121 protein-coding genes, 1 pseudogene, 1 riboswitch and 1 other annotated feature (1 of these 124 running past the window's edge) are annotated in these 115,343 nt (G+C 45.9%); of the genes and pseudogenes, 40 read left to right on the forward strand and 82 right to left on the reverse strand.

The window, feature by feature from the left end:
• Positions 1 to 301: 301 nt before the first annotated feature.
• A complete protein-coding gene (locus PAHA3_RS28155) occupies positions 302 to 1,837 on the reverse strand; it encodes a helicase DnaB (RefSeq protein ID WP_036605770.1) in 1,536 nt (511 codons plus the stop codon).
• Between the two features lie 387 nt (positions 1,838 to 2,224).
• Complete coding sequence (locus PAHA3_RS28160; RefSeq protein ID WP_062838055.1) at positions 2,225 to 2,518, reverse strand: YuiB family protein; 294 nt, start codon at positions 2,516 to 2,518, stop codon at positions 2,225 to 2,227.
• A 450-nt stretch (positions 2,519 to 2,968) separates the two neighbouring features.
• On the opposite strand from PAHA3_RS28160, the gene hemQ reads away from it, so the two are divergent.
• Positions 2,969 to 3,715 carry a hydrogen peroxide-dependent heme synthase gene (hemQ, locus tag PAHA3_RS28165; RefSeq protein ID WP_062837936.1) on the forward strand — a complete coding sequence of 249 codons (747 nt, stop codon included), beginning with the start codon at positions 2,969 to 2,971 and terminating at the stop codon, positions 3,713 to 3,715.
• A gap of 380 nt (positions 3,716 to 4,095) precedes the next feature.
• Here the strand turns inward: hemQ and PAHA3_RS28175 are convergent, their stop codons facing one another.
• Positions 4,096 to 4,350, reverse strand: coding sequence for a hypothetical protein (locus tag PAHA3_RS28175; RefSeq protein WP_062837938.1), 255 nt, complete (start codon positions 4,348 to 4,350; stop codon positions 4,096 to 4,098).
• Complete coding sequence (locus PAHA3_RS28180; protein WP_036605766.1) at positions 4,347 to 5,540, reverse strand: NAD(P)/FAD-dependent oxidoreductase; 1,194 nt, start codon at positions 5,538 to 5,540, stop codon at positions 4,347 to 4,349. The genes PAHA3_RS28175 and PAHA3_RS28180 overlap by 4 nt, the downstream gene beginning before the upstream one ends.
• A gap of 552 nt (positions 5,541 to 6,092) precedes the next feature.
• On the opposite strand from PAHA3_RS28180, the gene PAHA3_RS28185 reads away from it, so the two are divergent.
• Both PAHA3_RS28185 and PAHA3_RS30300 read left to right on the forward strand, forming a co-directional pair.
• Positions 6,093 to 7,067, forward strand: a complete 975-nt coding sequence (locus tag PAHA3_RS28185; protein ID WP_210437008.1) for an NAD(P)/FAD-dependent oxidoreductase — start codon at positions 6,093 to 6,095, stop codon at positions 7,065 to 7,067.
• A 75-nt stretch (positions 7,068 to 7,142) separates the two neighbouring features.
• Positions 7,143 to 7,394 carry a hypothetical protein gene (locus PAHA3_RS30300; protein WP_076333170.1) on the forward strand — a complete coding sequence of 84 codons (252 nt, stop codon included), beginning with the start codon at positions 7,143 to 7,145 and terminating at the stop codon, positions 7,392 to 7,394.
• Positions 7,395 to 7,415: 21 nt separating this feature from the next.
• Here the strand turns inward: PAHA3_RS30300 and PAHA3_RS28190 are convergent, their stop codons facing one another.
• Together PAHA3_RS28190 and PAHA3_RS28195 are read right to left on the reverse strand one after the other, a co-directional pair.
• The gene (locus PAHA3_RS28190) at positions 7,416 to 7,559 is read right to left on the reverse strand and encodes a sporulation histidine kinase inhibitor Sda (protein WP_017692430.1); all 144 of its coding nucleotides are present in this window, start codon (positions 7,557 to 7,559) and stop codon (positions 7,416 to 7,418) included.
• A gap of 356 nt (positions 7,560 to 7,915) precedes the next feature.
• On the reverse strand, positions 7,916 to 8,575 hold the full coding sequence (locus tag PAHA3_RS28195; RefSeq protein WP_062837939.1) for a YheC/YheD family protein: 660 nt from the start codon (positions 8,573 to 8,575) through the stop codon (positions 7,916 to 7,918).
• A 236-nt stretch (positions 8,576 to 8,811) separates the two neighbouring features.
• Between PAHA3_RS28195 and PAHA3_RS28200 the strand changes: the two genes are divergently transcribed.
• The gene (locus tag PAHA3_RS28200; protein WP_062837940.1) at positions 8,812 to 9,066 is read left to right on the forward strand and encodes a hypothetical protein; all 255 of its coding nucleotides are present in this window, start codon (positions 8,812 to 8,814) and stop codon (positions 9,064 to 9,066) included.
• Between the two features lie 26 nt (positions 9,067 to 9,092).
• Complete coding sequence (locus tag PAHA3_RS28205) at positions 9,093 to 10,622, forward strand: Ppx/GppA phosphatase family protein (RefSeq protein ID WP_062837941.1); 1,530 nt, start codon at positions 9,093 to 9,095, stop codon at positions 10,620 to 10,622.
• Here PAHA3_RS28205 and ppk1 read toward each other — a convergent pair.
• Positions 10,582 to 12,663, reverse strand: a complete 2,082-nt coding sequence (gene ppk1 / locus PAHA3_RS28210) for a polyphosphate kinase 1 (RefSeq protein ID WP_062837942.1) — start codon at positions 12,661 to 12,663, stop codon at positions 10,582 to 10,584. The genes PAHA3_RS28205 and ppk1 overlap by 41 nt on opposite strands.
• Positions 12,664 to 12,912: 249 nt before the next feature.
• Here ppk1 and PAHA3_RS28215 point away from each other — a divergent pair, with 249 nt between their 5' ends.
• The 3 genes from PAHA3_RS28215 (at position 12,913) to PAHA3_RS28225 (ending at position 15,474) form a co-directional block, all read left to right on the forward strand.
• Entirely contained in the window at positions 12,913 to 13,140 is a 228-nt protein-coding gene (locus PAHA3_RS28215; RefSeq protein ID WP_062837943.1) for a hypothetical protein, read from the forward strand.
• 348 nt (positions 13,141 to 13,488) lie between these two features.
• On the forward strand, positions 13,489 to 14,538 hold the full coding sequence (locus PAHA3_RS28220) for a glycoside hydrolase family 53 protein (RefSeq protein WP_153028324.1): 1,050 nt from the start codon (positions 13,489 to 13,491) through the stop codon (positions 14,536 to 14,538).
• Between the two features lie 456 nt (positions 14,539 to 14,994).
• A complete protein-coding gene (locus tag PAHA3_RS28225; RefSeq protein WP_062837944.1) occupies positions 14,995 to 15,474 on the forward strand; it encodes a hypothetical protein in 480 nt (159 codons plus the stop codon).
• On the opposite strand, the gene PAHA3_RS28230 is transcribed toward PAHA3_RS28225, so the two are convergent.
• The 6 genes and pseudogenes from PAHA3_RS28230 to PAHA3_RS31045 all read right to left on the reverse strand — a co-directional run.
• On the reverse strand, positions 15,460 to 15,801 hold the full coding sequence (locus tag PAHA3_RS28230; protein WP_062837945.1) for a hypothetical protein: 342 nt from the start codon (positions 15,799 to 15,801) through the stop codon (positions 15,460 to 15,462). The two genes, PAHA3_RS28225 and PAHA3_RS28230, sit on opposite strands and share 15 nt — an antisense overlap.
• 194 nt (positions 15,802 to 15,995) lie before the next feature.
• Entirely contained in the window at positions 15,996 to 16,874 is an 879-nt protein-coding gene (gene rarD / locus PAHA3_RS28235) for an EamA family transporter RarD (protein WP_062837946.1), read from the reverse strand.
• Between the two features lie 93 nt (positions 16,875 to 16,967).
• A complete protein-coding gene (locus PAHA3_RS28240) occupies positions 16,968 to 17,546 on the reverse strand; it encodes a hypothetical protein (RefSeq protein ID WP_167350962.1) in 579 nt (192 codons plus the stop codon).
• 208 nt (positions 17,547 to 17,754) lie between these two features.
• Entirely contained in the window at positions 17,755 to 18,396 is a 642-nt protein-coding gene (locus PAHA3_RS28245) for an NAD(P)-dependent oxidoreductase (protein ID WP_062837948.1), read from the reverse strand.
• Between the two features lie 274 nt (positions 18,397 to 18,670).
• A complete protein-coding gene (locus PAHA3_RS28250; RefSeq protein WP_062837949.1) occupies positions 18,671 to 22,573 on the reverse strand; it encodes a carbohydrate binding domain-containing protein in 3,903 nt (1,300 codons plus the stop codon).
• Positions 22,574 to 22,982: 409 nt separating this feature from the next.
• Positions 22,983 to 23,078, reverse strand: a pseudogene (locus tag PAHA3_RS31045) (iron-sulfur cluster assembly accessory protein); the annotation flags it as partial.
• A 260-nt stretch (positions 23,079 to 23,338) separates the two neighbouring features.
• Between PAHA3_RS31045 and PAHA3_RS28255 the strand changes: the two are divergent.
• Positions 23,339 to 23,689 carry a hypothetical protein gene (locus PAHA3_RS28255; RefSeq protein WP_062837950.1) on the forward strand — a complete coding sequence of 117 codons (351 nt, stop codon included), beginning with the start codon at positions 23,339 to 23,341 and terminating at the stop codon, positions 23,687 to 23,689.
• 455 nt (positions 23,690 to 24,144) lie between these two features.
• Here PAHA3_RS28255 and PAHA3_RS28260 read toward each other — a convergent pair whose 3' ends face one another.
• The 19 genes from PAHA3_RS28260 to PAHA3_RS28345 all read right to left on the reverse strand — a co-directional run bounded on the left by PAHA3_RS28260 (position 24,145) and on the right by PAHA3_RS28345 (position 34,025).
• Entirely contained in the window at positions 24,145 to 24,609 is a 465-nt protein-coding gene (locus PAHA3_RS28260; RefSeq protein ID WP_062837951.1) for a phBC6A51 family helix-turn-helix protein, read from the reverse strand.
• Complete coding sequence (locus tag PAHA3_RS28265) at positions 24,602 to 25,177, reverse strand: hypothetical protein (RefSeq protein WP_062837952.1); 576 nt, start codon at positions 25,175 to 25,177, stop codon at positions 24,602 to 24,604. The genes PAHA3_RS28260 and PAHA3_RS28265 overlap by 8 nt, the downstream gene beginning before the upstream one ends.
• A 52-nt stretch (positions 25,178 to 25,229) precedes the next feature.
• The gene (locus tag PAHA3_RS28270; protein ID WP_062837953.1) at positions 25,230 to 25,550 is read right to left on the reverse strand and encodes a DUF2577 family protein; all 321 of its coding nucleotides are present in this window, start codon (positions 25,548 to 25,550) and stop codon (positions 25,230 to 25,232) included.
• 16 nt (positions 25,551 to 25,566) lie between these two features.
• Positions 25,567 to 27,027 carry a hypothetical protein gene (locus PAHA3_RS28275; protein ID WP_062837954.1) on the reverse strand — a complete coding sequence of 487 codons (1,461 nt, stop codon included), beginning with the start codon at positions 27,025 to 27,027 and terminating at the stop codon, positions 25,567 to 25,569.
• Positions 27,017 to 27,337, reverse strand: a complete 321-nt coding sequence (locus PAHA3_RS28280; RefSeq protein ID WP_062837955.1) for a hypothetical protein — start codon at positions 27,335 to 27,337, stop codon at positions 27,017 to 27,019. The genes PAHA3_RS28275 and PAHA3_RS28280 overlap by 11 nt, the downstream gene beginning before the upstream one ends.
• A 45-nt stretch (positions 27,338 to 27,382) precedes the next feature.
• Positions 27,383 to 27,661 (reverse strand): hypothetical protein, encoded by a 279-nt coding sequence (locus PAHA3_RS28285; protein WP_062837956.1) that lies wholly within the window; start codon positions 27,659 to 27,661, stop codon positions 27,383 to 27,385.
• Positions 27,662 to 27,678: 17 nt separating this feature from the next.
• A complete protein-coding gene (locus tag PAHA3_RS28290) occupies positions 27,679 to 27,966 on the reverse strand; it encodes a hypothetical protein (protein WP_062837957.1) in 288 nt (95 codons plus the stop codon).
• Positions 27,963 to 28,280: a hypothetical protein gene (locus PAHA3_RS28295; RefSeq protein ID WP_153028326.1), complete on the reverse strand. Its 318-nt coding sequence runs from the start codon at positions 28,278 to 28,280 to the stop codon at positions 27,963 to 27,965. The genes PAHA3_RS28290 and PAHA3_RS28295 overlap by 4 nt, the downstream gene beginning before the upstream one ends.
• A gap of 156 nt (positions 28,281 to 28,436) precedes the next feature.
• Positions 28,437 to 29,057, reverse strand: coding sequence for a hypothetical protein (locus PAHA3_RS28300; protein WP_062837959.1), 621 nt, complete (start codon positions 29,055 to 29,057; stop codon positions 28,437 to 28,439).
• Positions 29,050 to 29,499: a hypothetical protein gene (locus tag PAHA3_RS28305; protein WP_062837960.1), complete on the reverse strand. Its 450-nt coding sequence runs from the start codon at positions 29,497 to 29,499 to the stop codon at positions 29,050 to 29,052. The genes PAHA3_RS28300 and PAHA3_RS28305 overlap by 8 nt, the downstream gene beginning before the upstream one ends.
• Positions 29,496 to 29,813 (reverse strand): cold-shock protein, encoded by a 318-nt coding sequence (locus PAHA3_RS28310; protein ID WP_062837961.1) that lies wholly within the window; start codon positions 29,811 to 29,813, stop codon positions 29,496 to 29,498. Before PAHA3_RS28310 ends, PAHA3_RS28305 begins: the two co-directional genes overlap by 4 nt.
• Positions 29,806 to 30,114, reverse strand: a complete 309-nt coding sequence (locus tag PAHA3_RS28315) for a hypothetical protein (RefSeq protein WP_062837962.1) — start codon at positions 30,112 to 30,114, stop codon at positions 29,806 to 29,808. The genes PAHA3_RS28310 and PAHA3_RS28315 overlap by 8 nt, the downstream gene beginning before the upstream one ends.
• Positions 30,111 to 30,257: a hypothetical protein gene (locus PAHA3_RS30685; protein WP_167350963.1), complete on the reverse strand. Its 147-nt coding sequence runs from the start codon at positions 30,255 to 30,257 to the stop codon at positions 30,111 to 30,113. The genes PAHA3_RS28315 and PAHA3_RS30685 overlap by 4 nt, the downstream gene beginning before the upstream one ends.
• Before the next feature lie 130 nt (positions 30,258 to 30,387).
• Positions 30,388 to 30,600, reverse strand: a complete 213-nt coding sequence (locus PAHA3_RS28320) for a hypothetical protein (protein ID WP_062837963.1) — start codon at positions 30,598 to 30,600, stop codon at positions 30,388 to 30,390.
• Between the two features lie 18 nt (positions 30,601 to 30,618).
• On the reverse strand, positions 30,619 to 31,533 hold the full coding sequence (locus PAHA3_RS28325; RefSeq protein WP_062837964.1) for a hypothetical protein: 915 nt from the start codon (positions 31,531 to 31,533) through the stop codon (positions 30,619 to 30,621).
• Between the two features lie 385 nt (positions 31,534 to 31,918).
• Positions 31,919 to 32,188, reverse strand: coding sequence for a helix-turn-helix domain-containing protein (locus PAHA3_RS28330; RefSeq protein WP_062837965.1), 270 nt, complete (start codon positions 32,186 to 32,188; stop codon positions 31,919 to 31,921).
• 153 nt (positions 32,189 to 32,341) lie between these two features.
• Positions 32,342 to 32,842 (reverse strand): CGNR zinc finger domain-containing protein, encoded by a 501-nt coding sequence (locus PAHA3_RS28335; RefSeq protein ID WP_235599596.1) that lies wholly within the window; start codon positions 32,840 to 32,842, stop codon positions 32,342 to 32,344.
• A gap of 415 nt (positions 32,843 to 33,257) precedes the next feature.
• Positions 33,258 to 33,524 (reverse strand): hypothetical protein, encoded by a 267-nt coding sequence (locus PAHA3_RS28340; protein ID WP_062837967.1) that lies wholly within the window; start codon positions 33,522 to 33,524, stop codon positions 33,258 to 33,260.
• Between the two features lie 159 nt (positions 33,525 to 33,683).
• Positions 33,684 to 34,025 (reverse strand): hypothetical protein, encoded by a 342-nt coding sequence (locus PAHA3_RS28345; protein WP_062837968.1) that lies wholly within the window; start codon positions 34,023 to 34,025, stop codon positions 33,684 to 33,686.
• 345 nt (positions 34,026 to 34,370) lie between these two features.
• Here PAHA3_RS28345 and PAHA3_RS28350 point away from each other — a divergent pair, with 345 nt between their 5' ends.
• Positions 34,371 to 34,595: a helix-turn-helix domain-containing protein gene (locus PAHA3_RS28350; RefSeq protein WP_235599589.1), complete on the forward strand. Its 225-nt coding sequence runs from the start codon at positions 34,371 to 34,373 to the stop codon at positions 34,593 to 34,595.
• Positions 34,596 to 34,710: 115 nt separating this feature from the next.
• Here the strand turns inward: PAHA3_RS28350 and PAHA3_RS28355 are convergent, their stop codons facing one another.
• Entirely contained in the window at positions 34,711 to 35,505 is a 795-nt protein-coding gene (locus PAHA3_RS28355) for an FRG domain-containing protein (RefSeq protein WP_062837969.1), read from the reverse strand.
• Between the two features lie 857 nt (positions 35,506 to 36,362).
• Between PAHA3_RS28355 and PAHA3_RS31275 the strand changes: the two genes are divergently transcribed.
• Entirely contained in the window at positions 36,363 to 36,449 is an 87-nt protein-coding gene (locus PAHA3_RS31275) for a putative holin-like toxin (RefSeq protein WP_371121677.1), read from the forward strand.
• A 154-nt stretch (positions 36,450 to 36,603) separates the two neighbouring features.
• On the opposite strand, the gene PAHA3_RS28365 is transcribed toward PAHA3_RS31275, so the two are convergent.
• The 4 genes from PAHA3_RS28365 to PAHA3_RS28380 all read right to left on the reverse strand — a co-directional run bounded on the left by PAHA3_RS28365 (position 36,604) and on the right by PAHA3_RS28380 (position 39,911).
• A complete protein-coding gene (locus PAHA3_RS28365) occupies positions 36,604 to 37,212 on the reverse strand; it encodes a hypothetical protein (RefSeq protein ID WP_062837971.1) in 609 nt (202 codons plus the stop codon).
• A gap of 126 nt (positions 37,213 to 37,338) precedes the next feature.
• Complete coding sequence (locus PAHA3_RS31050) at positions 37,339 to 38,298, reverse strand: tyrosine-type recombinase/integrase (protein WP_062837972.1); 960 nt, start codon at positions 38,296 to 38,298, stop codon at positions 37,339 to 37,341.
• A complete protein-coding gene (locus PAHA3_RS28375; protein ID WP_062837973.1) occupies positions 38,295 to 39,335 on the reverse strand; it encodes a tyrosine-type recombinase/integrase in 1,041 nt (346 codons plus the stop codon). The genes PAHA3_RS31050 and PAHA3_RS28375 overlap by 4 nt, the downstream gene beginning before the upstream one ends.
• A gap of 219 nt (positions 39,336 to 39,554) precedes the next feature.
• Positions 39,555 to 39,911 carry a HesB/IscA family protein gene (locus PAHA3_RS28380; RefSeq protein ID WP_062837974.1) on the reverse strand — a complete coding sequence of 119 codons (357 nt, stop codon included), beginning with the start codon at positions 39,909 to 39,911 and terminating at the stop codon, positions 39,555 to 39,557.
• Positions 39,912 to 40,581: 670 nt separating this feature from the next.
• Between PAHA3_RS28380 and mqnE the strand changes: the two genes are divergently transcribed.
• Together mqnE and PAHA3_RS28390 are read left to right on the forward strand one after the other, a co-directional pair.
• A complete protein-coding gene (mqnE, locus tag PAHA3_RS28385) occupies positions 40,582 to 41,688 on the forward strand; it encodes an aminofutalosine synthase MqnE (RefSeq protein WP_062837975.1) in 1,107 nt (368 codons plus the stop codon).
• Positions 41,689 to 41,922: 234 nt separating this feature from the next.
• A complete protein-coding gene (locus PAHA3_RS28390; RefSeq protein WP_036673332.1) occupies positions 41,923 to 42,984 on the forward strand; it encodes an NAD(P)/FAD-dependent oxidoreductase in 1,062 nt (353 codons plus the stop codon).
• On the opposite strand, the gene PAHA3_RS28395 is transcribed toward PAHA3_RS28390, so the two are convergent.
• Positions 42,981 to 43,235 (reverse strand): YuzB family protein, encoded by a 255-nt coding sequence (locus PAHA3_RS28395; protein ID WP_062837976.1) that lies wholly within the window; start codon positions 43,233 to 43,235, stop codon positions 42,981 to 42,983. The two genes, PAHA3_RS28390 and PAHA3_RS28395, sit on opposite strands and share 4 nt — an antisense overlap.
• 80 nt (positions 43,236 to 43,315) lie before the next feature.
• On the opposite strand from PAHA3_RS28395, the gene PAHA3_RS28400 reads away from it, so the two are divergent.
• Positions 43,316 to 43,561: a NifU family protein gene (locus PAHA3_RS28400; protein ID WP_062837977.1), complete on the forward strand. Its 246-nt coding sequence runs from the start codon at positions 43,316 to 43,318 to the stop codon at positions 43,559 to 43,561.
• 137 nt (positions 43,562 to 43,698) lie between these two features.
• Here PAHA3_RS28400 and PAHA3_RS28405 read toward each other — a convergent pair whose 3' ends face one another.
• Positions 43,699 to 44,478, reverse strand: coding sequence for an SDR family oxidoreductase (locus PAHA3_RS28405; RefSeq protein ID WP_062837978.1), 780 nt, complete (start codon positions 44,476 to 44,478; stop codon positions 43,699 to 43,701).
• 215 nt (positions 44,479 to 44,693) lie between these two features.
• Between PAHA3_RS28405 and PAHA3_RS28410 the strand changes: the two genes are divergently transcribed.
• Entirely contained in the window at positions 44,694 to 45,650 is a 957-nt protein-coding gene (locus PAHA3_RS28410) for a DUF2167 domain-containing protein (RefSeq protein ID WP_167350964.1), read from the forward strand.
• Between the two features lie 119 nt (positions 45,651 to 45,769).
• Here the strand turns inward: PAHA3_RS28410 and PAHA3_RS28415 are convergent, their stop codons facing one another.
• From PAHA3_RS28415 to PAHA3_RS28440, 6 genes are all read right to left on the reverse strand, one after another.
• On the reverse strand, positions 45,770 to 46,609 hold the full coding sequence (locus PAHA3_RS28415) for a MetQ/NlpA family ABC transporter substrate-binding protein (protein ID WP_062837980.1): 840 nt from the start codon (positions 46,607 to 46,609) through the stop codon (positions 45,770 to 45,772).
• Between the two features lie 75 nt (positions 46,610 to 46,684).
• Positions 46,685 to 47,344, reverse strand: a complete 660-nt coding sequence (locus tag PAHA3_RS28420) for a methionine ABC transporter permease (RefSeq protein WP_062837981.1) — start codon at positions 47,342 to 47,344, stop codon at positions 46,685 to 46,687.
• Complete coding sequence (locus tag PAHA3_RS28425; RefSeq protein WP_062838058.1) at positions 47,345 to 48,379, reverse strand: methionine ABC transporter ATP-binding protein; 1,035 nt, start codon at positions 48,377 to 48,379, stop codon at positions 47,345 to 47,347.
• Between the two features lie 126 nt (positions 48,380 to 48,505).
• A riboswitch (SAM riboswitch) is annotated at positions 48,506 to 48,646 on the reverse strand.
• Between the two features lie 169 nt (positions 48,647 to 48,815).
• Positions 48,816 to 49,535, reverse strand: coding sequence for a Cthe_2314 family HEPN domain-containing protein (locus PAHA3_RS28430; RefSeq protein WP_062837982.1), 720 nt, complete (start codon positions 49,533 to 49,535; stop codon positions 48,816 to 48,818).
• 200 nt (positions 49,536 to 49,735) lie between these two features.
• Entirely contained in the window at positions 49,736 to 50,623 is an 888-nt protein-coding gene (locus tag PAHA3_RS28435) for a COX15/CtaA family protein (protein ID WP_235599597.1), read from the reverse strand.
• Positions 50,624 to 51,063: 440 nt separating this feature from the next.
• On the reverse strand, positions 51,064 to 51,408 hold the full coding sequence (locus PAHA3_RS28440; protein ID WP_062837984.1) for a thioredoxin family protein: 345 nt from the start codon (positions 51,406 to 51,408) through the stop codon (positions 51,064 to 51,066).
• Between the two features lie 142 nt (positions 51,409 to 51,550).
• Here PAHA3_RS28440 and PAHA3_RS28445 point away from each other — a divergent pair, with 142 nt between their 5' ends.
• Positions 51,551 to 52,837, forward strand: coding sequence for a DUF2515 family protein (locus PAHA3_RS28445; RefSeq protein WP_062837985.1), 1,287 nt, complete (start codon positions 51,551 to 51,553; stop codon positions 52,835 to 52,837).
• 214 nt (positions 52,838 to 53,051) lie between these two features.
• Here PAHA3_RS28445 and PAHA3_RS28450 read toward each other — a convergent pair whose 3' ends face one another.
• From PAHA3_RS28450 to PAHA3_RS28480, 7 genes are all read right to left on the reverse strand, one after another.
• A complete protein-coding gene (locus PAHA3_RS28450) occupies positions 53,052 to 54,680 on the reverse strand; it encodes a putative polysaccharide biosynthesis protein (protein ID WP_062837986.1) in 1,629 nt (542 codons plus the stop codon).
• Positions 54,681 to 54,741: 61 nt separating this feature from the next.
• Entirely contained in the window at positions 54,742 to 55,182 is a 441-nt protein-coding gene (locus PAHA3_RS28455) for a DUF456 domain-containing protein (protein WP_047841365.1), read from the reverse strand.
• Between the two features lie 54 nt (positions 55,183 to 55,236).
• Positions 55,237 to 55,986 (reverse strand): Cof-type HAD-IIB family hydrolase, encoded by a 750-nt coding sequence (locus tag PAHA3_RS28460; protein WP_062837987.1) that lies wholly within the window; start codon positions 55,984 to 55,986, stop codon positions 55,237 to 55,239.
• Positions 55,987 to 56,496: 510 nt separating this feature from the next.
• The gene (locus tag PAHA3_RS28465; RefSeq protein WP_167350965.1) at positions 56,497 to 58,446 is read right to left on the reverse strand and encodes a peptidoglycan D,D-transpeptidase FtsI family protein; all 1,950 of its coding nucleotides are present in this window, start codon (positions 58,444 to 58,446) and stop codon (positions 56,497 to 56,499) included.
• Positions 58,447 to 58,843: 397 nt separating this feature from the next.
• Positions 58,844 to 60,880, reverse strand: a complete 2,037-nt coding sequence (locus PAHA3_RS28470; RefSeq protein ID WP_062837989.1) for a peptidoglycan D,D-transpeptidase FtsI family protein — start codon at positions 60,878 to 60,880, stop codon at positions 58,844 to 58,846.
• A 105-nt stretch (positions 60,881 to 60,985) separates the two neighbouring features.
• On the reverse strand, positions 60,986 to 62,080 hold the full coding sequence (locus tag PAHA3_RS28475) for a transglutaminase domain-containing protein (protein ID WP_062838059.1): 1,095 nt from the start codon (positions 62,078 to 62,080) through the stop codon (positions 60,986 to 60,988).
• A gap of 69 nt (positions 62,081 to 62,149) precedes the next feature.
• The gene (locus tag PAHA3_RS28480) at positions 62,150 to 62,605 is read right to left on the reverse strand and encodes a hypothetical protein (protein WP_062838060.1); all 456 of its coding nucleotides are present in this window, start codon (positions 62,603 to 62,605) and stop codon (positions 62,150 to 62,152) included.
• A gap of 217 nt (positions 62,606 to 62,822) precedes the next feature.
• Between PAHA3_RS28480 and PAHA3_RS28485 the strand changes: the two genes are divergently transcribed.
• Complete coding sequence (locus PAHA3_RS28485) at positions 62,823 to 63,998, forward strand: MFS transporter (protein ID WP_062837990.1); 1,176 nt, start codon at positions 62,823 to 62,825, stop codon at positions 63,996 to 63,998.
• A gap of 534 nt (positions 63,999 to 64,532) precedes the next feature.
• Entirely contained in the window at positions 64,533 to 64,880 is a 348-nt protein-coding gene (locus PAHA3_RS28490; protein WP_062837991.1) for a toprim domain-containing protein, read from the forward strand.
• 74 nt (positions 64,881 to 64,954) lie between these two features.
• Here PAHA3_RS28490 and PAHA3_RS28495 read toward each other — a convergent pair whose 3' ends face one another.
• A complete protein-coding gene (locus PAHA3_RS28495; RefSeq protein ID WP_062837992.1) occupies positions 64,955 to 65,566 on the reverse strand; it encodes an SCO family protein in 612 nt (203 codons plus the stop codon).
• Positions 65,567 to 65,999: 433 nt separating this feature from the next.
• Here PAHA3_RS28495 and PAHA3_RS28500 point away from each other — a divergent pair, with 433 nt between their 5' ends.
• Positions 66,000 to 66,980: a metal-dependent hydrolase gene (locus PAHA3_RS28500; protein ID WP_062837993.1), complete on the forward strand. Its 981-nt coding sequence runs from the start codon at positions 66,000 to 66,002 to the stop codon at positions 66,978 to 66,980.
• Between the two features lie 115 nt (positions 66,981 to 67,095).
• Here PAHA3_RS28500 and PAHA3_RS28505 read toward each other — a convergent pair whose 3' ends face one another.
• Positions 67,096 to 67,314, reverse strand: a complete 219-nt coding sequence (locus tag PAHA3_RS28505; RefSeq protein WP_017692386.1) for an alpha/beta-type small acid-soluble spore protein — start codon at positions 67,312 to 67,314, stop codon at positions 67,096 to 67,098.
• Positions 67,315 to 67,434: 120 nt separating this feature from the next.
• On the opposite strand from PAHA3_RS28505, the gene PAHA3_RS28510 reads away from it, so the two are divergent.
• Entirely contained in the window at positions 67,435 to 67,635 is a 201-nt protein-coding gene (locus PAHA3_RS28510; RefSeq protein ID WP_062837994.1) for a hypothetical protein, read from the forward strand.
• A gap of 115 nt (positions 67,636 to 67,750) precedes the next feature.
• On the opposite strand, the gene trpS is transcribed toward PAHA3_RS28510, so the two are convergent.
• The gene (gene trpS / locus PAHA3_RS28515; RefSeq protein WP_062837995.1) at positions 67,751 to 68,743 is read right to left on the reverse strand and encodes a tryptophan--tRNA ligase; all 993 of its coding nucleotides are present in this window, start codon (positions 68,741 to 68,743) and stop codon (positions 67,751 to 67,753) included.
• A gap of 72 nt (positions 68,744 to 68,815) precedes the next feature.
• Positions 68,816 to 69,085 (reverse strand) — a binding site (T-box leader).
• A gap of 245 nt (positions 69,086 to 69,330) precedes the next feature.
• Here trpS and PAHA3_RS28520 point away from each other — a divergent pair.
• The gene (locus tag PAHA3_RS28520) at positions 69,331 to 70,305 is read left to right on the forward strand and encodes an aldose 1-epimerase (RefSeq protein WP_062837996.1); all 975 of its coding nucleotides are present in this window, start codon (positions 69,331 to 69,333) and stop codon (positions 70,303 to 70,305) included.
• 205 nt (positions 70,306 to 70,510) lie between these two features.
• The gene (locus tag PAHA3_RS28525; RefSeq protein ID WP_047841310.1) at positions 70,511 to 70,744 is read left to right on the forward strand and encodes an alpha/beta-type small acid-soluble spore protein; all 234 of its coding nucleotides are present in this window, start codon (positions 70,511 to 70,513) and stop codon (positions 70,742 to 70,744) included.
• Between the two features lie 83 nt (positions 70,745 to 70,827).
• On the opposite strand, the gene PAHA3_RS28530 is transcribed toward PAHA3_RS28525, so the two are convergent.
• The gene (locus tag PAHA3_RS28530; protein ID WP_062837997.1) at positions 70,828 to 71,238 is read right to left on the reverse strand and encodes a hypothetical protein; all 411 of its coding nucleotides are present in this window, start codon (positions 71,236 to 71,238) and stop codon (positions 70,828 to 70,830) included.
• A 274-nt stretch (positions 71,239 to 71,512) separates the two neighbouring features.
• Complete coding sequence (locus PAHA3_RS28535; RefSeq protein ID WP_062837998.1) at positions 71,513 to 73,312, reverse strand: M3 family oligoendopeptidase; 1,800 nt, start codon at positions 73,310 to 73,312, stop codon at positions 71,513 to 71,515.
• A gap of 118 nt (positions 73,313 to 73,430) precedes the next feature.
• Here PAHA3_RS28535 and PAHA3_RS30075 point away from each other — a divergent pair, with 118 nt between their 5' ends.
• Positions 73,431 to 73,601 carry a YycC family protein gene (locus tag PAHA3_RS30075; protein ID WP_082763042.1) on the forward strand — a complete coding sequence of 57 codons (171 nt, stop codon included), beginning with the start codon at positions 73,431 to 73,433 and terminating at the stop codon, positions 73,599 to 73,601.
• Positions 73,598 to 73,831, forward strand: a complete 234-nt coding sequence (locus PAHA3_RS28540) for a hypothetical protein (protein ID WP_062837999.1) — start codon at positions 73,598 to 73,600, stop codon at positions 73,829 to 73,831. Before PAHA3_RS30075 ends, PAHA3_RS28540 begins: the two co-directional genes overlap by 4 nt.
• Positions 73,832 to 73,856: 25 nt before the next feature.
• On the opposite strand, the gene PAHA3_RS28545 is transcribed toward PAHA3_RS28540, so the two are convergent.
• The 3 genes from PAHA3_RS28545 to PAHA3_RS30690 form a co-directional block, all read right to left on the reverse strand.
• Positions 73,857 to 74,588, reverse strand: a complete 732-nt coding sequence (locus PAHA3_RS28545) for a DUF2225 domain-containing protein (protein WP_175623788.1) — start codon at positions 74,586 to 74,588, stop codon at positions 73,857 to 73,859.
• Positions 74,589 to 74,633: 45 nt separating this feature from the next.
• Positions 74,634 to 75,011: a globin domain-containing protein gene (locus PAHA3_RS28550; protein WP_062838001.1), complete on the reverse strand. Its 378-nt coding sequence runs from the start codon at positions 75,009 to 75,011 to the stop codon at positions 74,634 to 74,636.
• Between the two features lie 244 nt (positions 75,012 to 75,255).
• The gene (locus PAHA3_RS30690) at positions 75,256 to 75,420 is read right to left on the reverse strand and encodes a hypothetical protein (protein WP_155984997.1); all 165 of its coding nucleotides are present in this window, start codon (positions 75,418 to 75,420) and stop codon (positions 75,256 to 75,258) included.
• Positions 75,421 to 75,573: 153 nt separating this feature from the next.
• On the opposite strand from PAHA3_RS30690, the gene ylbJ reads away from it, so the two are divergent.
• Positions 75,574 to 76,824, forward strand: coding sequence for a sporulation integral membrane protein YlbJ (gene ylbJ / locus PAHA3_RS28555; RefSeq protein WP_062838002.1), 1,251 nt, complete (start codon positions 75,574 to 75,576; stop codon positions 76,822 to 76,824).
• Positions 76,825 to 76,928: 104 nt separating this feature from the next.
• Positions 76,929 to 77,732: an NAD kinase gene (locus PAHA3_RS28560; RefSeq protein ID WP_036673293.1), complete on the forward strand. Its 804-nt coding sequence runs from the start codon at positions 76,929 to 76,931 to the stop codon at positions 77,730 to 77,732.
• 29 nt (positions 77,733 to 77,761) lie between these two features.
• Here the strand turns inward: PAHA3_RS28560 and PAHA3_RS28565 are convergent, their stop codons facing one another.
• Both PAHA3_RS28565 and lipA read right to left on the reverse strand, forming a co-directional pair.
• The gene (locus tag PAHA3_RS28565; protein ID WP_235599591.1) at positions 77,762 to 78,181 is read right to left on the reverse strand and encodes a YutD family protein; all 420 of its coding nucleotides are present in this window, start codon (positions 78,179 to 78,181) and stop codon (positions 77,762 to 77,764) included.
• A gap of 14 nt (positions 78,182 to 78,195) precedes the next feature.
• On the reverse strand, positions 78,196 to 79,095 hold the full coding sequence (lipA, locus tag PAHA3_RS28570; RefSeq protein ID WP_062838003.1) for a lipoyl synthase: 900 nt from the start codon (positions 79,093 to 79,095) through the stop codon (positions 78,196 to 78,198).
• Between the two features lie 240 nt (positions 79,096 to 79,335).
• Here lipA and PAHA3_RS28575 point away from each other — a divergent pair, with 240 nt between their 5' ends.
• Positions 79,336 to 80,406: a M23 family metallopeptidase gene (locus PAHA3_RS28575; protein ID WP_062838004.1), complete on the forward strand. Its 1,071-nt coding sequence runs from the start codon at positions 79,336 to 79,338 to the stop codon at positions 80,404 to 80,406.
• A gap of 178 nt (positions 80,407 to 80,584) precedes the next feature.
• Here the strand turns inward: PAHA3_RS28575 and yunB are convergent, their stop codons facing one another.
• The 4 genes from yunB to zwf (PAHA3_RS28595) all read right to left on the reverse strand — a co-directional run bounded on the left by yunB (position 80,585) and on the right by zwf (PAHA3_RS28595) (position 85,351).
• Positions 80,585 to 81,460: a sporulation protein YunB gene (yunB, locus tag PAHA3_RS28580; protein ID WP_062838005.1), complete on the reverse strand. Its 876-nt coding sequence runs from the start codon at positions 81,458 to 81,460 to the stop codon at positions 80,585 to 80,587.
• A gap of 255 nt (positions 81,461 to 81,715) precedes the next feature.
• On the reverse strand, positions 81,716 to 82,360 hold the full coding sequence (fsa, locus tag PAHA3_RS28585) for a fructose-6-phosphate aldolase (protein ID WP_062838006.1): 645 nt from the start codon (positions 82,358 to 82,360) through the stop codon (positions 81,716 to 81,718).
• An 88-nt stretch (positions 82,361 to 82,448) separates the two neighbouring features.
• Complete coding sequence (gene gnd, locus PAHA3_RS28590; RefSeq protein ID WP_062838007.1) at positions 82,449 to 83,342, reverse strand: phosphogluconate dehydrogenase (NAD(+)-dependent, decarboxylating); 894 nt, start codon at positions 83,340 to 83,342, stop codon at positions 82,449 to 82,451.
• A gap of 554 nt (positions 83,343 to 83,896) precedes the next feature.
• On the reverse strand, positions 83,897 to 85,351 hold the full coding sequence (gene zwf, locus PAHA3_RS28595; RefSeq protein ID WP_062838008.1) for a glucose-6-phosphate dehydrogenase: 1,455 nt from the start codon (positions 85,349 to 85,351) through the stop codon (positions 83,897 to 83,899).
• A gap of 415 nt (positions 85,352 to 85,766) precedes the next feature.
• On the opposite strand from zwf (PAHA3_RS28595), the gene PAHA3_RS28600 reads away from it, so the two are divergent.
• Positions 85,767 to 86,087: a winged helix-turn-helix transcriptional regulator gene (locus tag PAHA3_RS28600; protein ID WP_036605715.1), complete on the forward strand. Its 321-nt coding sequence runs from the start codon at positions 85,767 to 85,769 to the stop codon at positions 86,085 to 86,087.
• Between the two features lie 175 nt (positions 86,088 to 86,262).
• Here the strand turns inward: PAHA3_RS28600 and PAHA3_RS28605 are convergent, their stop codons facing one another.
• Positions 86,263 to 87,135, reverse strand: a complete 873-nt coding sequence (locus tag PAHA3_RS28605) for an AraC family transcriptional regulator (RefSeq protein WP_062838009.1) — start codon at positions 87,133 to 87,135, stop codon at positions 86,263 to 86,265.
• A gap of 141 nt (positions 87,136 to 87,276) precedes the next feature.
• Between PAHA3_RS28605 and PAHA3_RS28610 the strand changes: the two genes are divergently transcribed.
• Positions 87,277 to 88,404 (forward strand): glycoside hydrolase family 88 protein, encoded by a 1,128-nt coding sequence (locus PAHA3_RS28610; protein ID WP_062838010.1) that lies wholly within the window; start codon positions 87,277 to 87,279, stop codon positions 88,402 to 88,404.
• 91 nt (positions 88,405 to 88,495) lie between these two features.
• On the opposite strand, the gene PAHA3_RS28615 is transcribed toward PAHA3_RS28610, so the two are convergent.
• Entirely contained in the window at positions 88,496 to 89,653 is a 1,158-nt protein-coding gene (locus PAHA3_RS28615; protein ID WP_062838011.1) for a Gfo/Idh/MocA family protein, read from the reverse strand.
• Between the two features lie 111 nt (positions 89,654 to 89,764).
• On the opposite strand from PAHA3_RS28615, the gene PAHA3_RS28620 reads away from it, so the two are divergent.
• The 9 genes from PAHA3_RS28620 (at position 89,765) to PAHA3_RS28660 (ending at position 99,644) form a co-directional block, all read left to right on the forward strand.
• On the forward strand, positions 89,765 to 90,637 hold the full coding sequence (locus tag PAHA3_RS28620; protein WP_062838012.1) for an AraC family transcriptional regulator: 873 nt from the start codon (positions 89,765 to 89,767) through the stop codon (positions 90,635 to 90,637).
• 219 nt (positions 90,638 to 90,856) lie between these two features.
• On the forward strand, positions 90,857 to 93,490 hold the full coding sequence (gene mprF, locus PAHA3_RS28625) for a bifunctional lysylphosphatidylglycerol flippase/synthetase MprF (protein WP_062838013.1): 2,634 nt from the start codon (positions 90,857 to 90,859) through the stop codon (positions 93,488 to 93,490).
• A gap of 634 nt (positions 93,491 to 94,124) precedes the next feature.
• Positions 94,125 to 94,772, forward strand: a complete 648-nt coding sequence (locus PAHA3_RS28630; RefSeq protein ID WP_062838014.1) for a phosphatase PAP2 family protein — start codon at positions 94,125 to 94,127, stop codon at positions 94,770 to 94,772.
• Between the two features lie 8 nt (positions 94,773 to 94,780).
• Entirely contained in the window at positions 94,781 to 95,866 is a 1,086-nt protein-coding gene (locus tag PAHA3_RS28635) for a sensor histidine kinase (protein WP_062838015.1), read from the forward strand.
• A gap of 169 nt (positions 95,867 to 96,035) precedes the next feature.
• A complete protein-coding gene (locus tag PAHA3_RS28640; RefSeq protein WP_062838016.1) occupies positions 96,036 to 96,539 on the forward strand; it encodes a DedA family protein in 504 nt (167 codons plus the stop codon).
• A 42-nt stretch (positions 96,540 to 96,581) separates the two neighbouring features.
• Complete coding sequence (locus PAHA3_RS28645; protein ID WP_062838017.1) at positions 96,582 to 97,148, forward strand: class I SAM-dependent methyltransferase; 567 nt, start codon at positions 96,582 to 96,584, stop codon at positions 97,146 to 97,148.
• An 89-nt stretch (positions 97,149 to 97,237) separates the two neighbouring features.
• Complete coding sequence (locus PAHA3_RS28650) at positions 97,238 to 97,918, forward strand: response regulator transcription factor (protein WP_062838018.1); 681 nt, start codon at positions 97,238 to 97,240, stop codon at positions 97,916 to 97,918.
• Positions 97,911 to 99,011 (forward strand): sensor histidine kinase, encoded by a 1,101-nt coding sequence (locus PAHA3_RS28655; protein ID WP_062838019.1) that lies wholly within the window; start codon positions 97,911 to 97,913, stop codon positions 99,009 to 99,011. Before PAHA3_RS28650 ends, PAHA3_RS28655 begins: the two co-directional genes overlap by 8 nt.
• 33 nt (positions 99,012 to 99,044) lie before the next feature.
• Positions 99,045 to 99,644: a class I SAM-dependent methyltransferase gene (locus tag PAHA3_RS28660; protein WP_062838020.1), complete on the forward strand. Its 600-nt coding sequence runs from the start codon at positions 99,045 to 99,047 to the stop codon at positions 99,642 to 99,644.
• A gap of 56 nt (positions 99,645 to 99,700) precedes the next feature.
• Here the strand turns inward: PAHA3_RS28660 and PAHA3_RS28665 are convergent, their stop codons facing one another.
• From PAHA3_RS28665 to PAHA3_RS28695, 7 genes are all read right to left on the reverse strand, one after another.
• A complete protein-coding gene (locus tag PAHA3_RS28665) occupies positions 99,701 to 100,093 on the reverse strand; it encodes a hypothetical protein (RefSeq protein ID WP_062838021.1) in 393 nt (130 codons plus the stop codon).
• A gap of 25 nt (positions 100,094 to 100,118) precedes the next feature.
• Positions 100,119 to 100,901, reverse strand: a complete 783-nt coding sequence (locus PAHA3_RS28670; RefSeq protein ID WP_062838022.1) for an SDR family NAD(P)-dependent oxidoreductase — start codon at positions 100,899 to 100,901, stop codon at positions 100,119 to 100,121.
• An 89-nt stretch (positions 100,902 to 100,990) separates the two neighbouring features.
• The gene (locus tag PAHA3_RS28675; protein ID WP_062838023.1) at positions 100,991 to 101,569 is read right to left on the reverse strand and encodes a TetR/AcrR family transcriptional regulator; all 579 of its coding nucleotides are present in this window, start codon (positions 101,567 to 101,569) and stop codon (positions 100,991 to 100,993) included.
• 56 nt (positions 101,570 to 101,625) lie between these two features.
• Positions 101,626 to 102,624, reverse strand: coding sequence for an NADP-dependent oxidoreductase (locus PAHA3_RS28680; protein WP_062838024.1), 999 nt, complete (start codon positions 102,622 to 102,624; stop codon positions 101,626 to 101,628).
• 85 nt (positions 102,625 to 102,709) lie between these two features.
• A complete protein-coding gene (locus tag PAHA3_RS28685; RefSeq protein ID WP_062838025.1) occupies positions 102,710 to 103,795 on the reverse strand; it encodes an alkene reductase in 1,086 nt (361 codons plus the stop codon).
• Positions 103,796 to 103,854: 59 nt separating this feature from the next.
• The gene (locus tag PAHA3_RS28690) at positions 103,855 to 104,613 is read right to left on the reverse strand and encodes an SDR family NAD(P)-dependent oxidoreductase (RefSeq protein ID WP_062838026.1); all 759 of its coding nucleotides are present in this window, start codon (positions 104,611 to 104,613) and stop codon (positions 103,855 to 103,857) included.
• A gap of 318 nt (positions 104,614 to 104,931) precedes the next feature.
• Positions 104,932 to 105,516, reverse strand: coding sequence for a TetR/AcrR family transcriptional regulator (locus PAHA3_RS28695; protein WP_062838027.1), 585 nt, complete (start codon positions 105,514 to 105,516; stop codon positions 104,932 to 104,934).
• A 231-nt stretch (positions 105,517 to 105,747) separates the two neighbouring features.
• On the opposite strand from PAHA3_RS28695, the gene PAHA3_RS28700 reads away from it, so the two are divergent.
• A complete protein-coding gene (locus PAHA3_RS28700; RefSeq protein ID WP_062838028.1) occupies positions 105,748 to 107,211 on the forward strand; it encodes a DHA2 family efflux MFS transporter permease subunit in 1,464 nt (487 codons plus the stop codon).
• Between the two features lie 175 nt (positions 107,212 to 107,386).
• Here PAHA3_RS28700 and PAHA3_RS28705 read toward each other — a convergent pair whose 3' ends face one another.
• Positions 107,387 to 108,175, reverse strand: coding sequence for a TrmH family RNA methyltransferase (locus tag PAHA3_RS28705; RefSeq protein WP_062838062.1), 789 nt, complete (start codon positions 108,173 to 108,175; stop codon positions 107,387 to 107,389).
• A 26-nt stretch (positions 108,176 to 108,201) separates the two neighbouring features.
• Positions 108,202 to 108,903 carry a potassium channel family protein gene (locus PAHA3_RS28710; protein WP_076211287.1) on the reverse strand — a complete coding sequence of 234 codons (702 nt, stop codon included), beginning with the start codon at positions 108,901 to 108,903 and terminating at the stop codon, positions 108,202 to 108,204.
• A 128-nt stretch (positions 108,904 to 109,031) separates the two neighbouring features.
• Between PAHA3_RS28710 and sspI the strand changes: the two genes are divergently transcribed.
• The gene (gene sspI, locus PAHA3_RS28715; RefSeq protein ID WP_036673259.1) at positions 109,032 to 109,265 is read left to right on the forward strand and encodes a small acid-soluble spore protein SspI; all 234 of its coding nucleotides are present in this window, start codon (positions 109,032 to 109,034) and stop codon (positions 109,263 to 109,265) included.
• A 230-nt stretch (positions 109,266 to 109,495) separates the two neighbouring features.
• Here sspI and PAHA3_RS28720 read toward each other — a convergent pair whose 3' ends face one another.
• The 5 genes from PAHA3_RS28720 to PAHA3_RS28740 form a co-directional block, all read right to left on the reverse strand.
• Positions 109,496 to 111,079, reverse strand: a complete 1,584-nt coding sequence (locus PAHA3_RS28720; RefSeq protein ID WP_062838029.1) for a peptide chain release factor 3 — start codon at positions 111,077 to 111,079, stop codon at positions 109,496 to 109,498.
• 351 nt (positions 111,080 to 111,430) lie between these two features.
• Entirely contained in the window at positions 111,431 to 111,829 is a 399-nt protein-coding gene (locus tag PAHA3_RS28725; RefSeq protein WP_053783291.1) for a DoxX family protein, read from the reverse strand.
• Positions 111,830 to 112,187: 358 nt separating this feature from the next.
• Entirely contained in the window at positions 112,188 to 113,738 is a 1,551-nt protein-coding gene (gene zwf / locus PAHA3_RS28730) for a glucose-6-phosphate dehydrogenase (RefSeq protein WP_062838030.1), read from the reverse strand.
• A gap of 215 nt (positions 113,739 to 113,953) precedes the next feature.
• Positions 113,954 to 114,703 carry a YwmB family TATA-box binding protein gene (locus tag PAHA3_RS28735; RefSeq protein WP_062838031.1) on the reverse strand — a complete coding sequence of 250 codons (750 nt, stop codon included), beginning with the start codon at positions 114,701 to 114,703 and terminating at the stop codon, positions 113,954 to 113,956.
• 227 nt (positions 114,704 to 114,930) lie between these two features.
• On the reverse strand, positions 114,931 to 115,343 hold the 3' portion of the coding sequence (locus PAHA3_RS28740) for a response regulator transcription factor (RefSeq protein WP_091020933.1). 256 nt of this gene lie beyond the right edge of the window; only the last 413 of its 669 coding nucleotides appear in the window; the start codon falls outside the window, past its right edge — the gene reads right to left on this strand; the stop codon is at positions 114,931 to 114,933.

Below are 115,343 nucleotides of genomic sequence, written 5' to 3' on the forward strand. Positions count from 1 at the left end.
ATTCATAAGCTGATCATTGAGAACTACGCGGGCAATCAAGCACCCATGATTTTGAGGTAACCCGTCAGGATATTTCAGGCACGTTGTATAACAGCAAAGAAACGTAGGGTCCAGTACATCCAACAGACATTTAAAAGGCTCTATGTTTTGATCGCAAAGTAGCATGTCAGGAAACATTTGGGAATTACAGTAATAACTCGATCTGATGGTCTGATCAGATAAAGTGAAAACGTTGGTAATTCAAAAAAAAGGCGAGTCTCCATTAATCGGAGGTCTCGTCTTTTTGGTTTAATATAAATATTTAAGAAGTTCCTTTTTGCTTGCTTGCCTGCATCTGCTGGGCGAATCGCATCATCTCTTCGAACTCTTCCTCGGATACGGCGTCTCCATCGGTGCTTATGTCTTGTACAATCGGAATCTCGGGTTTGGCTTTGGTTCCTTTGCCGTATGTACGGGTACGGGTTCCAGCTGCACCAGCAGCCTGTTTGCCTTTGACCTTGGCCTGATCGCGAATATATTGAACGGCTTTCTCGTAAGAGTTCACCTGCTTGAGCAACATGTTGGAGGCGATCGCCTCAACGAAGTTACGGTTAATTCGCTGCTCTCCGCCGGATACAAGTAATGCCATCAAATAATGAATCAATACATTGATAACTTCACCTGGCAATTTGTAACTCAGGTCAATTTTCTCAAATATATCGATCAGATTGTCCGGTACTGCACCTGGGAAGAACGTCTGCAGCAGACGTGTATACGGCTCATTCCGCAACATCATATTGTATTGGTGAATATCACACTTGGTCATAAATTGTGGAGGCACTTCAACGTAGTATTCCATCTGCACTCCATGCTCAACAGGTGGTTCACCGGAGTCTTCTTTCCGCTCTGGCTCCTCCATATGCTGTCTCAAAGCCACTACCTTGGCTGCCTGTACAGTCTGTTGCTCATGACGCTTCTTCGTCTGCCTGAACTGCATGCTCGCCTTATGCTGGAGATCATCCAGAATCAGCTGGCCCTGTGGACTGAAGATATCATCTTCATCCAGCAGACGGCATACATCCTGCACACTGAGGTTGAACTTGTTCACGACATAATTTACAATGCCCAGTTGTTCATGATCGAACCGCAACTGTTCTACATGACGGCGATTGACCGACTCTCGCGGAAAACGCAAAATAATGTCGGCATAGTTCAAACTGTTTTCTTCCGCTGCATCATTCGTGCCTGTCCGCTGGGCCGTAGTCGATACTTCCGACAATGCTTGCTCCAACTCGTAATCGATAACATGTGTATTCAATTCAAATATATCGTAAAAGGGAACGGAAATATTCTCTTTATTGGCTGCCGGATAAGGCGCGTCCCCATTTTCCACTGCCGAGAAACCGGAACGCAGGGAAAGGACGGCAAATTTGCCTATCTTGTCACGAAGCAGCAGTGTCAAATGCTGTGTCCGGAAAAATTCTGCCGGAGAGAGCGGCGGTTGCAGCTCATATTCGTAGATGTAATCATCATTTTCCGGAATATATAGCCTTGAAGTCTGAAGCAGCCCCACTGCCTCAAGCTTGGATGTCTGCTCTAGCAAATATTTACGCCCTTTCTCACTTGGCTCAAGTCCAAGTGTCATGAACAGCCTCCGTTGCTGTTCAAGCGGCGAATAACCGACCTGTTCACCGGGAAGATGCTGAAACAACAGCCGATACAAGCCAACCGCAAAAGCACCTACCATGGGCTGATATGCTCCTGTAAGCATACGGTCATCCAGGGCGCTAAGTCCAAACTCCCTGTATACGCAGTAGCGATGATGTTCAGTATAATGATGCAGATTCTTCATGCGCATAGCCTGATCTCCTTCTCCCCAAAAGTATGTTTATCTATTCTATCATAAATGTCTGATCCTCAAATGCTCAAAAACAGGTAAAAAGATGGCCTGTTCTCGCTCCGTTTCGTCCTAGGTCGACATCATTCACGTTTTCGCCGAATTAAGCAACTTTCGAAAAAAAACATGTCGAGAGTCGCTAGAATACTATAAAAGCTGTAGCCGCAGAATACAAGCAAAGATCTGAAGAAAATGTTCTCCAGATATATATGAAGTACAACTATACAATAATCCATCTTATATCAATGGACAGCAAAAAAGCCTTCCCTTTGTACTCGTAAGCGTTTACGACAAAGACAAGACTTTCTCACGATTACAGTCATGCATGTGTTACCTCTTTCCAGCAAACTAAAACATTCTGTACCCACCCAGACGCAACTTCTGAATCGTCCAGCCACTGATTACCGCACCAGCCAGTCCAGCGACACCCGTCATATAATCTACAAGCTGGAAAGAACCCAGATGGGACACCAGAGATGACGAATGATCCCATAGAGAATACACGACAATAGGCAGAATTACAATGATGAACAAATAGGAAGGAAACCAGGTTGTCTTCATCAGCATGTTTAAAATGAAACCGATACCAAACATCATAACGAAAAATAATACCATTAATACCAGCACAGGTATAAATTGCATCGGCCGACGTTCACCTCTTCTTTCACGCATTCGGGTTTCACTTCTGGATAGTAGTTAGTGTACCGCAAAAAATGTGGCGAAGCAACGAACTTTCTGGACAAATTTCCCTATATTCACGCTCTGTCCATTTGCCCTTCTGCTTCATGTTGGGATACAATGTAAACGATAAAGCACTCACCCGTCCCTTATAGTACGTGTTCAAAAAGACTGGTTTTCAGTACCGAGAAGATGGAATGAAGCTAGAAATGGAGTAGCGGAGCGTAGATAGAGCTACGTGAGCAACTACAATGTTTCCGAAGGAAACATACTTCGTAAGCATCCACTTATTTCGGCTGAATGCCATATTCGATGCTGATGATGCCACCAGGCATCATTCGTAATCAAAAGCGGACTTTTTGAACAACCACTTATAGGGATTTGGAAATATACCTTGCAGGAGGAACACAACCAATGAACGAAGCAGCATCAACACTGGAGGGCTGGTACGCCCTGCATGATTTTCGCTCGATTAACTGGGCCGCCTGGAAAGCAGCAGATGATGAAGAACGTGCTGTAGCACTGGACGAGCTTCAGGAATTCTGGAAAGAATGGAAAGAAGTCGAGGATTCATCCAAAGGAAGTACAGTCGTGTATACGGTTGTAGGTCAAAAAGCAGACCTCGTCATGATGCACCTGCGTGAAACGCTGGAAGATCTGAAGGCTGTGGAGAACGCGTTTAATAAAACGATGTTTGCTCAATACACAACCAAATCGTATTCCTACGTCAGTGTAGTGGAATTGAGTAACTACCTTGGCAAAGAAGGCGAAGACCCGATGCAGAATCCGGAGATTATCGCCCGCCTGAAGCCTGTTCTGCCGCAACGGCAATACATCTGCTTCTATCCGATGAACAAAAAGCGTGAGCTGAATGACAACTGGTACATGCTGTCCATGGACGAGCGTCGCACCATGATGCGCAGTCACGGCATGATTGGTCGCAGCTATGCGGGTAAAGTGAAACAGATCATTACCGGCTCTGTCGGTTTCGACGATTGGGAATGGGGCGTTACGCTGTTTGCGGATGATGCACTTCAGTTCAAAAAACTCGTCTATGAGATGCGTTTCGATGAAGTTAGCGCGCGTTATGGCGAATTCGGTTCGTTCTATGTGGGAAGTCTGTTGAACGAAGGAACTTTGGAAGACATGCTTAAGCTGTAAAATAGTGCAACACATAATAAAGCACCGCGACATCTCCTGTAAAGGATACTGTCTGCGGTGCTTTATTATCTAGCAATATTCTACTACCTCAAGCTTGATTTAGATCTATATTGTTTGAACTATTTATTTACACAAAAACGGAAAGGACAGAAAAAACCTGAAAAAGCGAAGCTACAAGCTTTCTGCAAGAAAGCTACTTCGAAAGCATCCACTTCGCCTAAAAGCTTTCTGAAAGAAAGCTGCATCGGAAGCATACGCTATCACCGGATTTTCCCCTTTAACAAAAGGGAATCAAAAAAATCTGGGGATAACAGCGATTGGAAGGTTATTCTGTCATTGAAGTGTATGTGTAAACATCTTTAGTTCAACTTATATCGTCTCTAATCCTCGTCCTCATCATCAACCGCTTTCAGTGATTCGAGAAATTCGGCTGTGGCCCGATCACGGTCACGACCTTTCTCTTTAAGCCGCTCAATCGCCGGCAAAATGAGAATATCCACTTCTTTTTGCACGATATAGGCCAGATCATACTGATCCTGTTCCTCCAGATAACCACCGACCTGCATCAGGGCGTTGTATCGATCCAGTTCTTCACGCGTTAATAGTCCCCGGACCTGAACACTGCAATGTCTCATCCAAAAAACCGCCCTTTCTTCAGGACTAACGGAATACCACCAATGATGAACAGATAACGCAGATCAACCAGCTTCTTCAACTGAGCCGCTTTCCAGCCCTTGTATTTCTTGCCGCCTACAACAGCAATCGCTTCACCTTTACCCAATGAAGCAACCGTGCCTTTGCTCGTAAATACAAAAGGTTGTGGCTGTTTCTTGCGAATGGATGCCACGACGTTCTTCGCACAGTTAACCCCCTGCTGCATCGCAATCTGGGCTGTTGGCGGATAAGGCCGTCCTTCCGCGTTGAACACAAGTGAATTGTCACCGATGACATAGACATGCTCATGCCCTGGAGCACGCAGGTAGTCGTCTACTTTCACTCGTCCCCTCATGACTTCAAGACCTGCCTGTTCAAGCAGTGAGTTACCGCGAATACCGCCGGTCCATACGACTGTAGCAGCATCGAGCTTTTCTCCCTCTCCCACAATAACTCCATCCGGGAGACATTGCTTGATCGGAACACCAATCTTGAAGGTAACACCTTTCTTCTTCAGCACATTCATCGCATGTTCTACCAATTCCGGGTCAAATCCAGGCAAAGCCGAAGGTGCAGCCTCTACATTGTAGATATGCACATGTTTCGGATTCACGTCGAACTCTTTGCACAGCTGTGGAATGCGATCTGCAAGCTCAGCTACGAATTCAACGCCACTGAAACCCGCTCCACCTACGACAAACCGAATACGATTTCGTTTATTGTCATTTTTGTACATCGCAAATTGATATTCGATGTGCTCTCGAATCAGTCTGACTGAGTTAATGCTGCGGATTGTCATGGCGTGATCGAGCATGCCCGGAATACCGAAGGTCTCAGGCTCACCGCCTAGTCCAATAATCAGATAATCATAGGATAACGTGCCGTCCTCTAGAATAATCTTCCGATCCTGCAGTCGAATCTCCTTCACAGAAGACTTAACCAGATCAATCTTGAACTCATCAATCAGCTTCGAAATAGGGACTCTTGCATGCTCAATGGTATCCGTGCCGGCTGCCGGCATATGTAGATGTGTAGTAATATAATGATAATCATGCCGGTTCACCAATGTGACGTCGGCCTCGTTATAGTTCAATTCCTTCTGCAGCCGCTGGGCTGTTAGAATCCCGCCATAGCCCGCGCCGAGGATGACGATTTTGGGAATACTGCTCATGTCTATACCCCTTCCGGTTTCACTTGCACCAGCCCGATGCTGGGTGAGATGCAAAATACACTTACTTACAAATATTGATGAGGTCTTGCCCATTATGACGACAAATGTTAACTTCGCGAATTTATTTAAACGTTTGCAGCAAAATTTAATTCGTTTGCACGCAAATTATCGTTTCAAGTTGTGAAATTAACCACAAGTTTCCACAAAACACGGGAGTTGTCTTCACATTACATATTGACTCTAAATTAGACAAAAAAACACATAGTACAGGTCAAGGATATCTGTATTTCTGGTAAAGATCAAGGTTTTTTTTGTTATTTTTCATAACCTTTCATTTCCAATTTCATCCTATTCTCATCTGATCTTCATCAATTATTCTCAGATTCGTGATGCAGCTAACTTTGCAACCCTGAATACACCGTTTATAATAGGAAAGACAGTTCAGCACCAACGTCGGTTACGATATGTAGCCTGCACATTCTTCCTGTTAACTACCTATTAAAATATGAAAGGTGTTGTTGATTCTTGACTGCACAGAATTCCAGTCATGATATGACTGATTTGCTTATTATCGGTGGAGGCCCTGCGGGTCTGTTCGCCGCGTTTTATGGTGGGATGCGTCAGGCATCCGTTACACTGGTTGAAAGTATGCCACAGCTTGGCGGACAGCTTGCCGCTCTTTACCCGGAGAAATACATCTATGATGTAGCCGGATTCCCGAAAGTAACCGCTCAGGAACTGGTGAATAACCTGGTTGAGCAAATGAGTCATTTTAACCCGAACATCCGCCTTGAAGAAAAGGTTGTATCGGTGGAGAAAAAGGATGAACAACATTTCGTCGTGAAGACGGATGAGAATGAATATCATGCCAAAGCCGTCATTATTACAGCTGGTGTAGGTGCATTCGAACCACGTCGCCTGGAGCTTGAAGGTGCTGCCAAGTTCGAAAAGAGCAACCTGCACTACTTCATCAGTGATCTGAATGCCTTCGCTGGCAAAAAGGTACTGATCAGTGGCGGCGGTGACTCCGCAGTAGACTGGGCACTCATGTTAGAGCCCATCGCTGAGCAAGTAACGCTGATCCATCGTCGGGACAAGTTCCGTGCACATGAGCACAGTGTCGAAAATCTGATGAATTCCAAGGTGAATGTCGTTACACCGACCGAAATCACGGAACTGCATGGGGATGACACCATTACCAAGGTAACCCTCTCCCATGTCAAAACCAAAGAAACACAGGAAATCGAAGTAGATGACGTGATTGTTAACTTCGGATTTGTCTCTTCTCTCGGGCCGATTGCCGAGTGGGGAATCGAAATTGACAGCAACTCCATCGTTGTGGATTCCCGCATGGAAACATCTATTCCAGGGATCTTCGCTGCCGGGGATATTACAACATACCCAGGCAAACTGAAGCTAATCGCTGTCGGATTCGGTGAAGCTCCAACAGCAGTGAATAACGCCAAAGTATACTTCGATCCGGATGCCAAGTTGTCCCCGGGACACAGCAGCAACATGAAACGCTAGTTTCGCTAAAACAACATAATTGATACAAAAAAGGGTATCTTACTCCTGAGTGAATCCATATCAGGAGGGATACCCTTGTCTTATATATGCCCGCTGTGTAACGGTCTGGTTGTACCGGAGCAGGCTTGCCCCCACTGCCTTCAGGGACTGTTAGAATGCGGCAAATTGGATGACTACACCGGACCATACAGCCCCTACGCATTCCAAACTTCCTCTGACACGGCAGACGAAGCCGAAAACGTTTGCAATCATGTGATGTACTGTCACCATTGTCAGACGAGCACGCCATGGCCTGTCTCACTATGGGACTTGTCCGGAAACCTGTAACATTGCCTGCAATGAGGATCTCTAGTGAAGAATGGCAGATACGTCGGTACCCAGTTTGCGCTTATGGATTTCTGCCAACAGCAGTGCGATGAAATCTCGTTCGAGATTCAACTCAATCGCTTTATGGTAGGAATCCAACAACATCTCATCGGATAACATAGCCATTTCCCGCCACAACCTTTCCTTTTTTTTCCTCAAAACTATCATATCAGAGATTCATATAGAGAACAAGCGTTCTTGTTATCCACAATGATATGTGGAAATCCTGTGCATAGTTTGTTGATAATTGGTAAAAATGTTGAGTAATCAACGTGTATAGTGTGGACAATATTTATGCACAGGAAAGATGTACTTTCAACAGAACGTTTATCAGCGTATTTTTTTTGGAATAAATTCATAGTTTCAAGACTTGTTGCGAGTAAATTACCCTGTAATGTAAAATTTCAAACGTTTTTCATACCGTTTTCTTCTATATATTATCGGTTTTTCTTGGATTTTTTTAAGCTTTTCCATCCATTTTTTTATTGTGGTCTGGTATTCACTTCCAGAATCCATATCTTGCCTGAATAATCCAGCCCATAATCAAAACCAAGCTGACCCACACCTGGGAACTGACTTTCCATGATATGTGTGCATGTCAGTGTAAGTGAGCGCATCTCTCTGCGTTTGTGCCGACCGGATATATGTGGCAGGGATAAACCAAGGGCTCTCCGTCCCGACAACATGGTGCCACCCTTGCTCAGATTCGTCACACAAAGTCCCGGGCGAGCGAGTCGTCCTACCAAGGAACGGAATACCCAGCCTCGTTCGGTCTTGACGACTTTGACTCTATAATCAACAGGTCTTCCTTGAATCGTTGCCAGATGGATGCCCTGCTGGATCAAATACCTGCGTCTTGCCTTTACACGTACCAGAGAGCGATACATCTGACTGAAACTGGCGAAAGAACGGGTCGTTTTCATATGCGTGTATCGATAAGCCCCTCCGCTCGCCGATACCCGGATGACACCATACCCTCCGCCACCGACAATAGGTTTGACATACACCATTCCATAACGACTGAGCATGTGCAGCAGATTCCCCGAGTTGAATGCCTTGGTCTGTGGAATATGGACAGCAGCTACCGGGTACTTCAGCAGTGCCGCTGTCTTCCGCCATTTGCTTGCAAGCTGTCTCGACATGGGTTGATCTCCTTCCCTAGAACAATAGTCCTTCCTTATACATACTCAACAGGAGCCGTGCTTTCTTGGATGTCTGTCCAAGGCAAAGGCCCCTTTTCCATGGAACATGTCCCAAGGTGATGGCGGAAAAAGGAACAAGCGCCCGGTTTGCTTTTCAAACAAGTCAATCTGTCGTATGCTACTAAGGAATGGCTGGAAGGGCTTAAATATGAGGATCTAAGGAGCGTTCAGAAGAAATGGAAGCATTTTTCAAATCACTATATGGCGTAGCCTATTTTGCAATGTCGATCGTTCTGGTAGCCGTCACGGTACTTCTCTTTGTCACAGGTATCCGACTGTTTATTCAAAAGCGCAATCGCGGCTTTGCCGTAAGTTGTCTTATATTTGCCTGTTTCATCGTCTTTATCATTGTTGTTATGTTAACTACGCCCTTCTCTGCCACACCTCCGGGTTCACCGGAAGCCATGGCTGCCCTGCTTCACTTCGGGTAGTTGAACCTCTGTAGAAGGAGATGCTTATGACACGTACTAATGAAACCTTAGGAATTATTGATATCGGCTCGAACTCCATTCGTCTAGTTATATATGAACTGGACCAGGACAAAGCCTATCGCATCATTCATGAAGACAAATACGCCGCTCGTCTGAGCAGCGTTGTTGAGTCGGATGGAACCATTCTGCGTCACTCTCTGAATAAAGCCATCACCATCTTGCGTCAATTCAAAGCGACCTGTGAAGCGTATCAAACCAAACTGATTCGCGCAGCAGCTACGGCAGCTATTCGTAACGCAAGTAATGTCCTTGAGATTATCGAATGGCTGGAGACTGAGACGGGACTTACCATCGAATGTGTATCCGGAGATCGGGAGGCCTATTATGGTTTCCTTGGTGTCACTCAATCCATTGAACTGGCAGACGGTTATGTCGTGGATATTGGAGGTGGTAGCACGGAGATTACGGTCTTTCGGGATCGGAAAAGGTTACATAGCATTTCCCTCCCCATCGGTGCAGTGAACTCGCATGCCCGTTATGGGGGCGAAGACCAGTGGACCGAGGAGAACGCGAATGCACTGTGTAACGAAGTCATTCAAGCTCTCCGTGGACAGGATTGGATTGCTGAGCACCCCGGCCTGCCACTTATCGGACTTGGAGGAACGATGCGTACACTCGCCAAAGTGGAACAGAAGCGTACCCAGTATTCGCTGCCTGTCACCCATCATTATGAGATCGGTGAGGAAGCGATGGAGAACATCGCACGCTCCTTGCCTCATCTCACCTCGGCACAGCGCAAAAAGGTACCTGGGCTCGCCAAAGATCGCGCAGACATCATTGTGCCCGGCGTATTGATCCTGCGAACTGTTTTCAGATTAATACAGGGTGATCGGTATGTGGTTAGTGGTGCGGGTTTACGGGACGGGTTGTTGCGAGATTACATGGCTGAAGGTCAACCGGTCGTTCCGGACGCGCTGAAGGACAGTATCCGTAACTTTATCCATTTTGGTCCGCCTATTCCAGAGAAACGTCTCCAACGGATTCATCAGGATGCAGTTACCCTGTATACTGCACTGCAAGGTACTGCGCCTGATCAAGCAGATACCCGAATTCTGTATGCTTCTTCCATGCTGCATATGGCTGGTAAGCAGATTAACTATTTCCGTTATACACAGCACTCGGCCTATTGGATCATGAATGCGAGCATCTATGGACTTTCTCACCGAGAGACCATTCTCAGTGCCAGTGCTGCCGATTATCATCCTAAAAAAAGAACGCCCCAACTGCTGAATAAGCACCGGGACATTCTGAAAAACTCGGATGAGCGGCATGCTCATCGTATAGGCTCTCTGCTGCGAGTAGCCGAAGCCATCAATCGATCCGAGAGCATCGCTGCGATCGAAGCAACAAAAGAAAACGACTCGCTGCAGGTGCACTTCACCTGTACAGCCGAGCCGTTACTGGAACTTGATGGCCTGGAAGAGGCCGTCAAGGACTTACAGGAAGCCTGGGGAGTTACGTTAACGCACTCCATTCAGCAGGCTTCCAAGGGATAATTCCCATGGCCTCCGTCTGACTTCTCAGCGGGGGCTTTTCATTTTGTACAAATACATAATTGCCACCAGGCATAAGTTCTCTCGCTTTGACATTATCCATAAGGGACAGATTAAGGATATCCACCAGCATCTTTTTCAGCTCTGGATCGAATACAGGACACATCAGTTCAATTCTTCGATTCAGGTTACGTGTCATCCAGTCCGCACTGGAGATGAATACATCGGGGTTACCGCTATTTTCAAAATAAAACAACCGTGAATGCTCCAGGAAACGATCCACAATGCTAATGACCCGAATGTTCTCACTAAGCCCCTCTACCCCCGGACGCAGGCAGCATACGCCGCGCACAATCAAATCGATCTGTACCCCGGCTTGAGAAGCCTCGTACAACTCATCAATCATATCCTGATGGGATAAGGAGTTGATCTTGGCGATGATTCTGGCAGGTTTGCCTTTCAGGGCATGCTCCGTTTCTCTACGAATCAGGGAAAACAGCTCGTCCTTCATACCATCCGGAGCTACGTGGAACGCCTGTAATGCCTTCGGACCGGAGTATCCAGTAATTTCATTGAACAATTCGGAAGCATCTTCTCCAATAATCGGATTGGAGGTAAACAGCCCCACGTCTGTATACACTTTGGCTGTACTCTCATTATAGTTACCGGTTCCTACGTGAACATAACGTCTCAAACCCTGCTGTTCCCTGCGTACGACAAGAATGATTTTGGCATGGGTTTTCAGTCCAACCAGTCCATAGACCACGTGACATCCGGCCTTCTCCAGCTTACGGGCCCAAGCGATGTTGCGTTCTTCATCGAACCGGGCTTTCAGTTCCACCACAACTGTGACCTGCTTGCCACTCTCAGCAGCAAGTGCAAGTGCCGGAATAAGGCGTGAATCGCCATTGACCCGATATAAGGTCATCTTGATGGCCAGAACTCTTGGATCTTCCGAAGCCTCCAAGATAAAATCGGTGACCGGTTCAAATGATTCGTATGGATGATGCACCAGCACATCCCGTCTGCGCAGCAGCTCAAAATGACTTTCTCTGGGCAGGAACTCCAGTGGATAGACAGGCTTCACCGGACTGTATTTCAGATGTGAGAAGCCCTCCAGACTATCTACGAATCCAGCCAGAAAACTCAGATCCAGTGGTCCATCAATTTCGTACACCGGGTCCTGAATATCGAATTCATCCTGCAATTCAAGCAAAGCGTCCGGACGAAAATCCTTGCAGACTTCCAGTCGTACAGGAGCCCCTCGGCGTCTGCGCCGCAATTCTTTTTCAATAGCCTCCAGCAGATCTTCCGCTTCTTCTTCATTAATAAACAGATCCGCATTGCGGGTCACCCGGAATTCCTGCGCAGCCAGCGAGATATATCCGCTGAAGAGCGTGTGGATATGATGTTTGATGAGGTCTTCAATCAGGATGAATGTTTTCTTTTTGCTATTCGCCCGAATGGGGGCCTGAACCACCCGCGGAAGATTGGAAGGTACCTGAACAATAGCCATAAACGGCTCGCCCTCTTGCTCCCCTTCCTTCTGCAGCATCACGGACAGATAGACAGACTTATTGTGTACCAGCGGGAACGGACGACTCTGATCAATCGCCATCGGTGTGAGTACCGGGAAAATAATTTCGTGAAAGTACTGGTCCATTGCGCGCTGCTGTGTCACATTAAGATCTGTATATTCCTGAATGTTTACGCCTTTCTTGGCGAGTAGACGAATAAGTTCACGATACGTTTTATACTGCTCGGCGACCATGGTCCCGGTTCGTTTGATCAATCTGCGGTATAATCCCGAAGGGGTATACCCTGTAAAATCCTTTTGCGTAAATCCGGCCTTGATCTTCTCTTTTGTCTCTGCCACCCTTACACTGACGAACTCGTCCAGATTACTGGCGACAATCCCGAGAAATCTCATGCGTTCCAGCAGGGGCGTCGTTGGATCCTGGGCCTCCTGAAGTACGCGCCGATTAAACTCAACCCAACTTAAATCGCGATTAACGTAGTTACCTGTTTTGACGTCTCTATGCATGTATGGCCTCCGAATGTGTTGCATATCTATTCTTGGTTAGAAGTTCTACTATAATTGTACTATTCGTAATCAACATCAAGCGTCAGCGCAGTGTAAACGCTACGTAAAATTTATGTAAATGATACCTCATGGGCGCAACTTTTTCCATCCCTTTACAAAGGTCAATAGACAGAGTAAAGTGAAGTACAGTGTGATTTGGTCCGGTTTCTTGTTATCATTTCCAAATATCAGTATTTAAAGGAGTATATAATGAAATCCAACAAACCTAGAACGTTACAAAAAAATATAGAGTTTTTCACGGCTGCACTCTCTCAATGTGTAGTGAGCGCATGGCAGGAAGACCCAGCTGGCGTCTACTGTGAAGTGGGTAGTGGTATCGTCGAGCGGATTAGTGAAGATAGCGTGCGCATTCGCAACAATGACGGAACGAAGAGTCACTATGCACGAGATATCACGATGTTCCAGACCGAAAAATAATTTTGCGTAAATACGTAAAAAAGACTAGCTTTCCCAAACAAGATGTTGTATACTCTTGCCACAAGGAAAGGAGGTGCGTCAACATTTCTAATCACATGTTGAACGTGTCCCTTACCCGATCCACTAGCTCAAAATAAAATGAGTCTGGTGGAGGCGCGGGATACGGATCAATGTTTCAAAAAGCGCCACGGGTAGAAAAGCCGTCTTCGGACGGCTTTTTGTTTTGTCTTTTTTCATAGAGAGGTTGAGAAAACACCCAAAATATTGGAAATGGACCCTTTAGTCGAGTAAACCTGGATGGCTATAATTAGGATGCAACTCAACCCAAATCCGAGGAGGCATCTTGTAATGTTTAAAAATGTAAGGGGTTTCAAGACATCCATCATGTTGGCTTTTGTTTTGTTATTCACCTCCATCATGTTGCCCGCAGGTCAGCATGCCAGCGCAGCACCAAGTTTCGCCAAAGGAGCCGACATCAGCTGGGTTCCCGGAATGGAAGCCCAAGGTTACAAATGGAAAGATAAAAACGGGGTACAGCGTGACATCATTGATATTTTGAAAAACGACTATCAAATCAACTCCGTTCGTATTCGAGTGTTCGTTAATCCTTCGAATGATTATGGTAACGGTTACATGAATAAGGATCGTGCGGCTACACTCGCACAACGTGCCAAAAATGCCGGCATGAGCGTGATGCTCACCCTGCACTACAGCGACTCCTGGGCAGATCCTGGTCAACAAACCAAACCTGCTGCCTGGAAAAATTACACGTTCCAACAACTCATGGATGCGGTATGGAACCACACTCGTGATGTGATGACCGCGATGCAAAGCAAAGGCGTTACCCCTGACTGGGTACAGATCGGTAATGAAACAAGCAACGGCATGTTATGGGAAGATGGCAAAGCATCCACTAACATGAAAAACTATGCGTGGCTGGTGAACACAGGCCATAATGCAGTGAAATCCCTGAGCAGCGGCACCAAAACCATTGTGCATCTGGCGGGTGGAGATGATAACGCCCTATATGTATGGAATATTGGTGGTCTGATCAATAACGGAGCTAACTTTGACATGATTGCCATGTCCCTCTACCCTTCGGCTTCCGACTGGAATACAGCTGTGACGAACACGGTAAACAACGCCAAGGATATGATCAACCGTTATGGCAAAGAGATCATCATCTCCGAAATTGGCATGGACAATAATCAGGCAGCGGCTGGTAAAAGTTTTGTCGCGTCGATGAAAAACCAAATCCGCAATCTGCCGAATGGCAAAGGTAAAGGTGTATTCTACTGGGAGCCTCAGGCTACACCAGGTTATAACAGTGGATATGGTAAGGGTGCTTGGCAATCGAATATGATGCCGACGGTAGTCATGGAAGGATTTATTGACTAGGTACGGTGGGTAGAAGTGTACTGGTGGGCAGCGTAGTGGGCGTTCCGGGGGCGGATCGTTCTTATGATCGCTGTTATCCCCAGATTTTATGAATTCCCCTCATAAGGGGAAAATCCGGGGATAAAGGCGAACGCTTCGCTTCTTCAGAATCGATTCCGCCCCCTCCACTACGTTGCTGCTCCTTGAGACACTTCTAAAATCGTGTGTAGTCAAATGATTAGGGTAATGAACAGCGGAAGGCGCTTTCCTGTGGGATTAGCGCCTTTTGTGTGTTTGCGGGCAGCGTGGTCGGCGTTCCGGGGGCGGATCGGGCACTTCTAAAGCGTGTCGCGATCAATCGAGGAGGGTTGCGCCACTCGGGCTGGAGACTGATGTTCTTTTGGCTTACATATGAATATAATAAGTTAATTGAGATAACACATAGGATCAACTTTTTATTGGAGCGGGGGAATATGGATGAGTTTTTTAAAAGGTATGGGGCAATTGGCTGGAGAATTTACCGGGAAAGTATTGGGAGGTAGTGTGCGGGTTGTAGGTGAACTTGCAGGAAGTCCCTTTATCAAGGAAATCGGAAACGGCGTAGAAAAAGCCACGATTAATACAGGCAAAACCGTTGGACAACTGGCTAGCGGGACATATGATCTGGCGAGTGGTGCGATCCGTAAAGATGATACCGCCATAGACGCGGGACTTGCCGATATTGGAGGTGCCGTAACCAATACTGCAAAAGGTGTAGCGATATCAGCCAAGTATGTATATAAAGGTGGTAAGGACGTCGTCGTGGGCCTGAAAGAGGAAGATAAGGACAGAGTCAAGCTTGGTGCCAAGAATCTTTTAGCTGCTGCTGCCGTAACAACACTCGCCGTTGGTGTGATTGATGCAGTTGATGGGGCTGAGAGTGTGGACACGGCAGAATCGGGATTAGATCATCAGTAACACGACAACCGAAGAAACACAGCCTAGCAGGGCAACAAAAATATGGAGGCAACTAAACGAGATTTTTTCAAGAAAATTCCGTTGTTTCTTCTGAATAAAGCATGAGTAAATGAACACCGTAACCACAATCGGCAGATATAAATGAAAATCCGGACCATCCGTGCTTGGTAATAGTTTATTAATATATCGACCTATCGTCTCATTGACCATCATAAATCCATATATACCACCAATTATCGCTGAAACTGCAAACTGAAATAGTATCTGAACTACAGCATTCTTTACAAAGAACGGATCACGTTTACGGTAACGGTCACTAACCATCATATTATCTATTACCTCCTCGTTTTTTTGATTACCTCTTTTATGAGTACTGCCCCTATATTTTACCATAAGGTTGATCAGTCCCTTTTTAAATTTTTATTGACCTATCGTTCCCCACAAACGAAAAACTGCCCTGCCCACCTCATTGGCGGACAGGGCAATTATGGCGATATCAGAATGGCTCATGACTCTTCTGTTCAGCTTACCTTAGCAAGTCTCGTAGCGCGCATCGATGCAGCAGCGTATACGATCAGCGCTGTCCAGATGAGTGCGAAACCGACGAGCAGAACTGGCGAGACCGTTTCCTTGAACACGAACACGCTCAGGATCAGCATGATCGTCGGTCCGATATATTGTACGAAGCCGAGTGTGGACAACGACATCCGGGCGGCTGCCCGTGCAAAGAAAAGCAGCGGCAGCGCCGTCACCACGCCGGAAAGCAGCAGTTCGAAGAACATCGGCGCAGGCAGTGTCCATGCCGTTGCTTTTCCCACAATGGCCAAGTAGATCCAGTAGCCGAGTGCGACGGGCAGAACTACAGCTGTCTCCGAAAATAAGCCCACAGAAGCGTCTTGCTTAATCTTCTTCTTCGCCAGACCGTACAAACCAAATGACACGGCCAGCGAGATCGCAACCCATGGGAAACGTCCGTAGTCGATGGCAATGATGAGCACCGCGACACCAGCAATGGCAATCGCGAGCCATTGGCCACGGTTTGGCTTTTCATGAAGGAAGACAACCGCCAGTAACACGTTCAGCAACGGGTTCAAATAATAGCCCAGACTTGTCTCAACGACATGACCATTGTTTACTGCCCAGATGAAGATCAGCCAATTAATAGCAATAAGCAGCCCACTCGCGGTGAGGGACAGCAAGGTCGAACGACTGGTCAGAATGCGCTTCATGTCACCCCAACGACGTTGGACGGCAACGAAAATCCCCATAAAAACAAATGACCAGACAACCCGGTGCGATAAAATCTCGCCTGCCGGTACATTTTCAAACAACTTCCAATACAGCGGGAGAACCCCCCACATGATATACGCTATGATCGCGTTGATTAATCCACTGTTCATAACTATTTCCCCTCTTACCCCTGTGATGTCTCAACGGATTATACGCCTCGATCCTCATTTAAGTAAAGGGGTAATAGGTCATGCGCAGCGAGATTATACTTTGCGCTTTTTCTTTCTTACTCTCATAAAGAAGACAAAGATCGCCGCAAATACGACTACACCTACGATATACAAATCAATATCCTGCTCAAACATAAACCACATTTTGTGTTCTACGTTCACTTGTTGTTTGGGTGGATATCCTTCCCCGAATATTTCAGTTGCTTGATTAATATTGTTCATTTCGATAGTCAAACTGCACGGACTACTACTTAATTCGCCATCCGCTTCGCTAAAGTATATTAAATATTTATTGCCTTCCTTGAAATCAAACCCCCAAGTGTAATTCGTTGCGATAATGAGTTGAGAGTCAACTTCCGTATTCCAACTGCTCTCAGCTTCCACTAAAATATATCTAATTTTCTCTTTGGTCCCCGTAAACCCCTCTTGCTTTAAGTCGACCTTTACTTGCTTTACTTCACCATAAACAGCTCCATCATATATTTCTAACTGTTCTTGGGGACTTCCCAATTCTACACATGACAAAGCGTTAACATCTTGTGCATTTGAGATAAAGAAAACGGTGGATATAAAACATATTAACGTGAATATACGAAACTTCAGCTTTTCCACCTTCTTTTCATAACGTTAATTCGTACATCTTTATTGACCTGTTTAACAGGAAAAATGTTGCATTTTCTCTGAACCTTAGGTGAATGAATGCGTTTGTTTATTTAGCGACTTTCTATTTGGGCTATCATTATGTATTCAATAACACAAAAACGAACGCCAATCTGTTAAGATCAGCGTCCGTTATGTTCCATATTATCATTTAAAAGTATTACTTCGCTTCGCCTACAACGGTAAAGCGCTCGTTTTTGTGTTGTGGGTTTTCAATCTCATCAACCAAAGCAATCGCATAGTCTGCATAGCTGATGTAGCTGTTGCCTTCACTGTTCACGAGAATAACATCGTTGCCTGCTTGATATTTGCCAGTGCGTACACCTTCTGGATTAAAGAATCCAGCCGGGCTCAGGAATGTCCATTGAATACCTGAAGATGCTTGTAGATCCTGCAAGTTTTGGCCTTGGTTCGTTGCAGTTGCTTTGTAAGCATCAGGGAAGCCTGGAGATTCAAAGACACGCATTGTTTTGGACTCGTCTGTGAACAGGCTTCCTGCTCCACCCACCACGATCAGACGAGTGTTTGGTGCATCTTTCAGGATGTTGATCAACGCTTGTCCTACTTCCACATGCAGGTTTTCTTTACCCGCTGGAGCACCAAATGCATTTACAACTACATCAAACGCTTTAAGATCTTCAGCTGTAAGGTCGAATACATCTTTCTCCAGCGTATTCAGACTTTTATCTTCCAATTTGGATGCATTACGAACGATCGCCGTTACTTTATGCCCTCTGTCTGCTGCTTCTTTCAAAATTACACTTCCTGCTTTGCCTGTTGCACCAATGATTGCAATGTTCATCATGATCTCTCCTTTAAATTATCGATATTGTTTATGTTTGAACTTTATAATGTAACTATAATAGTTACAACTAAGTTTGTCAACTAGTACTCGCCATCTCTCTTTACCTCTCCTAGAAAGATTGTGCATTTGGGATGGGCTTTATTCTGACAAGGTCGCTCATCCCATCTATAAATAAGTAAAGCCCTGTTCACTTATTAGCTGAACAAGGCTCCCCAAACTACGACTATGAATCCTGGCATCGTGAAGTCTATATCGATGTGTGATGAATACCTTATGCGCTCAGGCGTCCCCAACTTAACAGTGATGCATTCTTAAATTGAATGGAATGAAATGCTGTCGGGCTCTCGATGACATCCGTACTGGTTGCATTTCCCGGTGCTCCAGAAGTTATTACACCTGCATTGTATGTGCTCACGCCCAAAGGGAAGATGTAATTTCGTCCTCCGTTGTTGTCCCACGTGCCGCTGCGATTGTTAAATACCGCTTCCAGCCCCGTAGCTGTACCCACATCAATGGTTATCTTGTTATACCCTGCTAGCTCGGAGGATGGAATGGCAACTCCTGGTGGCGTCGTCCATGTGCCGCCTGTCGGGCGGTAATGGATATTAGGTTGAGCATAACCTTGCTTGTAGTAGATGGTTACACTATTGCTTATCGGTGCAGCATCGGTTGTTACACTCAGTTCGGCACTTGCAGCCGATTTGTTTTGTGCCGCATCATAGGCAGTGATTTTGTAAACATAGCTCGTTGATGCCTTTAGGCCGGTATCCGTAAATGCAGGCGCAGTACTCGTTCCGATTTTAACACCGTCACGATATATTTCGTATCCGACAACGCCTACACCATCCGTCGACGGAGTCCAAGCCAGCGCTACACGATCAGCCGACTTGGAGGTAACTGTCAGACTTGTTGGCACACTTGGTGGAGTTACATCTACTTGAGGTGCTCCTGGAGTGATGACTCCTGCATTGTAGGTACTCACCCCTAACGGAAACTGATAATTCTTGCCCCCATTGTTATCCCACGTACCACTACCATTGTTGAATACAGCTTCCAGCCCCGTCGCTGTACCCACGTTGATTGTGATCTTAGTATACCCCGGCATCTCGGCTGCTGGCATCTTCACACCCGGCGATGTCGTCCATGTACCACTTGTCGGACGATAGTGAATATACGGTGTGGCATATCCTTGTTTGTAATAGACCGTTACGATATTGCCCTCTTTTGTTTTCACTGTCAGAGGTTCGCTAGCTGGTGAGACATTGCCTGCCGCGTCTACCGCCTTGATCGTATACACGTAATTCGTTGCCGGTGCAAGGGATTCATCCGTATACGTCAGTTTTGTGGATTCCCCCACTTTGCTGCCATCCCGATAGATCTCATACCTTGCGACACCGTAATTATCCTGGCTTGCCGACCACCCGAGTGTCACGGAGGATGAAGTTGAATTTTGCACAACTACATTTGCCGGTGCTGATGGTGGTTCGTTATCTGCCGCCAAAGTTTGCACTTGTACGGGCGAGCTGACGGTGGAGACGTTATTCGCCTTGTCTCTGGCCTTGATACTGTAAGCATAGGTTTTCTCGGGCTCAAGTCCCGTATCGGTGTATCCTGTCGTCTGGGAACTTCCTACTTTGGTTCCATCACGATAAATGTCATAACCTTCTACACCCACATTATCTGTAGATGCAGTCCATTGCAGCGTGACACTGCGATCCGTCACACGTACAGCATTGACACCTGTCGGTGCCGACGGCGGTGTCTGATCGACCACCAGGAACGGGTGCGTGCCCTGGATTGTTCCATTTACATCCTCCACAATTTTACCGGAGGCGTCCTTTTTATATTTTCCTGTACCCACATATACCGTCTGGATGTCACTGCGGGTAACGTTGCCATTGGTATCAACAGCCTCAATATAATAATCCACCAGTTGATCCCGGAAATCATTGAAATACGTGTAATACATATCCCCGATCTCCTGAGCCGGTACACGTTTGAACATATCTGTGCTGCTTGACTGCCATGACACACCATTGATATCTGGTTTCAGATCACGCTTCGTCATCGGATATTCTTGCCAAGTGCTGACTTTAGCCGGATCGATGTTGGGTACGCCTTTCGCCTTGAGTGCCGCAGGGTCGTACACACGGAACGTGTTATCCTTGGCATCTGCCCTCTTATCCCGATGTGTGCGTACCTTCACTTTGATATCACTCACACCATTTACATCATAAGCATACGTGTAGATACCGAAGGTATTATCAAAATAATGGAGCGTCCATCCTTCTGCTTTACTAACGTTGGCACTGCCCGGGTTGTATGGATAACGCTGTGGCCACCATACCGATGGACCTGTGCGATCCTTCGCAAGCTGGCTACTTACATAAGGCTTGGAGAAGAAAAGAGATTGATTAAAGGACAATGTTGGCTTCACGCCATCATCCACATTTTCATCATAATAACCAAAACCGGAATCCAACGCTGGCAGAAGGAAATACCAGCTCAACTCTGCCGGATTGGCTCCTCCTTTATAATTGTTGGCGGGATCTCCTTTCACCGGGTAAGCCATCATCCACGGATTCAGCTGATTTCCCTCGTACGTGATTTCACGATCCAGAGCCGTCGTTGGCTTCCAGTGGTTCGGATTGCTGTCCAGCCAGATCTGTTCAGCAGTCTTGGCATAATTCAGCGCAGCTTGCTCCAGTGCAAAATTGCGCTCAAGATAGTGATATCCATACTCAAATGATACGGTCATGCCATCCTGTACGCCGTCCAGATTTTTTTTGGGCTCCAGATTGAGGCCTGTTGCCTTGTTGAATGCATCAAACTGTCCCTTCCAGATTCCAAAAGGAAGACGCCAGTGGTACCAAGTCGGGTCTGACGAAGAATCCCGGGTATCAATCCATGAGCCGTCCTGTACATGCACCACATCATCGGCTTTTGGAGTATTCGTGCGCAAGTATTCGTTGATACTCTCGCCTTTCACACCTGGCTGGGCATACGTAACTTCACCTGCATTTCGCCATGTGTCTTCGGAACCGGCACGGCCAGAGGAATTGTCTCCGTCATGTGCAATGACGAAGAACTGCTTCTGATCCACCAATCCTTCGAACGGTTTGAGTACGTCTGCTTTCACCGAGCCCTGGTAGCCTTCTTCCCAAGATTCAGCCTGTGCCACAGGGATGCCAACAATCTTCTTCTCCGTACCCGTTTCAGGATTCACGTGTCGCACCCAATGAGGTGTGGAAGCAAACGGATATTTGTTGTAAACAACCTGTTTCTCATTGAACATTGGAGCAGATACCCATGAACCCACATTACTTGTATTTTGCAGATCGGCCCGGTTCGGCGGGGAAACCATGGTATCTTTGCCCGGGTCGTTCAGCAGCGGGTAATCTTGGAGGGTTCGCGAAAAATGATTGTTACCAATCACAGACCACTCAATGCCGAGTTGATCCAGAACCGGGATGATTCGTTCCGAAAAACCCAGCTCGGTCGGGAAAAATCCTTTGGAAGATTTAAAACTGTCACCCAGAAAAAAAGGCTGTGCCAATACGGCATTCTGATAGATCAGATCTTTCAGCAGATATTCGTTGCCTGCCAGTGGTCCCATGGAGTGGTGTCCGGAGAAGTGGACGAGATCCATCGTTCGTTCTCCGTTCGTTGTTTTGAGATTATTGTAAGCATTCTTCCAAGGAGCACCCCAGGATTTATTGTTGTAACCGTTTACATTATTGGTATACATAAAGCTATCTACATTGTTCAGCAATGACCCTGACATCGTAACCTGCATACCTGCAGCCGGGTGATTATTTTTCAGATTGCCAGCCACTTGCCAAGGCCAGGTCAGATACGCTCCAGTTTTGGCATGGTGAGTGTAATACGCCACAAGATCATCATGCGGCATAGGCGCTCCGCCAGGCAGAAAATACGGATAACCAGCCGGAGGATTCTTTTTCAGATCGATGACTTGCCCGTCATAGGTGTATCGGATCGGAGATCCTACAGGTGCTGAAGCATACTTGGATGTGTCATAGTAAGCCCAAAAATTTGGCATATGGTTATGGTATACATGGGAAGCAGAGATTTCGGCATAAGCCGCTGTCGTTTGCATGGAAATGACAATGGATAATGCCAACAGGAATGCGCCGATCCTGCGCACAAGCTTCATGTTATTCCTCCCTTTTCTGTTACCCCTGTGGGGATCATGAATTCAATTATTGTGTAAGGTGTTCAGGTTGATCAACAAATAGCATTTTTGACTTTAAGGCTCAAGTTGCCTGAATTTGTCCCTATTTAACGCCTCCTTCCTTCTTGACTTAGCTTTTTTGTACAAACGTTTGCGCAAACAGAGAATTTCCATGGGCATGCCCCTCATCTGTAAGCTATACACACGCTGTTTTAAAGGAAAAGTTATGTCCAACAATCTGCAAACGTTTGCACAAAATATATTACCTGTGATTGGAACAAAATGTCAACAACAAAAAAAGCACAATCCCGACGAAACATCTCCGCCAGAATTGCGCTTTTTTCTTTGCTATAGCATAGCCTACTTAATTAATCCTCAACTGGATTACCAGTTAACAATCTTTATCTGGTACGCCCGTTTCTTCCTTCGTACGGAAAGAAGATCCACACCCGCAGGTCGCTACTGCGTTCGGGTTATGAATGGTGAATTTACGCTAGGCTATTCGGAAGGCTTAACGCCCGTCACTACGCGGTTTCTCGCATGTGAGCGGGATTGTGAATCCGCACGACTACTTGTTAATCACGCGCCACTATGACGCATAATCTCGTTAATCGCATTCTACCCTAATGGATATGGAGAAGTCAACGTAAGACAACCCTCTATTAAACAAGCAAGCAAATAATATAACTAGAATAGACACATCAAATGTGGTACTATTTTCCTACAACAACTAGGAGGTTGAGCCCATTGGGAAACTTTGATGCCATAATTAAAACCATAAACTTGCTTAATGAAAAAGATAAGAAGCAGAGTGAGGAAGAACTAAAGAGAGAAAAACGGCTCGGCTTAATTAAATCGGGAATTGAAAACTTAGTGGAAGAGGGTCGAGACTCTGTAGATATCTCAGTTAATACAATAAAAACCTCTGCAGGTTACACCTGGAATGTTAAAATTTATGGTAGAGAAGTAATCCTTATATCAGATGAGTTGATGCGAGAAGTAAAAGACAAGGAGCTTTACATTGACTACAGAGCACTTGCTGCCACATTCATAAATAAAAAACTTCAGGATCAGTTGAATAGTAAACACTCCTCATAGCCTCCCCTAAATTTTTAAGATGCATAGAGTTTTTCGGTACCTGATTCGGCGTGTAGCATTGGGGGTCTTGGGGGGTAGCACATTCATTGCTCCGTTACTCCCCTGGCTACCGTATAAATATACAACCATACACGATTGTGGATATGTGATTATCAATCCCTCTTATCATCCGCAAACCCGCGCCACTACTGCGTTACCTATCCAGATGTATAATACCGCGTTATTCATTGCATATACATTTCCAGTCTTAAACGTACACAAACCGCATAGCCGCGCGGACTAAGGGCCTATATCGGTCGTAACCTACTGGCAGTTTATGCAGCCGGTCATCCGCGCAGTATGCATCGATTATGCAGTCGTCCAACCCCGAAGTTTTAGCGTGGACGTCCGCCAGGAGCGCGGTGCAGGTGTTAACGCCCTCTCACCGCTGTTCTGTCCGGTATCGTCCGCTATTCTTACGCAGATTCTCCGCCAACCAATTCGTTCAATTCCGCGATATCTCTGCGGATTTCCTCGTCTGTCTTACGATTGTTTGTAATCTCATCGCGTCTGTCTTCGACGATTGTGCGATCGGACAGTAGCGCCCATCTACGCATATAAAGGTCGATAGCTTTCACGCTCGGCAATCCGTTATTACCTCCGCGGATCGCTTTCATTAGGGCAACGTTGACCTCCGATTGCATTCCGCGTAGATTAACATCCGTAAGATAGTTCACGTAATCAATAAACTTCTCCTGCGCCTTCCAGTCGTAAAGGGTTGAACGCGCGATTCCGATCTCCTCCGCTAAATCTTGCATACTCTTTTTCTTGCGGCCATCCTCGGAAATCAGCTCGCCCCATTCGTTAGCTACCAGTAACTGCGCGGCCTTTCGTTGCTGTGCGGTCAATTGCGCCTCTAATACATTACGTTGTCTACTCATACATATCGTCCTCCTCGTATTTGTTTATCTCAGGCAGAACCTCAGCAATCGCGGTGTCTACGTCTTCCTCCGCCATTACAGTCGTTCCTTTACCGTGTTCCTTCTCGTAGTCCTTAATATCATGAGACAACGCGGAATCCTTCGTCATCAGTCCGATACTAAAATGGACTTTCCGCATAAGCCCGTTGATGTCCAATTCGTCTGTCTGACCGGTATCAATCGCTTCATTTACGCGCTTAATGATCTGTAAGAAGAAGCGGGCTCCAAACGCATGCATTCCGCACCAAAATCCCTTAGAGTAGCGCAGGATCTTTACTGCTTCCTCGTATTTAGCGAGTTTGCTTACGTCAATGCGCGTTACTTGACCGGAAGCCAGGACGCCCGCGTACTTAACAGCGATTACGTTAAGCGGCTGTAGACGATCAACTAGCGCCTTTGATAACGGAATATCGACCACGTTTGGACGTGGCTCCGGATCGGGGTTCCTCCCTTGTTCAATTCGTATCTGACGTAGCCTCTCCGCCAACTGCGCGTTATCCTTCCGCAGCTCTTCGTTAGTCATTGCCATGTTTACGCCTCTCTTCTATTAAAATAAGACGAACCGAAGTCCGCCCCGTTGTTCATATCCGGTCAAGTATCAAATACCGTTGGCCCGCGCTAAACATAACGACCGCAACTCGATCGCCGACCTTTAGCGCATCCTTAAACGTAATCGTCGTATCCTTTCCGTTAATACTAACCTCACGCTCATGTGCGCGGAGATGTTCGCACACTGCGCAATCTTCGGCTTCTAAGACGAAGTTAACATCGTCTAGCTGAACGTTGATATCCGGTAGAGGCGCTGTCACCGTTCCCACTTCGATATCGACGTCTTTGTTATAGCCGAGTTGCCGGATGACGTCGCGCAATTTACTTACGCCGCCTCCTTCTATTAACTGCATTCGGATCATCCCTCCCTTATTGCGCCAGAACCGTAGATAGCTCGCGGGCCAGCTTTTGGATGTCCGCATCTTCGCGGATAGTCGCGTAGATCGTAATTTGTGGCGCAGAGTTTCCGCCTCCGTTACGGTAATCGCGCGCTTGTTGCGAATTGAGGACCATCTCGTCTTGGTGCAAACGTGCAGGATAGTTGTTGTATGGAACGCGTGCTAGACCTGCGGAGTATCCCTTTGCTGGAAATCCGACCGCCGCCATGCCCGCCTTAACTCCACCTGGTGTCTTATCTCCACCAAATTCCTGGACAATTTGAAGTGCCTCTGTCCCTGATACCTTGTGATTCGCGACGCTCTTCATGTCCACTGAGAAAAATTCCTTGATTCCGGCATTACTCCAAATACCTTCGAGAATAGATGCACCGACTTGAACACCGATCTTAGTCGCAGCATCAAGAATAGGCTTAGAGGCTTTCAACGCATTGCCCAACGTGTCTACCATCTTACTTGCCATATTCTTGATAATACCCGACCCAGATGAGTCATACCAAGCTTGGAAGTCTGCTGCCAGGGTATCAAAGACGTATTTAATCTTGGCCTCGATATCGGGCAGTGCTTTGAACTCCTCATTGTTAAAAAAGTTGTCTTGAAGATATGCCGTAGCCTTCTGGACCGCATTAACCGCGCCATTCACGAGTCCACCGAACGCATTCACACCCCAATCTTTAAGTGCGGCAAATTGTGGCCCCTTCAACCATGCGTTAAATTCCGCAAGAACCGGCTTGAGACTCGTTAGTGCCTCCGTACCCATCTCCCGGAACGCGCGGTTAACGCCTCCGATTGCTGTGCGCCATTGTCCCATAGCTGTCGTAGATTGCGCGTCGATCAGTTCGTTTGTAGCTCCTAATTTGTCTAGGAACTTGTCGAGTTGGTCGAGTTGCTCATTGAGAGGTAGATTTTTGATCTTGTTCAACGCAGAACGAGGCAGCTCGAAACGCTCCACGAGTGACACGGCATCGCCGGAAAAGAATTCCTTTAAGGCATAGGCGGCACCGGTTATCCCTTGCTCCGGGTCGATCGCTCCCAGACGTTCCGCGAGGTTAGTGGCGCGTTCAAGTTGTCGTAGATCCTTCGTTGTTGGCACGAAAGACTTACCTACGTCTAGGAAGTCGTCCATGGAGTATTGACTTATATCCGCTCTTTCCCCCAGGTAATTCATGAACTTATCGACATTCTGCTCCGCTTCTTTTCCAAACATCGCCGTTAACGTGACCTCTCTCATCTCGAAATCAGCGGCCGATTTAATCGTTTTTGAGAGGAATTTGTCTGCGGTGTTTATCGCTGCCATCGCGGCACCAATGCCGGTAACTGCCCCCGCAGCCTTTGCTGCAGACGCTCCGAAACTCAAAAGGCCCGAGCTCATGTTCCGCAGGGGCCGCGTAGCGTTGTCGATAATGCGCAAATGACCTACGATATCAAAGCTCATGTCCGGGAACCTCCTTCATCGCCGCAACTACGCGCGCTCCTATCTTCGCAGCCTTTGCGGCCTTTGCTTGCGTAAATCCCTTGTCGAAGTCGGCCAGGCACCGGTCATATTCAACGAGCACGCGACCGTACACTTTGACTTTACGGTCTCTAGAACGCGCCAGTCTGCCGGCAGCCATGCGGAAATCTTTGAATTGTCCGGGGAAGCGCGCAGCGAACGTCCAGTCTTGCGGCTTTATATATGTGAGTATTTGTTCAATAAGCGCGAGGGTCTTATTAGCCGTTTCAAAATCCGATTGATGCGTATTCACCGAATCTCCTCCTTATAATAGAAAAAGACCCCGAAGGGTCTTGAATTACGGATTCCGTCGGGGCCACCCGTGATAACTCACGTCAGTCGTACTAACTGCGTCAACCGTTACCAGTAGTTCCGTAAATGGGTCAAGTGCTTCGTCAAACGCGTATCCAGGCGGGAGTACGAACTCATTAAAGTAACGGCCATCGATTCCGGGCTTAATCTTGAGCGTGTATTTACTGTCGTTTGAGATATACAGTTGAGAAGCAGTTCTCCCAAACTTGAAAATATCAGGCTTGTCACTCTTAAATGGTGAAAATGCAATCGGGTATTTGTTCATTCTGTTTCCTCCTAATATTAGTTGTCTAAATACTGAGTATCCCAAAACACGTCTTTCCCTCGTCTTACATATCCACTGTACGGACCTTTCGCGGTAACTTTGATCTTGCAGAACCGCTGTACCCGCTCATCCAGTGCTCCGCCAGGAGGTAAGTGAAACGTATCAAGCTCCCTTTTTTGAGTGCATACAGTAACAGTCAAAGAATCCTGTCCGCTATTAAAAACCGCCAACTCATGCAGAATCATCGGGTATACGAAAGTGTCTGACGTTGTACCTTGAAATGCGCGGTGATTAACTGCGGTCATTGTGCGTCACCTCCATCCGTTGCAGCCCGCTTAATCTTCGTAAAAAGCGCGATATTGTCTGGCGTAGGATTGATCTTCGCGTATCGTTCCGCCGCCTTGACGTCAGCCTTAGTTACGGTGCCTTCCGCGAGCTTGGTACGGAGCTGACTACCTAGTACGCGATGGTCGATATGTTCCGTCTTTTTTCCTTCGTAATAATCGAAACGGTCTCGGATAAGGTGAGCGCGGACAATGTCATCCGGGTCATTCGTTTCCTTAGCGCGGGTATCGAACCGCTGAACGTCCTTTTCGTCAGGCACTGGAACGAAGCTCACTCCGGACTCCTCGCTAAACATCAGCGCAACCGTCTCGTTATACTCGCGCTCCAAGCGTTTTGCTTGGACAATTTTCTGCGGATTGCCAGGCGCCATCCTGAGAGCCTCTGTTACTACGCTGTAATTGATTGATTGTGTTGTCATTTCTCCATCTCCTTAAATCAGAATTGCTGCGCGTCTCTGGTTATCCAATTGCTGCAAGTCACGGCTTGTTAGCGTTGCTTGATTAAATGGACTGCCGGGATTGCTGAGGTCCGGGGATTTGGTGTTATACATGAATCTGCCCCTGCCTATCTTTGCACTAAACCCCGCTGGATCAATTGTTCTAATCATCTCCCATCGTTCGTCCTCGATCTTTTTAGCGGCTGCGGTGGCCTTCTCATACGCTTGACGGTAAGCTTCTGCAGCTTGGGCGAGCTCATCGATTGCAGGATTCAGTACCGACTCAAAGTAAACCGGAGCAACGTCAGTGTTCCAAGCTCCTGCCACATCCTCCGGTGTAACCTTCAACCCTTTCGATACCGATGTCGCCTGGATTTGTGCCTCGATCCGTCGAGCTACTCGTTGCGCGTCAGATACATTTACGTCAGCTTTATCAATCTCCGCGTCAAGGTCAACCCCATCACGGATGGACCTCTCCACCAGTTCCGTATATTTTCGCTTAGCCTCTACTACTGCCTCCGTTGCCTGCGCTTGCTTGGTGTACAACTCATCCTGTTTAGCACTGTTTGCCTCGCGTTGTTTCTTGAACTGATCAAGTTTGTCGAATTTAATCATTTGTCATTTCTCCCTTTTCAATTATTTGGATGATACGTTTGAGCCAGCGCACGAACCGACCGCACCATCCGGTTAACTCCGGTATTACTGGCGCTTCTACGGAAGGGCTCTCCGACGGAAACAGCTCCCGGTAAACATCCGGACTCTCCTTAACAATGCGGGTGAGCTGCGCCATGTCCAGCGGATGCACAATGTACGCGGCAATCTCCGGGTCCTCTAGCGCTACCTTGAAAATCTCGCGGTCACTCGTCTGCAGGTCAAAGCCCCCGCCGATCTCCGCAAACTCTACCACCTCTAGCGCAAGCTGTATCGCAAGCACTGGATCAGTGCACGGAGCGATTGACGACGTATGGAGCTCGCCCCTGCGGTCATATAGCTGAATGTGGAGGAGCTGCGCAATGCCGTCCGCCTTTATCCAGTCCGCGAGGATGAGGGGCCTCATTCAAACACCTTAATAGATACCGCGCATTCCCGGCCTTTCTTGTCTTCTCCACTTTCAAAGGTAACGCGGGAACCCACCGGCACAATCGCGCTGTCATAGTCGGGACACTCACTTATATGAAAGAACAAACGAGATTTCCCGGAATTGATGAAGCCCCAACCGCGCTCGTCATTAAAGTGAGCCACAACGCCGGAACTACGCTTAACTTTCGGTTGCTTAGGTGCTTTTGTAGGCGAAATCCCTAGACTCGGCCCGATTATCGCGTTCACTTTTTCCATGTCACTGTTCAACAATCCATTCCATACGTTACTCATTCGTAATCTCTCCTTTGTAATGGTTAATGAGCGCCAGAATTGCCGCCCGTATCTCAGATTTCTTAATTCCGTAGTTCTTCATTGGGCTATACTCCTTGCATATCGATATAGCGGTCTTCTCTATCAAACGACATAGCCGCGTATCATCCATCTTTACAGCCGTAGACATCACGATGTTCCGGCCGGCGTGATCGTAAATCACCGATAGAAAGTCCTCGCGTACATAACTGTCGATGGCATACGGTTCGAACTTAAGCGGCACCTTGGCCCCGTAATCAACCGTAAACGGCTCCGTAATCATCTTTTTCTCCCCTTCCGTCGACGCTTGCGTTCTTCTTCGGCCAAGATCGGAGCCATGAATCGTATCCATGCGCGGCTTGCGGTCTCTCCGAACGTGATTTCAATACCGTCTGCGTACGTTACCTTTACATGCCGGTTGTTCATTCCGTAACCTCCCGCTAAATACGTGCATATATCGCACCCTTTTCCGTGATTTCGCTTGATTTTAGACACGCCAAACAAGCCGAGGTGTTAGCGTTCCTCCGCCTCTTCAAGCTCTATATTCACGTAAAAACTACGTGATCTGTACTACGTTGAACAACCTCTTAGCTACGCGTTTCCTTGCGTCAGGCACGCGATATTGAATACCGGTTACCTGGCCTCCGCGCTGGTATGTTGCCATGATGATAAAGTCCGGATAACTGCGGCGTACCTTTGCGATGACTTCCGGGTCTTCCGTGAAGCATACAAGAGTATCGGCGTTTAAACGCCAAATTGCGTTGGACAAATTGAATTTCTCCCTTCGTTAGTTGAATAGGACTTTGATTGCTCGCAGAGAATCGGCCGACCCTGCGAATACGACGCGCGGATTAACAATGATTCTGCGTTTTCGCTTGTCGTTTACATCCGGGATCAGAAGGAACACAGGCTTTCCGTCTAATTTAAGCGATCCGAGAGCAACTCTTAACTTCTGTGTGTCCTTGTAGCTCAACAGCGCGGCCAGCTTATCCAGGTCCATTGGAACGACTCTATCCTCGTTATTTTCCTCTGGATTGAAGCACACGATATTGAACGAGAAATTTACAAACGGAAGTACCGCGTACAATATCGCAAGCTGTTTAATGGTGCGTCCACCGTATTTTTCGTAGAGTTCGCGCACGGTGCTCCTGAATAATCGTGTATGTCGAAACTCATCGATCTTGTGACCCGCGTCGGCCAACGAGCCTCGATAAAAGATCGACGGATTAACGTAAATGTCTTCATACTCGTTGTTGTCCGAGATGATTTCCTCCGCCAGAAGCTTCTGGTAAAACTCCGAGAAGCGGGCGCGGCTCATATCGAGTAGCGTTCCGAGAGACTTGCGATTAATGGGGCGTCCGTTGTCGTGCTGCAGGCGTCCGTCATAATTCGTATAGGTACCCATAAACATCAATCGCGCGAGATCCGATTGACTAAGTGAGGGGAAACGTTCGCTCATCGTCATGCAACCGTTGAACAATGCGAATACGAATCCTCCGTTAGCCTCGGAGTGGTTGCCGAGCTCGTCGAGCGCCTTTTTACCGCGAGCCTGAGATTCGGTCGTTTTCAGTACGATATCAAATCCGGCTATACGATCGCCGAGTTCCGATTCGAGCTCTTCTTTTCTAGCAAGAATCCCGCGCTTTGCAATAGGTGTAAGGTTGCTCCAATGTTGATGTTCTCTTTTCCTATCGACGGCCATATTACCCCTCCTCAATAAAATACCATGCTTTTCGGGAACAAAAGTGCCTAGTTACCCTGCTTTTCGGGAACATAACAAAACAGCCGAATCCCTTATGTGGCGCGGAGTTCGAGCGTTTTCAGTGTTTCTCCCCCTCTTTATTAGTCCAATTCCTTTCCTCCGCGCTTTCCCTTCCTGCAATACCTTACTCTTGTAGCACCCGCTGCCGCCTCCCTTTGGTCGTTGTCTCATCACGTCCAAAACCTTGCCGCGCTGAAAATGTATGATGTGCTGATCTACCTTAGATTAATTGCGCGTATTCCCTCTAACAGTTCAGACGTTCCGAAGGGACGGATGTCCGGAGTGGTCGTAGGACACGTAGGAATGCAAGAACCGTTGCCGAGCGTTAATCGGTGATTGTAGCGTCTGCACCACGTATTTTGCGCCGTGCTACCTCCGCCTTCCCTAATGCCTCCCATACTTGATCTCCGATTGCCTCGTCTAGCCTCGTGAACTCAGATGCAACTTTGCGTCGGATAGTATCCGGTACTGCACGTTTGCCGCGCTCAATCATGTTGATGTACGCGACGCTTACGTTACACAAGGCGGCCAGTTCCGTTTGGGAAAGACTATAGACTGCGCAGATTCTAACAAGCGTCTCAGCTTCGACTCTCACGTTCTCACCTCCAGTTAAGTTTTTATTAACAAAATGGTATGACAAAAAGAGCCACCCGTTGCCGAGTAGCTGTTTGAATTCTTCTCCCTTTTAACTGCCTATATTATATAGGCGAAATCTCCGTTTTGTTTGAGGCGTTATTGCAGTTTTCTATTATTTTCGAAAAAAAGTTTCTCCTGGTTCATATCCATAATCCTCATAAAACCCGTTGTATTTGTATCCGACATAATCTTTTCCGTGCGTTTTGCGATTATATTCTAGTCTTTTTCTATCTGCATCATGCCGCATTTGACACACCGATTTAACAGTACCGTCGGGATTTTCATCCAAGCGTCGCTCATCCGCAGTATAGTTATACCGAATATATGGGTGCCAGTGGCAGTACGACATGCGTCCATTTCTGGATACATCATAAAACGGCCTACCACATTCAGGATGCGCGCATTTCTTAATCTTTTGGATCTTGAATGGAATATCACGCCAAGTCGCCCCAAACGGTTCTCCTGCCTTCGTAACTAGTGATCGGAAGAATTTAATCTCTGTCTTCCTAGTTACCACAACAATATCGCGAAACTCATCAGTTCTCCAACGGTAATCGGTAGCCTCGAAATTGTCGAGTAATCGCTTGTATATTTCAATTTTTTGTCTGTGCATCAGTTCCACCTTACCCACCTCCTCTAACGCTAGTCTAGCGGAGACCAAGCGAGTTGTGAATCACATCGGTTGATTTAATATTTCCAGTAAAAGAAACGAAACCATTGGAACAAATGTTCGTATTACCTAATATAACACATGCAAGACGATGCCTGAACCGGATAAAACCGGCCGCCTTACAAGGTGGAGAAATAGTTGCCGATACCCTCCGAATCTATGTGAAGCGATGTGCCTGAGGAAGTTGCCGCTTCCCATCGCGAATGTTCAAAAGAAAGCCGGAACGTTGGCGCGAACCGGCGAAAGTAAATCAGTGTTAAAGGTCCGTATGGCGATCCTTCCGATTGGCGTCAGAAAGTACAGACTATCCGCATAGCGATCCGTCAGTTAGCGCTGGCGGTACGGATAAATAAGAGAATTAGGCGATTGCTTCAACGGTTAGAGGAATTTTCGAGACAATGAATCCGAGGCCGGCCGCTTGTTCCAACGTGACATAAACTGTGTTCGCGATGGACCGGCGGTCTATTTTGGGTAGAATGCGGAAAAATGCGCCAGGTAACACAACGATCTGCTGGCGACGGCGGTTACTGTTAGGATGGAATGATTCGTCAATGAGCGTAACAATGAAGTTACCGGTGCGATGATCACGTACATAACCGATTTCGATTACTGTCGTTTGTTCCATGGATGCCCCCTAGCGTTTACAGTCCGCGTGACTATTAGTTTGAAAAGCAAGTAATAACCGTTACAGTACGTTGTTACATGATACATGCGGAAGTTCCGCGACCGTCCGGACTTAGTCCGTAGGTTTCGTCTGGCATCCGCGCACAGACTCATCAGGCGGTTATACTTGAAATTCGAACAATCCCGTCATTCCCCCGAGTACATCATCCGCCAGCCAATCAAGCGCGGTCCGACTCCGGAGCTTTTCAATAATCCTCGCTACGATTAATTCCGGATCGCCATCGACGTTCTGCGCGAGGTGAATACCGCATGTGGCCGCATCCTCAACGTAATAGCGCGTTAAGTGACCGAGTCTGATCGGGATGACGCGGACAAGGAATACGGTGCAGTGCGAGAGATAGACCGCGGTGTTGCTATTTACGAGCCAGGCCGGAGTTATTTCGTGGCTCTCCGCCTTTTCTTCCCACACGTGTAGGATGAACACTTTATCCGGCGTGCTCATGCTACGATCTCCTTCGTTATTATCAAAATGCAATATAGTGCGCGCAGAAGCTTGACGAACCGGCTGGCGTACTTGCTCGTTTCAATGTTGTTAGATGTACCTTTTGTACTATTAATAGTGAGTTGCATATTATGTATCCCCTTTTCGAATGAATTTTAAGAAACTCAGAACACGTTCATGCCGCGCATACTATCGACGATGTTGCAGATTTTGAAACTGTTTGGTACGATAGTACGTATAAGTTGTTAACGAGTTATCTTGTCAACTAGTTTACTTGATTATCAATATACACCCTACTTGTAACGTTGTCAACTAGTTTACTACATTATTTTCGGAGGGATTTTCGTGGCTATTCGGTTCTCACTGGATAAGATAATGAAAGAACGCGGGCTCGAGCAAAAAGACATTGTTCATATCACCGGCATAAACCGTAACACTGTAAAGGCTCTAGCTTTAAATGCTAACGCGCGGATCGACTTCCCAACGCTGAATACATTATGTACAAAGCTTGATGTACTGCCTGGCGATCTAATCGAATACATACCGGATGAAAACGAAAAGAGCCGTTAATATACGGCTCTTTCTTTTTATGTGGATCTAACGTTGTTTAATGCTTCGGCTAGTGAGATTACTAGTGTGGATTATTCCTATCAAAGATGTTGAGTTGCATCCTTTGGAGGTTTTATTATGATACCTCTTCGTCACTTTCTGGGATATCAGGAACAAGTACATTATTGTTCTCGTAGTTCGCTATTGTGTAATCGTTATTAACGAACTTAGCTAATCCGTCTAAATCCGGAAACAAGGTGTAATAATTCATTCCTGAAAGCTTCAAATACATCTTTATATCTGATGCCAGTTCTTTAGGAATAATAATTTTCTCCAAGAATTTTTTAGCTAGTAGTTGACCATTCCTTTCTTCCTCCAACGGAACCATACCATTCCCTTGTAGAGTGAAGACGCCTTGCTGTGCTACCATTCTTTTACTGTTTTTAGGAGGATAGATCGCAACAGTAGTATCATAGTTTGTATTTCTAATGTACTCTAAGTAGGACTCTTTCCTTGTTCCAGGTATTTTTAACCCATTGTAGCCTATGTTAAGTATATTTAATTTCGATGGTTTTAACACCCAAACGGCCGCATCCGAATTTTGATCCCAAGTAGAATATGCAAAAAAAAGGGCTACAGCAAATGAATCTGACCAATCTAAGAGCCTTGTTCTTACTCCGTGGTGTTGCATGACGTAGAGAAGATCCCAATCTTCCTTTCCATGTTCCATGTGGCCCATTCCTTTGAACACATGATAATAAGTTATTTCATTCTTGAGTACATCTTCGTAACTATTTGCCCCTCTAAATATGCCAGAGTTTAATTTATAATCTGAGCTACTCATCCCCCTAAACCATGTAAACCCGCCATTACTATCGCTAATCTGCCTTACTCTATTAAGGATTTCAATCCACTCTCTGGAAAAGTCCATCTTCGCATCTCCCTTTATCCCACATATTTAAACGTACACATTCCGCGCACATAACGTTCGCCCTTCACCGCAACGCTCATTTCCGTAAACACCGCTTCCTACGAGCTCCGCGCCGATAAATATAACGATGGGCGTCCGGTCCCTTTGCGCGGCGTATAGTTGAATGTCGGATGTCAGCGGTCGCATTAAGCGGGGATTAGTTCGCATGAGGCGTAGTCCTTTCGTTGTGGGTTGCGTATGTACTTCGACAAATTGGTGCAAATTTCCTGCTGCTACTCGGCGTCAATATCGAAGGAGTGAACGCGTGATCAGACGGATACTCGATAACCTATACGTTCAGCACGTATTATTCGGACTCATATTCGCGACGGTACTATACGTGTGGTTTCCGTTACCGTTTCCGCCTAACACGTTTTGGATGATCGTAATAGCATGGCCGCTTATCGTAGCGTTGTGGTTTTACGCGTTCATCAACGGGACAATTCCCGGAATGAATTTGTAAGAGAACGGGAGTATTCGAGAGATATACGGAGTACGTTGTTTTATCGCGAAAGTTAGAAAGCCCGGTCTAAATACCTACGAAGTTGGAGTTTTTCTACAAGTTGGATAAATTTTTATTCAATACGTGGAAAAACTTCTACATTTAAAGGATTTCGCGAGTAGTAGTAAAAATGCTCTGATAAGCGAAATCGCCGAATTTGCACTTTGAAAGAAACATGCTAGTCCACTTATACTACGGAGGTGTCAACGAGTTAGTAGAAGCATCGCTATCATATTTTGTTCCCCTTTTTATGCGAACATTTGACCAACATAGAATCTACTGTATAATTTTAGAATAGAGATGGGAGGTGATTTAAATGAGTACATACGAAGCCCTCACGATCATGTTGCAGTTTGGATTAGTTATTATTGGTCTTCTTTCCCTGACACAAAAAAAGCGATAGCCTCCCCGCCAAGAGCTGCTACCGCGATCACTACTCAGTAATTATCATAAACCTTACCGCCAACACACGCAAGACCCGGGACGCAGTCTATTCCAAAGCTGCGTCTTTTTCTGTCTACTTGCGGAATCGTGCTGCGCGGAACCTCCTACGCCTATTACTTCGTCTCACCTACGAGCTTAAACGTCCCGCCCGTCGACTCACCAATGTTATAATTTTGAACCGTGAGCTGTACGAATGTGGAATCGTTCCAGGCTGGCCCGTCCGAAGCCGTAGCGTAATAGTCTTTTACTGCTTTGATAATCCCGTCAGATTTAGCGCGCACCTCGCGATCAGAAAGTTCATAAGCACCTTTACTTTTGTACGCGAGAGCCAGACTAGGCTGGTTTTCCACATCAATTACTACATTGCTAAGGTTACCGTCATATCCCCAACTGAATCTAACTTTGTTTACGACGAAATCATCCGTAACAATTCCGTCCTCGATGTCGTGGGCCATTGCCGTTAAGTATGTAAGTTTGCGGTATCTTTCTTGCTCAGTGTTGAAAGCTGTTTGTGCATCTGTAGCTTTTTGTAATGCATCATTTTTCTCCGAAAGGGATGCAATTTTCTCGGAAAGCTGATTAGTCTTGTTTATTAATTCTGAATTCTGAACAAATAAATAAATGGATGCAGAGACGGCTACAACCGATATTCCCAATGCTATTGCAGCTAATACGTTAAGTCGCGGCTTGGGTTTGATTTCTGATGAAGTTAATTCGTCCATTATGTACCTTCTCTCCTGTAATTTCGTAGTTCTATTCTACTATGTGCAGGAAAATTTTACTATATAGAAACGACAAAAAAAATGCAGTCCTCAACGGAATCTCTCCCGCGAGAACTGCGCCTAATTTCATTCTTCGTCTTCCTCAACGTTAATCTTCGTTAACCTCTTCCTCTTCGGTTCCTCGTCCGTGATCTTATTTAGCGGTGAAGTCTTCGCATGTTCAACCTTCAAGTCATCGTTAATCAACGCAACATATCGCTTAGTCATCTCCATCGTCGTATGGCCTAGCGTCTTTTGTACCGCGAAGGTAGATGAGCCGTTACGGATCGACTCCAGCGCGTAAATATGCCGCAGATCATAGGGCCGAATGTGGACGCCAATCTTCTTGCTGTGCCGCTCAAGTCGGTCCCCCCATACATGACGATTCAGCGCGTTCCCTTCATTCGTACAAAATATCGGAACCTTGTCCGCCCAACTCAGCGGCCGCGCACGTATTAGCCTGCTCATCGCCTTAATCGTCGCGTCAGATATCGGAAGATCGCGGGACCGCCGCGTCTTCGCCGTTAATGCCGTAACGTGGATCTCGCGAGCCTTGGGACGGAAGTTGCTCGGTAACAGCGCTAGGGCTTCCGATGGACGAATACCGGTATCTAGCGTCAATAAGATTAACGCGTAGTCACGTAGGCCGACGAATGTTGACCGGTCCGGCACCTTTAGTAATTCGCGGAGAACTTCAATATCAACGCTAACCCGGCGGCCTTCTTCATAACGCTTTTTAAGCTTGGCAATGGGGTTATCTCTAACATAGTTATTTTCTACGCACCAACTCAGGAATGAACGCAGATACACAAGACGGCTATTGTACGTTGCTGGCGCTATCTCCGGTTGCGCGAGGTGGTCGTACAGCATCGATTTTAGATTATGTGGAGAATCCCAAGCCGTAGGATAGCGCGACATAAAGAGATTCATGCTCTGCCGATAATCTTTGATCGTTTGTTTACTCAACCCCTGAACTCGTTTCCAGTTAAGAAACTCATTAAGACATTCTTCCCACATTCGGATTTTGAGCCGATCTCGTTTTCTCATCTGTCTGCTCGATTCTTAATAAATTTACTCGTAGGAGAGAATTGATCGTGACTACGCCGAACATCTTCCGTATCCATCTGAATATATCTGCGCATGGTGCGAATATCAGACCATCCGCCCATCTTCTGAATAGTAAACGGATCAGCTCCGTTAATGACCATAGCTCGCGCCCATGTATGCCGATATACGTGCGCGGTCATCTTCTTCCCTTCAACGCCCGCCTTCTCACCGTGATACTTCAACCTCTTATTAAATTGGTTCGCCGATACTGGGTCACCGAAGCATGAAAGGAATATCCGATCCGTAGTAAAGTGCTGTCTGTTTTCCTCTATAAGCTGCAGAAGTAACTTCGCCACTGCCGCGGAGAACGGAACCATGCGCGGCTTACGGTTTTTATTGGCCTCACCGGATAAAGTAATAAACCGCGTCTGAAAGTCGATATCCCCAATACGCAGACCGAGCATTTCGGATACGCGGCAGCCACTATCGAGCATCAGCATAATACCTACATAATCGCGGAATCCGACGAAGTCCCTCCGATTCGGTTGTGCTAAGATGGCAATAATCTCAGCATCCGTCAGACAATTCGTTAAGTCTACGTCTTGGCGCAGCAACTTCACTTTGCTTATCGGGTTAAACTCGATTAAGTCATCGCGCTCAAGCTGATTGAAGATCGCCTTTAGTGTACGTATACGAATGTTAATAGTCGTATCCGATAAACCTATACGTTGCCCCTCCGTTGGTATGTGCTTATGCCCTTCGTATCGGACTCGATCGTACTTCATATACGAAATGTGGTCGCGAATAGTGCTGACCTCGATATGCTCAATCAACGTGATATCCGGATGAAACTCATTAAGCCATTTCACGAAGTATCCGTAATGTTTCGTGTAATCCTTAAGGGTGCTTTCGCGTAAACCCTCCACTTTCTTCGCGTTGGTTACAAAATCCAGTGCTTGCTCTAATGTAAGCTCCGGGAACAACTTTACATCACGCGCGCCGACCGGGGCACGTCGTTCTCGTTTCGTTAACGCCATAACAAAAAGACCTCCATAACGTAATTAGTACGAAACTAATACGTCATAGAGGTCGTGATTCACAACCCTGAAATGCAATTTCAAGGATTGATAACGTTCATCGTCCGGGGTTGTTAACCTACCGAAATACCTGCGCAATTCACAATCTGCACCGTTAAGGCTACCGTTACAGGCTTGCGTCCGTCATCCGTTACCGAATGCGCTCAAACCCGCGTCAGACTAACAATCCTTATCAGGCACACCCGCATCTTCCTTCGTACGGAAAGAAGATCCGCAGCCACATGTGGCTACTGCGTTCGGGTTATGAATGGTGAACCCACCCGTCATGCCGGACTCTTCAAAATCAATTTCAAGTCCATTCAGGTATTTCAGGTTTTCCTTCTCGACTACAACCTTCATGTTCTGAATATCCATATACAGGTCCTCATCGGACTCTTTATCGTCAAAGCCCATGGCGTACGAAAATCCGGTGCATCCGCCCGGTGCTACGCCAAGACGGAGGAACATACCAGGTGTCTCTTGCTGTGCAAGCATCTCTTTCAATCTGTCAGCAGCCGTTTCGCTGATGTTAATCATGCCAGGTCACTCTCCTTTTTCATATAAAATCATGTTCAAAAAGGGCGCTTTTCAGTACCAAGAAGATGGGATGAAGATAGAAATGGAGTAGCGGGGCGTAGGCAAAACTACGTGAGCAACTACAATGTTTCCAAAGGAAACATACTTCGTAAGCCTCCCGCTTATTTCGACTAAATCCCATATTCGACGCTGAGATGCCGCTAGGCATCCTTCGTAATCAAAAGCGGACTTTTTGAACTACCTTTCATTAACTCTTCTTTAAATTATACTCCACCCCGTCAAGGGTCTCAAGTCATGTTTGCCTCTTTCCGCGTTCCCCCTGAACTCCTTTTTCTTCCCAGTGTATTGAACCCCCGCGACACGAGGTTTATAATGAATAGGTGGTCGCACTGAAATGTCGATATTTTGTCATGACTTATTCAGACGATGGTCATAATTGGAGTTGTAATTTTTTTCACATTTCGAGACTGCAACGCAGTCCCCAATGCATATATGAGTCAACAGACTCCATTTTTTGAAAAAATTTAGCTTTCATATGCAGCACACGCTGCACCGGGTAAATAAGAGTTAGTCCAATAAGAAAGCGGCAGATGACCGCATCTTTGCTATGTAGTTCTGTATGCAGATTCTACACACAACTCAATTCCGGTTAAGAACAGGAGGAAACAGTATGTCTACATTGGTAACACCGTTCACAGACAAAAGAATGGCTGAAATCGTTGAGAAAGTGCAGAACGGCGTAAGGCTGAGCGTAGAAGACGGCGTATATCTGTATGAAACAGATGATCTGCTGACTTTGGGCCAGTTGGCCAATGAGGCCAACCTGCGGAAGAATGGTAAGAAAGTGTATTTCATCGAAAACATGAGTCTTTATTTTACGAACGTATGCGAAGCTCGCTGCGCTTTTTGTAATTTCCGCAAAGACCAGGGTGAAGATGGCTCTTACACATTGTCCGGTCAGGAAATGATCGATTATGTGGAACAGCATATTCATCCAGGCGTAAGAGAGTTCCATATTGTAGGCGGACATAATAACCATGTTCCTTTTCAGTATTATGTCGATTCCCTGCGTGCTTTAAACGAGAAATATCCGGATGTTACGCTGAAAGCCTACACGGCAGCCGAGATTGATTTTTTCACTCGCATCAGCGGACTCAGTATTAAGGAAGTTCTACAGGAGTTGCAAAAAGCAGGTCTGAAAACATTGACTGGCGGCGGCGCTGAGATTTTGTCGGATGAATATCGCAAAAAAATGCGTGTAGACAAAGCGAACGTGGATCGTTATCTTGAGGTGCACCGCACAGCTCATAACCTGGGCATGCGTACGCATACTACGATGTTGTATGGATCGATCGAATCCTATGAGGACCGCGTTAACCATATGGCGCAGATTCGTGAATTGCAAGACGAGACCAACGGATTCATGGTCTTTATCCCTCTTTCCATGCAGCCAAAAAGTAAAAACGCGAGCATTATGCGTCGTAACTCGGCCTATGAGGATCTCAAAACAATTGCGATCAGCCGTTTGATGCTGGATAACATCGATCATATCAAAGCCTACTTTATCAACATCGGTCCTCAACTGGCTCAAGTCGCCCTTGGATTCGGTGCTTCGGATGCACATGGCACGATCGTTCGCGAACGAATTAGTCATGCAGCAGGTGCACTAACGCCTGAAGGCCTCACCCGTAAAGAGCTCATTTGGCTAATTAAAGGTGCAGGACGTATTCCGGTAGAACGTGATACGTTCTACAATGAAATTGAAGTGTACGAATAGTAAATTAACACCATCTATAACTATATTGCACCAGCATCACTCCAGGACGCTACTTTCATTATAGGGAGACGTTTGAATTCGAGTGGTGCAAACTGCTGATTTATATCTTCAATTTTCAATGTCTATTTTTCAATAATTCAAATCCAAACAAAAGGAGCAGCTATGTTATTGCATAGCTGCTCCACAGGTTACAGCCCCATTTCAGTGGGACTGATGCAGAAAGGAAGCCGAGTCATGAAAAATTTCGTCATTCTTGGAGGCGGCTATGGCGGCCTCACCATCATCAAGGAACTTCTGGAAGGTAAAATTCCATCCGATACACAAATTATTTTGGTGGACCGCAGCCCCTTCCAAGGATTAAAGACAGAATATTACGCACTCGCAGCAGGCACCGTATCCGATTATGACCTGCGTATCCAATTTCCCGTGAGCGATAAAGTCACTTACCGTTATGGAGAAGTTACTTCGATCGACCTGGAACAGCGTCAGATTGAATTTGAAGGCCAAGACCCGCTAGTGTACGACAAGCTTGTCATTGGACTTGGTTGTACAGACCGTTTCCACAACACACCAGGCGCAGAAGACTATAGCTGTACCATTCAGAGCTTTAGCAAAACACGCGAGACTTACTTGCGTCTTAATGAAGTCAAAGCCTATGGCAATGTGCATATCGTGGGCGGGGGATTAAGTGGTGTCGAGATGGCAGCCGAACTTCGTGAGAGCAGACCCGATCTGAACATCAGCATTCTGGATCGTGGCGAGCGTGTATTATCTGCTTTCCCGCAACGTCTGTCCGTTTATGTGCATGAATGGTTCAACGAACATCAGGTAGAGACACGCGGGCATATCGCCATTTCACGTGTTGAACCGAATGCCATCTATAACCGGGATGAACAGATTCTAACGGATGCTGTCGTGTGGACTGCAGGCATTCAGCCCGTAAAAGTGGTTCAGGATCTGGACGTGACCAAAGACCCTCAAGGTCGTGTCGTCCTGAATGAATACTACCAAATCCCGGAATATACCGATGTATATGTTGTTGGTGACTGTGCGAGTGTGCCTTATGCACCTAGCGGTCAAGCTGCCGAAGTGCAGGGTGAGCAGATCGCCCATATTCAGCATGCCCTCTGGAAAGGCGAAAAGCCCAATCCACATCCACTCAAGCTTCGTGGCACACTAGGTGCACTCGGCAAGAAGTCCGGGTTTGGGCTGATGGGCAAAACGTCCATGATGGGACGTGTACCTCGTATTTTGAAAAGTGGTGTGCTCTGGATGTCCAAGCGCCATCTCGGTTAGTCGAGATCGAGCTCGTCCCAAGCATCGGCTTCGGCAATTTTGGCCAGAATGGCGTTATATAGATCCTCCACTTTGTCTGTGATGACAACTTCGCCATTCACCAGTGCAAAAGGAGTCATATAACATTGGCCACAGTTGGTAAGGCAGCCGTATTCAATCACGTCATAGTCTGGATTTTCTTCAAGTTGATCCATGACTTCATCTGTGCCAAAATGCATATTATTGGCACAAAATTCAATAATCGGTCTCATGTAGGTTCACCTGCTTTGTTTGACCATTTTAATTTATGGCCAATTGTAATATAATATAGTGAGGAAAGGAGTTGAAAAATATGAGCGAAAACGCACAAGACACCATGTATGATGAGGTATCTGATGTTCTTGATAAACTTCGTCCGTTCCTGCAACGCGATGGCGGTGACGTGGAACTGGTCGACGTGGAGGACGGCATCATTAAGCTGAAACTGGTCGGTGCCTGCGGCAGTTGCCCAAGCTCCACCATTACCTTAAAAGCCGGGATTGAACGCGCCCTTCTCGAAGAAGTTGAGGGTGTACAAGAAGTCGTACAAGTATTCTAATCAATCCTTCACGAAATAAACCTCAAGAGCCTTTCGCTTCGCATGAAGCGGAGGGCTCTTTTTTTGTGTGCATATGCAGAGAGTCCATTTCTCACTGTCACCTTGACCAGTTTTCCACGTACGTCCTTCATTTCACCCTAAGTATCCTCGCGCTGTATGGTTGGACGAATCGGATCAAGTCCTCCAGATACATCCATAATGTTGCCTGTTATAAAATCAGAATGATCAAGGCACAGATACGTAATGACTCGTGCAATATCTTCACCGCTACCGGGTCGTCCTCTTGGCGTTTCCTCGTCGGTGATGCCTGCCATCTCATCAATCGTTTTTTCCTTGTTGGCACCGCGAATATCTCCGGGACATACCATGTTAACCGTAATTCCAAAAGGAGCTTCTTCAACCGCGAGTGTCTTCGTAAAAGATACCAGACCAACCTTGGCAGCCGCATACACTGCGCGGTGGGGCCAGGATCTCGCTTCTCCGGCATGACTGAAGCCAAAATGGATGATGCGCCCCCACTGCTTGCGTCTCATCTCCGGCAACACACGTTGATCCAGTAACATGGGTCCCAACAGATTACCCTGTACAAGCATCTGCACCTCATCTTCAGCATAATCCGCAAATAATCGACGTTCACGGACAAATGGCCCCGCGTTATTTACCAAAATATCAATGCTGCCCAGCTTGTCTTCCACCTGTTCAACCAATGAAGCAATATCTTGCACCTTGGATATATCAGCCTGGATGGCAATGCACCGCACACCCTTGGCTGTAATCTGAGCCCTTAAAGCCTCAGCTTCTGTTCTGCTGTGTACATAGTTGAGGGCAATATCACACCCCTGATCTGCCAGACTGAGGGCCGTCATTTTACCAAGACCTTTGGCACTTCCCGTTATGAGGGCAACCTTTCCCTTCACGTTCATCCCCCTCTTCAAAGAGCAGTCACTATCCAGTATAAAAGATTTATCCTCCTCCTACAACTCGGTTATCTCTAAGGAAGTATCCACCTATAATTCCAAATATATCTTGATCGAAATCAGACACCTGTGATACTGTCGAGGATATAACCCGAAAGGACCTCAACATGAACATGAAGAACAAAAGATGGATATCGTTTCTTACACTTTTGATGGTGAGTTTATTCACAATCTCTAGTGCCCTACAGGTATCAGCGGCAAATGAGACTGACCAGGCACCTGATGAGTACGATTGGATTACTGGACCAGCATCTGTCTCTCTGGACGGTAAGGCCACCCTGGAAGTTCCTGAGAGCCATTCCTATCTGGATAAGGCCAATACCCAACGTTCGATACTTAACAGTGGTGGAAAGCCTAACGGGAATGAAATCGGAAGCCTAACCAGCCATAGCGAATTCGACTCGTGGTATGTCGTGTTCGAGTACGTGAAGACAGGTCATATTCATGATGACGATCAAAACCTGAGTGCTGAAGAACTGTTAAGCAGTTATATCCGAGGCACAGAAGAAGACAACAGAGAGCTTGATCCTGAATATAGAACGTACATAACAGGATGGGAAATCGAACCGGCATATGATAAGACCAAGCATCAGTTGGTCTACTCCCTTGGTTTCAAGAATGCTGATCAGCAAGCCATGGTGAATTACAATGTAAAGCTCCTGACACGCGAAGGGTACATCACAGCCATTCTGGTTACAGATACGAACACCTTTCAACAGAGCCGCCAGGCATTCGAGGAAACGGTCCTTAATCAACTTAGCATTAATGCAGGATATACCTACGAGGAGTACAATGCTTCGACTGACAAAACATCCACCATAGGGCTCAACAGTCTTCTGATGGGCGGGATCGGATACACAGCTTCCCACAAATTCAGTGCTCTTCTTTTGCTCAAAAAAGGATGGGCCTTGATCCTGGTTGTCGTTCTTGGGCTAATCGGGTGGATCAGATACAAGATCAAAAGCTCACACGGAGAAGAAGAAACACTCTCTCCCTCCGAGAGGACGTACCTGCAAGAAGCAGATGAGCAGCAGTATGCTGATCAGAATGAATTATCCTATTACCGCCAATCTGGGCATCCATCCAACGTGGATAAACAAGATAAGCCCTGACCCTTGTTGATTCCCACGTCAGTACAGACTAGGAAACATAAAATAAGCCGTATATCTCTTCTGGAGAGACATACGGCTTATTTCTTACAAACTTTACATCACATCATACATATCGTGAATTATTCAGTTGCAGGTTCAACTGCACCTTTATAACGTTCTTTGATGAATGTTTTCACTTCTTCGGAGTGCAGAGCAGCAGCCAGTTTTTGGATTGCATCTGCATCCTTGTTGTCCTCACGGGAAACGAGGATGTTTGCGTATGGGTTACCTTGCAGATCTTCGATCAGCAAAGCATCATTCGCCGGATTCAGGTTCGCTTCAAGCGCATAGTTAGCGTTGATGAATACCAGATCCGCTTCATCCAATTGACGAGGCATCATGGCTGCATCCAGCTCAATGATATCCAGGTTCTTCGGATTTGCTGTGATATCTTGAATCGTAGATGTAATATTTGTGTTGTCTTTCAGCGTAATAATGCCTTCCTTCGCGAGCAACAACAGTGCACGTCCACCATTGGATGGGTCATTCGGAATCGCTACTTTTGCGCCATCTGCCAATTCATCCAAAGACTTAATTTTTTTGGAGTACCCGCCAAAAGGCTCAACATGAACTGGTGTTACAGCAACGAGGTTGAATCCACGTTCTTTATTCTCTGTGTCCAGGTAAGGCTGGTGCTGGAAGAAGTTTGCATCCAATTTTTCATCAGCAAGTTGCTGGTTGGGTTGAACATAGTCATTGAACGTAACGACTTGCAAACGAATCCCTTGTGCTTCCAGTTCAGGCTTGATGCTTTCCAGAATCTCTGCGTGTGGTGTAGGTGAAGCTCCAACTTTCAATTCAACTGTACGTGGTGCACCTGCTGAATTGTCTGCGCCGCTATCGGCGTCCTTGTTGTTTCCGCAAGCTGCGAGAACCGCAATCAACATAAGACTAAGTAGAGCAATAGACCATTTTTTCATGTGTAAAACCCCTTCTCTAATCATTTTTTTCATGTGGCATCCGCATTATTGCACATCCATCATGTTATCTATGTGTTATTTCCTGGTGAAAAATGTAACCAAGCGATCTCCAGCCATCTGGAGAATTTGCACTAGAATGATCATCGACACTACGGATATGATCATGATTTCATTCTGATAACGGAAGTATCCATAGTTAATTGCCAATGTTCCCAGACCTCCACCACCTACCATGCCCGCCATCGCCGTATAGGAGACGAGCGTAACGATGGTGATTGTTATACCAGCAAGCAGGCCAGGCAGCGCCTCAGGCAGTAACACCCGTCTTACAATCTGTCCGGTCGATGCGCCCATCGCCTGTGCCGCCTCAATGACACCTCGATCCACTTCACGCAGTGTGTTCTCCACCAAACGAGCGAAATAAGGAGCTGCTGAAATCACCAAAGGAGGTATAACGCCGAGCACCCCCGTAGCTGTACCGACGAGTATACGAGTGAATGGAATAAGAGCAACAATCAATATGATGAATGGGACTGAGCGCAAAATATTAACAATCAGGGATAGTATCGTGTACACTGCCCTTGACTTAATCGAAGCAGAACGGGCTGTCATGAACAGCAGAACTCCGAGCGGTAAACCAAAGATAACGGTAAACAAGCCTGATACACCCAAAATTTGCAGTGTCTCTATGGAAGCTTTACCAACCTCTTCCCAACGTACGGTTGAAAAATCCATCTAACGTAGCACCTCCACATCAAGTCCCTCTGCGGTTAATTCGGATATCGTCCGTTCAATCGCATCTGACTCACCCTCGAACCGAACGGTCAGTTGCCCATAAGGAACCTGTTTGATCGTAGAGATCGTACCTTGCAGGATGGCAAAATCTACACCTGTCTTACGTACCGTTCTGGACAAAATCGCTTCATACGTTTTATTACCCAGAAAGGATATCTTCACAAGTTTGGAAGCAGCACCTGCTTGCAATTCAACGCTTGCATTCGCCAGAGCGGTCTCTTCCAGAGCAAGTCCAGCTTCATGGTCACGCATCGTGAAGTCCCGCGTAATGGCGTGCTGTGGCTTCAGGAATACTTCTGTTACAGGACCCTGTTCCACAATGCCACCTTGATGAATAACAGCAACCTTGTCGCAGATGTTTTGGATGACGTGCATCTCATGTGTAATCAGCACAATCGTGAGGTTGTATTTTTCATTAATGTCGAGCAATAACTTCAGAATTGAATTCGTCGTCTGCGGATCAAGTGCCGAAGTAGCCTCATCACAGAGAAGTACATTCGGATCACTCGCAAGCGCTCTTGCAATCCCAACACGTTGTTTCTGTCCACCAGATAATTGAGCCGGATATTTACTGCTATGGTGCTCCAGGCCAACCAGAGTAAGCATTTCCTTCACTTTGCGATCAATGGCTTCCTTGGGTGTATTCACAAGTTTTAGTGGAAAAGCCACATTGTCATATACCGTTGCCGAGGATAGCAGATTAAAGTGTTGAAAAATCATGCCAATCTTGCGTCTCTGTTGCTGTAATTCAGTTTTACTCAGGTCAGTCAGGTTGATCCCGTCGACCCATACTTCACCTTCCGTTGGACGTTCCAACAAATTAATACAGCGAATCAGTGTACTTTTGCCCGCTCCGGAATGGCCAATGACGCCATAAATTTCACCCTTGCGGATGCTTAAATCCAGATTGGATAACGCTGTTGTGGCTTTTGCCCCTTTACCATACGTCTTAGTTAATCCTTTTAATTCAATCAATAGCACTTGCCCCTTCCTACCACCTACATGTATCTTTACCCGAAAGAAAGGAAAACTCCCCTTTACGTACAAAAAAAAGAAGAGCCCCTTTGCAGATACAAAGACGGCTCTTCACGTGAATTTACCTTCTCATCTGCCAAAATCGTGTCTTGCACCATTTTGTAGGAATTAGCACCTAACATCTATAACGAATGACACATGTGTCATTCATTATAAATCGGTTGCCGGGCTTCATCGGGCCTGTCCCTCCGCCGCTCTCGATAAGAAATATGAGGTTGTAAGATTCTATAAGTTCATGTAGTTCATGTTATATACTGTTCGAAAGTTCAGAAACTTCTGTAAAAAAAAAGATACTCATGTACCATTCGATCTGAAACTCAGTATAATCCAAGTATTCCGATTTGTCAAAGGGAATTATTTCATTTTATTTACTGCGTTAACGTTTCTTACCTTGCTTAAGCCATATCTGATTAATATAGCCGTATGAAGTACTTAACGTTTCACATACCATGTCCACGCCCTGACGCATTTCATGCACATGCTGATCCAGATCCTCCAACTTCACTTTCCCTTGCAACGTCTGGTGTAACTGCCACAAATCATCATGCATTTCAGAGTTCATGTAATGAATTTCCATGTTACGTCGTTTGCGCAGCTTGCTCATCGGTTCACAATATGAATCCTTGATCTGAATCAATCGCAAGGCAAGGTCATGATGCTGCGTCGCATAATCAAACTGCCTTAACACGGTAAAATAAGAAAAATGTGCTTTTGTATTTGAGGTATTCAGTTCGAATATTTCATTTAATACGGTGCCGACTTTATCCAGAATGGCAAAACAACGGATGAAGCCATCTTTATAAAAATAAACATATCGGGCATACTCGGCTTTCTCGGCCTGCGTCATATCGTCCGTAGAGCCTGCAACGACCTTTTTGCGAAAATGAGCAGCAGCGAAACAGCTTTGCTCCAGTTCATCCAGCGAGGAGATGAGTCCCTGCGTCCACACATACAGTTTCCGATAGTCATGCGTGGGATCATGGTCCACATGCATTTGTCGCTGAAACAGCTCAAGCGTATGCGCCATAGAATCCATCGCTTTCTTCAATAACCCTTCGTTTATACGCGGCTTTTCTCCCAGCAACGTTCGCAGCATAACTAACCTCCTCTTTTCCACATCAACAAGGATTCATCACCATCATACTTAAAGCATTCCGAGTATACGTGTAATTGCTGCTTGCGATAGGTTGCCCTGATCCCCCTGACATCAAACAAAGTCCACCTGTCCAATGATGTACATCACTGGATGGTGGACTTTCAAATTTAGCCCAAGAGTCGTTCCAACCTCAACGAAATTTAGAAACGATTAGCCGGGCGATGCAGCTTGTACACTAAGAAACTCATATACGTTAAAACCCCGAACAATATGGCGATATCCAGCATATGAGCAAGGGCTACGAACATGTATACTTCCGGACGGCTCATCGTCACCATCATGAAAATACCAATGACCACTTGCATCAAAATCAAAATAACGGATACCACACCAAGGGTACGCATCTCCTTGTTATCCGGATGATTACGGTAAGCGAAGTGACCCAGAATGGCGATAACAATTACGAGCGATGCAGCAGCAGCACGGTGAGCAAACGCAACCGCCACCCCACCCGAAAGCTCAGGAATAATCTGCCCGTTACAGAGCGGGAATCCGGAACATCCGCCTGCAGAATCCGTGTGGCTCACAAATGCACCTGTGTATACAACGAGATACGTATAGACCGTGGAGAACCAGACCAGATTCCTGAATTTTTTAGTGACCCGAGGGTATTTATTCAGACGCTCCAATCCGCCATCTTTGGCCTCCTGCCTTATGCCCAGCGCCATCATAAGGGAACTGGCGAAAGCGATCAACGCAAAGCCGAAATGCAGTGCCATGACTGCTGAAGATTGGGAGAAGACGACGGCAAAAGCCCCCATGATTCCCTGGACGATAACAAATACCAAGGTTAAGAAAGAAAACAATTGCAGGTCACGGCGTGACTTGCCGAACCGCAGAAAAGCAACAAATGAGGCAATGGACAACAGTCCAGCCAGTGCGCTTACAGCGCGGTGGGAATATTCAATAAGTGAAGCCACAGTATGTGCCGGAACGAGTTTTCCGTTACATAAAGGCCATTCCGTTCCGCAGCCAAGGCCCGATTCCGTTTTGGTTACGATGCCTCCACCAAAAGTGGCCAGAAACATGACAAGACAGGTTAATACGGTTAACCATTTAAACAAAGTTAAGTGCTTCAATTTTTTCTCACCCGCTGTTGGTTTAAGATGGCGAAGAATATTCTCCGCTTGTTTCGGTACTTTGACACTTATTTCACAACTAAACTCATTATACCGGATAAAATGTTCATTGACGTCGCGCTTTGTGACAAAATGTTAACGTCTGGTGAAATAATGACCCACAGGTCATTGGAGTTATATAATTGAGGGATATGCCAGTTGAATTGTGTCTTAAACAGAATCCTGAACACACAAACGCCATTTCCCTATTTCAAGAGAAATGGCGTTCTGTTTAGTATACCCTTTTATAACATGAACAATCTCCGAGGATAACAGCGATCGGAAGGTTATTCTGTCATCGGAGTGTCTGTGTGTCTGTGTAATTATTCATCATTTGAACTTATTTAACATCATTTATGGATCGTGTTGTACACCTCAACTGCACGATCCAGGAACTGCTCAATCTCTTCTCTCGACTTGCGCAGCTTGTTCACGTAACGTACGAGTTCGCGGCCATCTGTATACGCCACAAAGCTTGGAATACCAAGAATATTCTGTTCTTCACTAACCGTTCCAACCTGATCCACGTCGACCTCAATCAAAGTCAGTTCACGTGCATATTTCTCTTCAACCTCAGGCATAAACGGATCGATGTATTTGCAGTCACCACACCAGTCAGCCTTGAATACGGCAATCGTTAAACGTGGGGATTGAATGGCTACATCAAATGCCGGTTTGGATGTAATTGATTCCATTGGGTTCATCTTCCTTTCTGTACCTTGTCTTAATCTAAGTGAAGCAAATTGGGGAGTGGAAGTCAAATAATCAGCGCATACTTAGAATAAACCACATCGTCTGTGAAATTAAACCCAGAACATCATGAAAGGATGTCACAACATGACTTCCACCAGAACCGATTCTTCCAGCGAACAGCATCACGGGTCCCTACTGCAGATTGTCCGTTCCATTCCGGGAGCTGCCCGGGAAATCTGGCGTGGCAAACAAGCAGCATGGCAAGCTTCGGCACAGCTTCGGCATCCATTGCGTGACATCGAGTGGGATACTGATACGGCTATCGCCCTGCAATCCGAGGTGGAGCGTTTGTTACCTGCCAGCGGCAAATCTTTTGCACGCACTGACCAGGTCCAAAGTGCTCTCGTCTGTGAAGAAGATTGCATCATTCTGGAAGAAATCAAGACGCTGACCCAGGAGCATAATCGGAGTAACATCACTCGCACGGCTGCTTATCTGGAATGTTACGAGCAATATCCTGAACTGCATTGGGCCCTACTGGCTCATATGGTCTCTCGCAACGGCGGATATCACATGACAGATCTTCAGAGTGACCTAATGCATAATTTACAGAATCAAAGCGATCGTGAGCATATGTATCGATTACTGGAGCGATGCAATGCACTCATTTTCCAGGATGCGTATCCCCAGCTTTTGCTGTATATGAACAGTCGCCGCATCGGGCGGAGCTGTTTCCATCTCTTGTCGCACTTTCACGTATCGGCGTTCATGACGCCGTTTTGGGAACGCTTTTGGCTGGAACGGTGCAGTTCACTGCTAAGTGTGGCATTAATTATTAATGAGCAGAACTATATCGAGAGCCGGGTGGTGCAGCATCCTTATTTTCAAAAAGAAGTACTTTCCAAACCAGCATTCCATCTGCATAATCTGGCCGGTCTGAATCATATCGTCTTTCCTCTAGGAAGAGAAGCCGGGCTTGCAGGACGGGTCATTGAGCATTTTGGCAAGCTGGATGAGCGAATTCTGTTTGGCAAAGGCCTGTATGCCCTGTTGTTTGGTGTAGAGCAAGTACACACACAAGTGTTGGAATTCGCACGTTCGGTTCCCCATCGTGGCTCACGTGCCGAATATTGGCCTGGCCTGTTTACCCATCATGAAGACGAGGCGGGTGATCATACACTTTATGCTCAGGAGCTACTGGATGAAGAATGGCTACCCAAAGGGCAACGATTGTATAGTCCTGAACTGCTCGCCGTATGGGGAGACACGCCTTATGAGCCAATCACCAGACAGGACTGGCTTCAGACTCGGGATTGTCTTGGTTATCTGACGGCACCGCGCCGCCCATGGCTGTTTGAGATGAGTCACGAACACCGATATGGCATGGTGAAAACAGCACTGGCTCATGATGTTAAAGCCATCACACACTAAAGTTGAAGATCATATGGAGCAGGCAAAGCCGCATGATGTAGATAACCCGATGCACCGCTAGTATAGGTTTACTTACCTAATAATTTGCCTAATGTCCAACTCAGGCGCTCAGCTGGTCTTAACGATACAAATAGCCCTGTCCGCTTCAACAGCAGACAGAGCTTGTATCTTATTTTGCACAATAATGATGCTTAAATGATTATATCCTTCCAGGTTATCCTCTTTGCACGCCTCCACGTTGGAGACGCATGAGTGGACGAAGAATTTTTTGCAGAATACGGGGGTAACTGCCCAGCTCGTCCTTGCGCAGTACACGCAGCACGACCATGAGAACCATATACACCACCACCACAAGCACTCCAACCACAAGGCAGGTGAGCAAGAAGGATACGCGCGCTGGCAGGAACAATCCAAAGATCATATTGCCAATCCAGTTCGCTGCAAATCCTACACCTGCTGCAAGCAGCACTGTAATGATAAACCCTTTCCAGCGATCTCCCATAATGGAGAAATCAACGATTTTGCGAAGGACCCGCAGATTCAGGTACGTGATCACCAAGAAGCAGAGAGCTGTTGCAATAATGATGCCGTAAATACCGAAGATAGGCGCCAGAATCAAACTTGCGACCAACTTGATCACAACACCTGCTGCCACACTCACCATCGTAATCCGCGGTTTACCTACCCCAAGTAAAATGGAGTTGGTGGTCATCATCGTAATCTGAAAAATGGTACCGAATGTCAACAAAGCAATGATCGGCGTTCCATCCAGATTGGTAAACAGCAATCCGTTGACGGAATACGCTGCCGCACACAGTGCAATGACAATCGGCATACCTGTCAGAATCGAAATGCGCAACGCAAGTGTAACCTGATTCTTCAGATGGGCTTCATCCTTGCGGGCAAATGCTGCTGAAATGACAGGCACCAACGACTGACTTAAAGCGATAGCCAAAATTGGCGGAATACCTGCAATACTTTGGGCCTTGGCACCGAGAATCGCAAGTACACCTGTCGCCTCTTCAAGCCCGATCTGGCCACTAAGCAGTGGAACCACAAGGGATGAATCGATAAAGTTAATGGCTGGAACCGCAAGTGAAGACAGCACAATTGGAATAGAGAGCTTAAAGATATCACTGTAGATGCCTCGCATCGGCAATTGCTCTGCACGCTCGTAATTCAATTGCGCCGCACGATCGCTACGACGCAGCTTCAAGGTGAAGTACAGCATGACACCGAAAGCACCAACACTTCCTAATACCCCACCAAATGAAGCACCTGCAGCAATCGTTTGATCATCATAATTCCATTGCAGCATGACATAAGCCACGATAATGGCTGTACCTACACGAGCAAACTGTTCCACAATCTGTGAAATACCGCCTGCTGTCATGTTGCCGCGTCCCTGGAAATATCCACGCATCATCGCAATAGCCGGGAAGAGCAGCAAGGCTGGGGCCAAGGCGCGAATGGCGCTGACTGACTCCGGTACTTTGGAGACATAGGTGGCATAATAAGGTGCCGCGAACCACAATAAAGCAGACATAACTACCCCGGCGACAGCTGCAAAGATCAGAGCTGCACGGTAGATTTGTTGAGCTTCACCCGCGCGTCCGAGCGCATAGCGTTCCGATACCATTTTGCTCAGAGTACTCGGTATTCCCGCCGTTGCCACAGTTAACAGCATTAAATATACCGTATTGGAGATCGTAAACGATGCGTTACCGATATCGCCGAGGATATGCTCCAGCGGCACCCGCTGAACCAATCCGAGTACTCTCGCGATCAGCGCAGCGGCCGCCAGAATGAGCGTACCCTTAATAAATGTTTCCTTCTTAGACAAACCAATTCCCCTTCTTTCCTCCACACCGGACATGCATCCCGTTGAAGCTAATCCTGAACGTTTAGGCGAATCTTACCACCCAGATAATAAAGAGAACAATCATGACGATTTGCAAAATAATTTTCATCACAGTGCTCGTAAATAGTCCCACCACGGAACCAAAACCAACTTTCGAAGCTTTGGAAGGTGAAGACCCTCCGATCAGTTCCCCGATAAAAGCACCGATAAATGGTCCCAGCACCAGTCCGAATGCCGGAATGACAAATGGCCCAATGATAACACCAATGGTACTCAGCGTGGTCGATAACTTGGAGCCACCGAACTTCTTCACGCCCCAAGCGCTGACGACATAATCAGCCACGAACAACACGACAACAATCAGAATCTGGATGATCCAGAACCACACGCCGAACGGATCAAAGCTGAAGAACCAGCCGTAGACCAGAAATGCAAAGAAAATCGCTACAGCACCAGGCAGTATGGGATATACCGTTCCAGCCATTCCCACTGCAAACAGCAGCACAATTAAAATCCAGGCAATGGTTGCGAGCAAAGGTTACTCCCCCTTCAAAATATGTTCACGGATCACTTCGACGATACCGTCGTCATTGTTACTCGCTACGATCAGATCAGCCGCTTCCTTCACTTGCTCTTGCGCATTGCCCATCGCTACACCAAGACCTACCGCCTCAATGACAGCCAGATCGTTCAGACTGTCTCCGACAGCAACAACTTCGGACATCTGGATGCCCAGCAGCTTGCAGACTTCCGCTACACCACTAGCTTTGGATACGCCAGCAGGGTTGATCTCAATATTAACGGGTGAAGAATTCGTCATTTGCAGACCACCCATTTGTTGCAGTTCCATCATAATCTGGTGACGCACTTCATCCACTTCGGTATTGAAGCCGAATTTCAACCATTCCAGACCTTCAATATTGTCTGTCCAGCGATCACGATTGAACAGCTCTTCCACGGAGTATGCCCAGTACCAGCTATTATATTTCTCTCCAATTTCCTGCATTTTGCGAATCAATGCCGGGTCCATCAGATGACGCATATGCAGATCATGCGGTGCTTTCCAGACCTCACTACCGTTAACGGTAACCATCGGTGTCTCCAGTCCCAGTTGGACCGCATAAGGCATCGCGTGGAATACGGCTCTTCCCGTGGAAAGGCACACATGCACACCCCGACGAATGGCAATCTGTATCCACTTGGCGGTCTCCTGCGTAATTTCATGATTATCGTTAAGCAATGTTCCATCCATATCCAATGCAAGCAATTTGTATTTCAGTTCACTCATACAGTAGTTCCTCCTAGGTTGTCTCTCTCCAAGTTGAACTCATGGATATCCATTCAGGCACTACGCGGGCAGAAAACCTTTCGATCGCTGTTATCCCCAGATTTTCTTGATTCCATCTACAATGGAGAAAATCCGGTTATCAACGCGACTACTTCGTTTCTCTAGGTCCTTTCTGCCCTCTACGTTCCACAATGGTTCTCCAGTTCAGCTTAAAGGTTCTTTTTATCTATTTTTAAACATTCTTTCACAACAAGATCGCCCGGCATCCGTAAAAACGGACGCTCCGGACGTCACAGCTAACGACATTTTACCACAGATCATCTGTATGCAACAAAATAACCCGTAATCAGAAGGATGACACATTAAGATAGATCTATCTTCCAAATCGAACTAACCATTCATGCCTTCAAGCAAGCATCATCCAAAAGAGGCAAGGGAAACTCCCCTGCCTCTGCAAATCAAATCTAATTCATTCACTGCATATCAGTGCATTTCAATATTCTGTATTACTTACTCTTGGTCTTGCTTCTGATCTTTCTTGCCTTTCGGCGTTCCATCGAGACCATATACTTCATCGTATGCATCGAAAATTTTCCGTGCAATTGGCGAAGCACTGACTGACCCGAAGCCACCTTCCGGTACCACAACCGCTACAGCCAGCTTCGGATTGTCCCGTGGTGCAAATGCAATAAACACACCATTCTCTTTCTTGTTCGGTCCGGTACCCTGCTCCGATGTTCCTGTTTTGCGTGCATAATCATATGGGAACCCGTCAAATGAGCTTACTTTGGTAACCATCCCTTTATGAACTTCATTCCAGTGCGCATCGGCAAAGTCAACTTCATTGAGCACTTTAGGTTTGATTTCCTTCACCACATTGCCATCCGCATCACGGATTTCTTTCACTAAGTGTGGTTCCATCCGTTTGCCCTTATTGGCAAGCATCGTGGTGTATTGTGCGAGTTGCATGGTCGTGTACTTGGCTTGCTGCCCAAATGAGGCAAACGCCAAACGTGTTAGAGCTGATTCATGATCTTCTTTGTATTCCAGCCTACCCAAGAACTCGTTAGGCAAATCTACTCCCGTAGAGACACCCAAACCGAAATCCTGCATGTATTTGTGCCAGACATCGATGCCTTTCTCTGAGCCATATTTATTTAACAAACGTTTACCCACCATATCGATCATAAACGCATTGGAGGATTTCTCAATCGCTCTTCTCGCCGTAATAGAACCATTATAAGCAGAATGCGAGTTCTTTACTTGTCGTCCATCTTTCCCCAGAATGGCATATCCCTGATCATGATAAGTCTGCCCGGCTGTAAATAGTCCCTCTTTTAATCCAATCAGCACACTTAGCGGTTTGATCACCGATCCAAGGAGTACAACGGATTCCGCGCGACTAGGTTTGGCATCATTCGGTGGAAACGACTCGGTGGTTCCGTTTCGGAACACATATTTGATTTTGTCATAATCCCAATCGTTCGGATCATAATCCGGCATACTTGCCATAGCGACCACATTTCCCGTATCCACTTCCATGGCTACTGCGTATCCCGTAATCGCCTTCGGAAGTCTGCGCAGTTCATCCGTAATCGCCTCTTGTGCAGCCATCTGAATTTCCTTGTTAATGGTGGAAACCAGACTGTAGCCTTTCTCTGGTGGTGTTTGTAACATCGTTCCATCTGGCAGATTACGTGCGTCAATATCAATGGACTGGTAGCCACTTCGTCCACGAAGTTCCTCCTGATATTGAAGCTCCAATCCATCAAAACCAACCTTCTCTTCCTCGTGGTATACAAGACCAGGATCACGCTGGGTACTTGCCCCCTCGCGGATGGCCTTATATTTGGCAAGGCTGTCTGGTGCCCGTTTGAACTCCCTTGTGTAACCCACAACCTGAACCGCTACGCCATCCGGGTCATATTTTCTTATGTTTTCTTCCAGCACCATAACGCCCGGATAATCCGCTTTTTTCTCCATGAAAAAGGCAATTTCTTTGGTCGATAGATCCGACTTCACCAATCTTGGCACATATCCAAACGTTTTCTGGTAATCCAGATCCAGTCGTTTGATGATCTCTTCCGCATCGGGCTGTTCCTTGTCCCCTGGATTAAACTGCTTAAACACAGCTGCCAGATCATGAGCCAGTTCCTCTGCTTCCTGTCTACGTTCATCATTCCGATAATCCTCATATAACAGCACATAGAGGGACTGTACAGGTTCGGAATACGCGAGCGCCACTTCCCCTGTTGCATCATAGATGGGACCACGAACAGGTGCGAGTGGAATGTCTTTGGTATTACGACTCGTTTCCATATACGTTAGTTCAGGACCCTCCACGAATTGTACAAAGGCCAACCTGAAAATTAGAATACTGAATATGACAAATGCCGCGAAAAAAAACAAATTCAGCCTTGCGGTGGAAGGCTTATTGACGGGTGTATCTTCCTCAGTCATGGGTTTCTTCCTCAATCGGTTAAACATGGTTTAAGCCTCTCCCGTTCCTCTATAAAAATAAAATATCTAATCCATATTGTGGATGTGCTCATTCCCCCATTTAATCCTTTCTCATACAAGTCTACCAAAGGCTAGCTGTCACGTCTTTCAATTTTTGGTTACATTTTCGTAAACAGAACCGTTACACTAACCAATCTACCGATTTAAATGTAAACACTGACATATCAACGTTATCCCGCTCTGTCGAAAGCGTTTACCCTTTCCTTATATAAACGTGATACAGCTCATTTGGTTACACATTAATGCAATTAATTAGTTCACTCCCTCGATCCATGCTCTGCGTAAATACAAAAAAGAGGACCCCGCCAAGGGTCCCCTCTGTAATCAAAGACCCACATCACTGTGTGCCTGATTCCGATTCTGCATCTTTATTTTTGTCCTTTTTCGGTACACCGTCGAGACCGAATTCCTCGTCATAGGCATCGAAGATCGCACGTGCAACCGGAGCCGCACTACTCGAACCAAAGCCCCCTTCGGGGATAACCACAGCAACAGCCAGCTTCGGATTATTACGAGGTGCATAGGCGATAAACACCCCGTTATCCACCAGTTTGCCACCTACAACCTGTGTCGATGTTCCTGTTTTTCTGGCAAAGTCATAAGGGAATCCGCTAAATGCGGATACCTCGGTTGCCATGCCTCGTTGTACTTCATTCCAGTAGGCATCGTTAAACTCCACCGTGCTGAGTACCTTCGGTTTTACTTTCTCGACCACGTTGCCTTCCGAATCCCGGAACTCTCTGACCAGTTGTGGCTCCATTCGCTTTCCTTTGTTTGCCAGCATCGTCGTGTACTGCGCTAACTGCATAGTTGTGTATTTCCCCTGCTGTCCAAAGGAACCATACACAAGACGCGTCAGCGAGCTTTCCGTGGTGTTCATGTAATCCCGTATGCCCAAGAATTCATTCGGCAGATCCACCCCTGTGGATACTCCAAGGCCGAACTGCTTCATGTATTCATCCCATTTGTCAATTCCGGTCGCACCGTATTTCGAGTACAACTTCTTCCCGATCTCATCAATCATGAATACGTTCGAGGAATGACGAATCGCATCATGCGGACGCATCGCACCGTACACATGGCCTGATGAGTTCTGAACTCTGCGGTTGTCTCCACCAAAGGTCGTTGAACCTCTATCCGAATAAACGGTATTTGTTGTGAAGAAACCTTCTTTTAAACCGATCAACACACTAAGCGGTTTGATCGTGGAGCCGAGTAACACGATCGATTCGGCTCGCTTTTTAGAGTCATCCGGAGGGAAAGAACGAATCGTACCATTTTGGTACACATATTTAATATCATCGTATTGATCATTCGTGATACTGCCTGTTCTCCAGAGGTTGGTATCATAATCTGGCATACTGGCAGCAGATACGATTTTCCCCGTGTCCACTTCCATCGCAACTGCAAATCCGGTCTTGGCATTCGGATGCAATTTACCGGAAACCGGATTCCGATGAAGCCAACTCAACTGATCCAGAATGGCCTGTTCCGTTTTCACCTGAACGTTCTTGTTAATGCTGGAAATCAGGTCGTACCCTTTCTCCGGCGGGGTAGTACCAGCCACACCTTCAGGCAAGTTACGCAAATCAACATCAACGGATGTATATCCACTTTTGCCGCGGAGAGCATCCTGATATTGCAGCTCCAGTCCATCAAAGCCTACAAATTCATTTTCCGTGTACACCAGGCCCGGATCCGTTTGCGTTTTATTGGCCTCGTCCACCTCTTTGTATTTGTCCAAGGCCTTCGAACTTCTGAACTTCTTCAGATAACCGATGGTCTGAACCGCTACTGTATCCGGATCGTAGAATCGTACACTTTCCTCGACGATCTGAATGCCTTTGAACTCATCCTTATGCTGTAGGAAGTAAGCTACCTCTTCCTCGGACAGATCACTCTTGATCAGTCGTGGCATAAAACCGTTCGCCTTGCGTGAATTCAGGTCCATCTCTTCGAGAATTTGCTCCACCGTAAGTGGCTCTGAATCCTTCAGCTTGTACTGTTCGAATACATCATGCAACCGGGTTGCAATATCTTGCACTTCCCCAATATTCGGACTCGGCTGACCGCCCACATCCCCATAGTTTTTATAAAGTGTCAGGTAGAGAGACTGAATGGGCTTGGAGTATGCCAGCTTCACTTCACCTGTGGAGTCATAGATCGTTCCCCTCACGGGAGGAAGCGGCACATCCTTGGTAATGTTACTCGCTTCTTCCTGGCTGAGTTCAGGGCCTTCGACAAATTGCAAAAACGCCAATCGTACAATAATAACGCTAAAAATAACAAAGGAAGCGAAGAAAAATACGTTCATTCGGTAGCTAAAGCGCCGTTTGTCCGTAAGTTCGTCCTTCTCATTGGAATGCTTTTTCATCCATCCTACCTCTTTCATGACTTGATGCATACCGCTCAAACTGGTTCTTCCCGGCATGATAACCTGGCAACGTCGTCATATTACGGACCCTTGTCCGTTGTAATGTTAAGCTGATTGATCCTTTAAGTGGGTGTCGGCAAAATTCGGAGGATTAAACCAATCTCCACTGATGGCCCACGTCGGATCAAGCGGAACCCAGCTCTCGGAATCACTCAAATACACTTCATTCCACGCATGCGGACCGTATCCGCCCTGGCCGTTATACCCCAGTCCTGTAACGACTTTGACTTCGAGTCCTTGTGAGCGGGCCATCACAGCATATAGACGGGCATAATCAATACATACGCCTTTTCGTGTATCAAAAGTATTCTGTGGATTCTGTTCATGCCATATGCCCTTTTGCTCATAGTCATCCACTTTACCATAGTCATACTGAATCCGTGAACCTACCCAGTCGTATAGCGCTCTTGCTTTGGCCTCATCTGTCGATTGGCCTTTCACAATCTCACTCGCTGCAGATTCAATATCCGTCGGAATGTTATGGTCAATGACTTCATATTTGCGTTGCAGAATACCGCCCAGTTCCTTCTGCACAGCCTGCGTAAATACAGGAAGCTTGTCCTTGATGAACGTGCCTGACAACGGTTCGATAACCGACTTGGCCCCTTGCATATAGATAGGAGATGCCTCCACATATCGGCTGAACATACTCCCAGGGTAGAGACTTACAATCATGAATAGCACCGCAATGACAATCATTCCGCGGACGGAGCCTATAATCGTGCCAATCAAGGCACCTGTCAACCTGCTAAACATACCTTTAGGAGCACTTTCCTCGCCTAGACCCTGCCTGCTGCTAAACATAAATGAAGACAGCAATCCAAGAATCAGTCGGATGAGGCCGTAGCTGAGTACAAATAATACGGCGAACCGCATCAGCGGAAAATCTGCAATCGCCGTAACCAACGTATAATACATCTGTTCCCACCGATTTAACTCACGGTTAGGCATGGCTGAAGCATACGCAGACAGCCACTGCTGCACATATGGCGCAAGCCACATCGTTAAACCGATCGACAACAGAATACCAATCACCGCCATAATGCCATCCATCAGGAACCCGAAGAGTCTGCCTGCTGAACGCGAAGCCCCTCTGGACCAACCCTGCAACAATGAAGCAGCTACAATCAGCAGCAGCATAATTGTGATGCCATTAAACTCCTTCAGGCTGTCCAGCCAATTCTGCAGCACGTACTGATTCCCCCTTTACTACGATGCTGGTGCTGTTTTGTTCTCCTGTGCCTGTTCGACAAACGTACGTATCGTTTCATTGTCGAGTTTCCATTCGCCAAGAGAAATTCCGCGGAAGGTCACATCCACTTTATCCGATTGAGTTCGACCCTTAATCTCCACATTGGGACTTGTGATGGTGAATGCTCCATCCTGTCCTTTAACGTATGTCGCTTTGGAAGCTTCCTTAAGCATCATGCTGGTCGCTTCTTTCTTCAATGTGTCCATCGTACTGGATTGTACGTCTGTCACTGTCTGTTTGATCTGATCAATGGAGATGCCGCTGTATATCAGTAGAGCCGCAATAATGATGATGGCAATCGCCCATTTCAATACGGTTTTGACCACATTCAGAACAAAGAACAAAATGATCAACGCAACCACGATCACTAGCCAGTTCTGCATCACAAACTCTTTGATTACTTCTATGTTCATGATTACACCTTCCGTATTAGAATTCATTCGTTACACTTCCCGAATATTATACATGATTTCCGAAGCTGCTGTCAGCTAAGCCCTCTCCCGTAAAAATAAACGGTCTAAGTTCGTCCCGCCGGGCGTACAAGTAGTACCATGAGGTTCTGCTGACGAACGGGGAACACGTTCAAGACTTGTACTTTGAACATGCATCGCTTAACAAGGAGGGGCTTATGTGAAAACGGCCATCTGGCTATACCTGTTTTTGTTCCTTGCCGTATTTGATTTGCACGCCCAGTATCCCATTCTGACCCCTTTTGCCATCTCGCTTGGAGCTGCCCCTACCTTCATCGGCTGGATGATGGGCATCTATTCCTTAACACATCTTCCTGGCAATCTGATTGCTGGAACGCAAATCGATAAACATGGCAGTCGCCGCTACATTGTATTCAGTCTGCTCGGTGCAGGATTCATCCTGCTCCTGCAAGCCTATGTACAGACACCATGGCAACTGCTGGCGCTGCGTTCCATCAGCGGTTTTGTACTGGCCTTCCTGTCTCCTGCATGCCTCGCCTTGCTTGCACAGCTATCCAGCGATCCGGTGAAACAGGGGAAGTATATGTCGGGTCACGGCGTAGTGCATACCCTCGCCTCTGTTGTGTCGCCAGCAGCCGGTGCGATCATTGTGGGCTCTATGGGCTTCTCCGCTACATTCTCAGGCTTGGGTTATCTGCTTATTCTCACAGGTGTCATTGCATTCATGACGATGCCTCGTGGTATCGTCAAGCAGCACGAGAGAGTAACTGAACCTGCTAAACCTGATGTCTCACCAGCAAATGCACAAAGTGCATTTCTACCAGTGTCCTGGCGATACTTTGCCCTGCCTCTGGTGATTGCCTGTGCCCAAGGAATTCTCTTCTTCGAATTACCCCTGCGAGGAGGAGGACAATCGTCCATCATGTCTACCGGACTGCTGTTCTCCATTATCAGTATTGGGGCACTCTTCACACTCAGCATGTTATTTCTCAACCGGTATTCCCCCAAGCTGCGTCTGGTTGCGGGCGTGCTGTTAATGTCCTTGTGTTTTTTTGTGATGGCAGCCATTCCACAAATCCCGTTGTCCACCGTATTATTTGTACTCGGGATGTCCAAAGGCATTATCTTTCCAGCTATGGCTACCCTATTTATACGTCTGAGCGGAGGAAGCAAGCTGGGTCGCATTTTCTCACTGCAATCCATCGCCACCTCCATCGGTTCTTTCATCGGCCCCATCACAGCCGGGCAACTGCGTGTCGGGTTATCACCCTATTTCATCGCCTTTGTTTTGTTAATGATTGGTATGCTACTGCTTCCATACTATACAACCAGACGCGAGGCATCCCTGTCCGATCCCAAAAGTATATTAAACTAAATTCCGACCAGTCTCTGTCTCCTTACCATTATGGCATCAATTAGGCCAGTATTTTCATTAGCTTTGCATCATTCCCCCATTTACAGCTAAACTATATAAAATGGACTAACGTTTTACACGTTGATAAAAGCTAACTGAGAAATCTATCTTTTACAATCACCGAAGGTTTTATCTTATTGAAGAGCATCATTAAGGTTGAACGATGGGCCAAAAGTAGTGAAGGGTACGGAATCGATTCTGAAGAAGCGATAGCGTTCGCCTTTGTCTCCAAATATTAACTTTATAAAAGTAAATCAGAAATATATGGAGACAACAGCGATCGGAGGAACGATCCGTAACCGGAACGGCCACTACTAGCTATTACTGACCTAATGATGCACAAGAAATAAGATTCCAAAGAATTGTCTCGATAGGTTGTTCTATCCTGTTAGCAGTCGTGTAAAGAAAGGAGTCCATTTTATATAATCAGTCGATTTTCGCTGCAACATTTCCCGGGGAATGTCGACATAAGCTCTCGAACAAGAGGTGAATATCATGCCTATTCATGTCATTGTGGAAGGTAAGAATGATCGAAGCAAACTGAAACGTCTGGTTGGACCCGAAATCAACATTCTATGTACGTTTGGAACACTAAATTCCCTCAAGCTGGAGACCCTGCGCAAACAAGTCGGTTATGATGAAGTCTTTTTATTTATGGATAATGACAGTTCCGGCAAAAAAATTAGAGGTGTGCTTCGGGATGCTTTCCCGGATGCAGTACAGATGTATACACGACGAGGATATGCGGGGGTGGAAGGAACACCTGATGAGTATATCATTGCCCAACTGGAGAAAGCCGGGTTAGAGACATACATCCAATACCCTGAACATCCTTCCTTTTAAAATGAAATACCAAAAGGCTGCCATTGGGTTGATATTAACCTGGAGGCAGCCTTTACAATATGAGTATCAGATGATTATTCCTTGATCAGATTCCGAATATCCTCGGCAATGGCAGCTGGCACAACGTCCTCTGTATTAAATGCGTTATATACTTTTCGTAGCTGGTTGTTCTCATCCACCAGACCAATCATGTTCATATGGGCAAAATCGTCCTTATTCTCCCCTTCGATCAGGATTTGGAATGAATCCCTGGCGAACTGTTTGGTTTTGTCCATATCCCCTCGCAAGAAGTACCATCCGGAATAATCCGCATGGAAGCGGTCCGCGAATGTCTTAATCTTCTCTCTTGTATCGACTTTCGGGTCGAATGAAATGGATACAAACGAGACATCTTTACCGAAGGTGTCGTCCTCTTTCAACAGATCCTGCACCTGGGATAATGTAAACGTCGTAATAGGGCAGACATCCGGACAACTGGTGAAATAAAAGTAGAACAAACGGACTTTCCCTTGGGTGTCCTCCAGGGATACCGTACTGCCATCTACATTTTCCATGGAAAAGGATTGAATTTCACGAATCTCGGGTAATTTTTCCTTACTGGCAAAGACGGTGCCCCACATCAGATACACAGCCATAATCAGTGCGAGCCCCAGCAGCATCCAGGTCCATTTGTACTTTTTCAGCATCTTCCTCGTCCCTCCTGTATCTTTTCTTATGAATACGCATACATATGTGAACCCAAAATCACGCTCGTTACGCTTCATCCATCTACTGTGACATATGTATTCAAAGAAACCTACTTTTTATGAGATCCTATATTATTGTAACGGTTTAAAGGAACAATGCCCATACATTTTTAGCGTTGTATATCATTCCATTTGTATCGTATGTGCTCTGACGATTTTTCTCTTTGTATCCGATATAAAGTTTATCATAGGAAATGCCCAAATAGTTTGACAAACTGCGTACATTTATTGGTTATAATACATTTATTGTCATCCATTCGAAATTTGGGGTGTTTTGCATCCTGACAGGCGGATATTATACACTATAAATGGGTATCACCTAGATAGAGAAGCAATATGCCTTACAACGATACACCACACAAAGGAGACGTTTATGGATACCTCTACACATTTTGTCATGGGGATTGGTTTAGCCGGTCTCGCTTATGTCGATCCTGTCGTCGCGTCCAACCCTATGCTTGCAGCTGCGGTAATGGTTGGCACGATCGCCGGTTCCCAGGCCCCTGACATCGATACTGCGTTACGTCTCAAAAGCAATTCGCTTTACATTCGGAATCATCGGGGCTTGTCACACTCTCTGCCATTTCTCCTGTTATGGGTTCTGCTCATCACTGGCGTCATTGCACTGATATTCCCTGGTGTACCTATTGGACACGTTGCCACTTGGACCGCTGTAGCCGTAGGCGTTCACGTATTCACTGATCTGTTCAACACCTATGGAACCCAAGCCGCCAGACCTTTTACAGAACGCTGGATCGCCTGGAACATCATTCATATTTTTGATCCGTTTCTATTCTCCACGCATGTCGTGGCTATCCTGTTATGGGCCTTTGACCTGATCGCCCCTGCACCACTCTTCGTGACGTTATATAGCTTAACGGGACTATATTATATATGGCGGACGATTGCTCGTGCACAAGCGGTCAGAAAGGTTAGACGTCTCGACAACAGCCCAGAGCAAGCAAAATATATCGTCATTCCGACGATATCCTGGAATCGCTGGCATGTCGTTAAAAGAGTTGAGAATGGCAGTTATGAGATTGGTAAAATGGATGGTTCTACTCTGGCATGGAGTCTGCAAGCTTCATCTTCCACTCATGCGGCGGTTGCTGCTTCACGCAAATCGCCGGAAGTCAGTGCCTTCCTCTACTTCACCTCCTATGCGGTGGCAGAGGTTGAAGAATTACCTGCCGGTTACAAGGTCCGCTGGGCTGATGTACGATATCGACACCGGAAACAATATCCATTTGTCGCTGTAGTCGTGATGGATCGAAATTTTGAAACGATCGATACGTATGTAGGCTGGTTAAGCGATGAGAAGATGGATAAAAAACTTTTATCCGCACGCCCTTGACGAAGCGAGCATGGCAAGGCACAATCAGACATAGGAACTGATACGCGAGAAAGCCCGGAGCGTTTCCGCCCCGGGCTTTCTGTTTTCCCTTTTGTTGCTGTTTGGTTAAGATAAATTATTTGCCAGACCCAGCCAGAGACTGCTCAGCGATTTGTACCAGACGTTTGGTGATATATCCACCCAAAGATCCTGTTTCACGGGAAGTGTAGTTACCATAGTAACCGTCTTGTGGGATAGTTACACCCAGTTCCTGTGCAGCCTCGATTTTCAATTGTTGCAGTGCTGAATTTGCCTGAGGTACCACCAAGTTGTTAGAACGAGATCCTTGAGCCATATTTATAATCTCCCTTCAATCTGTGTCTGTAATGTAATTGCAAGCTTGCAAGATTATTATGGCTCGTACGCTTCAGGTTATACGGAATTTTACTAAATTTGTAGATGGAGGTTTTTCCCAATGAGCAAAGGCTTATCCTTATGGTTCGCATTCTCTTCGATTATCTTGTTAGCGGTTACAGCAATTACGATCTCCTACTCCGGTTGGTTAGCAGCACTACTGTTTATCCTGTCCATGGGCAACATTGGCTGGGGATTTGTGATCCGTGCAAAAAAAGAACGTCAGGAAGTTCGCTCGACGGCTTCAGAGCCTACATCTTGAACAAGTCTTTTATAATTCAATAATGAACGTACAAATAAAGAGGAGTTCCTACATAGGACTCCTCTTTATTCATGTTAACTATTCATTCCGTTACATATGAAAATCTTGTTCAGCACTACAGTTTACGTCTAGGAACAAACCCCATACGTTCTTTCACTGCATCCAGCGTTTTAGCAGCAACTTCTTCTGCACGGCGCGCTGACGTATCGAGAACATCGGCTAATTCGCCAGACTCACGAATCTCATTATAGCGTTGTTGTAATGGTTCAATAACAGACACAACCACTTCGGCCAGTTCCTTTTTGAACGGACCGTACATCTTGCCTTCATAACGCTCAGCTACTTCCTTAAGCGTCATACCCGCACATTCAGCGTAAATGCTCATCAGGTTGCTGACTTCCGGTTTATTTGCCGGATCGTATACGACTTCACGTCCTGAATCTGTTGTGGCACGGCTGATTTTTTTGCGGATGACATCCGGCGGATCGAGTAGAGCAATATAGCTACCAGCATTAGGGTTACTTTTGCTCATTTTCGAAGAAGCATCGTCGAGTGACATTACCCGCGCACCCACCTGTGGGATATACGGATCTGGAATGGTGAAGTACTCCCCATAACGATGGTTAAAGCGTCCTGCCAGATCACGTGTCAGTTCCAAATGCTGCTTCTGATCCTCACCCACGGGTACAAGATCAGCATTGTATAGCAAAATATCAGCCGCCATTAATGATGGATACACGAACAATCCAGCACCAACGGAATCTTTACCAGATGATTTATCCTTAAACTGAGTCATGCGTTCAAGCTCACCCATGGAGGTCAGCGTCGTCATCAACCAGCCCAATTCCGCGTGCTGCGGTATATGGGACTGCAGAAATACATTAGATTTAGACGGGTCAATACCTGCTGCAATAAACAGCGCAGCTACAGCTTCCGACTGTTCACGCAATGCTGCTGGTTCCTGAGCTACGGTGATTGCATGAAGATCGACCACCATGAAATGACATTGATAGTCATGCTGGAGTTTTACAAAGTTTTTAATTGCACCAATATAGTTGCCCAATGTGAGCTGACCGCTTGGTTGAATACCTGAAAGTACTGTTTTCATTGCACATAACGCCTCCTGATTTTAAATAAAATAAACCGCCATTCTCTGCGAACGCAAAAAGGCCCCACATCCGCAAGGGACGTGAGACCGTGGTGCCACCCTTATTCGCTTTTCTTCCATTGCGCCTGACCCTGAATTCAAGTCAAGCTGAAGAAATGCCTTCATTGTTCCGTAACGTGGATTATACGGCAGACTCTAGTGGGGCAAGCCCGTCTTTCGGCTTTGCCTGTTCAAATCCACACTCAAGGGTCCATTCGGTAAAGAGCTCACACCGGTTCACATCAACCACCGGCTTTCTGAAGAGGATTCTCTTGGCCTACTTGTCCCTGTCATCGATTTCATGTCATTCAATTCTAATAAATGCCTTCAGAGTTCCATCTTAATGCGCACAGGCGCGAATGTCAAAATGAGATGAACTTTTTTACCCGACACACTAAAATCTGTTATGATGGAATTGCTTATCCTATTGTTAACTTCACACGAAGTCGAGCAGGAAATAGCTGGCATGTACACAATGACACGCCTGTAGCAGTAGCATCATCACGACTGCTTGCAGACAGATTTCAAGTGGGAAAAGGAGCATCGATATGAAACAAGTGACCAAAGGCCAATGGAATGGTTACGACACGTATATCCTACATAGCCGTGAATTGGAAATTACCCTGCTGCCGCGTCTTGGAAATAATATTATTTCTATTCGCGATTTAGTGCAGGACAGAGATGTCGTCCGCCGTCCGGATGAAGACGATCTTGCCTTTTATCTGCAGAAGCCGTACCATTTTGGCGTTCCTCTCCTGATTCCACCAGGGCGCATTCATCGTGGAGAATTCGAATATGAAGGTGTTCGTTACCAGTTCGATCAGAACACGGCAAATGACAACCATATTCACGGTCTCCACCGTACCCAATCCTGGTGTGTCAGTGACATTGAGGAAGATGAAGACGGCTGTGCAATTACAACCGAATTACTGACTGAAAATGAAGAGCACTGGATGGCTCAATTCCCGATTCCCCTGAAGCTTGAGATGACGTTCAGTCTGCAAAACGCTGTATTTAGCCAGCGTCTGCGAGTCACTAATTTGAGCTCCACGCCTGCTCCTTTCGGGATGGGATATCATACATGGTTTTTGCTAGACGGCAAACCTGCCGACTGGACATTGCAAGTGCCTGTTTCCGGACTATACGGACAGAATGAGGAGCAACTCCCTACAGGTGAAATTGAATCTCTAGGTGAATGGTCTGCTCTGAACGAAGCCATCAACTTGCAGGGACGTAACTGGGATACCTTGTTGAAAGCTACCGAAGATGAACCAGCCACGGCTTACTTACGCAGACAAGATGGATATACATTGAAATATTCAGCAGATGAAACATTTTTCAAACATTGGGTTCTCTTCACCAAAGGTGAATCTGATCAGTTCTTGTGCATTGAACCGTACACTTGGCTCCCGGATGCACCTAATTTGGCCTTATCGGATGAGCAGACGGGATTAATTCGCCTGGAACCGGAACAGCCTGTTGAGCTATTTACACGTATTGAGGTTATACCTCCGACAGACTAAGTAAGCTTATCATCCTCTATGTTGCTTTTGCGCATATCACTCTATATTTTAATATCCTTGTACAACTTGCCGACCCGCATTGGGTCGGCTTTTTGATGTGACATGTCTACTATTGATCATCCATATTTTCCCTTACGCCATATCATGTATATTTCCGTATTCTCTAACCATACTAACATCACCAACCCATAAGGAGGTGACACATATGTACGGAAGTCAAAACCAAGGTAGCGGTAGCCGCTCCAACAACCTGGTCGTTCCCCAAGCAACTGCAGCATTGCAACAATTGAAAATTGAAGCTGCACAAGAGCTGGGTGTAACTATTCCACAAGATGGTTACTACGGTAACTATACTTCCCGTGAGACAGGTTCTCTGGGTGGATACATCACAAAACGTCTGGTGCAAATCGCTGAGCAGCAATTATCGGGTCGTTCGTAAGCTCGTAATTTTTGCTTGATTTGAGCAGAATCCAAAGTACAAGCGGCCTTCTTCGGAAGTGCCGCTTTCTCTTGTGCAAGTACTTAGGAGGTCGACTCCATGCCTGAATCCTTGTATGTATTGGTTCTAGGGTAACGAATCATCAGGCTCGCCATATTATAATTAGACTCCATTGTTGCATCCACCAAAATCATACCTTGTCTTACTGTGAAGTCGTACGATATTTCGCCATGCGTCCAGTTCCGTTTGAATTTCAACGTCTCCAGTGCCATTGCCCGGAAAGAAGTTCTCTGGGTTTCGTTTAGTCCCCCTTCCTCCACATCCATCTGTCCATTTCGTCCGGTTATCGGATTATGTCGAATACCGAATTTCCCAATTACGTTGTTTCGTATTTGCACAAAAACTACCCCTGAGTCTAACCCCGACAACTCATGATCAAGCTCTTTGAACACCAGATCCAATTGTCTCGCTAATGAAAGCTCGTCAATTTTCATATTAACACTCTCCTTATATGCTTATAGTCCTATACATCAAGGACTTACGACTCATTATATGACATCATATGTGCTCATTCAACAAACAACGGCAAAGTTGGGTATTTCTAACTATAATTTGCACAATTAATTGCCATTCCACTTCCTTAAACTGAGCTTTTTCACTTAATTACGACAAAATATTCGAGAATTGAAAATGGGGATTCTGAACAAAAAAAGCTGCAATCCAGTGTCTGTTAAACACTCGATTGCAGCCATTTCATATATCTTCAACCTATTTTTCGGTTGCTGTCATCTGCAAAAACTGCTCAATATCGGCAATAACCAAATCCGCAGCATTTTGCCAGAAATCCGCTTGTGTCAGGTCCGTACCCAAATGTTTCTGGGCCAGTTCTTCGACCGTCATACGTCCTGTATCCCGCAACAAGTCATCATATTTATCTGCAAATGCTGTACCTTCTTGCTGTGCTCTCGCATAGATTCCCGCACTGAACATGTACCCAAACGTGTATGGGAAGTTATAGAATGGCACACCTGTCAGGTAGAAATGCAGTTTGGAGGCCCAGAAATGCGGATGATCTGTTGCAAGTACACCACAGAATGCTTCCTGCTGTGCCTCCACCATCAATTTGGATAACTCATCCGCATTGACCAGGCCTTTCTTGCGTTGCTCATAGAAACGATTCTCAAACAGGAACCGGGCATGGATATTCATAAAGAATGCCACACTTCGCTGTATCTTGTCTTCCAACAACGCCAGCTTCTCTTGCTCATCTGTTGCTGCCTGTACCAGGGCATCTGCTACAATCAGTTCAGCAAACGTGGAAGCTGTCTCGGCCACATTCATCGCATAGCGCTGATTCAATGCAGGCAACTCTTCCATAATGTGTTGATGATATCCATGACCAAGTTCATGCGCAAGAGTCGACACATTGGATGGCGTCCCGGAGAAGGTCATGAAAATCCGGGTTGCTTTGCTAAGTGGCAAAGACGTACAGAATCCTCCTGGGCGCTTGCCAGGACGGTCTTCTGCTTCGATCCAGCGTTTCTCAAAAGCCTTCTCTACAAACGAAGAAAGTTTAGGACTGAACTTGGCAAATTGTTCAACAATAGTCATTGCTGCCTCATCGTAAGTGATCTTGCCACTCGATTGGCCTACAGGTGCATCAACGTCGCTCCAGCTGAGCTTGTCTACCCCCAGCAGTTCTGCCTTGCGCTCCAGGTATTGAACAAGCGCAGGTTTAGCCCCGTTAATCACATTCCACATCGTATCCAGTGTCTGACGTGTCATCCGGTTGATGGCCAGAGGTTCTTTGAGGATATCATCCCAGCCACGTTTCTCATACAACTTCAGACGGAATCCTGCGAGGTGGTTCAGCGTGTCTGCACAGAAATCTTCGACATCGGTCCAAGCCTGCTCCCAGTTTGCAAATACCGTCTCGCGTACATTCCGATCACTATCACTCAGCTTGTTGGCAGCCTGTCCTGCGGACAGCATTACCATTTCTCCATCTTGCTCAAAAGGAATGTTCACCTTGCTGACAATCGTATTATAGAATTTGCCCCAACCATGGTACCCATCCACTCCCAGATCCAAAGCAAGGCCTTCCAGTTCCGGCGAAAGCTTCTCACGAGCTAGCGTGCGACTCTCGTTCAATGCAAATGCCAGCGGCTGAATATCTTCCCGAGCAATCCACGCGTCCCACACCGAATCCGATGTCTGACTAAGTGTATTATCGAACTTCGACTTACTACCGTTCAGCATCGCAGCAAGAGAACTGATGGCTCCCTGAAGCTGCGTTGCCTTCTTGTCTTTCTGGTTTTGTGATGAGAGGCAGGATACAAACGCAGAACCTTCCGAAATGCGGATATAGCAGCTCTGCAGCAATTCCAAAATGGCATCAAAAGCAGCCGTCTCTTCTAATGAAGTCGGTGCGGGTGTTTCATTCAACAAATGTTGCAGTTTGCGTACATCCTCTTCCAGTTCAATCAGATACGCAGCAAATGATTCGGAGGAAGAACCTCCACTAAAAATGGACTCCAGATCCCATACAGGGTTTAATGGCGTTTTCATTTAATAAGGCACCTCTCTCTATAAATTGGATAGTTAGGATCGAATTAAAAACTGGTTTTCTGCGTGCTGTATCTCTATACTAGAGAAATACTTATAGCAACTCTCAGGAGGTAATCGTATGAAACCTTTACAAGTATCGGCTGATACAGCCGTCAAATTAGCAGAATCCTTGGGCGTGCCTTTGGAGCACCTGATGCACATGCCCCAACATATCCTGATGCAGAAGATTGCGGAACTCGCCAAACAAGAAGCTTCCAAACTTTCTGCAACAGAAGGCGAAAAAGAATGATTCCGTTTGAAAACAGCTGGCCTTACGATATTGTGATGGGGGATATCTATGTACAGCAATGTCCGTACTGTCATGCAAGTAATGTGCTGCTCCCCCTCAAACCAAAAGAGCTTGTGCTCATTCGCGAAGGCAAAAAGAAACTACTGGTCTTTCCCTGCTGCAATGCTAGCATGACCGTGATCGACAATGACAGTGACTATCTGTTATCCAGCCGTCCTGTTCGTAACTAGGGCGTGTCTTAAATCCAAGGTTGACTTAGAGGGGGCTGCGCTTTGCAGCCTCTTTCTCTGCTTCCAGCATCTCTTCTGGGAGTTCCATCTTGCCTGAAATCATCTGTTCGCGCAGCACCGCCCACTGTTCTCTTGAAGCACGAATCATAGCCGCATCTGTGATTCGCTTGTCATGTATGACCTTGCCGAACCATTGCACTGCTTCATTGAACCGGCCTACCCTGCGATTCAATTCCCCGAGCAAATACAACAGTTTGGCTTCATTGCCACCTGTTCCTTCACGTTCGAACACCTTCACATAGGCTTCAAGGCTAAATTCAAGAAAACGATGTTCCTGTGCATGGTCCTCCATATAACGATACAACCAGGCTATATGATGCAGCAGGCCAGCGACGACACGGTCTTTTTCCTGGATAACCTGGGCGCATAGCAAGGCAAGCTTGTACGTAGCCAGCGCCTGGTCCAGTGTCCGTGCTCCGCTATAATCACGTTTGACCCAGCGATTACCGATCTGTTCCTTGAAAGCCTTGCGCTGAGCATCATTTAAATGCTCCGTTGCGTTCTCCGTCGAGGCAAACCCGCACTGCGGACAGATGCGAACCACATAAAAATCTGGATTCTCCAGCTTGTAGTACGCACAAAAATCAGAATCCGTCCGGTAGGGTCTTTTCAAGCTTGGTCTTACCCGTGAGGTGTCATACTCAGTTTCACAATAGTGACACGTTACCTTCACCTTATACAGCGGCTCTAATTCCACTCGGTTCCCCATCCCTCTCCCGTACGCTTATAATCATATTCGGAACTACGGTGTATTTACAAAATGGTGCGCAGGCCCAGATAAACGCTGCAGGATAAACGAATGCAAGGGCTCTTCCACACCAATCTGTGTTAACGCTTGGTTCATACATGCAAGCCAGGCCTCAGCCCGTTCAACCGTCACTTCAAAATGCATATGACGGGCACGCATCATCGGATGACCAAACGCCTCGGAGAACAGCCCTGGTCCTCCAAAAAATTGAGACAAAAACATATACTGCTTGTCGATGACCGGCTGAATATCTTCCGGGAAAAGTGGAGCCAGTTGCTCATTCTGCTGAACGATCGGATAGAAAGCCTCGACCAGTGCACGAACACCTTTCTCACCACCAAGATTTTCATAAATACTCAAACTGGGATTCATTCGTCTGATTCCCCTTTCTGATGTCGAATTTTGCCATATATTACACGTTTCGTGAACATTGTGAAAACAGTAACAATATCAAGGCCACAAAAGCCTTTATCTCCATTCTATCAAAAAAAACCAAAAAGTCCTATATAACATGAAATCAACAGGACATATAACCTGCCGTCTGTATATAGGACCTTATTCAAAACATAGGACAAAAAAAGCGCCAACCGCATAGGTTGGCGCACTAGATATTCCATTAATAACTCCGCCAGTCCTCTTCCTCAGAGCGTACCAGCGAGGCACGTATCACATATACAAAAGCACAGACCAGGATTCCGGTGACAAGACTCATGATCATCACTCCATCCGAATTGAATTCCACCTTGGAGACAATTAGGTGACGTTCAGGCGTTTTTCTCATTTTAGCACACATCACTTAAAAACACAGCCACTTTTGCAAGCGCTTTCTACGTATAATTTTGTACTGTTTGTCCGCTTTTTTTCATATATTGATGGCAAAAGCGCCACCGACTACTACACACCGACCATTCCAAAAAATAAAGGAGAGGAATTCATGGCTGCTCCACAACGACTCACCCATGTCCTGGTCACACTCGCTCTCCTGCTCCTTTGTGTGTTAATGGTCTTGTTCCCAGCGGAAACCTGGCACGCTGGTGTACGCGGACTGTCTATCTGGTGGGACGTATTGTTTCCCTCCCTTTTTCCTTTTTTGGTGCTGTCCGAACTGCTGCTCGGCTTCGGCATTGTTCATTTTTTGGGCACCTTGCTGAATCCATTAATGCGTCCATTGTTTCGTGTTCCGGGAAGCGGTGGTTTCGTATTTGCCGTAAGCTGTGCATCCGGTTATCCTACAGGGGCTAAACTGACCGCCCAGTTATGGGAACAAAAGCTGGTTACCCGGGAAGAAGGAGAACGGCTCGTTGCCTTCACCACATCATCCGATCCAATCTTCATGATTGGAGCGGTATCGGTTGGCTTCTTCCACAATGTCGCCATTGCGCCAATATTGGTTGCGAGCCATTACGCTGCTGCTTTTCTGGTGGGTGTGCTCATGCGTTTCCACGGGGGTACAGCGAAATGCTCACAGACAGACATCTCTTCTCCATCTCCAGCAGAGAAGATACATCGAAACAGACTGGTCCGTGCCATCTATGCGATGCATGAAGCAAGAAAGGCTGACGGACGGGCATTTGGTGAACTGTTGCGCCAGGCAGTCTCCTCATCCCTTCGCCTTATTATTATCGTAGGAGGGCTGGTTGTATTCTTCTCGGTCATGATGGAGTTACTTGTGCAGACCGGTTGGCTTGGCGGATTGTACGGGATTACCGAGCAATTGCTACGTCATACCGGATTGCCTCCATCCTTATCTCCTAGCTTGGTTGGTGGGCTATTTGAAGTAACGCTGGGGAACAAAGAGGCTGGGAGTGCCGGGGCATCCATCCCTCTCGTCTATAAGGTAGCGGCGGCGGCCTTAGTTCTCTCCTGGGGCGGATTATCCGTCCATGCGCAGATTATGAGTGTCCTTAGCAACACCCCCATGAGATATGGTCCCTTTCTATTTGCCAGAGCCATTCATGCGTTAATCGCACCTGTATTAGTCCTGCTGTTGTGGACACCCATGATGGGGCGTTCTTCTTCCCCCGTTCTCATGGAGCCTGGTTTCATCCCATCCTTATCGACGTATACACCGGACTGGGGACTGATCTTCCTCTCGGGAATGATTGTTTTTGCAAGCCTCATCGTGTTGTTGCTCATCTTAGCGATATTAAGTTCTCTACTCCTGCCAAGACATGCGAAAAAATAAGGCCACTATTCATCTATATTTCACTGAATATGCTTCCAAACGTTGTGTTCTTCCGCGGAATTGATTATCATCGGTAGTATAATGACCACAAAGGAGCTTTCATCTTGAGATACTATGTTCAAGACCGCGGAGACCAGTTATCGATTGATCTCAGTCAGCAGTTTCATGCGCTGGCGAAGGAAGAAGGGTTCAAGCTGGATGCAGAATCGCCGGAGATTGTCATCTCCATCGGGGGCGATGGTACGATGCTACAGGCATTTCACAATTTCATCGACCGCATTCCGGATATTGCTTTTGTTGGGGTTCATACAGGCCATCTCGGCTTTTACGCCGATTGGAAGAAGGAAGAATTACGGGAATTAGTTCGGCTGATGAGTGGCAAGGGAGATCCGGAGCGTCTCAAACCACGTATTGTACAATATCCACTCTTGGAGCTTGAAATTCGTAAAAAGTCGGGGAATTCCTCTTACATCGCCCTTAATGAATTTACGTTAAAAGGTGTAGACGGTACCGTCGTGGCTCAGGTCGATATTAACGATGTAACATTTGAAATGTTCCGTGGAGATGGCATCTGTGTATCCACGCCATCAGGCAGCACGGCATACAACAAAGCCCTCGGCGGTGCTATGGTGCATCCAACCATCGAGGCGATTCAGATTGCGGAGATTGCATCGATTAATAACCGGGTCTATCGGACACTTGGTTCACCGGTTATTTTGCCCAAGCATCATCATTGTGATATTTTCTCCCGCAAGGATCAGCGGTTATTGATGACGATTGATCATGTGAACGTGATGGTGGAGGATCTGATCTCCGTCCGTTGTCAGGTATCCAGCCACAAGGTCAGTTTCGCGCGTTTCCGTCCTTATCCATTCTGGAACCGGGTTCGCACGGCATTTCTTGACTAAAATACGAACACAAAAAAAAGCGGTCCTTCTCAGGAACCGCTTTTTGCTTTGGCTTGAGGCTGATCCTTGCTCTTCTGAAGCACAAAGTACGCACAGCCAAAGTTACAATATTCATTGATATAATCCACAATACTGGCAATCGTGGAATCCTTCGTCGCTTTTGGATGGTTATCGCGGTAAAAACCTTTTAACCTTAACTGGCTATAACCCCAGTCCCCGATAATATAATCATAACGCTCCAGCACTTCACTGTAACGATCACGGAAGACCTCTGGGTTCCAGCCCTCTTTGTGGTTCTGGACGATTTCATAATTTTTGCCGCCGATCTGTACAATGACCGGTTCTTTGGGCTTTTCCTCAACTGACTCAACAACCGATTCCTGAACCGGCTCCTGGATCTGTTCCTGAAGCTGGTCCTGAATCTGTTCTGTGATTTTTTCTTCTTCCAATCCGGTTTCCTCCATCACGCGTGTGTTGCCGCCTGTTCAGCATGTTTGGTAGCCGATTTCACCTGTTCATGCGCATGGTAGGAGCTGCGTACCATCGGACCGGACTCGACGTGGCTGAACCCACGTTTTAATCCTTCCTGTTTCAATGCAGCAAACTCCTCTGGCGGATAATACTTTTCAACATACAGATGTTTCTCCGATGGCTGCAAATATTGACCAATCGTCATAATATCGCAGTTCACCGCACGAAGATCATCCATCGTCAATAAAATTTCATTATATTCCTCACCTACACCAAGCATAATGCTTGATTTCGTTGGGATGTTAGGTTGCATTTCTTTGGCACGAGCAAGTAATTCCAGTGAACGTTTATATTTCGCCTTGGCGCGCACTTTGTCTGACAACCGCTCTACCGTCTCAATATTATGATTCAGAATGTCCGGTTTGGCATCCATTACAATCTGCAAAGATTCGCGATCGCCCAGAAAATCTGGAATGAGTACTTCAACGCTGCACAATGGCAACCGCCGCCGTACGGCCTTTACCGTCTCTGCAAAGATCGTAGCTCCCCCGTCCTTCAGGTCGTCACGGGCTACACTTGTAATTACGCAGTGTTGCAGATTCATCTGCTCTGCTGCTTCCGCCACACGTTCTGGTTCCTGCAAATCAAGCTCCGTTGGCAAGCCTGTGTTCACCGCGCAAAAACGGCATGCCCTTGTGCATATGTCGCCCAAAATCATAAAAGTGGCCGTTCGATTGGCCCAGCATTCATAAATATTCGGACACCGTGCTTCCTCACATACCGTATGCAGCGTTTTGGAACGCATCATCGTTTTCATTTCCTGATAGTTATCGCCGGTTGTCAATTTGATCCGAATCCAATCCGGTTTCGGTTCTTTAACACGTTTAGCCAATGCATAAACCTTCTTTCTACTGAAGTTAGGCTGTTGCTCGGAACATATTATACCATGAAAGCGTTGGAAAAACTCCCATTTATCACATCTTGTGCATTCATGCCCGATATGGACAATTTGCATCATTCGATTCATCCCAAGTGCTGACATGGATAAAATGAGAACTTTTGAAGAACGCTAACCTTTAGCTTGGTTCATCGGGTACCTTGTATCATTTTAATGGAAAGGGGCTGCTTCCCAGTGCAACAACGCTTGACCTTCAGGCACACGTACCGCTTTTGGATCAAAACATTACTTGCAGGTACTCTGCTTCTCCCATTCTTGCCTGTTGAAGTTTACGGTGAACCCGCCCAGGCCGCTCCCAAACCACAGGCAGCTGAGCTAAAGCCCGCAGAAATCTTCGCTGCACGTCGCCATTTATATGAGAGCATCGGTCAGATGACTCAGATTCCCTGGTACAGGCTGGCCGCCATTGATCAGTATGAACGTACGATTACCCGTGCACACCCGAAGGATCGCAAGCATCCGGAGCGGCTCACAGGTGTCTTCATGACCTCTCCGGCCTGGAGAGGATGGCTAAATCCGGATGAGACGGATCAACATCCGGAATCCATTCTTTTTTTCAAAGGATATGGGCGTGATGGTTCAGGAGACGGTTTAGCGGATGCTAACAATGATCAGGATGTGCTGTACAGCATGGCTTCTGTTATTCAGGGTTACGGGAACAAGCAAGAAGACTTCAACATTGCCTTGTGGGAATATTATCACAACTCCCGTGCTGTACAACGGATACAGCAATTCGCGAAGTTATATGAGCATTTTGACAATCTGGATCTGTTTGGACATGCCTTTCCGGTCCCACTTGGAACCAACTACTCCTATCGCAGCACCTGGGGGACAAAAAGAAGCTGGGGTGGTTATCGCATTCATGAGGGAACGGATATCTTCGCTCCGCATGGCCTACCTGTGCGCAGCACCTGTTACGGGGTCGTGGAGATCAAAGGCTGGAACCCGTTTGGCGGCTGGCGCATCGGAATTCGGGATTTGAACAACCATTATCATTACTACGCCCATCTCTCTGGTTTTGACAAGAGCGCACGCATCGGTGAAGTGGTTATTCCCGGTCAGGTCGTAGGTTGGGTTGGCAGTTCGGGTTACGGGAAACCTGGGACACAGGGCAAATTCCCTCCGCATCTGCACTATGGGATCTACCGGGACAGCGGACTGCACGAATGGTCGTTCGACCCTTATCCACAGCTGAAACATTGGGAACAAGATGAACGCAAACAGAAGAAGAATAAGAGCAAGTGAGTCGAGAATATACTCAGTAAGTGGAAGCACTTTGGAGTACACCGCTTAATTCAATCCAAGTCTATAATTTGGCGGAATTAAGTGGATTCTCTTCGGCTTAGAGTGCAATATGCATTCGAAAAAGGGACCTCATCAATAGAGGCCCCTTTCTTTGCTATGAGCTAGAAATGGGTGTGATTTACGGCTGCGCGTCCTTATTAGGCTGCACTCCCCCATTAATATCAGGCAAATCTGGCTCAAATTCAAGCTCGCCCTCTTGCAAATGGTTTGACGGCGCCTGTTGCTGGTTCTGGCTTGGGGGATTCGTCGTCACTCCATTACCGCTTGATACACCCGTATGACCTGATGGCAGCGCTATAGCCGGTGCATTACTGCCGTTACTGCCTACCGGCTTGCCCTGATTATCGTAATAATACATGGGCACATCCCCGACAACCAGAAGGTAAGAAATCGGGATTTCTGTATCAACCGTTTCGGGCTCCATATCGAAGGGCACCACGACCGCGACCTCAGCAATGATGTGAATGTACACTTCCACCAAGATCATGTTAATGCCTGCATTCTGCTGACGGGTGTTCAGATCCACTTTGACAGCGCCTTGAGGTTCAATACGAACCGGTATACTCGGGCCAAATGAAGCCATCACCGGACTGCCCAGCGCCTGCCCCAGCGGTATCTTTTCTTTTAACATGTGTACATTCTGAAGCGTGGATTGCACGATATTCATCGTACTTGCGGTAATTCGCATATGCTCATTGTAGTTCAGCATGAAACCGGACACTTTCCCGGCAGTATCCGTCTTCCAGTCAATCAGCCCTTCGTTGGTTTTGCCCTCTGCCACCTGTGCTGTAATCGCCTTGTTGATCGCTTCGGTCGCAATCTGCTTCACTCTGATCTTGGCCAAGTGCATAATGGGGGGCTTCATTTTCTTATCTACATAGGCAAAACCCTGCATTAAACAAAACGCGGTAACCAATAAAATGATTAACCACATTTTGCGCTTGCCGCTGGGCGGCTTACGGCGTCTCCGGCTTCGCCATCTTCTTCTCATCATCGAAGTGTTCCTCCCCTGCGGGATGAGCTATAGGCTATATGTTAACCTTATGCACCGTTGTTCCGAAAAAGAAGGACAGTACGTGGACACTGGACAGAAAGTAATAATAACAAGTTTTAAGAGACAAGCTTTCACCATTGACTAAGCGGAAAAATACGAAAACAGAGATAAAAAAACCTCCCGCCCGCAGATTAATCTACAAGGCGAGAGGCATTATGTTCAGACCACCCAAAAACTCAGGCAACGTCTATCCTTTTATTTCGGAACAGCTTCCCAATCTTTCAGGAAACGTTCAATGCCGCTGTCCGTCAGTGGGTGTTTCCAAAGTGTTGGTAAGACCGAACCCGGAATGGTGGCAATGTGCGCACCGGAAAGGGCTGCATCTTCTACATGTTTGATATTGCGAATGCTTGCTGCGATAATCTCGGAAGGCAGATCATACATGTCCAGAATCAGACGCAGATCACGAATCAGTTTCATACCATCCACCGCAATATCATCCAAGCGCCCAACGAATGGACTGATGTAGGTTGCACCGGCTTTCGCCGCCATCAGGCCCTGTGCTGCGGAGAAGATCAGCGTTACATTGGTTTTAATCCCTTTTTGCGTCAACTCATGACAAGCATATAGCCCATCTTCGGTCATCGGCAATTTAATGACTACATTCGGTGCCCATTCTGCAATCTCATAAGCTTCCTTCAACATATCCTCGGCTTTGAGACCGATAACTTCAGCACTGACCGGGCCTTTAACAACGCCACAGATCTCCTGAATGACTTCTTTAAATACGCGACCTTCTTTGGCAATCAAAGACGGGTTGGTCGTGACTCCATCCACCAGACCCAGACGTTCGATCCGTTTGATTTCTTCCACATTCCCTGTATCCAAGAAAAATTTCATGATATGTTACCTCCACTTGATGAATTCGTATAAACACGATATAAGTCATTACCCGATGTTCATCATATGTTAACAGTTATATATAAAATTAATTTTTCTCTACAGCGTGACCGCCAAATTCGTTACGCAATGCTGCTACCACTTTACCTGTGAATGTATCTGTCTCCAGGGAACGATAACGCATCAGCAAGGACAAAGCGATAACTGGTGTAGCGGTTTGAAGGTCAAATGCCGTTTCTACCGTCCAACGTCCTTCGCCGGAAGAGTGCATTACGCCTTTAATTTCATCAAGGTTCGCATCTTTGGAGAAGGCACGTTCTGTCAGCTCCATCAACCAAGAGCGGATAACGGAACCGTTGTTCCATACGCGAGCCACTTGTTCGAAGTCGAAATCAAATCCACTTTTCTCCAATACGTCAAAACCTTCACCGATGGATGCCATCATACCATACTCGATACCATTGTGAACCATTTTGAGGAAATGACCGCTGCCCGCTTTACCTGCATACAGGTAGCCGTTCTCTACGGAAGTGTCTTTGAATGCCGGTTCAACGATTGCCCAAGCTTCCGGGTCTCCACCGATCATGTAACATGCGCCATTACGTGCGCCTTCCATACCGCCAGATGTACCTGCATCCATGTAGTGAATGCCTTTAGTTTTCATCTCTTCGTAGCGACGGATGGATTCTTTGTAGTGGGAGTTACCCGCTTCAATAATGATGTCGCCTTTGGAAAGCAATGGGCTAACTTCAGCCAATACAGCGTCTACCACGTTGTGAGGAACCATGATCCACAATACACGTGGGGATTCGAGCGAAGCCACCATCTCAGCGTAAGAAGATACGCCTTCAGCGCCGTATTCTTTCATTTCGTTTACTGCTTCAGCGTTCAGGTCAAAAGCAACCACTTCGTGTTTGTGATCAATCAGGTTTCTACCCAAGTTCAATCCCATTTTTCCTAATCCGACGAGTCCAAGTTTCATTTCAAAATCCTCCTGTTATGAACAATGTTTAAATTTCATTTGCGCTCAAATATTAATTAAGGTTTGCGTTATGCAGCAACCGTTCCGGTGATGGATCGTTCTTATGATCGCTGTTGTATCCAAATTTTTTTGAACTATTTTTCTTATAGTTAAAATTCGGATACAAAGGCGAACGCTTCGCTTCTTCAGAATCGATTCCATCCCCTACACTACGGCACTACACCAAAAGTTAATTAATTTGAACACCATCTATATTCAAAAATTTTCACAGCCCTCCGGCAAACATAACCGGAAGGGCTTATGCAAAATTGGAACGGTATAATTCATAAAAAAATTTGATCTGTATACATCATGAAAGTTACTTCATATATATCAGCATTTTGCATCATTTCGATCAACTCGCTTCCGAATACAAGTTCTAGAAAACGAAAAGAACCATTTCGTTTCATATCCTGTTTACTTGAAAGACGGTCTTTGGATTTGTGCAAAATGTTCATTGGTGAACACAATGGATTGCACTATTGTGTTCTCAGATGATTACTCTGTTGTTTCACTTACCACCAACGGTAACCGTCTGCTGCTGTCAGGCGATCTGCTGACTCTGGTCCATGCGAACCTGCACTGTACGTATCCAGTGGCACGCTGCCCGCTTCGAATGCTTCCTGAATAGGTTGCACCCATTGCCATGCCAGCTCCACTTCGTTCCAGTGAGCGAAGAAGGTGGAATCTCCACGCATCGCATCAAAGATCAGATTCTCGTAAGCTTCAGGAATGTTACGTTTACCCGAGTTGAAGGTCATATGCATCGGTTCCACTTCACCATGGTTCAATGGATTCTTCGCATTTAATTGAAGCGAGATGCTTTCTCCCGGACCAATTTCAATCGTCAGCAGGTTAGGTTCCGTTGTATTTTCAGATTCATGACCTGTCTTCAGTGGAGATTTGAACTCAACAACGATTCGGGTGGATTTCTCAGCCAGGCGTTTACCTGTACGGATGTAAAATGGAACCTCGCTCCAGAATGGATCATCGATCCACAGTCTCGCGGCAACATACGTCTCGTTCTGAGAACCAGCAGGGATGCCAGGCTCGTCCAGATATCCAACAACCGAAGCACCTAGCAACTCGCCTGCAGCATATTGCGCACGAACAACTTCAGAAGCAACGTTTTCTTTTGTCAAAGGACGAAGCGCTTCAGCAATCTTTTGCTTTTTGAATTGAATCTCTTCCGGTGTGCAGCGTTTTGGCAAATGCAAACCAATCATCATCAGCAACTGAAGCATATGGTTTTGGAACATGTCTCGCAGGGCACCGCTTTGGTCGTAATACGCGGCACGTTCTTCAACACCCACCGTCTCGCTTGCCGTAATCTGTACATTGGCGATATAGCGGTTAGACCACAGCGCTTGAATCACAGGATTTGCATAGGTGAGCGTCTCAATATTTTGAACCATCGGTTTACCAAGGAAATGGTCAATGCGATAGATCTCTTCTTCCGCAAAGGTATTGCTCAGTTTTTCGTTTAGATCCCGAGCTGATTGCAGGTCGTGTCCGAACGGTTTTTCGATAATCAGTTTCTTCCAGCCTTTGGTGTTACCCAGGCCACTTTCCTGAATATTCAATGCGATTGGCTCAAAGAATTCCGGTGCCACCGACATGTAGAACATGCGATTTTCGGGAATGTTAAGCTCTTGTTCACGCTTTTGAACCAGTTCCAATAGTTTGGTGTAATCTTCAAGCTTCGTATTATTTAAAGAACAATAACGGAAAGCGCCAATGAAATCACGAACCTGAGATGCTTCTTCCGGCGTCTGACGTGAGAATTCATGCAGTGACTTTTCAACATTCGCCTGGAATTCTGTATCCGACAATTCACGTCGTCCCAACCCGATAACGGAGAAGGATTTCGGCATTTTCTGATCCATGTACAAGTTATATAATGCAGGGTAAATCTTGCGTTTGGCTAAATCGCCTGTTGCCCCGAACAGGACAAATGTCATTGCATCCATTGGAGTGCCTCCTGTGATCTGTGCAGTATAGTATATGATGTTGCAAAATGTTCAAATCCAAGCATGACAAAAGACGGAATAAGTGGGTGTGTTCCCCGCCTTGCCTCCGTTTATATAGCGCACCTGAATTCAACCATGGAACATTCCTTCTCTCCACAACCTGTTTTTAGGTTATAAATTGTAACCATTTGAATTAACGTTACCCATATTACACCTGTCGTCACAATTCGTCAACAATCGTGTCGAACCTGTGAACTCCAGTGTTTATAGGTTTTTTATTTGATGATAACGCTTTATGTGGTAACATTAAGAACAATTGGTATGTGACATTTTACACATATGGCCTGTGGACATGTAGGTTACAATAAGTATACTAATGATATTACAAGCAATATTAAATCAAAGGAGTACAATCATGAGCGATGATGAGAATGCCAAGCAAATATGCACAAAAGTGGAACAATCTTATCAGATCATTGGCCGAAAATGGGTAGCCCTCATAATCCATGCGTTGATGGAGGAGCCCAAACGCTTCAGTGAGATTCACGCTTATATCCCTGACTTGAGCAAACGTGTGTTAAATGAGCGAATGAAGGAATTGGAGGAAGAAGGACTTGTGGTTCGCCATGTGGTCACGGAACGTCCAGTTCGGACTGAATATATGTTGTCACGAAAAGGCACGGAACTGGGGAGAGCGCTAAGCGCCGTGGAACGTTGGGCTGATAAGTGGCTGTAACATTTTGAGGAATCATTATGGTTTATTTGCTTGAAAGTGACGCTGTGTGATCCCGGAGGTGGAGTATCGCATTTAGCAAATGGCTAGTGCAATCCGCATCCGGGATTTTTTCAATTAGAACGGTGAATACTAATTAAATATAGAGACGTAATAACGATATTTTTTACAATCCAAATTAATGCTTACTGCTCCGTTCAAATTGTTGTCGATACTGCAGCGGGGTCGTCCCGGCAGATTTGCGAAATAACTGGATGAAATACGAGCCATTCGGAAATCCGGCACGTCTGCCGATCTCCTCCACCGAATGTGTTGTAGTCTCAAGGAGCAAGTAGGCTTGCTTCAACCTTCGAGCTGTGACGTAGTCCGTTATGCTGCTACCTGTCTCTTGATGAAAAATGCGAGAAGCATACGATTTGGATAAGTGAACATCTGCCGCCATCTGATCCAATCTCATCTCATATTCGAAATGCTCTTCAATCCACCGCATCATCTTCTCCGAGTGTCTCAGATGACGTGAATCCGTTAACTGTGATAGCGCTTCATCTGCTCCCTCTTTTTGTTGATCCAAGACACTCAATAGTTGAAGCAAAAACAGAACCGATTCCTCCCATTCTCCCCCAACACGACTCCGAGACTGATTGTAGCTCTCATACATCCAATCCAGTTGATCCATGTGGGAACTCAGGTCAAAAACTTGCTGCTGATTGCGCCCATTCCACAACCTCGAAAAAAAAGAACGCCGATGCGGGAACGCTTGCAGATAACGATCCATGACTATCGGCTCTACATAGAAGATATTTCGCTCATACGGGGTATTTGGATGAACTTCCGCATAGACATGATGCAATTGATAGGGTTGGAAAAAGAACAGCATGCCTTGGCGAATCGGATAGGTATGATTGTTAACGACTACTATGCCCTCACCTTGATGAACGTATAGAAATTCTCCACATTGATGCCAATGATAATATCCTTTGAAATGATCCACAGACTTGATTTGATAATCCCACGCTAACGTAGATCCTCCAAATTCCACACGCTCCAGCATCCCTGTTCACCCTCCCATATGATGACAACAGAACAACATTTCTTCATATCCTAACACAACTTTGTGTGAATAGAAAAAGATATACTGAGCACATGAGAAAGCGTTATCTTACTTTCGAATTCTACACTCAGGAGGCTGGATATGACTAAACCAGGATCGGCTGTTACAACCACATATTGGCAAGAAGTAATGCAGAGATTGGAACGAAAAGTAGGTGAAATGAAAGAACATATTGGAGATAAATGCCCTCATTTTGCAGGAAAGGACGGCAAGTACGATAACATCAATACCGACTGGTGGGCTTCGGGTTTCTGGCCTGGCATGTTATGGATTATGTATGATATGACGGGAGAACAATCCTATCGGGATGCGTCATGGTCGTGGGATGAGATGCTGGAGCAATGGTTTGTTAAACCTACCGTGGAGCTTCATCATGATGTGGGCTTCCAGTTCCTCTCCACCGCTGTTATCAAACACAAAATCACAGGCGACGAAGATGCGCTCAGACGTGGTCTGGAGGCAGCCAATTTCCTCGCAGGTCGTTACAATCCGGCAGGGAAATTCATTCGAGCCTGGAATGAGGATAAATACGGTTGGGCCATCATTGATTGCATGCTAAATATCTCTCTGTTGTTCTGGGCCACTGAAGTGACGGGTGACCCTCGGTACAGACATATTGCCTTCAATCATGCCGAAACGACCATGCAATATGGTGTCCGACAAGATGGATCGACCAAACATATCATCTCCTTTGATCCAGAAGATGGACGATATATTGAATGTTTTGGTGGTCAAGGATATGCCCCGGATTCATCATGGAGTCGAGGTACATCATGGGGTCTCTATGGATTCGCCAACACGTATCGGTATACCCAGGATGAACGATTCCTGAACACAGCGAAACGGATCGCACATTACTTTATTGCTGCGCTGCCAGAGGATCATGTCCCCTACTGGGATTTCAGACTTCCGACGCTGGAAGGCCAGTCCCGCGACAGTTCCGCCGCAGCCATTGGTGCATCCGGTCTTCTAGAGCTGGCCGCCGTCGTTCCCGAAGGCGAGAAACGCCTTTACACAAATGCAGCTGAACGTATCCTTCGTTCTTTAACCGAGAACTATGCTGTCTGGGATCAACCCGAGCGTGAATCGATTTTGTTGCACGCTACAGGCAGCGGTAATTCCTTCATCGATGTCTCTCTGATCTATGGGGATTATTATTATCTGGAAGCGGTTGCGAAGTTAAATAGTTGGAAGCACCGGGTGTACTGATTTTGGTGGTGATATAGGTGTAACCGACCTAAAACAAAAAAAGATGCCGATCTCACTGTATTGTGAGAGGGCATCTTTTTCACGTAAAAAACTACAAATCCAACTTGCTACCGAGCGTAATACTCGCATCCTCGAAGTTCTCTACCGTCGTCTTCTTTTCATAAAAGTGTACGGCATGTTGCATAATTCCTTCTCTTGTGTAAAACGCGTCTTCCGCCCCTATTGGAAAAATAACCTTTTCTCCCGTGCTTGCCGACTTATAGATACCCACAATCAGTTCAAGCGTATTTCGACCACTTTCTCCATCCACCAGAAGGGGTGATCCTGTCTCAATAGCGTTTAACACGTTCTCAACTTGCCCAGCGTGACCGACATGAACAACATCCGGTAATTCGTCAGCCAGCGTCTGAATCTGCTGTTCCAGCTCTTGATTGGATTCTGGAAATCCGTTACTCCGTGCAGTAGAAGCAACCACTTTCCAAGGTGCAGATACCCGGGCTTCTTTGCCCTGAAAAATTAACTGTTGCTCCTCTCCGTGATGCACAACCGAACTGGTAATCATGCCAAGCGCCCCTTCCTGGAAGCGTAGCATCGCCATGGATATATCCTCAACTTCGGCATTATCATGTGCCGTATTAGCCATCATCGCCTGCAATTCCACTGGAGGTCCCATCATCCAAAGCAGTGCATCAATATGATGCACTGCATGATTGAGGGTGCAGCCTCCGCCTTCTTTTTCCCATGTTCCGCGCCACCACAGATCATAATAATTGTGGCCCCGCCACCAGAAAGAATCAACCTGCACATGTAAAATGGGGCCCATCTGTTTACTGTCCAGCACACCTTTCAGCTTCATCATCGGTGTCGTAAACCGATTCTGAGCTACAACGGATAGTAGCTTGCCACTTGCTTGCGCTGCTCTCAGCATCAGATCTGCTTCCTCCAGAGAAGATGCCATCGGCTTTTCGACCAGCACATGCGCACCTGCCTGCATGAAATCACACGCAATTGGAGCATGTGTATACGGCGGCGTACAGACTGAAACCAGATCTATATTCTGGGCAAGTAACTCTGTGTAATCCCTGATCGCTTGCGCACCTTCCAGTCCATATTCGTTAATTCGCTTCTGTGCTTTATCCACGTACATGTCGACCACAGCAACAATCTGACATCGCTCAGGAAATGCCAAATATGCTGAGATATGTGCTCCACTAATTGCACCTGCTCCGATAATTGCCACTTTTAACATCGTTGCATGCCTCCCTTAGTCCCTTCACAATACACAATAATAAAGCGCTTTTATGCGTTCATCTTGTGCTAAAATAAAACTATCTTGCGCATGTTAAGGGAGGCAATCCTGATGTCCATCATCCTGGGAGAACAATTTAATCTGGCCTGTCGTCGTACATCCAACACTACGTTTCGCGAAGTGTTTCATGCTCATTCGCAGATGGAGATAACCTATATCCACGAGGGATATGGGCAGTTGATCACCGAAGGGCAGGTTTTCTCTCTTGAACCTGGTATGCTCATGATTTTTCGACCTTTTCAATTGCACCACGTCCAGATTCAAGTATCCAGACAGCAGCCTTTCATTCGAAATGTACTCATGGTTGAGCTTGATATATTGAAGGCACTTTGGTCGCATTTTGTGGCGACTCACCACTTCATACAGGATCTGCTGGGAGAGCAATCCCCCATTCAGCCGATCCGACTTGCTGACACTTCCCCTCTCGTTCAACGAATGGAACAATATGCAGATACGTATCCAGGTCTGCTTCCCCACGAAGTAGATGAGGATACTCGCCTCTTTTTATTGGATCTGCTCGCACAGCTTCGCTATCTGTGGCAAGACGGCCAGCAGCGCCGCTCCCAGGATGTACTCTCGTCCAGTGCAAGCGTTCTTCACCCTCATGCCGAAGCCATCATGCAATGGATTGAACAGCATTACCATGAGCCTTTTCGTTTGGAGGATATCGCAGATACACTTCATTTATCTCCCTATCATCTGTCTCATGTTTTCAAAAAAGCGACCCGAACCACAATCGTTGCGTATGCTCAAGCCACCCGCATTCGTCATGCCTGTGCGCTGCTCACCCGTTCCTCGCTCACCGTTCCCGAAATCGGTCACCGTGTTGGTATGACCAGCCCCTCCTACTTTTGCAAAGTATTCCGTACTGCCACAGGATCTACACCACATCAATATCGGCTGAAGGTGCAGGGGTGGAAGTAATAATCCGCATGAATACTCCCATCCTTGTCTTCACTATCAGTTCACACTTATTGAATTTAATCCCCCATCAATTCTTCAGATTTTCTTTAGAAATATACCCATGAAATCCTTAGTTTTTTTCAATATGATTCCTGTACGGCAGGAAGCTCGCAAAATACCCATGCCCCTGCCCAATAACGTTAAAATTCTATTTTTCATAAAGGTGGAGTCCAAGACACAATGAAAGATTTGCTTCAAAACCTTAAGTTATTTCAGTTTCTAAAAGCTTGTTATCAATCCAGAATCATTAGAGCTCTAATCCCTGTAACGATTCTCGTCATCGTCTATGTATATGGAAGACATGAGATTCAGCGTATTAATATAGCTAGCATTATTCATGAAATACATATGAAGCCGGTTCATGTCATCATTCAATTAATCATTGCTTCTTTTCTAGCCGTATCTGTAATGAGTACGTATGATTTTCTTATTCGCAAACAGTTTAAGCTCGATATTCATTGGATAACCACATATCGTTACGCCTGGATCGCTAACACTTTTAATAATATGGTTGGGTTCGCAGGTCTTACCGGTGTAGGATTACGTGCGTTTCTTTATAAGAAAAGCGGGATTCCCATGAAAACAATGGGCGCTGCCATACTTTTTTTATCGCCTATTTTATTGGTTGGCCTATCCTTGCTTGGCGGTCTTGCACTAATCGGTATTTTGCCTGTAGAACCCCTATTTGAACAACATCCTTGGCTTCGACTCGGTGTATGGGGAGTTGCCTTATACTTGCCATTTTTCTTACTCATGCAACGTTCATCCCTATTCGCCAAATGGTTTAACAAGGGAAATGGCAGATTACCATGGGGCGTCATTCTCGCTTCTCTGGGTTCATCTGTTCTGGAATGGGCTTGTGCAGGAACATTATTTTGGTTGTTTGCTTTTTCTGATCTGCATCCCTTACCGTTTGCACCGGTAATGGGGGTATACGTTGTGGCAGCCATTGCGGGAATCATTAGTATGGCTCCAGGCGGCATTGGTGCTTTTGATCTGATCGCCTTACTCGGATTGCAGACATTAGGTGTTGAGCCTTCTCGAGCACTGATGATTTTGTTGTTATTCCGCATGTTTTACTTTGTCATTCCTTGGCTCATCGGTCTGATATTGGCCGGGCTTGAGATGCGTCCAAGTCGAAAGCAATGGCAGGATATTACGAAGAACTGTTTCAATGCTACACGTAACATATGGGTCAGATGCTGGAATTGGCCTTCACGTTTCAGTTTGCTTAGTGATCTGGGTGCGTGGATACTTGGCAAGCTCGTATTCGCTAGCGGGGTCCTTCTACTCATCTCCGCGGTTTCTCCAGGTTTTATAGATCGGTTGCGCTTCATGGAACATCTGTTATCTTTATCCATGATGCGCTTATCTGAACAATTGTCAGTAACTATCGGTATCATGCTTATCGTCATATCCTGGGGGATATCCATGCGTATTCGCCGAGCATACTTGTGGACTGGAGCATTGTTGTTAGCAGGAGCCATTTTCACATTTGCCAAAGGATTTGATTACGAAGAAGCACTTATATTATTAACCGTGGCGTTCATTCTGTGGATATCTCCTACACGATTTAATCGTGAGAGTGTTCGTATATCTGCACGTAGCATCTGGATCTGGACGTTTCTTGCCCTAATCTCATCGTTGTCGTATTACATTATTGGGTCACAGCTGCATCCGGCTATTCTGCAACATCTACCCATGCGTGCGCAACAATGGGTGTCACATCCTCACGACTATATGTTAACAGCGCTTAGTGGATTAATGGGCGCTTTGATTGTGATGGCTTTTGTCTTCACATTACGTCCGTCTCGCTATACAGAAATGCGCCCTAATGAAGAAGATATCGATAAATTCACTCAATTCATTGCTACAGAAGACGGTAATCTGTTAACTCATCTCCTCTATCTGGGTGACAAACATTTTTACTGGGCCCAAAATGATCAGGTTCTGATTCCGTACGCTCAAGTACGTCAGAAACTCATCGTACTTGGTGATCCAATCGGCAATAAAAACCTTGTTGGTGCTGCAATTCAACAATTTCAGAGCTATGCGCATCATTATGCATTGACCGTGGTTTTTTATCAGGCTACACCTGAATACCTATCCATCTATCATGAGAATGGCTACAAATTTTTCAAACTAGGTGAAGAAGCTTTGGTACCTTTAGACACCTTTACCCTAAGTGGGAAAAGTAATCAAAACTTACGAACAGCCTTAAATAAGTCAGCTCGCGAAGGGCAGAACTTTGAAGTATTATCCCCGCCATATTCTTCAGAATTACTCTCTGAATTGCGTCAGATTTCGGACGAGTGGCTCGGTGACCGTAAAGAAAAAACGTACTCATTAGGGTGGTTCAACGAAACCTATATTCAGCGCTCCCCCTTAACACTGCTTCGTAATGCACAAGGCAATATTTTGGCTTTTGCAACGCTGGCCCCATCCTATAGTCAACATCAAGTCATCTCCATTGATCTGATGCGTCATCTGAATGATACACCGAACGGTACGATGGATGTGCTATTTGTACGATTGATTGAATGGGCCAAAGAACAGGGGTATTCTTACTTTAATCTCGGAATGTCTCCGCTCTCCAGCGTCGGTGAGAATCAGAACTCTCATCGTGAAGAAAAACTAGCCCGTCTGGTCTTTCGATATGGTGGGTACTGGTATGGATTTGAAGGACTACGCCGTTATAAGGAAAAATTCTCTCCGGAATGGCATGCAAGATACTTGGCTTATCCTTCAGGCATGGCCCTTCCCATGCTTACGCTTGATCTTATTCGGTTAGTATCCCGCTGTCCTAATGAGTAATGGTAGGGTGAATCTGATATAAAAAAAGACCTCTGGTGTTTATTATGATATAATATACCTAATTTTGATATAACTGGAGGTTTTTTATCTGAGTTATAAAATCCCCTTTGGTCTTTTGATATTAACTATTTCGATTATCGGATTTGTAATCACCAGAAGCAACCTTGAGGCCTACGCCACGGTATATAGACTTATTGGGGTCTTGGTTATCTTATCGTCTTACTTCTTTGTCTTTCGAAAGCGGATATAAGGGAGTAACTTAGCAGGGGTGGTTATTACTGTGATGATATTTTTCAGCAAATTGTACTCAGAATATCTACTGATTCCACGACCTCTACGTTTGTTATTTCTGTGGGGATGGATTGTTTTGTTTTTTGTTACTGGTATAAAATTGAACTGGTTCTACTTCCTACAATAATCTGATTTCAAAAAGTTCGTTTCCATCGGACATAAAAAAAGAGCTGAGTCGTCATTATGACGTCTCGGCTCTTCTTTTGTACTATCTGTTCATACCACTCATTTTCGAGACAAACTTTACCTGATATTCAGAAATTCTTTAGAAAATCCCTCTCAAGTTCTTCAGAGTTTATCTCTACTATGGATACATTGATAAATCCGTATAGGAGTTGAGCATTTGAAGCTTTCCAATCCGTCATCTACCAAATCAGCCTGGCTTTCCTTGCTTTGGCTTGCAGCCGTTCCAATCTTAAATATCTTCTATGGTGTACTAAATCGCCCTGGGGATCATGTTTATAGTCTTGCAACACCCCTGGATTCCATGATCCCTTTTGTCCCGGCCTTCATCATTCCTTATGTATTATGGTACCCGTTCATTACAGGTGCATTAATAGCACTTGCTTTTAAGGACAAGCGAACCTATTTTCAAACGCTCATTGCACTTTGCAGCGGTCTGGTGATCTCATACATCTTCTTCGCTCTGTTCCAGACAGCGATTGAACGCCCGAACATCCAAGGGGAGAAAGGCTTTCTCTTTACCATGGTTGATTACATCTACCGTAACGATCAACCCTACAACTGTTTTCCGAGCATTCATGTCCTGACCAGTTATCTGATCTTTAGAGGAACGCATGTGTTTGGACGAGCGATATGGGCGATGACTTCCACCCTCTCCGTTCTTATTATGATGTCTACCGTACTGGTGAAACAACATGTCGTCGTAGATATTGCAGGTGGCATCCTGGTTGGAGAGCTTTGTTTCCGTTTGACTGGAACAACCCTCCACGTTCTCTCATCGCGTGTTAAATCGACTCGATTGGAGTGAGATGAACATTGACAGATTCCCCCTGGTTTTATCGCAAACATAGCATTCGGTTCCATATCCTGATCAGTTCTGGTTTGAGTTTTCTGATGGCCTTGCTCATGACCTTCATATGCATGCTCCCGCTTGCCGCAGTTCATCATGTAGCCAAGCTCCATCTATTGCAATTGCACCTGGCATATCTTGTTCTTATCCTATTTACTACGTTTTTTGTGATATCTTTTTTCATTCTGACTCATCGCATCGTTAGGGAAATTGCCACTTTGGATCACGCGATAAGCATCATATCTGAAGGAGACTTGAGCTATCGAGTGCCTCGGCTTCAACTTGTTGAATTAAGAAAATTTTCGTCTCAACTTCAATCCATGGTGGAGCAATTACAAGAACAGATGATCGAGGAATATGAGAGCGAGACCGCCAAGAGAGAATGGATTGAAGGCATATCAAATGAGCTTTACGCACCCCTGGAAGGGATAATCCGAAACGTGGAGTTGTTAAAAACCAATTCATTTAGGAACCAGGAAGAATATAACCGGATTATACAAGAAACATATACAGATGCCTTTCAATTTCGAAAGCTAATGAATGATCTAATCCAGCACGCCCGACTCTCTGCCCATGATACCCAGTTGAATTTAGAAAAAGCGGACGTCGTTCAGCTTATGCAGCGAACCATTTCTGACTTTGAATCGACAGCGAAAGATCATGACTTTATGGTGGAAAAAGAGCTGCCTTCTTCTCCAATTATGGCTCATATCGATGTTGTAAAAATAGAAATGGCACTCCATAATCTACTATCCCATGTGCTCAAACACTCCACTAAGCCAGGTACCATTCGCCTGATCTTCAAAGCTGATCACAGACAGCTCGTTATTGGGATAGAAGGTAATTTCTCCTCTCATCCTGATGCATACGGCATACCTATGGATCGCACACAACAACATAGCTCATCCCGCACTGCATCAGATGTCTATGCCAGAACTGCAATGGGTCTTCATATCGCCAGAAATATGATTAAGCTTCAGGGTGGCACGTTAACTTTGAATCACGCGAACAACATTATTGTTGTGACTGTGCCACTTGATCACCGTTCCTGATAGTTCCACCTGTTCAAGTCTTGCCAGTAAGTTGGCAAGGCTTTTTTCTCTTGAACATAGTTGTGTGGCTTTGCTTATGTATTCTTTAGATTTTCTTCAGAAATATGCTCATTAATTCCTTAGTTTTTTTCATTATGATTTCTATATCGACAAGAGAGGAGGCAAAACAATGATCAGTAATACGATCTTAGAGCTACTTCATCAGTATGGATATCTGATTTTTTATTTTGCCTTCTCATTAGGGCCTTTCGGGATTCCAATTCCAAATGAGATCACGATTATCAGCGGTGCCATTCTGAGCCACACAGGAGTTATCAATTCATGGATCACATACTTTTGCATTCTGGCAGGACTTTTAACGGCCATTACCTTTGCTTATTTTGCAGGAAAGATGTTCGGACCCAAGATAAAACACAGATTTCAACATCATAAACACTTCGTCAAGGCTGAACGAATTCTGAACCAGTACGGCAATTGGGCAATGTGCATCGGTATGTTTATCCCGCTTGTGCGATACGTCCTCCCTGTGGTGATTGGGCTGAGCGGCGTTCATTATAGAAAATTTGCTCTTATTTCATATTCCAGTGCTTTGCTCTGGACCATCACCTATTTTACAGCAGGAACTTACTTCGGTGGTCCCATTCTATCTACGCTTCAATTATTCCAATTTTGACCGGATTGAATCACATATCATGACTTACATGGAGGCATCTCAATGAATTCCAATGAACCTATCTTATTTCTGAAAAGCTTTCTTCAAAGCCCTAAACATGTCGGCAGCATCATACCCAGTTCCCGGTTTCTCGCCAACAAAATGGTGAATCAAGCGTCTTGGCTGGAGGCCAAAGCAGTTGCCGAACTCGGATCGGGTACAGGTGCCATCACTCGTTATATTCATCAACAGGTACAGGATTCAACTAAAGTGTTATTGTTTGAGATGAACGAAACGATGAGGAATAATCTGCAGAGAACATACCCGGAATTCTCCTGTTATCCAGATGCCGCTCGATTAGTGGAATCCATGAATCAAGAGGGTGTCCAGCAACTGGATTACATTTTTAGCGGATTGCCGTTCTTCAACTTTGAGGCTGAATTAAGAAATACGTTGGTAGACCAAATCCATAAGGCACTCAAGCCTGGAGGGTTATTCATCGCCTTTCAATATTCTCTTCAAATGAAAAAAACATTATCCGAACACTTTATCATCGAAAAAATAGAATTAGTGCCTTTGAATATCCCTCCTGCGTTCGTTTATGTCTGTCGCAAAAAGGAAACAATTTAAACATTCCGGGCTATCGTTTACACTGATGTTATTCTCTTAATAAAAATTTAAAATTTTATTTAATCAAGTCATAAAAGGAGTGTTGAATCATGAGTACCATTCTCGTTGTTGATGATGAACCCGATATCCGTGATGTCATTCATGTCTATTTACGTAACGAAGGATATCATGTCATTGAAGCAGCCAATGGGGAAGAAGCGCTAAATATGATCAAAACAACATCGGTCCAGCTCGTTATTCTGGATGTTATGATGCCCATTATGGATGGAATCAAAGCCTGTTTCAAAATAAGAGAAGTATCCACCATTCCCATTATTATGCTATCCGCCAAGGAAGAGGACATCGATAAAATTACAGGCCTGACTACTGGGGCTGACGATTACATGGTCAAACCGTTTAATCCATTAGAGTTACTGGCTCGCGTTAAGGCTCAGCTGCGACGTCAAACACTGATCGGGAACCCAGAATCCAATTCACTTATTTTGATCAAGGACCTTGTCATTGATACAAGTAAACATTCCGTGAAGCTAAAAGAAAAAGACATTCCACTAACGCCCCTGGAGTTTTCCATTTTGGTGTTACTTGCAAGCTATCCCGGACAAGTATTTAGCTCCGAGAAGATTTATGAGACCGTGTGGAAAGAACCTTATGGATATTCCGATAATACGGTGATGGTCCATATTCGCAATCTGCGAGAAAAGCTGGAATTGAATCCAAGAGAACCTCAGTATATTAAAACGGTATGGGGAGTGGGTTATAAAATTGACTAAAAGATCTCGTCCCTTACCTCGGAAACGAAAGAAAAAAATTCAAATCAATATATTAATCCGAATTGTTCTGAGTACTATTGTTGCAGCAGGATTTAATAACTTGCTCATTTTTCTTTCTATAGAGGTTTTTAAAGCTTGGGAGCAGGCTTGGTTTCGCAATTCGCTTCCGTATGTCATTACTCCCATTTTTATACTCACTTTTATCTTAACTTTTCTGTTATTAACTCGTCGGATGGTTAAAGACATTATTCGCTTGGAGCAAGGGCTTCAAATCATATCCGAAGGAAATCTGAATTACCGGGTGCCCGTTAATCGACAAGATGAACTTGGAAGAGTCGCTTCCAATATCAATCACATGACAGAACAGTTAAAGCAACAGATTGCTAAAGAACGTGAATTGGAGCAATCCAAGATGGACATGATCACTGGCATCTCACATGACCTGCGTACACCGCTTACCAGCATAATTGGCTATATTGAGCTTCTCAAATCAGAATCATTTCAAGACAAAGCAGAGTATGACCGTTTCATCCAAAATACTTACAACAAAGCAACCCATTTGAAGAAGTTACTCGATGATTTATTTGAATATACGCGTCTTAACGCAGTGAACACCCAATTGGATTTGAAAACTGTTGACCTCTGTCAGCTATTGGAACAATTGTTGTTTGAATTCGAACCTTTAGCTCAGGAGCATGGGATTCGTATTGAAAAAAAACTCGGTGATGCTCCAATCATGGTTTCCCTGGATAGCGATAAGATTGCACGAGCCATCGACAATCTTCTCATGAATGCACTGAAGTATTCCTTTAAACCGGGCACGATTCATGTTCGAATGAGTGTGCAGCATACTCACGTTACCATTGATGTAGAGAATAAAGGCATGCCTCTGACGATAGAACAAAAAAACAGACTGTTTGATCGCTTTTATAAGGTCGATTATTCGAGGAATAGCGAAGGTATTCAATCAGGATCCGGTCTGGGTCTTTCTATTGCGAGGAACATTGCGGAGTTACATCAGGGGACTTTAACACTAAAACATACGCGCAACGTATTTATATTCCAACTAAGCTTGCCTTCTAACATCCAGTGAAACATCAATAGCATTGATAATGGAGGATACCACATGAAAACATCCGAACCCCTTCTCTTTCTGCAAGGATTTCTAAAGAATCCCAAACGCGTAGGCAGTGTCCTCCCCAGCTCCAAATCTTTGGCCCAGAAAATTGTCCAGTCTGTACGATGGGATGAGATCAGAACCATTGCAGAGCTGGGACCAGGAACAGGTGCCATCACCCGGCTCATAAGAGCACAATTACCGAAATCTGCAACCGTGTTTCTATTTGAAAGAGACCCTAAAATGAGAAGTAATCTGAAGAAAACATATCCTGAATTCATGTTTCATTCGAATGCATCCTATCTATTGAAAAGGATCAATCAAGAACATGTGCATCAGTTGGATAGCATCATTTGCGGACTGCCCTTTTTTAATTTTTCCAGAGAAATGAGACACAACATCCTGTCACAGATCCATACAGCGCTCCGACCTGGTGGCACGTTAGTTTTATACCAGTACTCACTTCATATGAAGAAACAATTAGCTGAGTTATTTGAGATGGAGAAGATTCAATTTGTGCCCTTCAGCTTCCCTCCTGTATTTGTGTATATTTGTCGTAAGAAGGAAGAGGAAGGACATGGTGAAACGAGAGAATTGGGGGAAACCTGATTGCATTATTACTACAGCACTCCATTGATTTATGCATATTATGTTTTGTCACATTCTCATTTTAAGGTTGCCAGCCAATGAAATGCCTCATCTATGTCATGGAATTCTTGAGTTGGATTGGATATGTCCATTCCTGAGAGCATTCGGTTTGCACTTGATTTAGCTATCGCTTTATGGGGAACAATCAGTGCTGAATGCGTAATTCCGGCCTCCATTGATCTCAGATACCACTCTTGTGCAACCCATTCTTGGTCATCTGGCGATATAACAGCCAAGTGACGGCTATCGTATAACGCCTTATTTGTGCGTTTTTGCACCGCTAACTCCAACACTTTATTTAGCGGTATACGATATTGTTCACCTTTCGCAAAGCTCTTCCATTGCAAAACAACTACCTTGTTTTCCTCATTCCATGTAACGGTTGCTTGAGGGGAATCATAGAAAATCATTTCGACCAGCTCCTTTTTTTTATATTTAATGTCCTGTCTTGTCTTGGGAGGATCTAATCATGCGAGTCATCATCTTACGTGGTAACAAGCGCGGCATAAATGCAATGAATCGATTTCGAGCTCCAGGCATAATTAACGTCTTGCCACGCAAGAAGCCTTGATATCCTTCTTCCGCCACCTGTCCAGCTTCCATGATTGGGCCCTGCAACATCTTCGAGACACCCATACCCGAACGGTCAACAAATCCGGTGGATGTCAGGCCTGGGCACAGTGCCGTTACCGTAACGCCAGTTCCACTTACTTCATTCTCCAAAGCCTCGGTGAATGATAGTACGTATGCCTTTGTTGCATAATATACGGACATCATCGGTCCAGGGAAAAATCCTACCAATGAAGCCACATTCATCACGCCGCCGTACCCACGTTGGATCATTCCCGGCAAGAATAGCTTTGTCATGAAGGTTAAGGCCGTTATATTCACGTCAATCATATTGACCTCTTGTTCCAGATCCGTTTCCATAAACGTCCCGAACAGACCGAAGCCTGCATTATTGACAAGATAGTCAACAACAATGCCCTTTTCCTGCAGCTCATGATAAATCTCCTGTGGTACCCCAGGTGCCGCTATATCTTTGGCAATAACCGTCGTCTGAATATCATACTTTTTCTGATACTCCCGAGCTAGATCCTGTATCTTACCCTCGCTTCGTGCTACCAGCACAATATGATGTCCACCTTTGGCAAACCGATCTGCTAACTCTTTGCCGATCCCACCCGATACGCCTGTGATGAGTACTGTCTTCCTCATGTTGTTGCCTGCCTCTCTTTGCTAAAAAATATGCTTCATCTGGAACGTTAATATTAGAATGAACATTCTATAATGTTGAAAAAAATAGACTACCTCAGTATGAGATCCATGGATAGTGTCGCTATACGAAGCAGTTTTTCCTTGGTCATCGAAGTCTTGGCCATTACCCTTAACCCAACGCCTACATTATGCAGATATTCCGCCAATACCTCGGCGTTATACTCCGTAGTGAATTCATTTTCTCGCTGTCCCCACACCATGATGTCCTTGATTAGTTTCTCGGTATTTGCAAACATCTCCTTCGATCGGTTGTTCATGTCGTCATCCCGTGCCGCCAATTCTACCGTCGAATTGACAATGAAGCAGCCTGATGCTGGAGATTCCTCTCCATGAATTAAAGAAGAAAATATAAACTGAAGTGCTTCAGTTGCCGTTTTGGAACGCTTTACGCCTGCTGCAAGGGCGGAGCTGATTTTGTGATCATACAGATCTACTGACTTTAGAAACAAGGTATGTTTGTCGCCAAATGTGTCATACAAGCTTTTACGATGAATTCCCATATGATTGACCAGATCCGTCATAGACGTCTTCTCATAGCCTTGTTCCCAAAAAAGTCTCATCGCTTTATCCAGTACAACAGACTCTTCGAACTCTTTGCTTCTTGCCATTAGCTTCCCTCCTGTTCAGAAAACGAACATTGAAATAACATGCTCTCGTTGGCCCTTTAAAAGGTAAGAATGACTTTACCCTGGGAGTGACCCGTAGACACTTTAATCAATGCCTTTTCAATGTCATCAAACGTATAGGTTGAATCGATCGAGGGTTTGATTCCTTCTTTTTCTACAAGGGCTGTGATTTCTTGTAATTGACGCCCACTGGAGTGCACGAATATAAAACGATATTCATTTTGATTTTTACGCGCTAAAGAATCCAGGCGTGCACCTACGAGACCAAACAATGCTTTTTTCCACATCGGAAAATGGCTGTCCGCTGCAAAACGATAATTAGGTCCCGCCTTCAAAGAAACTAATTTGCCCTGTGGTTTCAAAATACTCAATTCAGCTTTGATCTCATCCGCACCCAAAGTATCGATCACATAATCGATATCGGACAGGATATCAGCATAATGCTCCGTTTTATAATTAATAAATTGATCTGCTCCGATCGACAGTGTACGTGATCTGCCTCTTTCGCTGCCACTTGTAATCACTGTTAGCCCCATGGACTTGGCAATCGGGATAGCCATCGCACCGAATCCACCGGTTCCTCCAGGTATAAACAGCTTTTTATTCGGTTCAGCTCGGAGTACATCATGCAGTGCTTGATACGCGGTCAAGGCAGTAAGGGGGACTGCAGCAGCTTCGATAAAAGACAGATTTTCAGGCATGATGGATAAAGCATCCTCGTGTACAGCCGCATATTCAGCAAATGCACCAATTTTATTCAGTGGCAACCTGGTATAAACCTTATCACCCACTTTAAATTTCAAAACATCATCACCAACGGCTTCGATGACACCAGATAATTCATTCCCTAAGGTTAAAGGTAACTTATAGTCGGCAATCATCCGAACACTGCCATTCATGTTCAAGATATCCAGTGGATTTACACCCGCAGCTTTTACTCTGATGAGGACCTCATGACTCTGAATCTGAGGTGTCTCAATATCATTGATTTCCACTTGGATATTTTTGGAGTATTTCCGTATTTGGACTGCTCTCATCATTTATCCTCTTCCTTTGCTTATAGACTAGGATCATGGCGCGCAATGTTCAGTTGTACGCCATGTATCCAGGCTTGGCTTTGTGCTAGTGTTGCCCCTCTTGTGACTTTAATTCTTCCAACGTAGGATAGTCGGTGTAGCCTTTACTTCCCATTCCAAAAAATGTTGTCGGGTCTGCTTCATTCAGTGACGCACCTTGTTGAAGTCGTTCCACCAAATCTGGATTGGCTAAAGACCATACACCAACTGGTACCAGATCAGCGAGACCTCGATCTAGATCTACACTGAGATCCTCCAAAGTTCTTCCAGCCCGATTGACCAACAATGGATTTTGCCAGATTGAACGAATGTCTTGGAGCAGGTTCTCATCTCCAAGGTGCATCACATGAAGGTAAACCAAGTCCAATTGCGCCAATTCTTGTACAAGGTAGCGATAGAGTTCAGGGCCTTGTTCGCCATCTTGAATTCCACCCAGCGGTGTCCCTGGCGAAATGCGGAAGCCTGTTCGTTCTGCGCCTATTTCCTCCACGATGGCTTTTGTTACTTCAATCGCGAAACGAGCACGATTTTCTATAGAACCGCCATACTCATCTGTCCGTGTATTTGAATTCTCTCCGAGGAATTGATTAATCAAGTAGCCATTGGCTCCATGAATTTCAACGCCATCCGCACCTGCTTTAATCGCTGCAGCGGCGGCTTTGCGGAAATCAGCGATGGTGGTTTGAATATCCTCCTGACTCAATTCGCGTGGAACAGGGATATCCTGCATCCCTGTGGCCGTGAACATTTCTACACCCGGTGCGATTGCAGATGGAGCAACCGGTTGACGATGATGCGGGGTATTGTCCGGATGTGACATTCGTCCAGCATGCATTAACTGGATGTATACATATCCACCAGCTTCATGCACAGCATCCGTTACCTTTTTCCATCCTTCAATATGCTTATCGGTGTAAATGCCTGGTGACCATAAGTAACCTTGTCCATCATCAGAAGGCTGTGCACCTTCCGTAATCAATAGCCCCATGGTTGCACGCTGAGCATAATAAAGTGCAGCCAACTCTCCAGGTGTTCCATCTTCTTGTGCCCGACTGCGTGTCATGGGTGCCATCGCTAGTCGATGGGGCAATTCCATGTTGCCTATCTTCGTTTTACTCCATATCTTTTCCAATTGGATGTGCTCCTCTTCTTATATGAGATTTGTAGATGTATCCTCTGGATTCTGCTGTATTAATTCAATTCTGAAATCACCGGGTAGATTGCGCCTGTCAGCTGGAAATCATAGTTCTGGTCTACAATCCCTACGACCACTTCATTGTGATCATACAGATTGATCATGAAGCCTGCCATTTCTTTAGCTGTGTGATATTTGGGCATATTCGCTTTGTAATCAAATCCTTCAGCATCTATAGATTTTTGTACAAATTCTGTTTCCGTGATCGCTGGTGCAAGCACCTTTGCTTTTAGTTTTGCACCCTTCAGTTCCAGTTCTTTGGCAAGACCTTCTGTGAAGGCACTAACGTAGTATTTCGATGCAGAATAAGCAACACTGCCTACAGCAATGGCATATCCAAGTGCGGATGAGACGTTAATCAACTGAGTACCTTCGACATTCGCATAATCTCGCACATACAATGTAGAGAGAATGGTCAGGGATTCGATGTTAACACGCAGCATGGTCTCCACTTTATCCAAATTCTGTTCAGCAATGAACGAGCCTTCTCCAAGACCCGCATTATTGATCCAAGTCTCGATTTCATACTCCTTCAAATCGTTATACAGTGCGTATGCCTCTGCGGTAACAGACAGGTCACTTGTGTGAACAATAACAGTTACTTTAGGATCGATACTCTGAATAGTTGATTTAAGTTCTTCCAGCTTATCCAATCTTCTAGCTACCAAAATCAAGTTTCTGCCCCGTGCTGCAAATGCCAATGCTGTTTCATATCCAATTCCTGAACTTGCTCCTGTAATTACGGTGTATTTCATCATATTCTCTCCTTCATATTCTTTAGAATGTTGTGATTTCAGTTTTGAGAACGATCGTTCTTAATTGTGCAAAAAAAAACAGTTAGATCTAACTTGCTGTTAGCATATCATTTCTAGAACGATCAGTAAAGAATTATTTTATTATATAGTAAATCTTTGAAATAACTTAATTAAGAATAGAAAACAGACTGGAAATTGGTTGGGTAAATCGTCAACCAGTAGCCAGCCTTTCGTACGTTTTCTTGCAGTTCAATAATCTCACATAGATACGCTCTAAACTATATTTTCGTTACGTCTATGGATTGTAGTTTGATTATATCAGGTCATAAGAAAAATAAGACGTTTAGCAAGAAAATGAGGTGAATAAGGCATATCATGGCGCAGCCATGCAATAATGGTTCCAATCAGGGCGGAAGAACCGTACCATATTGCAATCTCTTTGTGATTCGCGGATTCTTTTATTTCAGCCTCAGTCTCTGCTCGATCAATTTTGCTTTGGACCAGTCTACTGAGCAATTTGAGCAGTCGTTCTGTGAATATCGGTGTGTGCTTCGATGCAAGTACTACCTCATAGAACTCAGCGTTTTCTGCAAAATGCTCAAGCAGTTTCACCAGTACAGGCCAACTCTCTTCTATTCTCTTATTCTCATATTCAGGAGCATATTCATTCACAATCCGTTCAATATGCTCGATCATCTCATCAGCCATCTTCTCCATCATATCCGAAATATCCCGATAGTGCAGGTAGAAGGTTACCCGATTGATCGTCGCTCGTTCAGCGATTTTATTCACTGACAACTTTTCGATATCCATCTCCTGTATCAATTCAACAAATGCACCTCGAATTAGCTGACGCGTTCGTACAATTCTTGGGTCTAACGCTGATTTCCTCTCGTCCTTCACACCCATCCCTCCTTCAAATTTCAACATTACCATTTAAAAATAGTTGTATATTGTTCATTTACACAACAGATTAATTACTTTTGTAGAATAAACAACGAAATTACTCGATACGTAAATTGCAATCTATCCAAATATATATATAATCCTAATATACACATGTAAATTATACAACACGTCGTAGTTTTAGTCACGTGTGGGTTGAAAGGATGAAAAGAATTGAGTCGAGCTAGAATGCAAGATGAACTATCCGTAAAGAAAGGCCCTATACTATTTATTATGATTTTGGGGGCCTTCCTTGCTACGTTGAATCAAACCATCATGAGTGTCGCTACACCGGAGTTGATGGGTGATTTCAACATTTCTGCCGCAACAGCACAATGGTTAACGACAGGTTACCTGCTGGTGAATGGGGTGCTGATCCCCATCACGGCCTACTTCATGCAACGTTTCTCAACCAAGCAATTATTCCAAGCTTCTATGTTTATCTTCTTAATAGGTACCATTGTATCGGCCCTTGCTCCCAATTTCGGTACATTGCTGACAGGTCGCATGATTCAGGCTGCGGGAGGCGGTATAATCATGCCGCTCTTGATGCACGTTATTTTGACTTTGTTTGCTCCTGATAAACGTGGAGGCGCGATGGGGATGGTTGGCTTGGCCATCATTTTTGCACCAGCAATTGGACCTGCCCTTGCGGGTTATATTCTGGAGAACTACTCTTGGCAAACGATGTTCTACGGTATGATTCCATTAACTCTTATTGTCATTGCCTTTGCGTTTGTATACCTGAAGAATGTGTCCGAACGGGTCAACACAAAGTTCGACATCATCAGTGTTGTACTGTCCACCATCGGATTCGGTGCGTTACTGTATGGCTTCAGTAGAGCAGGAAGTCTGGGATGGTCAAGTGCAGAAGTACTTATCTTCATTGCCGCAGGAATTGTTGCTCTTGCCTTATTCACATGGCGCCAGCTCGTTTCAGATACTCCCTTACTTGATTTGTGGGCTTTCAAGTACAGCATGTTTTCCCTGACCACGATCATTAATATCGCGATTACGATGATCATGTATGCTGACATGATGTTACTTCCGTTGTATCTCCAGAACGCACGTGGTTACACTGCACTGGATTCCGGATTATTACTCCTTCCGGGTGCCCTTGTCATGGGCTTACTAATGCCTATAAGCGGTAAATTGTTTGACCGGTTTGGTGCAAAGTGGCTGGCTGTTACCGGTATGGTGATCACCATCGTGACGTCAATTGGTTTTATCGACTTAACGGATTCAACGAGTTACAGTTATCTGGTATTAATGTCAACTGGCCGTCGAATTGGTATCGCTTTGCTCATGATGCCGATTCAAACTGCGGGTCTTAACCAACTCCCAGCCAGACTCAATGCACACGGCACAGCAATCTCCAATACCGTCAGACAAGTTGCTGGCGCTGTAGGTACTTCATTACTCGTAAGTATCATGACCTCCCGTGCAACAACACATGCACAGGATATGTTATCTACAGGTGCAGCCAATGGCTTCAATCAACAACAGTTGGCTACAGAATCCATGATCCAGGGTATCAATGATGCTTATGTTGTTATCATCGGCATTGCTGTTGTCGGATTGATTCTTTCCTTCTTTATCAAGCGTGTCAAACAAGCCAATGAGGAAGAATTCAAACAGACTGTAAGCCAATAAGTTCTCATGAATTCAAATTAAATTGTCTCGTTTCATATTTGCATAGTAAAGCGGCAGATCAAGACGTTAATGTCTGATCTGCCGCTTTTTTTGGATTGTACCCGTATGAATCTTCTTCACTTCCCAATGATCTTCATCTCAATTGATGATATAAACCACACATCCTATGTATCGGTTACACCATCCGCTGTCTCATCGCCTCAAACAGCAAAATCGTTGCCGCCATTGCCGCGTTAAGCGATTCTGCCTGTCCCTGCATCGGGATCGTAATCGCATCATCCACCAAGCGTGCCGTGGATTCCGAGATACCCTTGCCTTCGTTACCAATCACGAGCCATACCGACTGCGTAAAATCATAACTATAACATGAATGCTCTGCCTGCAAAGAAGTACTGACCAGCTTCACGCCCGCAGCTTTCGCTTCAGGAAGCAAGGATTCCAACTGGCCCTCCACAATGGGCAAATGAAACAATGACCCCATCGTCGAGCGAATCGTCTTCGGGTTATAGACATCAGCACAGCCCGTGCCGAGTACGACCCCAGCAGCTCCTGCTGCATCCGCGCTACGAATAATTGTACCCACATTACCTGGGTCCTGCACCCCGTCCAGCACCACGACAAGCCCGCGCGCTCCGGTGATCAGGCTTTCCAGTGGCTCGCTGCCTTTACGCACAATTGCGAACACAGGCTGCGGTGTCATCGTATCCGTACATTTGGCGATAACCGCAGGAGATACGCTGACCCATTCCACACGCTGAAGCGGGTTCTCAAGCCCTGTCAATTCAATCGGTACACCTTGCTCTCCATCGAATACGATGCACTCCAGATCTGCTCCAGCGCGCAATGCTTCCTGTACAAGATGAATACCTTCAATCATATATTTATGTTGACGGGTACGGTGCTTTTTCTCCAGCAGCTGCGCCCATTCTTTTACACGTGTATTTTGCGGTGATACAATATCCATCTTTTCATCCTTCCCATCTACATCCATCACTTCGGATAGGCAAGCTCCATTTTCGTCAAATGATCCTTGTGACCCACAATGATCAGCACATCTCCAGCTTCGATCCGATCCTCAGCGTATGGAGAAATGTTCATCGAATTCCCACTGCGGATCGCCATGACGTTGCACCCAAAACGTGCACGGATGTTCAATTCCATCAGATTCTTACCGATCATTTGCTCGGAGGCTCTCATCTCCAGAATGCTGTAATCCTCAGACAACTCGATGTAATCCAGTATATTAGGTGAGGTCAGATGATGGGCTACGCGCAGTCCCATATCCCGCTCAGGGTAGATGACTTTATCTGCGCCAATCTTCTGCAGTACCTTACCATGAAGCTCATTTTGAGCTTTTACGATCAGAACAGGTACACCCATATCTTTCAATATCAGGGTTGTCAGAATGCTCGCCTGAATATCTTCACCAATTGCCACAACGACAACGTCGAAATTCCGTATGCCCAGCGCACGCAGCGCTTCTTCATCTGTTGAATCTGCCGATACCGCATGGGTCACCACATTGGACATCTCCTGAGTCCGCTGCTCGTCCGCATCAATTGCCAGCACGTCGAATCCCATGCCACTCAGTGCATTGGCAACACTTGATCCGAACCGTCCCATACCAATTACGGCATACTGTTTCTTGGCCATTAGGGTCTTAACCTCCCGCTGCACTTCAGCATGACGCATCATTACGGATACCCATGCTAACGTAAATAATCCTTCGTAGTATACCACAAAGCCTGATAAACTTGAATGCGCTCGCGCTTCCCAGGGAACAGTATTAGAGCAGCCGAATATACGAGGAGGGAATTGCGATGCCCATTACATTAAGCCTGCGTGAAGCGATTGTTCATAAAGTTCATGACAAGAGTGATGATCAGCTCCGGGAGATGATTGAAGGTTCAGTAGATGGACCGGAAGCTGCATTACCTGGACTTGGCGCCATTTTCGAGATGATCTGGAAGAACACAGAACCTGCCAAGCAGGAAGAACTCATTCAAATCGCGCAGGAGCATCTGCACACCATTCCCGTTCAACCGCTTCGCTAATTGAAGCATTGGAGGGTAAGGTAACCATCAAACCGTTTGTTCTGTCTGCAAAAGAAAGCTTTCCCTTATTTGGCTGGATCATACCCGCCTCTAAGTAAGGTGTATAGCAATAGATCCCCCCGCCAATCGGCGGAGGGATCTTATTTTTTTAACAAGCTCCATCTCATCGCATGAACTTGTTCCGTTTAACTAGCCTTTTAACAATTATCACGAGATACTTCTGCCTTTACTTAAGGCGCAGTCTCCAGGAATTTAGCTGTAGGATTTTTATCCATAGCCGTTCTCATGGCGTACTCATTTTCGAAGAGCACCACATAATTTCCTTTTTTATCTTTTACAAGCGCAGAGTTAATCCGGAATTTGCTTGCATCCAGATTCTCGTCCACGATCCAGCGAGCGAACTGATAAGGCATGCGCTGCAATTGCACGTCTACTCCATACTCGCCTTTCATACGGTATTCAAATACCTCGAACTGAAGTTGACCAATTACGCCGAGAATCGTCTCGTCGAAACTTGCCGTCTGGAACACCTGAATGGTTCCTTCCTCCGTCAACTGATCAATTCCTTTTTGGTACTGTTTATGTTTCAACGCATTTTTTACGGTAACTTTAGCGAAAATCTCTGGCGAGAACGTTGGCAATTCTTCAAAGATAACCTCGCTGCCTTGGCTCAGTGAATCGCCAATCCGGAAGATACCCGGATCGAACAAACCGATAATATCACCGGCATACGCCTCTTCCACAATATCCCGATCTTGTGCCAGGAATTGCTGTGGCTGTGACAGCTTGATCTCTTTGCCGACACGGTTATGCTTCACACTCATGCCACGTTGGAACTTGCCTGACACAATACGCAGGAATGCAATGCGATCCCGGTGTGCCGGGTTCATGTTGGCTTGAATTTTGAATACATAACCACTGAATTTTTCATTCGTTGGTTGAATCTCGCCTACCGTACTGCGGCGTGGTTCAGGCTTCGGTGCAAGTTCCAGGAAGTTCTCCAAGAAGGTCTGCACGCCGAAATTGTTAATCGCACTACCGAAGAAAATAGGGGTCAATTCGCCGCGTTGAACCTTCTCCATATCAAACGGATCTCCCGCAACGTCCAAAAGCTCCAGATCCTGAATTAACTGATCATGCAGATATTCTCCTGCCATCTCACGGATAATTGGATCTGTATAACCGTTTACTTTCTGAACTTTAATTATCGAGTGATCGTCCCCTTGGAACAACTCCACCTGATTTTTCATCCGGTCGTAGACACCGCACAGTTCGCGACCTGTACCAATAGGCCAGTTCATCGGAACTGAACGAATACCCAGTACATTTTCAAGTTCTTCCATCAGATCAAATGGACTTTTACCCTCACGGTCGAGTTTGTTGATAAACGTAAAGATTGGAATGCCACGCTTCGCACATACCTGGAACAACTTAATCGTCTGTGCCTCGACACCTTTTGCCACGTCAATCAACATCACCGCACTATCGGCAGCCGTAAGTGTACGATACGTATCTTCACTGAAGTCCTGGTGACCCGGTGTATCCAGAATGTTAACGCGATGGTTCAGGTAATCAAATTGCATTACGGAAGAGGTAACCGAGATCCCCCGTTGTTTCTCAATTTCCATCCAGTCACTGGTTGCGTGTTTGCTGGCTTTCCGAGCTTTTACCGTTCCCGCAAGGCGAATCGCGCCCCCGAACAGCAACAGTTTCTCGGTCAGTGTGGTTTTACCCGCATCCGGGTGAGAGATAATGGCAAACGTCCGGCGTTTGTCCACTTCCTGTTGAAGAATATCATTTGCAGCTTTGCTCATAGGTTTAATCCCTTTCGTCCGTTCATTCACGTTAATCCGGCATGGCCGGTCCATCATTCAATCTTTATGCAATCCGGCGAGGCCGGTTGATTGTACACGAGTTTTTACGTACTAGGTATTTACACACTAGATTAATTTTACACATTTACAATGGAGTTCATCCTCCTCAAATCTGTGCTTTCATGCATACCGTGAACTGCTTCTTAACCCAACTCTCCTATTGTACCATAATCTGTACCGAAAATAACCGATTACTACAGCAGATTCTTCTCTTTTCATTTGCAAAAAAAAGCACCCTTCAGCCATTTCCATGGCATCCAGGCACTCCTCATTCATTTTTATTTATCGGGTTTAGAAAATCAATGCATCCAGCGCGTATTGTCCGCCACCTGTCAGGGCCAGCGCTACACCAACGACCAGAATTGCGAGATTATATTCGAATCCGTTCTGCGTGGACCAGTATCCGTTCGCTCCATGCACTTTCACAATGGCAATGACCATCGTCAGCGCAATTAGAATGCCACCTACCGGTGTGAGCAGACCCAGAGCCAGCAGCAATCCGCCACCGAATTCCGCGAGTCCAGCCAGTAACGCCACCAATGCACCTGGTTTCATGCCCATCGACTCAAACCAGCCGCCTGTACCCTTGATCCCGTAACCTCCGAACCATCCAAACAGCTTTTGTGCCCCGTGCGCCATGAACGACAATCCAATCACCAAACGAATCAACAACAATCCTACATCCAACATCATTTTCTTTTCCTCCATTCAATATATACAAAATAGTATTCTTAGATTAAAGATATTATGCTAAATTTTTTTCTCCATGATATCGTGTTGAAACCCCTTCACCTGTTTCACATTTCATCTCATGAATCGTGCACTTACCCGAGAAGTTCATCGGGTTAAGTTTGTTATTTGCGTAACTCTTTATCTCTTGTGTTGAGTATAAGTTATATACTTACTTTTTGTCAACAACTTAATTTAAATATATTTCTACAGTCGCATTCCCCAAGCTTTTCACAGCAAAAGAAGCCCGGAAAGTTCGCTTCATCCGCGTTCTTTCCAAGCCTCTTTAATCATCATTTCACCTTATGAATGAATTACATTAATTGTTGACTTGCCAGATCACACGATCCTCGTCCTGACCATTCACCGGCCACCAATGGAATCCGTCCTGCTCCAGCAGCTTATCTGTCGCTTCTGGCCCCCAGGTTCCGGCCGGGTACGGATGAAGCTCTCCCTGATTTTGACCCCAGGCTGCTGCAATCCGATCTACAAAAGACCAGGCCGTCGCCACTTCATCCCAACGGGTAAAGTACGTAGAATCCCCCTCTGCTGCATCGTGCAGCAGACGTTCATACGCTTCAGGTGAGTTAATTCCGATCATGCAGCTCTGACAGAAATCCATCGCGAGCGGCTGAATCTCGGAATCCGAGCCTGGCTTCTTGGCATTGATTTTGATGTATATGCCTTCCATCGGATTCACCCGAATGACCAGCAGATTCGGTTCCAATTTATACTTTTTCCCGAGATACACATTGTTCGGCATCGACTTGAACTCAACTACGATCTCGGTTGTTTTTACCGGGAGCCGCTTGCCTGTCCGAATGTAGAATGGTACACCTGCCCAGCGGAAATTATCCACGAATACACGTGCGGCAAAATACGTTTCTGTATTCGACTCCGGGTCAACCTTGTCTTCCTGACGGTAACCGGGAAGCTGCTTGCCACGGTATTCCCCTTCGGAATACTGTCCCCGCACAACGTTATTGCTCACTTCCTCATCTGAAGTGAACGCCCGCAATGAACGTAATACCTTCACCTTCTCATCTCGAATATCCTCTGGGAAAAGACGACTTGGCGGTTCCATCGCAATCATCGTCAGCATCTGAAGCATATGGTTTTGCCCCATGTCACGCAGTGCACCGGAGTGATCATAATAACCGCCACGTTCTTCCACGCCTACCGTCTCACCCAGCGTAATCTGAACGTTGGCAATATGTTTGTTGTTCCAGAGCGGTTCAAAAAAAGCATTCCCGAAGCGGATCACTTCGATATTTTGCACCATTTCCTTGCCCAGATAATGGTCAATCCGATAGATTTCCTCTTCACGGAACACCTCACGAATCTGTTCATTCAGATGTTCAGCCGATTGCAGATCATAACCAAATGGTTTTTCAATCACCAATCGGTTCCAGCCCTGACTTTCCAGCATACCACCATCCCGCAAACTGTACGAGACACTGCCAAACAACTCCGGTGCCAGTGCCAGATAGAACAACCGATTACCCGGCGTGTTAAACTTCGCTTCCAGATTCTCCGTCTGCGCACGCAACTCTTTGAATCCTTCCACATTATTGATATCCAGTGCTTTGTATTCAAAATGATCGACAAAAGCGTTCCACTCATCAGGTTCCCCCGCTGAATAGCGGCAGAACTCTTTAATGGATTCATAGATGTCTTCCCGGAATTCTTCTGGGGACCTCGGACGACGTGCTACGCCAATAACCGCAAAGTCTTCGGCAAGCTTGCCTTCACGGTAAAGACTGTAGATGGCCGGAAACAGCTTCCGGCGGGCCAAATCTCCCGTTGCTCCAAAAATGAAAAATACTGCGCCTGGTGTCTGTACTTCATCTTGCGATTGTTTTTCAACCATGGGCTCCTCTTTCTTCCGGGAAGATAACCTTCACGCTCTCCCCGAGCTATGTAATGGTGTTATATATGCACGACATACAACCGTCAATTACCAGCAAGTTCCTTCTTGGATGTGATGCCATTTTAGCATATCAACTGAACGGATGCACTATTTACCACTCATTTTTCTGATAAAGATTCTCACTAATCCGTCCATATTCATAGAAATTTCATCCCTTAATACTCAATAGTTATAACGGGGAAACCTACCGTGATTCGATTGTTCCCTTGTTCACCAACCTGGTGAACTGCGAGCTGCATATTCAACATGTGCGATCCACTCTTAATCGACAAGGGCAGGTCAGATGCCTCATAAGAAACACTTGCAGTTCCTGCATCCGTATAACGTTCAACTGAGGCAATATCTATCGTTCTGGACAACGTTTCTTCAATCAGTGCCAACTGCTGACTCGCATCAGATTCAGTAGCAGTAACTGCTGTACCTTGCACAGACATATTCCAACTTGCCTTCATCCCTGAGTCTACAAGCAGTTGATCGACCTGTTCATGTAATGTCATTAATGTATTCCGATCCGTGTGTGCATCCCCTGAGAGTTGTACGATGGCATAGTAACCATTGTCTCCTGTATCGACGACATTGACCAACATGCCTGCACCTCCAGTAGCCGTATCGACAATCTCTTTACTGCGGTAAACATCATGACCCATCTGGCGTACCGGTACCGGTTGTTTCAGTCCCAAGTCACCAGCCAGTAATGCTGCCTGTGCTTCTGCATTTCCCTGGCCTTCTCCTTGCCATTTAATAACCAAAAGATCTACATTATCTATCACGCTATCGGCAGTATAAATTAACTGTTCCAACTGGGTTGCTTTCGGTTCGTTCTTCTCTGCATATACCTGTGTCACACCGATAAGAATAATAATTGCCATTGCCAATATTCCTGCTGTCATCCAACGATTTAACATTTGAATCCCCCGCTTCATTCTTGCATTCTATGAATCTATCAACAGCATGCCCCTTTCGCATATTTGCTATACTTCTTCTGCACACAGCAAAAAAAGCCCGCCCACCACATTCATGGCAGAGCAGAGCTTTCATTTATAATTTTCTATATAAATCATCTCTTATCTATAACTTCCGCACATGAAAGCACGGTTCTTTGGCTTGATTATGATAGTGCATATGATTCTTCTTACTCTGCGAGTCCGTTTTTGTAGGCATAGATCGCGGCCTGTGTACGGTCGTCTACACCCAATTTTGCGAGTAAGTTTGTAACATGAAACTTGACTGTCTTGATACCGATGATCAGATCATCAGCGATGTCCTGATTCGATTTGCCTTTAGCCAGCAACCGGAGTACATCCATTTCCCGGTCCGTCAATTCATCATGCAAAGGAGCTGCTGCCTGTGGCTGCCGGAATCGATTCATCATTTTCGAAGCGACCTGTGACTCCAGAACGGATTGTCCGCGAGCTGCTGCGCGAATCGCATCTGCCACTTCATTGGCTCTTGATGTTTTTAACAGATAACTGAATGCGCCTGCTTCAATGACAGGGTACATTTTTTCATCATCCAGATAACTGGTCAATACGATGACTTTGCACT

Origin of the sequence: Paenibacillus amylolyticus (genome assembly GCF_001570725.1) — a bacterium.
Lineage (GTDB): Bacteria > Bacillota > Bacilli > Paenibacillales > Paenibacillaceae > Paenibacillus > Paenibacillus amylolyticus_A.

Coding starts and splice junctions, on each gene's coding strand:
- PAHA3_RS28310 (WP_062837961.1), bottom strand. CDS start 29,813: ATGAGTAACGTATGGAATGGATTGTTGAACAGTGACATGGAAAAAGTG.
- PAHA3_RS28725 (WP_053783291.1), bottom strand. CDS start 111,829: ATGTTGGATGTAGGATTGTTGTTGATTCGTTTGGTGATTGGATTGTCG.
- PAHA3_RS28250 (WP_062837949.1), bottom strand. CDS start 22,573: ATGAAGCTTGTGCGCAGGATCGGCGCATTCCTGTTGGCATTATCCATT.
- PAHA3_RS28415 (WP_062837980.1), bottom strand. CDS start 46,609: ATGAAAAAATGGTCTATTGCTCTACTTAGTCTTATGTTGATTGCGGTT.
- ylbJ (WP_062838002.1), top strand. CDS start 75,574: ATGGCTGCTCCACAACGACTCACCCATGTCCTGGTCACACTCGCTCTC.
- PAHA3_RS28700 (WP_062838028.1), top strand. CDS start 105,748: ATGCAAGATGAACTATCCGTAAAGAAAGGCCCTATACTATTTATTATG.
- PAHA3_RS28550 (WP_062838001.1), bottom strand. CDS start 75,011: ATGAATCCCAGTTTGAGTATTTATGAAAATCTTGGTGGTGAGAAAGGT.
- PAHA3_RS28530 (WP_062837997.1), bottom strand. CDS start 71,238: ATGAAAATTGACGAGCTTTCATTAGCGAGACAATTGGATCTGGTGTTC.
- PAHA3_RS28335 (WP_235599596.1), bottom strand. CDS start 32,842: ATGCACAGACAAAAAATTGAAATATACAAGCGATTACTCGACAATTTC.
- PAHA3_RS28525 (WP_047841310.1), top strand. CDS start 70,511: ATGTACGGAAGTCAAAACCAAGGTAGCGGTAGCCGCTCCAACAACCTG.
- PAHA3_RS28300 (WP_062837959.1), bottom strand. CDS start 29,057: ATGATTAAATTCGACAAACTTGATCAGTTCAAGAAACAACGCGAGGCA.
- PAHA3_RS30690 (WP_155984997.1), bottom strand. CDS start 75,420: ATGAGAAAAACGCCTGAACGTCACCTAATTGTCTCCAAGGTGGAATTC.
- PAHA3_RS28195 (WP_062837939.1), bottom strand. CDS start 8,575: ATGTCGAGACAGCTTGCAAGCAAATGGCGGAAGACAGCGGCACTGCTG.
- PAHA3_RS28355 (WP_062837969.1), bottom strand. CDS start 35,505: ATGGACTTTTCCAGAGAGTGGATTGAAATCCTTAATAGAGTAAGGCAG.
- PAHA3_RS28390 (WP_036673332.1), top strand. CDS start 41,923: ATGAAAAATTTCGTCATTCTTGGAGGCGGCTATGGCGGCCTCACCATC.
- PAHA3_RS28315 (WP_062837962.1), bottom strand. CDS start 30,114: ATGATTACGGAGCCGTTTACGGTTGATTACGGGGCCAAGGTGCCGCTT.
- PAHA3_RS28230 (WP_062837945.1), bottom strand. CDS start 15,801: ATGATGGTTAGTGACCGTTACCGTAAACGTGATCCGTTCTTTGTAAAG.
- mqnE (WP_062837975.1), top strand. CDS start 40,582: ATGTCTACATTGGTAACACCGTTCACAGACAAAAGAATGGCTGAAATC.
- PAHA3_RS28340 (WP_062837967.1), bottom strand. CDS start 33,524: ATGGAACAAACGACAGTAATCGAAATCGGTTATGTACGTGATCATCGC.
- PAHA3_RS28160 (WP_062838055.1), bottom strand. CDS start 2,518: ATGCAATTTATACCTGTGCTGGTATTAATGGTATTATTTTTCGTTATG.
- fsa (WP_062838006.1), bottom strand. CDS start 82,360: ATGAAATTTTTCTTGGATACAGGGAATGTGGAAGAAATCAAACGGATC.
- PAHA3_RS28190 (WP_017692430.1), bottom strand. CDS start 7,559: ATGGCTATGTTATCCGATGAGATGTTGTTGGATTCCTACCATAAAGCG.
- PAHA3_RS28480 (WP_062838060.1), bottom strand. CDS start 62,605: ATGAACATAGAAGTAATCAAAGAGTTTGTGATGCAGAACTGGCTAGTG.
- PAHA3_RS28215 (WP_062837943.1), top strand. CDS start 12,913: ATGAAATCCAACAAACCTAGAACGTTACAAAAAAATATAGAGTTTTTC.
- PAHA3_RS28205 (WP_062837941.1), top strand. CDS start 9,093: ATGACACGTACTAATGAAACCTTAGGAATTATTGATATCGGCTCGAAC.
- PAHA3_RS28225 (WP_062837944.1), top strand. CDS start 14,995: ATGAGTTTTTTAAAAGGTATGGGGCAATTGGCTGGAGAATTTACCGGG.
- PAHA3_RS28705 (WP_062838062.1), bottom strand. CDS start 108,175: ATGGATATTGTATCACCGCAAAATACACGTGTAAAAGAATGGGCGCAG.
- PAHA3_RS28735 (WP_062838031.1), bottom strand. CDS start 114,703: ATGTTAAATCGTTGGATGACAGCAGGAATATTGGCAATGGCAATTATT.
- sspI (WP_036673259.1), top strand. CDS start 109,032: ATGCCCATTACATTAAGCCTGCGTGAAGCGATTGTTCATAAAGTTCAT.
- PAHA3_RS28440 (WP_062837984.1), bottom strand. CDS start 51,408: ATGGAATCAATTACATCCAAACCGGCATTTGATGTAGCCATTCAATCC.
- PAHA3_RS28665 (WP_062838021.1), bottom strand. CDS start 100,093: ATGATTTTCTATGATTCCCCTCAAGCAACCGTTACATGGAATGAGGAA.
- PAHA3_RS28645 (WP_062838017.1), top strand. CDS start 96,582: ATGAATTCCAATGAACCTATCTTATTTCTGAAAAGCTTTCTTCAAAGC.
- ppk1 (WP_062837942.1), bottom strand. CDS start 12,663: ATGCATAGAGACGTCAAAACAGGTAACTACGTTAATCGCGATTTAAGT.
- PAHA3_RS28540 (WP_062837999.1), top strand. CDS start 73,598: ATGATTCCGTTTGAAAACAGCTGGCCTTACGATATTGTGATGGGGGAT.
- PAHA3_RS30685 (WP_167350963.1), bottom strand. CDS start 30,257: ATGAACAACCGGCATGTAAAGGTAACGTACGCAGACGGTATTGAAATC.
- PAHA3_RS28260 (WP_062837951.1), bottom strand. CDS start 24,609: ATGAGTAGACAACGTAATGTATTAGAGGCGCAATTGACCGCACAGCAA.
- PAHA3_RS28305 (WP_062837960.1), bottom strand. CDS start 29,499: ATGAGGCCCCTCATCCTCGCGGACTGGATAAAGGCGGACGGCATTGCG.
- PAHA3_RS31050 (WP_062837972.1), bottom strand. CDS start 38,298: ATGAGAAAACGAGATCGGCTCAAAATCCGAATGTGGGAAGAATGTCTT.
- PAHA3_RS28445 (WP_062837985.1), top strand. CDS start 51,551: ATGACTTCCACCAGAACCGATTCTTCCAGCGAACAGCATCACGGGTCC.
- PAHA3_RS28185 (WP_210437008.1), top strand. CDS start 6,093: ATGACTGATTTGCTTATTATCGGTGGAGGCCCTGCGGGTCTGTTCGCC.
- PAHA3_RS28470 (WP_062837989.1), bottom strand. CDS start 60,880: ATGAAAAAGCATTCCAATGAGAAGGACGAACTTACGGACAAACGGCGC.
- PAHA3_RS28200 (WP_062837940.1), top strand. CDS start 8,812: ATGGAAGCATTTTTCAAATCACTATATGGCGTAGCCTATTTTGCAATG.
- PAHA3_RS28155 (WP_036605770.1), bottom strand. CDS start 1,837: ATGCGCATGAAGAATCTGCATCATTATACTGAACATCATCGCTACTGC.
- PAHA3_RS28400 (WP_062837977.1), top strand. CDS start 43,316: ATGAGCGAAAACGCACAAGACACCATGTATGATGAGGTATCTGATGTT.
- PAHA3_RS28465 (WP_167350965.1), bottom strand. CDS start 58,446: ATGACTGAGGAAGATACACCCGTCAATAAGCCTTCCACCGCAAGGCTG.
- rarD (WP_062837946.1), bottom strand. CDS start 16,874: ATGAACAGTGGATTAATCAACGCGATCATAGCGTATATCATGTGGGGG.
- PAHA3_RS28420 (WP_062837981.1), bottom strand. CDS start 47,344: ATGGATTTTTCAACCGTACGTTGGGAAGAGGTTGGTAAAGCTTCCATA.
- PAHA3_RS28650 (WP_062838018.1), top strand. CDS start 97,238: ATGAGTACCATTCTCGTTGTTGATGATGAACCCGATATCCGTGATGTC.
- yunB (WP_062838005.1), bottom strand. CDS start 81,460: ATGATGAGAAGAAGATGGCGAAGCCGGAGACGCCGTAAGCCGCCCAGC.
- hemQ (WP_062837936.1), top strand. CDS start 2,969: ATGAACGAAGCAGCATCAACACTGGAGGGCTGGTACGCCCTGCATGAT.
- PAHA3_RS28175 (WP_062837938.1), bottom strand. CDS start 4,350: ATGAGACATTGCAGTGTTCAGGTCCGGGGACTATTAACGCGTGAAGAA.
- PAHA3_RS28180 (WP_036605766.1), bottom strand. CDS start 5,540: ATGAGCAGTATTCCCAAAATCGTCATCCTCGGCGCGGGCTATGGCGGG.
- PAHA3_RS28505 (WP_017692386.1), bottom strand. CDS start 67,314: ATGGCTCAAGGATCTCGTTCTAACAACTTGGTGGTACCTCAGGCAAAT.
- PAHA3_RS28325 (WP_062837964.1), bottom strand. CDS start 31,533: ATGGCCGTCGATAGGAAAAGAGAACATCAACATTGGAGCAACCTTACA.
- PAHA3_RS28490 (WP_062837991.1), top strand. CDS start 64,533: ATGCCTATTCATGTCATTGTGGAAGGTAAGAATGATCGAAGCAAACTG.
- PAHA3_RS28535 (WP_062837998.1), bottom strand. CDS start 73,312: ATGAAAACGCCATTAAACCCTGTATGGGATCTGGAGTCCATTTTTAGT.
- PAHA3_RS28680 (WP_062838024.1), bottom strand. CDS start 102,624: ATGAGAGCAGTCCAAATACGGAAATACTCCAAAAATATCCAAGTGGAA.
- PAHA3_RS28365 (WP_062837971.1), bottom strand. CDS start 37,212: ATGGACGAATTAACTTCATCAGAAATCAAACCCAAGCCGCGACTTAAC.
- PAHA3_RS28495 (WP_062837992.1), bottom strand. CDS start 65,566: ATGCTGAAAAAGTACAAATGGACCTGGATGCTGCTGGGGCTCGCACTG.
- PAHA3_RS28520 (WP_062837996.1), top strand. CDS start 69,331: ATGAAACAAGTGACCAAAGGCCAATGGAATGGTTACGACACGTATATC.
- PAHA3_RS28380 (WP_062837974.1), bottom strand. CDS start 39,911: ATGATTAACATCAGCGAAACGGCTGCTGACAGATTGAAAGAGATGCTT.
- PAHA3_RS28435 (WP_235599597.1), bottom strand. CDS start 50,623: ATGTTTCTGGCCACTTTTGGTGGAGGCATCGTAACCAAAACGGAATCG.
- PAHA3_RS28510 (WP_062837994.1), top strand. CDS start 67,435: ATGAGCAAAGGCTTATCCTTATGGTTCGCATTCTCTTCGATTATCTTG.
- PAHA3_RS28455 (WP_047841365.1), bottom strand. CDS start 55,182: ATGGCTGGAACGGTATATCCCATACTGCCTGGTGCTGTAGCGATTTTC.
- trpS (WP_062837995.1), bottom strand. CDS start 68,743: ATGAAAACAGTACTTTCAGGTATTCAACCAAGCGGTCAGCTCACATTG.
- PAHA3_RS28675 (WP_062838023.1), bottom strand. CDS start 101,569: ATGGCAAGAAGCAAAGAGTTCGAAGAGTCTGTTGTACTGGATAAAGCG.
- zwf (WP_062838008.1), bottom strand. CDS start 85,351: ATGGATGCAATGACATTTGTCCTGTTCGGGGCAACAGGCGATTTAGCC.
- PAHA3_RS28290 (WP_062837957.1), bottom strand. CDS start 27,966: ATGACCGCAGTTAATCACCGCGCATTTCAAGGTACAACGTCAGACACT.
- PAHA3_RS31275 (WP_371121677.1), top strand. CDS start 36,363: ATGAGTACATACGAAGCCCTCACGATCATGTTGCAGTTTGGATTAGTT.
- PAHA3_RS28620 (WP_062838012.1), top strand. CDS start 89,765: ATGTCCATCATCCTGGGAGAACAATTTAATCTGGCCTGTCGTCGTACA.
- PAHA3_RS28605 (WP_062838009.1), bottom strand. CDS start 87,135: ATGCTGGAGCGTGTGGAATTTGGAGGATCTACGTTAGCGTGGGATTAT.
- PAHA3_RS28610 (WP_062838010.1), top strand. CDS start 87,277: ATGACTAAACCAGGATCGGCTGTTACAACCACATATTGGCAAGAAGTA.
- PAHA3_RS28245 (WP_062837948.1), bottom strand. CDS start 18,396: ATGAACATTGCAATCATTGGTGCAACAGGCAAAGCAGGAAGTGTAATT.
- PAHA3_RS28640 (WP_062838016.1), top strand. CDS start 96,036: ATGATCAGTAATACGATCTTAGAGCTACTTCATCAGTATGGATATCTG.
- PAHA3_RS28670 (WP_062838022.1), bottom strand. CDS start 100,901: ATGAGGAAGACAGTACTCATCACAGGCGTATCGGGTGGGATCGGCAAA.
- PAHA3_RS28275 (WP_062837954.1), bottom strand. CDS start 27,027: ATGAGCTTTGATATCGTAGGTCATTTGCGCATTATCGACAACGCTACG.
- PAHA3_RS28270 (WP_062837953.1), bottom strand. CDS start 25,550: ATGCAGTTAATAGAAGGAGGCGGCGTAAGTAAATTGCGCGACGTCATC.
- PAHA3_RS28720 (WP_062838029.1), bottom strand. CDS start 111,079: ATGAGCAAAGCTGCAAATGATATTCTTCAACAGGAAGTGGACAAACGC.
- PAHA3_RS28600 (WP_036605715.1), top strand. CDS start 85,767: ATGAGCGATGATGAGAATGCCAAGCAAATATGCACAAAAGTGGAACAA.
- PAHA3_RS28475 (WP_062838059.1), bottom strand. CDS start 62,080: ATGCTGCTGCTGATTGTAGCTGCTTCATTGTTGCAGGGTTGGTCCAGA.
- PAHA3_RS28265 (WP_062837952.1), bottom strand. CDS start 25,177: ATGGCAATGACTAACGAAGAGCTGCGGAAGGATAACGCGCAGTTGGCG.
- PAHA3_RS30075 (WP_082763042.1), top strand. CDS start 73,431: ATGAAACCTTTACAAGTATCGGCTGATACAGCCGTCAAATTAGCAGAA.
- zwf (WP_062838030.1), bottom strand. CDS start 113,738: ATGGTTGAAAAACAATCGCAAGATGAAGTACAGACACCAGGCGCAGTA.
- PAHA3_RS28460 (WP_062837987.1), bottom strand. CDS start 55,986: ATGAGTGAACTGAAATACAAATTGCTTGCATTGGATATGGATGGAACA.
- PAHA3_RS28375 (WP_062837973.1), bottom strand. CDS start 39,335: ATGGCGTTAACGAAACGAGAACGACGTGCCCCGGTCGGCGCGCGTGAT.
- PAHA3_RS28615 (WP_062838011.1), bottom strand. CDS start 89,653: ATGTTAAAAGTGGCAATTATCGGAGCAGGTGCAATTAGTGGAGCACAT.
- PAHA3_RS28710 (WP_076211287.1), bottom strand. CDS start 108,903: ATGCGTCATGCTGAAGTGCAGCGGGAGGTTAAGACCCTAATGGCCAAG.
- PAHA3_RS28395 (WP_062837976.1), bottom strand. CDS start 43,235: ATGAGACCGATTATTGAATTTTGTGCCAATAATATGCATTTTGGCACA.
- mprF (WP_062838013.1), top strand. CDS start 90,857: ATGAAAGATTTGCTTCAAAACCTTAAGTTATTTCAGTTTCTAAAAGCT.
- PAHA3_RS28285 (WP_062837956.1), bottom strand. CDS start 27,661: ATGAACAAATACCCGATTGCATTTTCACCATTTAAGAGTGACAAGCCT.
- PAHA3_RS28690 (WP_062838026.1), bottom strand. CDS start 104,613: ATGAAATACACCGTAATTACAGGAGCAAGTTCAGGAATTGGATATGAA.
- PAHA3_RS28660 (WP_062838020.1), top strand. CDS start 99,045: ATGAAAACATCCGAACCCCTTCTCTTTCTGCAAGGATTTCTAAAGAAT.
- PAHA3_RS28220 (WP_153028324.1), top strand. CDS start 13,489: ATGTTTAAAAATGTAAGGGGTTTCAAGACATCCATCATGTTGGCTTTT.
- gnd (WP_062838007.1), bottom strand. CDS start 83,342: ATGAAACTTGGACTCGTCGGATTAGGAAAAATGGGATTGAACTTGGGT.
- PAHA3_RS28500 (WP_062837993.1), top strand. CDS start 66,000: ATGGATACCTCTACACATTTTGTCATGGGGATTGGTTTAGCCGGTCTC.
- PAHA3_RS28430 (WP_062837982.1), bottom strand. CDS start 49,535: ATGCTGCGAACGTTGCTGGGAGAAAAGCCGCGTATAAACGAAGGGTTA.
- PAHA3_RS28345 (WP_062837968.1), bottom strand. CDS start 34,025: ATGAGCACGCCGGATAAAGTGTTCATCCTACACGTGTGGGAAGAAAAG.